The organism is Aliiruegeria lutimaris (assembly GCF_900099935.1).
In the GTDB taxonomy this organism is placed as follows: Bacteria; Pseudomonadota; Alphaproteobacteria; order Rhodobacterales; family Rhodobacteraceae; genus Tropicimonas; species Tropicimonas lutimaris.
In genome coordinates, this window is record NZ_FNEK01000009.1 from 1 (window position 1) to 110,349 (window position 110,349).

At 63.2% G+C, this 110,349-nt stretch carries 102 protein-coding genes, 2 tRNA genes, 2 pseudogenes and 1 riboswitch; of the genes and pseudogenes, 54 read left to right on the forward strand and 52 right to left on the reverse strand.

Features of this window, described 5'->3' with window-relative positions; translation table 11 throughout:
- Positions 1-171: 171 nt before the first annotated feature.
- The 6 genes from BLR85_RS06025 to BLR85_RS29030 form a co-directional block, all read right to left on the reverse strand.
- On the reverse strand, positions 172-1,611 hold the full coding sequence (locus BLR85_RS06025; RefSeq protein WP_093151616.1) for an IS1182 family transposase: 1,440 nt from the start codon (positions 1,609-1,611) through the stop codon (positions 172-174).
- Positions 1,612-1,700: 89 nt separating this feature from the next.
- The gene (locus tag BLR85_RS06030) at positions 1,701-2,324 is read right to left on the reverse strand and encodes a hypothetical protein (protein WP_212635022.1); all 624 of its coding nucleotides are present in this window, start codon (positions 2,322-2,324) and stop codon (positions 1,701-1,703) included.
- A gap of 8 nt (positions 2,325-2,332) precedes the next feature.
- On the reverse strand, positions 2,333-3,511 hold the full coding sequence (locus BLR85_RS06035) for a serine hydrolase domain-containing protein (protein ID WP_244520622.1): 1,179 nt from the start codon (positions 3,509-3,511) through the stop codon (positions 2,333-2,335).
- Positions 3,512-3,669: 158 nt separating this feature from the next.
- Complete coding sequence (locus BLR85_RS06040; protein ID WP_093151620.1) at positions 3,670-3,897, reverse strand: hypothetical protein; 228 nt, start codon at positions 3,895-3,897, stop codon at positions 3,670-3,672.
- 217 nt (positions 3,898-4,114) lie between these two features.
- On the reverse strand, positions 4,115-6,502 hold the full coding sequence (locus BLR85_RS06045; RefSeq protein ID WP_170844465.1) for a caspase family protein: 2,388 nt from the start codon (positions 6,500-6,502) through the stop codon (positions 4,115-4,117).
- Between the two features lie 4 nt (positions 6,503-6,506).
- Positions 6,507-6,848, reverse strand: a complete 342-nt coding sequence (locus BLR85_RS29030) for a hypothetical protein (RefSeq protein ID WP_170844466.1) — start codon at positions 6,846-6,848, stop codon at positions 6,507-6,509.
- A 480-nt stretch (positions 6,849-7,328) separates the two neighbouring features.
- Here BLR85_RS29030 and BLR85_RS06050 point away from each other — a divergent pair, with 480 nt between their 5' ends.
- Positions 7,329-8,396 carry a hypothetical protein gene (locus tag BLR85_RS06050; protein ID WP_093151628.1) on the forward strand — a complete coding sequence of 356 codons (1,068 nt, stop codon included), beginning with the start codon at positions 7,329-7,331 and terminating at the stop codon, positions 8,394-8,396.
- Positions 8,397-8,468: 72 nt separating this feature from the next.
- Positions 8,469-8,544: transfer RNA gene (locus BLR85_RS06055), tRNA-Trp, on the forward strand.
- 54 nt (positions 8,545-8,598) lie between these two features.
- Here BLR85_RS06055 and BLR85_RS06060 read toward each other — a convergent pair.
- Both BLR85_RS06060 and BLR85_RS06065 read right to left on the reverse strand, forming a co-directional pair.
- The gene (locus BLR85_RS06060; RefSeq protein WP_093151633.1) at positions 8,599-9,654 is read right to left on the reverse strand and encodes a Hint domain-containing protein; all 1,056 of its coding nucleotides are present in this window, start codon (positions 9,652-9,654) and stop codon (positions 8,599-8,601) included.
- A 103-nt stretch (positions 9,655-9,757) separates the two neighbouring features.
- The gene (locus tag BLR85_RS06065; protein ID WP_093151638.1) at positions 9,758-10,081 is read right to left on the reverse strand and encodes a hypothetical protein; all 324 of its coding nucleotides are present in this window, start codon (positions 10,079-10,081) and stop codon (positions 9,758-9,760) included.
- Positions 10,082-10,380: 299 nt separating this feature from the next.
- Between BLR85_RS06065 and BLR85_RS06070 the strand changes: the two genes are divergently transcribed.
- The 3 genes from BLR85_RS06070 to BLR85_RS06080 all read left to right on the forward strand — a co-directional run bounded on the left by BLR85_RS06070 (position 10,381) and on the right by BLR85_RS06080 (position 12,898).
- A complete protein-coding gene (locus BLR85_RS06070) occupies positions 10,381-11,454 on the forward strand; it encodes an NAD(P)/FAD-dependent oxidoreductase (protein WP_093151643.1) in 1,074 nt (357 codons plus the stop codon).
- 309 nt (positions 11,455-11,763) lie between these two features.
- The gene (locus BLR85_RS06075) at positions 11,764-12,102 is read left to right on the forward strand and encodes a carboxymuconolactone decarboxylase family protein (protein WP_093151649.1); all 339 of its coding nucleotides are present in this window, start codon (positions 11,764-11,766) and stop codon (positions 12,100-12,102) included.
- A gap of 184 nt (positions 12,103-12,286) precedes the next feature.
- Entirely contained in the window at positions 12,287-12,898 is a 612-nt protein-coding gene (locus tag BLR85_RS06080; RefSeq protein ID WP_093151654.1) for a L,D-transpeptidase family protein, read from the forward strand.
- Positions 12,899-12,977: 79 nt separating this feature from the next.
- Here BLR85_RS06080 and parA read toward each other — a convergent pair whose 3' ends face one another.
- Entirely contained in the window at positions 12,978-13,616 is a 639-nt protein-coding gene (parA, locus tag BLR85_RS06085; protein ID WP_093151961.1) for a ParA family partition ATPase, read from the reverse strand.
- 318 nt (positions 13,617-13,934) lie between these two features.
- On the opposite strand from parA, the gene BLR85_RS06090 reads away from it, so the two are divergent.
- Positions 13,935-15,749 carry an autotransporter assembly complex protein TamA gene (locus BLR85_RS06090; protein ID WP_093151659.1) on the forward strand — a complete coding sequence of 605 codons (1,815 nt, stop codon included), beginning with the start codon at positions 13,935-13,937 and terminating at the stop codon, positions 15,747-15,749.
- Entirely contained in the window at positions 15,749-20,470 is a 4,722-nt protein-coding gene (locus BLR85_RS06095) for a translocation/assembly module TamB domain-containing protein (RefSeq protein ID WP_093151665.1), read from the forward strand. Before BLR85_RS06090 ends, BLR85_RS06095 begins: the two co-directional genes overlap by 1 nt.
- 230 nt (positions 20,471-20,700) lie before the next feature.
- Here the strand turns inward: BLR85_RS06095 and uraH are convergent, their stop codons facing one another.
- Positions 20,701-21,054 carry a hydroxyisourate hydrolase gene (gene uraH, locus BLR85_RS06100; RefSeq protein WP_093151670.1) on the reverse strand — a complete coding sequence of 118 codons (354 nt, stop codon included), beginning with the start codon at positions 21,052-21,054 and terminating at the stop codon, positions 20,701-20,703.
- A 79-nt stretch (positions 21,055-21,133) separates the two neighbouring features.
- Between uraH and puuE the strand changes: the two genes are divergently transcribed.
- Together puuE and BLR85_RS06110 are read left to right on the forward strand one after the other, a co-directional pair.
- Positions 21,134-22,555 (forward strand): allantoinase PuuE, encoded by a 1,422-nt coding sequence (gene puuE, locus BLR85_RS06105; protein ID WP_093151674.1) that lies wholly within the window; start codon positions 21,134-21,136, stop codon positions 22,553-22,555.
- Positions 22,555-23,040, forward strand: coding sequence for an ureidoglycolate lyase (locus BLR85_RS06110; RefSeq protein ID WP_093151679.1), 486 nt, complete (start codon positions 22,555-22,557; stop codon positions 23,038-23,040). Before puuE ends, BLR85_RS06110 begins: the two co-directional genes overlap by 1 nt.
- A 4-nt stretch (positions 23,041-23,044) precedes the next feature.
- On the opposite strand, the gene BLR85_RS06115 is transcribed toward BLR85_RS06110, so the two are convergent.
- Positions 23,045-23,719 carry a GntR family transcriptional regulator gene (locus tag BLR85_RS06115; RefSeq protein WP_093151684.1) on the reverse strand — a complete coding sequence of 225 codons (675 nt, stop codon included), beginning with the start codon at positions 23,717-23,719 and terminating at the stop codon, positions 23,045-23,047.
- The gene (locus BLR85_RS06120) at positions 23,716-24,735 is read right to left on the reverse strand and encodes a Gfo/Idh/MocA family protein (protein ID WP_342028773.1); all 1,020 of its coding nucleotides are present in this window, start codon (positions 24,733-24,735) and stop codon (positions 23,716-23,718) included. The genes BLR85_RS06115 and BLR85_RS06120 overlap by 4 nt, the downstream gene beginning before the upstream one ends.
- 133 nt (positions 24,736-24,868) lie before the next feature.
- Here BLR85_RS06120 and BLR85_RS06125 point away from each other — a divergent pair, with 133 nt between their 5' ends.
- On the forward strand, positions 24,869-25,666 hold the full coding sequence (locus tag BLR85_RS06125) for an N-acyl homoserine lactonase family protein (protein ID WP_093151694.1): 798 nt from the start codon (positions 24,869-24,871) through the stop codon (positions 25,664-25,666).
- A 63-nt stretch (positions 25,667-25,729) separates the two neighbouring features.
- On the opposite strand, the gene BLR85_RS30215 is transcribed toward BLR85_RS06125, so the two are convergent.
- Entirely contained in the window at positions 25,730-25,852 is a 123-nt protein-coding gene (locus BLR85_RS30215; protein WP_280138464.1) for a hypothetical protein, read from the reverse strand.
- A gap of 229 nt (positions 25,853-26,081) precedes the next feature.
- Between BLR85_RS30215 and BLR85_RS06130 the strand changes: the two genes are divergently transcribed.
- The 6 genes from BLR85_RS06130 to BLR85_RS06155 all read left to right on the forward strand — a co-directional run bounded on the left by BLR85_RS06130 (position 26,082) and on the right by BLR85_RS06155 (position 32,393).
- Positions 26,082-26,939 carry a metalloregulator ArsR/SmtB family transcription factor gene (locus tag BLR85_RS06130; protein WP_093151699.1) on the forward strand — a complete coding sequence of 286 codons (858 nt, stop codon included), beginning with the start codon at positions 26,082-26,084 and terminating at the stop codon, positions 26,937-26,939.
- Positions 26,940-27,032: 93 nt separating this feature from the next.
- Positions 27,033-28,043: an ArsJ-associated glyceraldehyde-3-phosphate dehydrogenase gene (locus BLR85_RS06135; RefSeq protein WP_093151704.1), complete on the forward strand. Its 1,011-nt coding sequence runs from the start codon at positions 27,033-27,035 to the stop codon at positions 28,041-28,043.
- The gene (gene arsJ, locus BLR85_RS06140) at positions 28,043-29,314 is read left to right on the forward strand and encodes an organoarsenical effux MFS transporter ArsJ (RefSeq protein WP_093151709.1); all 1,272 of its coding nucleotides are present in this window, start codon (positions 28,043-28,045) and stop codon (positions 29,312-29,314) included. The genes BLR85_RS06135 and arsJ overlap by 1 nt, the downstream gene beginning before the upstream one ends.
- Positions 29,315-29,320: 6 nt before the next feature.
- On the forward strand, positions 29,321-30,331 hold the full coding sequence (arsB, locus tag BLR85_RS06145; protein WP_093151714.1) for an ACR3 family arsenite efflux transporter: 1,011 nt from the start codon (positions 29,321-29,323) through the stop codon (positions 30,329-30,331).
- A 220-nt stretch (positions 30,332-30,551) separates the two neighbouring features.
- Positions 30,552-30,881 carry a hypothetical protein gene (locus BLR85_RS06150; RefSeq protein WP_093151718.1) on the forward strand — a complete coding sequence of 110 codons (330 nt, stop codon included), beginning with the start codon at positions 30,552-30,554 and terminating at the stop codon, positions 30,879-30,881.
- Positions 30,882-31,001: 120 nt separating this feature from the next.
- Entirely contained in the window at positions 31,002-32,393 is a 1,392-nt protein-coding gene (locus tag BLR85_RS06155; protein WP_093151723.1) for an MATE family efflux transporter, read from the forward strand.
- Here BLR85_RS06155 and BLR85_RS06160 read toward each other — a convergent pair.
- Entirely contained in the window at positions 32,367-32,984 is a 618-nt protein-coding gene (locus tag BLR85_RS06160) for a gamma-glutamylcyclotransferase family protein (protein ID WP_425284466.1), read from the reverse strand. The two genes, BLR85_RS06155 and BLR85_RS06160, sit on opposite strands and share 27 nt — an antisense overlap.
- Positions 32,985-32,998: 14 nt before the next feature.
- Positions 32,999-33,092: riboswitch (glycine riboswitch) on the forward strand.
- Between the two features lie 149 nt (positions 33,093-33,241).
- Here BLR85_RS06160 and gcvT point away from each other — a divergent pair.
- The 5 genes from gcvT to ybgC all read left to right on the forward strand — a co-directional run bounded on the left by gcvT (position 33,242) and on the right by ybgC (position 39,137).
- On the forward strand, positions 33,242-34,363 hold the full coding sequence (gene gcvT / locus BLR85_RS06165) for a glycine cleavage system aminomethyltransferase GcvT (RefSeq protein ID WP_093151728.1): 1,122 nt from the start codon (positions 33,242-33,244) through the stop codon (positions 34,361-34,363).
- Between the two features lie 16 nt (positions 34,364-34,379).
- On the forward strand, positions 34,380-34,739 hold the full coding sequence (gcvH, locus tag BLR85_RS06170; protein ID WP_093151969.1) for a glycine cleavage system protein GcvH: 360 nt from the start codon (positions 34,380-34,382) through the stop codon (positions 34,737-34,739).
- Between the two features lie 166 nt (positions 34,740-34,905).
- Positions 34,906-37,743, forward strand: coding sequence for an aminomethyl-transferring glycine dehydrogenase (gene gcvP / locus BLR85_RS06175; RefSeq protein WP_093151734.1), 2,838 nt, complete (start codon positions 34,906-34,908; stop codon positions 37,741-37,743).
- A gap of 197 nt (positions 37,744-37,940) precedes the next feature.
- Positions 37,941-38,567 (forward strand): hypothetical protein, encoded by a 627-nt coding sequence (locus tag BLR85_RS06180; RefSeq protein WP_093151739.1) that lies wholly within the window; start codon positions 37,941-37,943, stop codon positions 38,565-38,567.
- Positions 38,568-38,732: 165 nt separating this feature from the next.
- On the forward strand, positions 38,733-39,137 hold the full coding sequence (ybgC, locus tag BLR85_RS06185) for a tol-pal system-associated acyl-CoA thioesterase (RefSeq protein WP_093151743.1): 405 nt from the start codon (positions 38,733-38,735) through the stop codon (positions 39,135-39,137).
- A gap of 529 nt (positions 39,138-39,666) precedes the next feature.
- On the opposite strand, the gene BLR85_RS06190 is transcribed toward ybgC, so the two are convergent.
- From BLR85_RS06190 to BLR85_RS06215, 6 genes are all read right to left on the reverse strand, one after another.
- The gene (locus BLR85_RS06190; RefSeq protein WP_068313310.1) at positions 39,667-40,071 is read right to left on the reverse strand and encodes a F0F1 ATP synthase subunit epsilon; all 405 of its coding nucleotides are present in this window, start codon (positions 40,069-40,071) and stop codon (positions 39,667-39,669) included.
- 9 nt (positions 40,072-40,080) lie between these two features.
- On the reverse strand, positions 40,081-41,502 hold the full coding sequence (gene atpD, locus BLR85_RS06195) for a F0F1 ATP synthase subunit beta (RefSeq protein WP_093151748.1): 1,422 nt from the start codon (positions 41,500-41,502) through the stop codon (positions 40,081-40,083).
- A 21-nt stretch (positions 41,503-41,523) separates the two neighbouring features.
- Positions 41,524-42,402, reverse strand: a complete 879-nt coding sequence (locus BLR85_RS06200) for a F0F1 ATP synthase subunit gamma (RefSeq protein ID WP_093151753.1) — start codon at positions 42,400-42,402, stop codon at positions 41,524-41,526.
- Positions 42,403-42,416: 14 nt separating this feature from the next.
- Positions 42,417-43,955 carry a F0F1 ATP synthase subunit alpha gene (atpA, locus tag BLR85_RS06205; RefSeq protein ID WP_093151758.1) on the reverse strand — a complete coding sequence of 513 codons (1,539 nt, stop codon included), beginning with the start codon at positions 43,953-43,955 and terminating at the stop codon, positions 42,417-42,419.
- Entirely contained in the window at positions 43,955-44,515 is a 561-nt protein-coding gene (locus BLR85_RS06210; protein ID WP_093151972.1) for a F0F1 ATP synthase subunit delta, read from the reverse strand. Before BLR85_RS06210 ends, atpA begins: the two co-directional genes overlap by 1 nt.
- Before the next feature lie 424 nt (positions 44,516-44,939).
- Positions 44,940-45,695 carry a methyltransferase domain-containing protein gene (locus BLR85_RS06215; protein WP_093151762.1) on the reverse strand — a complete coding sequence of 252 codons (756 nt, stop codon included), beginning with the start codon at positions 45,693-45,695 and terminating at the stop codon, positions 44,940-44,942.
- Positions 45,696-45,761: 66 nt separating this feature from the next.
- On the opposite strand from BLR85_RS06215, the gene gloB reads away from it, so the two are divergent.
- The 3 genes from gloB (at position 45,762) to BLR85_RS06230 (ending at position 50,341) form a co-directional block, all read left to right on the forward strand.
- Positions 45,762-46,523, forward strand: a complete 762-nt coding sequence (gene gloB, locus BLR85_RS06220; protein ID WP_093151765.1) for a hydroxyacylglutathione hydrolase — start codon at positions 45,762-45,764, stop codon at positions 46,521-46,523.
- A 477-nt stretch (positions 46,524-47,000) separates the two neighbouring features.
- The gene (clpA, locus tag BLR85_RS06225) at positions 47,001-49,334 is read left to right on the forward strand and encodes an ATP-dependent Clp protease ATP-binding subunit ClpA (RefSeq protein ID WP_093151770.1); all 2,334 of its coding nucleotides are present in this window, start codon (positions 47,001-47,003) and stop codon (positions 49,332-49,334) included.
- Positions 49,334-50,341, forward strand: a complete 1,008-nt coding sequence (locus tag BLR85_RS06230) for a M23 family metallopeptidase (protein WP_093151775.1) — start codon at positions 49,334-49,336, stop codon at positions 50,339-50,341. Before clpA ends, BLR85_RS06230 begins: the two co-directional genes overlap by 1 nt.
- A gap of 3 nt (positions 50,342-50,344) precedes the next feature.
- Here BLR85_RS06230 and BLR85_RS06235 read toward each other — a convergent pair whose 3' ends face one another.
- From BLR85_RS06235 to BLR85_RS06245, 3 genes are all read right to left on the reverse strand, one after another.
- Complete coding sequence (locus BLR85_RS06235; RefSeq protein WP_093151779.1) at positions 50,345-52,735, reverse strand: peptidoglycan -binding protein; 2,391 nt, start codon at positions 52,733-52,735, stop codon at positions 50,345-50,347.
- A 3-nt stretch (positions 52,736-52,738) separates the two neighbouring features.
- On the reverse strand, positions 52,739-53,986 hold the full coding sequence (locus tag BLR85_RS06240; protein WP_212635023.1) for a biopolymer transporter ExbB: 1,248 nt from the start codon (positions 53,984-53,986) through the stop codon (positions 52,739-52,741).
- A 166-nt stretch (positions 53,987-54,152) separates the two neighbouring features.
- A complete protein-coding gene (locus BLR85_RS06245; protein WP_093151782.1) occupies positions 54,153-54,713 on the reverse strand; it encodes a gamma-glutamylcyclotransferase in 561 nt (186 codons plus the stop codon).
- A gap of 62 nt (positions 54,714-54,775) precedes the next feature.
- Between BLR85_RS06245 and BLR85_RS06250 the strand changes: the two genes are divergently transcribed.
- Positions 54,776-55,783, forward strand: a complete 1,008-nt coding sequence (locus tag BLR85_RS06250) for a DUF2125 domain-containing protein (protein WP_093151785.1) — start codon at positions 54,776-54,778, stop codon at positions 55,781-55,783.
- Positions 55,784-56,071: 288 nt separating this feature from the next.
- On the forward strand, positions 56,072-56,632 hold the full coding sequence (locus BLR85_RS06255) for a hypothetical protein (protein ID WP_093151790.1): 561 nt from the start codon (positions 56,072-56,074) through the stop codon (positions 56,630-56,632).
- Between the two features lie 10 nt (positions 56,633-56,642).
- On the opposite strand, the gene mazG is transcribed toward BLR85_RS06255, so the two are convergent.
- Positions 56,643-57,458 carry a nucleoside triphosphate pyrophosphohydrolase gene (gene mazG, locus BLR85_RS06260; RefSeq protein ID WP_093151795.1) on the reverse strand — a complete coding sequence of 272 codons (816 nt, stop codon included), beginning with the start codon at positions 57,456-57,458 and terminating at the stop codon, positions 56,643-56,645.
- A gap of 63 nt (positions 57,459-57,521) precedes the next feature.
- Between mazG and BLR85_RS06265 the strand changes: the two genes are divergently transcribed.
- The gene (locus BLR85_RS06265; RefSeq protein ID WP_093151975.1) at positions 57,522-58,685 is read left to right on the forward strand and encodes a M20 aminoacylase family protein; all 1,164 of its coding nucleotides are present in this window, start codon (positions 57,522-57,524) and stop codon (positions 58,683-58,685) included.
- A gap of 6 nt (positions 58,686-58,691) precedes the next feature.
- On the opposite strand, the gene BLR85_RS06270 is transcribed toward BLR85_RS06265, so the two are convergent.
- Positions 58,692-60,569, reverse strand: a complete 1,878-nt coding sequence (locus tag BLR85_RS06270) for an SLC13 family permease (RefSeq protein ID WP_093151801.1) — start codon at positions 60,567-60,569, stop codon at positions 58,692-58,694.
- A gap of 103 nt (positions 60,570-60,672) precedes the next feature.
- Positions 60,673-60,960, reverse strand: a complete 288-nt coding sequence (locus tag BLR85_RS06275; RefSeq protein WP_093151804.1) for a hypothetical protein — start codon at positions 60,958-60,960, stop codon at positions 60,673-60,675.
- A gap of 63 nt (positions 60,961-61,023) precedes the next feature.
- Between BLR85_RS06275 and prfA the strand changes: the two genes are divergently transcribed.
- From prfA to BLR85_RS30425, 3 genes are all read left to right on the forward strand, one after another.
- A complete protein-coding gene (gene prfA / locus BLR85_RS06280; protein ID WP_093151978.1) occupies positions 61,024-62,079 on the forward strand; it encodes a peptide chain release factor 1 in 1,056 nt (351 codons plus the stop codon).
- Positions 62,076-62,906 carry a peptide chain release factor N(5)-glutamine methyltransferase gene (gene prmC, locus BLR85_RS06285; RefSeq protein WP_093151808.1) on the forward strand — a complete coding sequence of 277 codons (831 nt, stop codon included), beginning with the start codon at positions 62,076-62,078 and terminating at the stop codon, positions 62,904-62,906. Before prfA ends, prmC begins: the two co-directional genes overlap by 4 nt.
- Before the next feature lie 220 nt (positions 62,907-63,126).
- Positions 63,127-63,888 (forward strand): DUF4167 domain-containing protein, encoded by a 762-nt coding sequence (locus tag BLR85_RS30425; RefSeq protein ID WP_093151812.1) that lies wholly within the window; start codon positions 63,127-63,129, stop codon positions 63,886-63,888.
- Between the two features lie 198 nt (positions 63,889-64,086).
- Here the strand turns inward: BLR85_RS30425 and BLR85_RS06295 are convergent, their stop codons facing one another.
- Positions 64,087-65,706 (reverse strand): NAD(P)H-hydrate dehydratase, encoded by a 1,620-nt coding sequence (locus BLR85_RS06295; RefSeq protein ID WP_093151817.1) that lies wholly within the window; start codon positions 65,704-65,706, stop codon positions 64,087-64,089.
- A 179-nt stretch (positions 65,707-65,885) separates the two neighbouring features.
- Here BLR85_RS06295 and BLR85_RS06300 point away from each other — a divergent pair, with 179 nt between their 5' ends.
- The 3 genes from BLR85_RS06300 (at position 65,886) to BLR85_RS06310 (ending at position 68,617) form a co-directional block, all read left to right on the forward strand.
- Entirely contained in the window at positions 65,886-66,224 is a 339-nt protein-coding gene (locus tag BLR85_RS06300) for a P-II family nitrogen regulator (RefSeq protein WP_068313250.1), read from the forward strand.
- Between the two features lie 55 nt (positions 66,225-66,279).
- Positions 66,280-67,686, forward strand: coding sequence for a type I glutamate--ammonia ligase (gene glnA / locus BLR85_RS06305; protein ID WP_093151822.1), 1,407 nt, complete (start codon positions 66,280-66,282; stop codon positions 67,684-67,686).
- Between the two features lie 202 nt (positions 67,687-67,888).
- A complete protein-coding gene (locus BLR85_RS06310) occupies positions 67,889-68,617 on the forward strand; it encodes a hypothetical protein (RefSeq protein WP_093151825.1) in 729 nt (242 codons plus the stop codon).
- Positions 68,618-68,694: 77 nt separating this feature from the next.
- Here BLR85_RS06310 and ctlX read toward each other — a convergent pair whose 3' ends face one another.
- Positions 68,695-69,633 carry a citrulline utilization hydrolase CtlX gene (ctlX, locus tag BLR85_RS06315; RefSeq protein ID WP_093151828.1) on the reverse strand — a complete coding sequence of 313 codons (939 nt, stop codon included), beginning with the start codon at positions 69,631-69,633 and terminating at the stop codon, positions 68,695-68,697.
- Positions 69,630-70,694, reverse strand: a complete 1,065-nt coding sequence (locus BLR85_RS06320; protein WP_093151833.1) for an ornithine cyclodeaminase — start codon at positions 70,692-70,694, stop codon at positions 69,630-69,632. Before BLR85_RS06320 ends, ctlX begins: the two co-directional genes overlap by 4 nt.
- A 158-nt stretch (positions 70,695-70,852) precedes the next feature.
- Between BLR85_RS06320 and BLR85_RS06325 the strand changes: the two genes are divergently transcribed.
- Positions 70,853-71,290 carry an Lrp/AsnC family transcriptional regulator gene (locus BLR85_RS06325; protein WP_093151837.1) on the forward strand — a complete coding sequence of 146 codons (438 nt, stop codon included), beginning with the start codon at positions 70,853-70,855 and terminating at the stop codon, positions 71,288-71,290.
- 157 nt (positions 71,291-71,447) lie between these two features.
- Positions 71,448-72,296 carry a hypothetical protein gene (locus BLR85_RS06330; RefSeq protein WP_093151842.1) on the forward strand — a complete coding sequence of 283 codons (849 nt, stop codon included), beginning with the start codon at positions 71,448-71,450 and terminating at the stop codon, positions 72,294-72,296.
- A gap of 21 nt (positions 72,297-72,317) precedes the next feature.
- Here BLR85_RS06330 and BLR85_RS06335 read toward each other — a convergent pair whose 3' ends face one another.
- Complete coding sequence (locus BLR85_RS06335; RefSeq protein ID WP_093151846.1) at positions 72,318-73,115, reverse strand: heme-dependent oxidative N-demethylase family protein; 798 nt, start codon at positions 73,113-73,115, stop codon at positions 72,318-72,320.
- A gap of 213 nt (positions 73,116-73,328) precedes the next feature.
- Here BLR85_RS06335 and BLR85_RS06340 point away from each other — a divergent pair, with 213 nt between their 5' ends.
- From BLR85_RS06340 to BLR85_RS06355, 4 genes are all read left to right on the forward strand, one after another.
- Positions 73,329-74,543 carry a bifunctional alpha/beta hydrolase/OsmC family protein gene (locus BLR85_RS06340; RefSeq protein ID WP_093151850.1) on the forward strand — a complete coding sequence of 405 codons (1,215 nt, stop codon included), beginning with the start codon at positions 73,329-73,331 and terminating at the stop codon, positions 74,541-74,543.
- 78 nt (positions 74,544-74,621) lie between these two features.
- Positions 74,622-75,560: a nucleoside hydrolase gene (locus BLR85_RS06345; protein WP_093151854.1), complete on the forward strand. Its 939-nt coding sequence runs from the start codon at positions 74,622-74,624 to the stop codon at positions 75,558-75,560.
- Positions 75,557-76,084 carry a GrpB family protein gene (locus BLR85_RS06350; protein WP_244520623.1) on the forward strand — a complete coding sequence of 176 codons (528 nt, stop codon included), beginning with the start codon at positions 75,557-75,559 and terminating at the stop codon, positions 76,082-76,084. Before BLR85_RS06345 ends, BLR85_RS06350 begins: the two co-directional genes overlap by 4 nt.
- Positions 76,081-76,536, forward strand: coding sequence for a GNAT family N-acetyltransferase (locus tag BLR85_RS06355; protein ID WP_093151858.1), 456 nt, complete (start codon positions 76,081-76,083; stop codon positions 76,534-76,536). The genes BLR85_RS06350 and BLR85_RS06355 overlap by 4 nt, the downstream gene beginning before the upstream one ends.
- A 15-nt stretch (positions 76,537-76,551) precedes the next feature.
- On the opposite strand, the gene BLR85_RS06360 is transcribed toward BLR85_RS06355, so the two are convergent.
- From BLR85_RS06360 to rpsD, 4 genes are all read right to left on the reverse strand, one after another.
- Positions 76,552-77,607, reverse strand: coding sequence for an extensin-like domain-containing protein (locus BLR85_RS06360; protein ID WP_244520624.1), 1,056 nt, complete (start codon positions 77,605-77,607; stop codon positions 76,552-76,554).
- Entirely contained in the window at positions 77,604-78,527 is a 924-nt protein-coding gene (locus BLR85_RS06365; RefSeq protein WP_093151861.1) for a prephenate/arogenate dehydrogenase family protein, read from the reverse strand. The genes BLR85_RS06360 and BLR85_RS06365 overlap by 4 nt, the downstream gene beginning before the upstream one ends.
- Positions 78,524-79,609 (reverse strand): histidinol-phosphate transaminase, encoded by a 1,086-nt coding sequence (hisC, locus tag BLR85_RS06370; RefSeq protein WP_093151866.1) that lies wholly within the window; start codon positions 79,607-79,609, stop codon positions 78,524-78,526. The genes BLR85_RS06365 and hisC overlap by 4 nt, the downstream gene beginning before the upstream one ends.
- Before the next feature lie 139 nt (positions 79,610-79,748).
- Complete coding sequence (rpsD, locus tag BLR85_RS06375) at positions 79,749-80,369, reverse strand: 30S ribosomal protein S4 (protein ID WP_093151871.1); 621 nt, start codon at positions 80,367-80,369, stop codon at positions 79,749-79,751.
- Positions 80,370-80,646: 277 nt separating this feature from the next.
- Between rpsD and BLR85_RS06380 the strand changes: the two genes are divergently transcribed.
- The 3 genes from BLR85_RS06380 to BLR85_RS06390 all read left to right on the forward strand — a co-directional run bounded on the left by BLR85_RS06380 (position 80,647) and on the right by BLR85_RS06390 (position 82,240).
- Positions 80,647-80,720 (forward strand) — tRNA-Cys (locus BLR85_RS06380).
- 233 nt (positions 80,721-80,953) lie between these two features.
- On the forward strand, positions 80,954-81,781 hold the full coding sequence (locus BLR85_RS06385; RefSeq protein ID WP_093151874.1) for an NmrA family NAD(P)-binding protein: 828 nt from the start codon (positions 80,954-80,956) through the stop codon (positions 81,779-81,781).
- Positions 81,782-81,814: 33 nt separating this feature from the next.
- Positions 81,815-82,240, forward strand: a complete 426-nt coding sequence (locus BLR85_RS06390; protein WP_093151878.1) for a DUF4345 domain-containing protein — start codon at positions 81,815-81,817, stop codon at positions 82,238-82,240.
- Positions 82,241-82,316: 76 nt separating this feature from the next.
- Here the strand turns inward: BLR85_RS06390 and BLR85_RS06395 are convergent, their stop codons facing one another.
- The 9 genes from BLR85_RS06395 to ectA form a co-directional block, all read right to left on the reverse strand.
- Positions 82,317-83,219, reverse strand: a complete 903-nt coding sequence (locus tag BLR85_RS06395; protein ID WP_093151882.1) for an EamA family transporter — start codon at positions 83,217-83,219, stop codon at positions 82,317-82,319.
- Between the two features lie 33 nt (positions 83,220-83,252).
- The gene (locus tag BLR85_RS29035) at positions 83,253-83,417 is read right to left on the reverse strand and encodes a hypothetical protein (protein ID WP_170844467.1); all 165 of its coding nucleotides are present in this window, start codon (positions 83,415-83,417) and stop codon (positions 83,253-83,255) included.
- Between the two features lie 36 nt (positions 83,418-83,453).
- On the reverse strand, positions 83,454-84,077 hold the full coding sequence (wrbA, locus tag BLR85_RS06400) for an NAD(P)H:quinone oxidoreductase (RefSeq protein WP_093151888.1): 624 nt from the start codon (positions 84,075-84,077) through the stop codon (positions 83,454-83,456).
- Positions 84,078-84,172: 95 nt separating this feature from the next.
- Entirely contained in the window at positions 84,173-85,120 is a 948-nt protein-coding gene (locus tag BLR85_RS06405) for a LysR family transcriptional regulator (protein WP_244520625.1), read from the reverse strand.
- A gap of 29 nt (positions 85,121-85,149) precedes the next feature.
- Positions 85,150-86,163: an AraC family transcriptional regulator gene (locus BLR85_RS06410; protein ID WP_093151893.1), complete on the reverse strand. Its 1,014-nt coding sequence runs from the start codon at positions 86,161-86,163 to the stop codon at positions 85,150-85,152.
- Between the two features lie 98 nt (positions 86,164-86,261).
- Entirely contained in the window at positions 86,262-87,680 is a 1,419-nt protein-coding gene (locus BLR85_RS06415; RefSeq protein WP_093151898.1) for an aspartate kinase, read from the reverse strand.
- 3 nt (positions 87,681-87,683) lie between these two features.
- Complete coding sequence (locus tag BLR85_RS06420; protein WP_068310657.1) at positions 87,684-88,085, reverse strand: ectoine synthase; 402 nt, start codon at positions 88,083-88,085, stop codon at positions 87,684-87,686.
- 5 nt (positions 88,086-88,090) lie between these two features.
- Positions 88,091-89,377, reverse strand: a complete 1,287-nt coding sequence (gene ectB, locus BLR85_RS06425) for a diaminobutyrate--2-oxoglutarate transaminase (RefSeq protein WP_093151903.1) — start codon at positions 89,375-89,377, stop codon at positions 88,091-88,093.
- Positions 89,378-89,430: 53 nt separating this feature from the next.
- On the reverse strand, positions 89,431-89,961 hold the full coding sequence (ectA, locus tag BLR85_RS06430) for a diaminobutyrate acetyltransferase (RefSeq protein ID WP_093151992.1): 531 nt from the start codon (positions 89,959-89,961) through the stop codon (positions 89,431-89,433).
- Between the two features lie 222 nt (positions 89,962-90,183).
- Here ectA and BLR85_RS06435 point away from each other — a divergent pair, with 222 nt between their 5' ends.
- From BLR85_RS06435 to dut, 3 genes and pseudogenes are all read left to right on the forward strand, one after another.
- On the forward strand, positions 90,184-90,666 hold the full coding sequence (locus BLR85_RS06435) for a MarR family winged helix-turn-helix transcriptional regulator (protein ID WP_093151908.1): 483 nt from the start codon (positions 90,184-90,186) through the stop codon (positions 90,664-90,666).
- A gap of 64 nt (positions 90,667-90,730) precedes the next feature.
- Positions 90,731-91,036, forward strand: a pseudogene (locus BLR85_RS30430) (IS481 family transposase); the annotation flags it as partial.
- Positions 91,037-91,175: 139 nt separating this feature from the next.
- Complete coding sequence (dut, locus tag BLR85_RS06445) at positions 91,176-91,625, forward strand: dUTP diphosphatase (protein WP_170844468.1); 450 nt, start codon at positions 91,176-91,178, stop codon at positions 91,623-91,625.
- 327 nt (positions 91,626-91,952) lie between these two features.
- Here the strand turns inward: dut and coaBC are convergent, their stop codons facing one another.
- Positions 91,953-93,149, reverse strand: coding sequence for a bifunctional phosphopantothenoylcysteine decarboxylase/phosphopantothenate--cysteine ligase CoaBC (coaBC, locus tag BLR85_RS06450; RefSeq protein ID WP_093151911.1), 1,197 nt, complete (start codon positions 93,147-93,149; stop codon positions 91,953-91,955).
- Between the two features lie 328 nt (positions 93,150-93,477).
- The gene (locus tag BLR85_RS06455; RefSeq protein ID WP_093151915.1) at positions 93,478-95,175 is read right to left on the reverse strand and encodes an acyl-CoA dehydrogenase family protein; all 1,698 of its coding nucleotides are present in this window, start codon (positions 95,173-95,175) and stop codon (positions 93,478-93,480) included.
- A 151-nt stretch (positions 95,176-95,326) separates the two neighbouring features.
- Here BLR85_RS06455 and BLR85_RS06460 point away from each other — a divergent pair, with 151 nt between their 5' ends.
- Positions 95,327-96,100, forward strand: coding sequence for a sulfite exporter TauE/SafE family protein (locus BLR85_RS06460; RefSeq protein WP_244520626.1), 774 nt, complete (start codon positions 95,327-95,329; stop codon positions 96,098-96,100).
- Between the two features lie 265 nt (positions 96,101-96,365).
- Here BLR85_RS06460 and modC read toward each other — a convergent pair whose 3' ends face one another.
- From modC to BLR85_RS06485, 5 genes are all read right to left on the reverse strand, one after another.
- Complete coding sequence (gene modC / locus BLR85_RS06465) at positions 96,366-97,463, reverse strand: molybdenum ABC transporter ATP-binding protein (protein ID WP_093151920.1); 1,098 nt, start codon at positions 97,461-97,463, stop codon at positions 96,366-96,368.
- Positions 97,460-98,158, reverse strand: a complete 699-nt coding sequence (gene modB / locus BLR85_RS06470; RefSeq protein ID WP_068310683.1) for a molybdate ABC transporter permease subunit — start codon at positions 98,156-98,158, stop codon at positions 97,460-97,462. The genes modC and modB overlap by 4 nt, the downstream gene beginning before the upstream one ends.
- Positions 98,155-98,928, reverse strand: coding sequence for a molybdate ABC transporter substrate-binding protein (gene modA, locus BLR85_RS06475; RefSeq protein ID WP_093151924.1), 774 nt, complete (start codon positions 98,926-98,928; stop codon positions 98,155-98,157). Before modA ends, modB begins: the two co-directional genes overlap by 4 nt.
- Before the next feature lie 137 nt (positions 98,929-99,065).
- Positions 99,066-100,664, reverse strand: coding sequence for a phosphoenolpyruvate carboxykinase (locus tag BLR85_RS06480; RefSeq protein WP_093151927.1), 1,599 nt, complete (start codon positions 100,662-100,664; stop codon positions 99,066-99,068).
- Between the two features lie 208 nt (positions 100,665-100,872).
- Positions 100,873-102,822, reverse strand: a complete 1,950-nt coding sequence (locus BLR85_RS06485; RefSeq protein WP_280138466.1) for a phosphoenolpyruvate carboxykinase (GTP) — start codon at positions 102,820-102,822, stop codon at positions 100,873-100,875.
- 295 nt (positions 102,823-103,117) lie between these two features.
- Here BLR85_RS06485 and BLR85_RS06490 point away from each other — a divergent pair, with 295 nt between their 5' ends.
- The 7 genes from BLR85_RS06490 to BLR85_RS06520 all read left to right on the forward strand — a co-directional run bounded on the left by BLR85_RS06490 (position 103,118) and on the right by BLR85_RS06520 (position 108,536).
- Positions 103,118-103,819: a response regulator transcription factor gene (locus tag BLR85_RS06490; protein ID WP_093151937.1), complete on the forward strand. Its 702-nt coding sequence runs from the start codon at positions 103,118-103,120 to the stop codon at positions 103,817-103,819.
- Positions 103,820-103,932: 113 nt separating this feature from the next.
- Complete coding sequence (locus BLR85_RS06495; protein ID WP_093152002.1) at positions 103,933-105,534, forward strand: sensor histidine kinase; 1,602 nt, start codon at positions 103,933-103,935, stop codon at positions 105,532-105,534.
- A gap of 4 nt (positions 105,535-105,538) precedes the next feature.
- Entirely contained in the window at positions 105,539-106,000 is a 462-nt protein-coding gene (locus tag BLR85_RS06500; protein ID WP_093151941.1) for an HPr kinase/phosphorylase, read from the forward strand.
- Positions 105,997-106,917, forward strand: coding sequence for an RNase adapter RapZ (rapZ, locus tag BLR85_RS06505; RefSeq protein ID WP_093151946.1), 921 nt, complete (start codon positions 105,997-105,999; stop codon positions 106,915-106,917). Before BLR85_RS06500 ends, rapZ begins: the two co-directional genes overlap by 4 nt.
- Positions 106,914-107,315, forward strand: a complete 402-nt coding sequence (locus BLR85_RS06510) for a PTS sugar transporter subunit IIA (RefSeq protein WP_093151949.1) — start codon at positions 106,914-106,916, stop codon at positions 107,313-107,315. Before rapZ ends, BLR85_RS06510 begins: the two co-directional genes overlap by 4 nt.
- Positions 107,316-107,594: an HPr family phosphocarrier protein gene (locus BLR85_RS06515; RefSeq protein WP_068310709.1), complete on the forward strand. Its 279-nt coding sequence runs from the start codon at positions 107,316-107,318 to the stop codon at positions 107,592-107,594.
- A gap of 60 nt (positions 107,595-107,654) precedes the next feature.
- Positions 107,655-108,536: a lysophospholipid acyltransferase family protein gene (locus tag BLR85_RS06520; RefSeq protein ID WP_093151953.1), complete on the forward strand. Its 882-nt coding sequence runs from the start codon at positions 107,655-107,657 to the stop codon at positions 108,534-108,536.
- A gap of 62 nt (positions 108,537-108,598) precedes the next feature.
- On the opposite strand, the gene BLR85_RS06525 is transcribed toward BLR85_RS06520, so the two are convergent.
- The gene (locus tag BLR85_RS06525; RefSeq protein ID WP_093151958.1) at positions 108,599-109,474 is read right to left on the reverse strand and encodes a 3-hydroxybutyryl-CoA dehydrogenase; all 876 of its coding nucleotides are present in this window, start codon (positions 109,472-109,474) and stop codon (positions 108,599-108,601) included.
- A gap of 176 nt (positions 109,475-109,650) precedes the next feature.
- Between BLR85_RS06525 and BLR85_RS06530 the strand changes: the two genes are divergently transcribed.
- Positions 109,651-110,085, forward strand: coding sequence for a DUF6473 family protein (locus tag BLR85_RS06530; protein ID WP_212635024.1), 435 nt, complete (start codon positions 109,651-109,653; stop codon positions 110,083-110,085).
- Between the two features lie 153 nt (positions 110,086-110,238).
- Here the strand turns inward: BLR85_RS06530 and BLR85_RS29765 are convergent.
- A pseudogene (locus BLR85_RS29765) lies at positions 110,239-110,349 on the reverse strand (IS110 family transposase); the annotation flags it as partial.

The following is a 110,349-nucleotide window of genomic DNA, read 5'->3' on the forward strand; positions in this document are numbered from 1 at the left end:
GAGCCGAGGCTGTGTGGAAACTCTGTTTGAGGCGTCCTGCAAATGCAGTTCCGATGGTTTCCGGCGTATTTTTCCATTTCCGGTCCAAGTGCTATTTCTGAACGGCTGCGGAGGCGCCAGAAGCGGCCTCCGTTGCGTTAGACGCTGGCAATCTGAAGATCGTGCCCCGGTTCAGGCCGGAATGGCGGCAAGAAGCCCACGCACACCGATCAGGTTGATCATCCGCTTGATGTTGTAGGCGAGGACATGGAATGCCATCTCGGTGCGGACATTCTTGAGCTTGCGCATCCGGAAGTGCGTCGCACCCATCCAGGCTTTGATTGTGCCGAATGGGTGCTCGACGGTTGAGCGACGTAGCGCCATCAATGTCGGGTCTCGGCTCATGCGGTCGCGCATCTCGTCGACCAGGTGCTCATGCTCCCATCGGGTGATCCGGCGCTCTTTTCCTGTGGTGCAGCGCGCCTTGACTGGGCAGGTCTGACAGACGTTGGCCCGGTAGCGCCGCACCATCAGGCCGCCTTCCTCGGTCGTGTAACGGCGTGTCAGCGTCTCGCCTGCCGGGCAGCGGTAGACATCCGCATCCGCGTCATAGGCAAAGTCGGCCTTCACATACATGCCCTTCTTACGGTTGCCCGAGGTCTCGGGGCGCGGGAGGGTCGTAGTGATGCCAGCCTCGTGACAGGTCAAGATTTCACGGCCGCTGAAGTAGCCTTTATCGGCGACTGCGCTCATCTCCTCGCATCCGAGCGCGGTCTTCGCGCCCTTGGCCATCGGCGAGAGCTGCTCGCGGTCATGCCCGGTATTGATCACATCATGCGTGACGATCAAATGGGTCTCTGAATCCACCGCGGCCTGCGCATTGTAGCCCACAAAACCGCTCCCCTTGGCGCTGGTGGCCATGGACCGGCTATCCGGGTCGGTCAGGGATATCTGGCTTTCCGGGCTCTCCCTGAGCGCCTGGCCGATATCCACCAAGCGCTCGATCTCCTGACGGATGCGCTCGCAGCGTCGCGCCAGATTGGCAATCTTCTCAGCCCGGACCTCACCCTCCTCCTGACGGTCGATCCGGACCATTTCATCAAGGTAGCGTTCAATGCTCGCTACAAGGTGAGCGGTGCGGCTGGCGATCTTGCCCTTGGTGAAGTTCTTGTCGCGGTTGTTCACGGCCTTGAACTTGCTGCCATCAATGGCAACGCAATCCCCTTTCAGCACCCCGATCCGCCGGCAGAACTCCACGAACTGCGCGCAGGTCTTGCCGATGGCCGGACCGTTGTCGCGCCGAAAATCCGCGATCGTCTTGTGGTCCGGGACGAGCCGGCCCGTCAGCCACATCACCTCGACATTACGCAGAGCCTCCCGCTCCAGAGCGCGGCTCGAAGGGACGCGGTTCAAATAGCCGTAGATGAATAGCTTCAGCAGGACCGATGGGTGATAGCCGGGCCGTCCCGTTGGCGCCGGCGCCGTCCGCAGAAATCCAAGTTCCCCAAGATTGATCTCGTCCACGAAGAGGTCAATCACGCGGACCGGACTGTCCTCGTCGATCCAGTCTTCCAAACGGTTCGGAAAAAGCGTCGCCTGACTTCGGTCCGTCCCCTCGATATACCCCGACATGCCTGCCTCCGGTCTTTGCCGAAAAGCATACCGCATTTGGAGTTTTCACACACCCTCAGCCCAAAGCTGACGCTGACGCACAGCGTTGATTACAACCTTTGCGCGCAGGTTCCGTTGGGTACTGATTTCCCTTGGCACGCCCCGAACGCAGTGATGCTCGGCTGGATGATCGAGGGCAAAACCGGTTCAGTGGCGACCTGACGTGATCTTTTATGGATCAAGACCTTGAGCACGGCGAGCGCGAGGCCAACGCCGGCCGCGAAGGCGGCACCGAGGACTGTAGAGATCACGGTACGGTCCAGCACCCAGCCCGCGCGCGCTCCTATCAGGGTGAGCAGCGCCACTGCGAAGACCTGCGCGGCGATGAGCGCGAAATCCGCGTCGATCCAGCCAAGTCCTGCCCCGCAAAAAAGCAGCGTCGGCACGTTCGCCACGGTCAGCGTGGGATAGCTGTGCTGCCAAGCGCTGCGCCATGTGGCGCGTTCCATCCGCTGCCCCGAGCCGAGCGCTCCGCCCAGAAATTCGGCGAAGGCCTTGGCGAGCGTGATAGCCAGGACCGATCCGAAAAGAACCGCGGCGGTTTCGAACGGAGCGCCGGGGTGTTCTCCCATCGCCATCAAAATCGCCAGCACCATGATGGCGCCGTAGACAATCCCGAAGGCGGAATGATCGAAACGGGACCAGAACCCAGTCTCTTTTGGATATGCGGCCATGCTACGTTTCAATCTTGCGACATTAAGAAATCGGCGACCGTCTGGTAGGCGGGCAGCGATGTCGGGTCGATGAAACCGTTCTGCGCCTGCGGGAAAGAGGCGAAGCGCACCAGAACCATCTGCGCTGCGGGATCGACATAGATGGTCTGACCATGCACACCCCGGGCGGCATAGGCACCGTTGTCATTGTGGAAAACCCACCACTGGCTGGTATAGCTGCCGTTCGGGATGGTCGAGAAGCCTTTGAATTTGGCCGGATCGCCTCCGGCGCGGACTTTCTGCGCCACTTCGGCCGGGAAGAGACGCCGTCCGTTGATTTCGCCTTCGTTGAGCATCAGCAGACCCAGCCGCCCGAGATCGCGCAGGCCTGCGCTGATGCCCCCGCCAGCGAAAGGCACGCCCTTGCCGTCCACTGTCTGGTAGGCGTCCTGTTCGGCGCCCATGGGCCGCCAGAGCCGCTCCGAGGCCAGCTCGGTCACCGCCTTGCCGGTCACGCGGCTGATGAGCCAGCCCAGCATGTCCGAGTTGATGGTCTTGTAGTGGAACTCGGCCCCGTGTTCGCCCTCGGGCTGGACCTGCTCCAGATATTCCCAATACCCGTCGGGTCCGATGTAATTGGCCGGTTTCGGCAAGGGGCTTGCAGCACGCGAATAAAGCCAGATATCTGCGTTGGGGTCCGAGTAGTTTTCCGAGTATTTGACATCGGTGGTCATATCCATGACTTGCCGCACCGTGGCCGTGGCAAACGCGCTCTCGCCAATCTCGGGAATGATATCTCGGACGAGTTTCGTGTCGTCGAGCGTGCCCTCGACCACCAGGATTTCGCCCAGAAGACCGGTCACCGACTTGGTCATAGACATCGCGGCGTGCTGGCCCGCCTCGTCCAGGCAGCCGAAGTAGCGTTCGAAGACGACCTCGCCTTCATGCAGGATCAGTATGCCGTCGGTGTAGTTGACGTATAGCGACTCCTCCCACGTCATCGGCTTGTCGTTGCCAATCGGCAGGAAGGTCAGCGCGTCGATCCCTCGGGCGAGGTCCGCGAACTCGGCATGCGACGGATAGGCCAACTGCGCGGGAGCGCAAATGCCCCGGCTGATCTGTTCGGTCGGCAGGAACTCCCGCAGGTGGCAGACCGACCAGCGCAGCTTGGGGAAGCTGAAGAAATTGCTGTCGGGCTGAGCGATCATCTTGTCGGGCGGCGGTGGGAAACCCTACATCCAGCCAAGAACGCGCGGATCACGGTCGCGTCCGGACAGCGGCGCGGGCTGTGCCATCGCATGCGTTGTCGCGAAAAGCGACAGGTTCAGGAGAACGAGCCCTGCACGTAGATCAGAAATTGAAGACCTCATTCGTGAATACCTCGTGTCCATGGTTTCGCGCTTGAGCCGAAAACATTGTCGATCCCCACGCCCGGAAAATACACCAAGACGCCGGCCGCCGGCCCTCCGTCGAGCATCCGCTCAAGTTCCCCCAGCCGCGAGCGCCATACAACAAACAAAATCGCTCCGTGGTACGCAACAAAATCCTGTAATTTGATAAAAATCGCCCGCAACTGCGGCAATCCACCGAGCATCTCGGTACGGCCGGGCCGCAATGCGTCATCGGCTGTTGAGCGCCAGTCCCAAAGGCTTTGCTGAAATGTGAGAAAAGTCCACCAGCCCCCGAAACTCTACTCGGAAATGGCCCATAGAAATGGGTTTGCACACTTGGAGATCGCCGTCGGCGCGTTCAGCGTGATCTGCTTGATCGCGACGGGCGTGTCGAAACAGGAAGAAGAGAGTCGGTTGGCGTCAGAACAGGTCGAACCGCACCGGGTTATGGGCCCAATAGACACGAGCCGCGAAGAGCAGACGCTCCTCCGGGGTATTTCCCGGATCATAGCCGACGCCCACGGCGTTGCTCGCCGTTTCCAGCGCGCGAAGGGTTTGCGCGCCGATGGCACCGTCAAGGCCGACTGGATGGCCGATTTCACCCAGGATCATCTGCAGCGCCAGATTCCTGTCGTTGTCCGAAACCTCCGAGAGCCGCTCGCGCGCCTTTTCCGCGGCACTGGAATTGGCCAGATGCGCCGCCTTGGCCGCCCGAAGCGCGGCATCCGCGGCCCCCTTGCCCGGAACCTTGCCTTGCAGGATAACCGTTGCCGCGTTGGTGCCGCCCCAGGCATCGCCGCGCACCAGCGACATGTCGTACCAGCGGATCGCCTCGGCGGTGTCCACCTCGCCATGCTGGCCACGCAGGATCATCCGGGCGATCATGCTCGGCCCCTGCGGATGACCGCCTTCGGTGGATTTCTGAAAGTAGTCGAAGGCGGTGTCGAAATCCGGCGCGTTCCCATCCATTCCCTGAAGCGCGACGTAGCCGAGATTGTGATAGCCGTAGATATCCTGATGCAACTCGGAGGCCCGCAGGTACCGCATGCCGCGTTCGGGAAGGTAATGATCGGTATCCTTGGTCAGGAAATAGATCCCGAGTTCGTTCATCGCGAATGTGTGGCCCAGTTCGATCGCATGTTCCATAAGCTCGAAGCCACGACGGCGTTCCTGCGCGGTCTCGCCATTGCGCAGCAGCTTCTGACCCAGGCGGTGCATCGGGTAAGGGTCGCCCGTGGCGGTGCCGCGTTCCAGCAGGTCCAGCGCCATCTCGGGATCATAGGGAATTCCGGTCGCCTCGCGGTCCATCCGCTTGGTGTCGAACAGGATGGAGAGCGCGTTCAACGCCCGGACATGGCCGGCCTCGGCGGCGGCCTCGAAATTGGCGAACGCCTCGGGCAACATGCCCGCGCTCTGCTGCGCGCGGCCGAGCTGGTAGAGGAAACGTCCGTTTTCCGGGTCGGACTGGACAGCGGCCTCGCAGGCTTTCAGCCCCGCCGCAACATCGATCTCGTTGGCAAGACGGTAGACGCCGATGCCGCCCAGATCGAGCGCGTCGCCCATTTCCAGATCACAGGCATCCACTGTCAACGTCAGGTCGACATCCACCTGCCGCTCCGATCCGTCGGCAAAACCGAGCAGGACCGAGAAGCTGTCGGAAACCGAATGCCCATCGAGCTCGGTTGCCCGAATGTCGGAAATCTCGGCCCCGTAGATCATGCGGCCGGCAATCACGCTGCCCTGCCCATAGGACAGGATACCGTTGCCGGGTGGCGTGACGAGCTCGGCGGTCTGGAATGGCTGGCCGAACTGGGCCTGCAGCGCATCGCCGATATCCACGCGCCGGTCGAAACGTTTCTCTATGTCCAGTTCGACCCGCGGCAACGCAATCGGCGCATCCGACTCCGCGGCGATGACCATTCCGCGATCGACCGAACCGACCCCGCCGGCAGCTGCCGGTTCTTCCGCATCGACCGTGTCCACGGCGGGCGTCAGGAAGAACGGGCGCACGAGCGTCGAGCTTTCCCACGGAACCTGCTTTCCGCCCGTCGCATCGTGAACGCTCTGACGAACGACCGGGAACAGGCTTTGCACGTTTTCATTCGGCATCGTCCTGGCCGCGTCGAGAATCGCGAGCGTATAAGGGCTGTTGCCGCCCTCGTTGCCGTCCATCGCCACGCCGCCCGGCGAGGTGGAATAGGCAATGAGCGAGTTGAGCGGGGTGGAAAATATGTCGAAACCCGACTTGGTCTCGAACAGGTTGGCATCGAGATCCGCGGCAAGGCGGATATCCGGGAACGGGTTGTCCCGGCACGAATCGAGAATGGCCACATGGGCGGAGGCCCGCGAGGAAAGGGTTTCCACGACACGGTCGAGCGTCATGGTTTCCAGCGGCACATCATAGATGGATGCAAAGGCCGCATCGACTGGCAACAGGTAGTTGCGCCGCCCGATCTGGATACCGTGCCCGGCATAATAGAACACCACATCCGACCCCATCGGCGTGTTCAGCAGCGCCTGACGGAGCAGTTCCTCGAAGCCGCGCTTGTCCAGATCGTAACCGTCAAAGACGTTGAAACGGAAGCTACGTAGCAGATCGGCCATGTCGCGGGCATCACCACGCGCATTCGCGAGGTCCGTAACCGTTTCATAGTCCTGATTGCCGACGACGATGGCGACCCGGCTGGGGATCGCCCGTCCCGTGTCAGGCCGTGCAGAGCCGAGCGTTTGCGCCTGAAGGACACCGGCGCTCAGCACTGCGCAGACGGCAAACGGGACGGTCAGCGTCCGGGTTCGCCACCTCGACATGGCCTCAACCTCCGCTCCAGCCGCCGCCGCCGCCGCCACTGGTTCCATCGTCGTCGTCGCTGCCGCTGTCATCCGAGCCGCTGTCGTCGTCGCTGCTGTCCGAACCGCTGTCGCCACCGGAACTGCTGCCCCCATCGTCTCGGTCTGTATCATCGAAACGATCAGCGAGAGACTGGCTCGCCGAAGAGGCTGAAGATACGGCACTATTTGACGTGCTTGCCGGCGCTGCCGATGCTGCCGTCGCCGCGGCCTCGGACGCGTCATCGGTCGTGCTGGTCGGCACAGGGGCACATCCAAGCAACCAGATCGCGGCACCCATTATCATGAGAAATGGCAAAAACTTCATGGGGATATTCCTCCACAAAAGGGGGCTGTGGTGAGAGTTTGATTAAAATAACTATAGTTCAAGACTGCGACAGGCCGGTCCGGATTGCAAGATCTCTCTTTACGCAAGGTCAACAACACGCAAGGTCAACAACACCCTTTCGAGGGCCCGGCCGAGCCGTGAACCATCATTGTCAGTTGCAGAATTCTTCTTGTCTGCAATCTCTTTCGATACTGCCTGCACAATTGGTCTCCAGATAGCGGCTTGAACCGGAATCGCCGAAACGAGACGACAGTTTTCACCGCAAGAGCAGCCGACCGCCCCGGATCCATGGGCAGCAGGCCGTTCGGACGAACCCTCCCCTTCTCACGTCCGATGCGATCGGCAAGGGGCAGGCCACTTGCCGCATGTCGGATCATTTTCGTCGCTCCACGATGCCATCTCCGAGGGTGCACCACGCACGCGCCGCCCGAGGAACTTTTGACGATCAAGAGGTATTCAATGAGAGACGTGATCCTGCACGTCGGACATGGAAAGACCGGGACATCGGCGATCCAGTCCTGGCTGGCACAAAACAAGCGGGCGGTCGCTGCAGCCGGCATTGTCTATCCCGATCATCCTTCGCTCTCGCGGGCCAGGCGTTGCGGCGTGACCTCCGGTAATATTCGCGACGATGTCGGGGCGCTGGTCGAGCGCCTGGAAGCGGAAGATCTGAAATGGCCCACCGACCGCGCCATCCTGTTTTCAAACGAGTTGCTTTTCTGGAAGCTCGAGGAAATCATCGAGGCCTACGCGCATCTGCGGAGCCGGTACAACTTCAAGGTTGTGCTGTTCATCCGGAACCCGCTCGAAATGGCCAATTCGGCCTATCACCAGAGGGTCAAGCGCGGCGGTGAAACGGGCAGCTTCGAGGATCACCTGCAGCAGGAAGCACATTTGCTGCACGCCGAGCATTGTCACCGGTTGCTGTCGAAGACCGATATCGAAACCAGGCTGATCAACTACTCGGCCCGCAGTTCCGAAGTGGTGGGGGCCTTCATCGACGCCCTGGAGTTGGAGAAAGGCGGTACGCTCGGCCATGTCGAGAAATCCATGCCGATCCGGGTCAATCGATCGCTCAGCTATTTCGAATTGGAACTCGTCAAACAGCTGAACAAACTGTCGGGCAGGCAAAGCGGTTGGGACTTTTCCGATTGCCTGGTGGAACTGGCGCCGGACATCGAATCCTACCGCTTTACCGCGGAAGGTGAGTTGCTGAACCGGTTCCAGGAAAGGTTCTCGGCCTCGGTCGACTATTTCAATGGTTTCCTGCCGGCAGAGGACCGGCTCGCTCTCGAATCCGCGCCCTGCGACCGCCAGAATGGCCCGCAGGAGATCGACGCACGCCAGCTGGAGGCGATCGCCGTGGCAGTGGGCTCGATTCTGGAGGATAGAGAGGCGGTTCGCAGGGAGTTGAAACGGGTCGTACGCCACCCCTGGAAAAACTTCGGGCGTTTTTTCAGGCGGCGGTGGCAACGCAAGCCGGTATACGGCAATTGGCTCGCTCCGGCTGTCGAACGACCCCGGTGACATGGTCGGTGATAATGGCCGATGATAACCGCTTGACGCTTCCGGGTGGAAAATCTAAGAAGCCCGAGCCGTAGGGGTATAGCTCAGCTGGTAGAGCGACGGTCTCCAAAACCGTAGGTCGCGGGTTCGAACCCTGCTGCCCCTGCCACTTCCCAAAAACAGCCTCTGGAAACGCCTCGTGACAGTTGTGACGAGTCTCGGCTCAACAATATCCGGCAGTCAGGATTGCGGCTTCGCCGGGGTCGAGACAACGGCGCGCGGGGGGGCCGAAATCGGCGGCCGAAGGCATGGAGCCGGACTGGTGTGACAGCGCGGCGCCCACGGACGCGGCCATGTCGGACCGGTCGGGAAAGAAACTCTCCACCGCCAGCCCGGCGGCTGTCAGAACGTGGTGCCGCTCCAACATCAGCGAAACATAGCCGACGGCGGTGCAATCGAGGGCCGTGGATACCCCCGGAAGCCCAAGAAGATCTCCCGCGCGCACGAACACCCCGCTTTCGGAATAGAGCGTACGGGCATTCGATCCGGCAAGAAGCAGGCGATGGCCCGGCGAGACCAGCAGCGCCTCCCGCGGACCTGCCTCGCCCAATGCGCCCGCTGCGATGCGCACGGGGCGCAGTCGCGAGTCGAGATGCATCCGTGCGCCGGAGATCCGTTGATGGGAGACCCAGCCAAGCCGTTGCGGGCCGTCATCGCGGGTCAGAACCATATCGCCGGGTTCAAGCTGCGCGATATCCCGGAGCCCCTGTGGTGTCTCGACCGCCGTTCCCGCCGCGAGGCCACCACCGGGCGGGGCAACCTGCCGCCGCGCGCGTGCATCGGCTCGGGGATTGGTGGTGATACGCGCGATCCAGAAATCCGTATCCGCCGGCGGAAGATCTCCAAGAAACACCAGCAAACCGTCTGGCGCATGGGCCGCCGGCACATGTATCGCGACGAAGACCTGCACCCCGTCAGTCAGAACGATACAGCGATCCATGAGGTGTTCGTCGTCGATCTCGATCGCATCCAAATGCTTCAATCGCACCACGCGCCCGCAGATCCGCCGCGCCTTGCCGGCGGCGCGCCGGTGCAATTCGGCGACCTCACGCGATACGCCGAGCCGGGCGATACCGTCCGGCCCGTCCATACGAAATGCCTGTCCGCTCCAACGCCAGCTCGCCCCGATCCCAAGCTCACAGAACGTACCCGGCGCGAAGCCGTCGACCCGTGTCTGGGACCAGCGAAGAACGAAGGTACCGGTTAAGCCCGTCCCCATCCGTGTTTGCCTGCTCGTTTTCTTTTTCTTTTCTACCCGAGCGTTACCACAAAAGGGACGGTCGAGGAAGTGCCGTGCACGAACAGGTGTCGATCCGCCGGAATCAGGCGCCGATGATCGTGGTCCAGCTTTCGATCCGCGCCTCCGGCCCTGACAGCTCTTTCTGCAGGAACGTCAGGTCCGCCGCGTTGTTGTCCAGCAGACGGCAACAGATCCGCCCTTCCCCGGAGCAACGCAGCGATTGAAGGCTGAGCCCGGCCTGACGAAAGGCCGAGGCGCAGCGTTCCAGCCCGACAAGCGCATCCCCCGTCTCGATCAGGATCTCGAAACCGACCCGCGCGGCGGGAAAGGCCCGGCGCGTCTCGGCGATCTGCTCAAGCGGAATGGCATTGGCCGGCTGGGTGGCAAGGGTGGCGGCGTCATACATCACGTTCCTCCGGCGCCTGTTGCGCGGTCCTTGGGTTATCGAAGGAACGGTGTTCCCTCGCTTTAGCTGCATTTCTTGCGCGCCCGCAATCTGTGGTTCAAATCGGCGCGTAATGGACTCATATTACGGGAAATGACGGGGATCCACAACCCAAACCGGAGGGGATCGGAGGCCGAAAAACCGCCAGAATACGAAGAACAGGGCTCGGAAAGCGGCATTCCGCGGGGTAATTCGACACGGACCGCCTCCGCGACGCTTCGGAGCCTGTCCAGCTTGCAAAAGGCTTGCGATAAGGGCGCATGAAGGATTTTCTTGTCATTGGCGGCGGCATCGCCGGTCTCTCCGCAGCGGCGGAACTCGCGCGCTCCGGGTCGGTTGTTCTCGTGGAGTCCGAGGATGCGCTCGGTTATCACGCCTCGGGCCGTTCGGCGGCCATGTTCCTGCAATCCTACGGAAATTCGACCGTGCGCGCTCTGAACGAAGCCAGCGCGGACGCGCATCGGCGCACGGATGTTCTGTCCCAGCGTGGCTTTCTCATGGTGGCAGACCGGGAACGGGGGGCGGTATTCGAACGCGAGCATGCCAGCTTCGGCGCGCAAAGGGTTACCATCGCGGAAGCGCAAGGTTTCTGGCCAATCCTGAATCCCTCCCATTGCGCCCATGCCGCCTGGCTCGAAGAGGCCTACGATCTCGACACGGACCGCCTGTTGCAACATTACGCACGCCAGGCGCGCCAGCAGGGCGCCGAGATCCTGACGCGCCAGACGGTCCGGGAAATCCACAAGATCGGAAATCACTGGCAGGTGGAGACGGCAACCCAGACGCTGCAGGCGGCCCAGATCGTCAACGCGGCCGGTGCCTGGGCCGATCCGGTGGCGCGCATGGCCGGGATTGCGCCGCTTGGCATCCAGCCCCTGCGGCGTTCCATGGCGCGCCTGCCCGCGCCAAACGGGCTGGACACGCGGAACTGGCCTTTCGTCGATGAAGTGGGCGAGGACTGGTACGCCAAGCCGGATGCCGGCGCCTGGCTTGTCTCGCCGGCCGACGAAGACCCGGTGGAGCCGCATGATGCCTGGGCAGACGACATGGTCATCGCCGAGGGGCTGGCCCGCTATCAGCCCTTTGTCACGGTCGAGGTGACACGGGTTGAAACCACCTGGGCCGGGCTGCGGAGCTTTGCGCCCGACAGGGCCCTCGTGATCGGCCGCGACCCCACGGAGCCCGCTTTCCTGTGGTGTGCCGGCCAGGGTGGGTACGGTTTCCAGACAGCGCCCGCCGCGGCAGGTCTGCTGGCCACACTGGCGGGCGGGGCATCCCCCGATCTGGACGCGAATGTGGTCGCAGCGGTGAGCCCGGCCCGTTTCCGCCGTTAAATGCTTTCAGACACGGCCCGCTCCAGCAAGCAAAGCCGCCTGTCGGAAATTGCATCGCTCTTGTCCGCTTTCCACTGAAATCGGCACGTTTCCTCGGCATGGAGGACATCTTACGCCGTCCGGCCGCACGGATTTCCGCTCCCGGCCAGCCTGCGACCGTCATTCATATTGAAAATTCTGCATCTGTATCCCAAGTCTTCGGCGAAGCAGGAACAACCAGCTGGCCTCCTCCCCGACTGCCACCGCCCCCCTGCTCCCGGATGCTCGTGATGGTCACGCGGCACCGGCAAGATTCAAGGACCGAGCCGAATGGACTGGAACAATTTCGTCGATGACATGAACGACCAACTCCGCGAGTTGAGCAAGGCCAACCCCGAGGTCACCAAGGGTTTCAGCACCCTGACCAAGGCCGCCAAGGAAAGCGGCACGCTCGACGTGAAGAGCAAGGAATTCGTGGCCCTCGGCATTTCCATCGCGATGCGCTGCGAGCCTTGCATCGGCTTCCACGTCAAGGCGCTGGCCAAAGCCGGCGGCACCCGCGAGGAACTGGTCGACGTGCTCGGCATGGCCATCCAGATGGGCGGTGGCCCCTCGCTGATGTATGCCGCCAAGACGCTTGCCGCCTGGGATCAACTCGTCTCCAAGTGACCTGCCGCCCCATGCAGCACCTCGTCGAAGGCCGCCGAACCGCGGCGGCTTTCGTGTTCCTGCCGGCACATCCGGAACAAACGTGAAGACGCGTGAAGCGTTCAACACGCCAGACACGTTGATTTTTTCGGCAAGGCGCGCCAGAGTTTTCCCTGACGATAGAAACTGTTCGGAGCTGTGCCAGATGTCGACCCGCCGTGATTTCATCACCGCCACTACCGCCGCCTGCCTATCCGCCGCGCTTCTGCCCGTCGGGGCGCGCCGGGCGCTGGCCCAGACAGCCACCACATCCTCGACCACGAGCAGCAGCTTCGAATTGGATCCGCAGTTCCAACCGCAGGTCGTCAAGATCAAGAAGCAGTTCCAGCCGGGCGAAATCCTGATCCTGCCCCGCTCGCATTTCCTCTATTTCGTCTTCGAGACAGGCAAGGCGATCCGCTACGGCGTCGGCGTCGGCAAGGCCGGGCTGGAATTCACCGGCCAGGCCACGATCGACGTAAAGAAGGAATGGCCGACCTGGCGCCCGACCGACGAGATGATCGAACGCGATCCGGGAACCTATGCCAAGTTCAACGGCACCGATTACGTCATGCCCGGTGGCCCGAGCAATCCGCTGGGCGCCCGTGCGCTCTACCTGTTCCAGAATGGCAAGGACACGTATTTCCGTATTCACGGCACGACCGCGCCGGAGTCTATCGGTCGCTCTGTCTCGAACGGATGTATCCGTATGCTGAACGAGCACGTGATCGACCTGTACAACCGCGTTCCCCTGGGCACGATCGTGACCGTTCTGTGATCCTCCGGCAGACCAGCCGGAGTTCACGTTCACGATGATCTTGCCGTTGATCTTGCCCGGATCCGTCGGGCGAGCCCTGTCAGGCGTCCAGAATGGCCTGGATTTCGGCCCATAATTCCGCAATCTCGCGTGCCGCTGCGCTGTTGCGCTGCCGCTCCGTTACACCGAATCCCTGCCCGAGCGCCTCGGCATAGATCACGCGATTGCCCAGAACCGTCTCGGCCACCGGCGCATCGAGTTCCTGCATGCCTGAGACCATCTCTCCTGAAAGGCGGGTGCCGGTGCGGGCGCGGTTGAGAACCGTCAGGGCGGATTTTCGGGTTCGCTCCACCAGTTCCAGCACCGCTTCCGTCGCCCAGAGATCGAGCTGGCTGGCCGAGACGGGAACGATCACCAGGTCTGCCTCGCGCAGCGCGGGGCGCAGGTCGCTGTCGGCCTTGGGTGGCGTGTCCACGATGACGAAATCATTGACCTTTCGCAGCTTGTCGCATTCGTACCCCACGCCCCAAGCCGAGGCGGTGGAAAATTCCATGCCCGGCTCGCCCCCGGTCGCTTCGACCCGCGTCATGAACCAACGCCCGAGCGAGCCTTGCGGGTCCGTGTCCAGCACGGCAACGCTGTGGCCCGCAGCGCGCAGGTGAACGGCCAGGTTAACGGCGACCGTCGTCTTGCCGCTTCCGCCCTTCTGTTGAGCCACTGTGATCGTACGTCCAGCCATTTCACCCCCGGTGCCGTGCATGCCTTCACGGGATCGTGGCGCAGATGCTGCAGATGCACAACAGCCGAGATCGCGCTGCGGCGCAGCGCCGCTTGCCGATTCGGCCTGAAGGCCGAATCTGACGCACCCAGCCGGCCGAAACCGGCCGATATGATCGTCATATGGGCCACACCACCCCGTGTTGGGCCATTTCGGTCGCCGAAGCCGCCTTCCTGCTTGGCGGCTGGGTGAGAGTCACGTTAACAACGCTTGAGGAGACCGCGTGAGTACCGCCAGGGATTTTGCGGCGAACAGGTTTGCACGCTAGGGATTGTGTCGATGAGAAAGATTGGACCCATTATGTCGCGGCTTGGCGCCATCGCGATTGGCTCATGTGCAGCCTTTCCCGCGGCTGCGCTCGACAATGTCATTCTCAATACGCCCGGCGCCGATGACGCCCTTCACAAGACGCTCGAAGGCGCATCCATGATTCTACAGGCGCAGGAGGAGGAGCGGACCAGCCCCGACGACCTGCTGGCGACCGCGCGGGCCGAGTACAAGCGGATGGTCTCGGTTCTTTATGGCCAAGGGCGCTATGGCGGCACGGTCAGCGTGAAGATCGACGGGCGCGAAGCTGCCGATATCTCGCCGCTCTCTCCGCCTGCGAGCATCGGCACCATCGAGATCACCGTGGAGCCGGGGCCGGAATTCCTGTTCTCCGAAGCCAGCGTGAAGCCGCTTGCGCCAAAAACGGAGTTGCCCAAGGGCTACCGCAAGGGCGAGATCGCCGAATCCGGGCTGATCGGACAGGCCGCGAGCACCGCCACCTCCGCCTGGAAGGATGCCGGTCACCCCAAGGTAGACCTTGTCGAAGAGAGCATCACGGCCAACCACGCGAAATCCACCATCGCCTCGCGGCTGACGCTCGATCCCGGCCCGAAACTGCGCTTCGGGCCGATGACGGTCAGCGGCAACAAGCGGGTGCGCACGGACCGCATCAAGGCCATTGCCGGCCTGCCCGAAGGCGAGACCTACAGCCCCAAGGAACTCAACGACGCCGCCGAGCGCCTGCGCCGCGCCGGCGCATTCCGCTCCGTGTCGATCCGGGAGGCCGAGGAAGTCGGGCCGGGCGACCTGATTGGTGTTGACACGGAAGTGCTGGAGCAGAAGCGCCGCCGCCTCGGCTTCGGAGCCGAGCTTTCCACCCAGGAAGGCGGTCGGGTGAATGCCTACTGGATGCACCGCAACCTGCTCGGCGGCGCCGAGAACCTACGGCTGAGCTTCGATGTCGAAAACATCGGCACGACGGCTGACGACAATGGCATAGATTACCTCGCCTCGGTCATCTTCAGACGCCCGGCAACCTTCCATCCCGATGTCGACCTGGTGCTGCGGGCAGTTATCGAACACGAGGACGAGCCGGGCTATGTGTCGAACTTGGCGGAAATCGGCGGCGCTTTCGCATGGCATTACTCGGACGATCTGGAATTGACCGCCGGACTAGATTTCCGTGCCTCCGAGGTGGATGACGCATTCGGCGAACGCGACTACATGATGGTCTCCCTGCCGCTCCAGGCCTTTTGGGACAAACGCGACAACGAGTTCGACGCGACCCGGGGCTATTTTCTAGGTGCCGAGTTGCGGCCCTTTGTCGGCATCGACAACATGGAAAATGGCGGGCTTATTGAGCTCGACGCCCGCGGCTATTACGGCTTCGGCGAAAAGCGCAACACGGTACTGGCCGGCTGGATGCAATATGGCAGCCTGTTCGGCCCGGAGATCTCCGGCGCGCCGCAGGACTACCTGTTCTTCGCCGGCGGCGGCGGCTCCGTGCGGGGCCAGCCCTACCAATCCCTTGGCGCGGGTGAATTCGGCGGCACGATCTTCGGTGGCCGCTCCTATGTTGCCCTCTCGGGCGAGATCCGCAGCTATGTTTCCGGCAATATCGGGGTCGTCGGTTTCGTCGACGGCGGATATGTCGGCGCAGAAGAATACTATGACGGCTCCGGAGAATGGATGTCCGGCGCCGGGATCGGCGTCCGCTACAAGACCGGCTTCGGCCCGATCCGGGTAGATTTTGCAACGCCCGTTCAGGGCGGCCCGGACGACGCTGACAAACTTCAACTTTATATTGGTATCGGACAGGCCTTCTGATGCGTTTTGCCCGCCACGCCGCTTTTGCAGGAACCTTTTTCCTGATCGCCCTACCCGCCCCCGCCCAAGACGAGGATGGCGGCGGCATGATCCAGCGTTTCCTGCAGGACAAGCTCTCCTCCGGTGGCCGCGAAGTGCGCATCAGCGGCTTCGAGGGGCTGCTCTCCGGCGCGGCGCGGCTGGGCGAGCTGACCATTGCCGATGACAAGGGCGTCTGGCTGACCCTGCGCAATGCCGAGCTTGACTGGAGCCGGGCCGCACTTCTGCGGGGCAATCTCTCGGTGGAAACCCTCTCGGCCGGCGAGCTGATCGTGGAGCGCCTTCCCGAAGCCGCACCACAGGATGAAAACGCCCTGCCGGACGCGCCCAAGGCGGAAGCCTCCGGGTTTTCCCTGCCCGAGCTGCCGATCTCGATCCGGATCGACACTCTCGCCATAGAACGCGCGGAACTGGGCGAGCCGGTGCTGGGCCAGGCGGCGGTGCTCGGGCTGCAGGGCGGGGTGGAGCTGGCCAGCGGTGAAGGCCGGGTCGACCTTGAGACCCGCCGGCTCGACGGGCCAGACGATACCATCAGCCTGCATGGCAGCTTCGTCAACGAGACCCGCACGCTCACGCTCGACCTCAGCATGTCCGAAGACGCGGGTGGGATCGTCAGCAGCCTGCTCAAGCTGCCCGGCTCCCCGTCGCTCGACCTGAAGGTCGCGGGTGACGGCCCGCTCACCGATTTCGCTGCCGATATCGGCCTGCGTACCGATGAGCAGGACCGGATCGCGGGTGCGGTGACACTCAAGGGCGACGACGCCGGAAACACCACCTTCACGGCGGATATCGGCGGCGATATCACCCCGCTCATCCCGGCCGATTTCCACGAGTTTTTCGGCGATGACATCCGCCTGACGGTCAATGGCGCGCGCGGCGCGGAAGGGACGCTGGACCTGCCGCTTTTCTCGCTCGCAGCCAAGTCGCTGCAATTGCAGGGCGCGGTGACGCTCGGCGCCGATGGCTTGCCGACCGCCTTCGATATCGACGGCAAGATGGGGCGGGCCGATGGCGCGCCGCTGCGCCTGCCGGTCTCCGGGCCGGGCACTTATCTCGACCAGGTCGCGCTCGCGGCCGAATTCGATGCCGCGCAAAGCGACCGCTGGACGCTGACGGCAGAGGTTGACGGCGTGGATACCGAAGCCGCCAATCTGGACCAGCTTGCCCTGGACGGCGTCGGCAGGATCTCCACCGGTGACGGCGCAGCCGTTTCCGGCGACCTGCTCTTCGATTTCGCCGGCCTTGCGCTGGCCGATCCGGCGCTGGCAAAGGCGGCGGGCGAAACGCTCAACGGTGGGGTGGCCTTCAGCTGGCAACAGGGCAGCGCGCTGGACATCACGCGGCTCTTTGCCGACGGGGCCGATTTCGGCGTCACCATTCTCGGCGATCTTCGGGTCGCGGATCGCAGCCTGAAGATTTCCGGCCAGGGACAGGTTCGGGCCGACGACATCTCCCGCTTCTCCGATCTGGCCGGACGTCCCTTGACCGGCCAAGCCACGGTCGGGCTTTCCGGTCAGGGCGACCCGCTCGGCGGCATCTTCGCGGTGACGGCGGATATCGCGGCGGACGGACTGTCGATCGGCGACGAGACGGCGGACCGCCTGCTCGACGGCCCGGTCACAATCGCCACCGCCGCGCGGCGCGACACCTCCGGCACCGTACTGGACCGTTTCGAACTGCGCAGCCGCGGCGTCGAGGCCGATGCATCCGGCAATGTCGGCAGCGGCAGCTCGGATCTCAGATTCTCGGCAGCGCTGAGCGATGTCGGGCTCGTCCTGCCGGGGCACGAAGGGCAATTGACCCTCTCCGGCGAGGCCCGCGAAACCGCGCCGGGCGACTGGATGACCGGGCTGGAACTGGCCGGCCCCTATGAGCTGGCCGGCAACCTCGCCGGGCGCATTCACCCCGGCGACGGCGATATCACCCTCGACCTCTCCATGCCCGATATCGCGCCGCTGGTGCCAGATCACAGCGGCCCGATCAGCGTCACGGGCAGCGCGAAGGAAGAAGCCGAGGGCAAATGGAATGTCGACCTGGATGTCGGCGGCCCCTACGAGCTGGCCGCGCAGGTGGCGGGCCTTGTCGCCCCCGGCGAGAGCGATGTTGCTCTTGAGATTGCCCTGCCGGACATCGCGCCGCTGGTGCCAGATCACAGCGGCCCGATCAGCGTCACGGGCAGCGCGAAGGAAGAGGCCGAGGGCAAATGGAATGTCGACCTGGATGTCGGCGGCCCCTACGAGCTGGCCGCGCAGGTGGCGGGCCTTGTCGCCCCCGGCGAGAGCGATGTTGCTCTTGAGATTGCCCTGCCGGACATCGCGCCGCTTGTCCCCGGTCATACCGGCGCCGTGGCGCTGTCTGGCACGGCTGCGGAAACCGGAACCGGCGGTTGGAAGTTCAAGCTGGACGGCTCCGGCCCCTACGAGGCGCAGGTCAATCTGGACGGCAGCATGGGCGGGGGCCCCGGCGAAGTGGCGCTGACCGCCAGCCTTCCGGACATTGCCCCGCTCGCCCCCGGCCTGACCGGTCCGATCCTTGCCGAAGGCACGGCCAGCGATGCCGGCGACGGGCTGTGGAAGATCGATTTCGACGCCAGCGGCCCCTATGACAGCGTTGCCACCGTGGATGGTGTCGTTGGCGGTGGCCAGAGCGATCTCCTGCTCGACGTCTCCCTGCCCGACCTCTCGCCGCTCGTCCCGCAGGTCCAGGGACCAGTTCGCGCGCGTGGCACCGCCGCCGAAGCCGGCGACGGCCGCTGGAACGTGGATTTCAACGTCGCCGCTCCGCAAGGGGCGACAGCCGATATTGCCGGCGCCGTGGGCGCAACCGGCACGGATGTCGAGCTTGCCGTCGCCGTTCCACAGGTTTCGGCCTTTGCCCCGGGCGTGAACGGCGCGCTGACCGCCGCGGCAACCGCCGCCCAGCGCGAAGATGGCGCCTGGGAACTCGATCTGGATGCAAACGGCCCCTATAGCAGCACGGTTGCCGCCGGAGGCATCTATGGCCCCGGCGTGAGCAGCCTCGCTGTCGAGGCCGCCCTGCCCGATGTCGGCGCGCTTGCACCGGCCTATTCCGGCCCGCTCTCGATCAAGGGCACGGCCAACGAGGCCAGCGCCAACACCTGGAATGTCGTGCTTGATGCCGGCCTGCCCTATGATGGTACGGCCAATATCGTCGGTGCGATTGCGGCCGGCGCGACGGCGCTCGACCTGCAGGTGAACCTGCCGACTATCGCCCCCTTCGCCCCCGGTATCACGGGCGGCTTCTCTGCCACGGGAAATGTCGCGCAATCCGCAGCCGGCTATGCCGTCACGCTCGACACGAATGGCCCGCAGGGCGTCTCCTCCTCGGTTTCCGGCAGCGTGGCGGCGGATTTTGCCACCGTCGCCCTCAATGCAACCGGAACCGCGCCGCTGGGTCTCGCCAACAAGGCGCTCTCGCCCAACATTATTAACGGCACCGCCGCCTTCAATATCGCGGTCGACGGCGCACCGTCGCTCGAAGCCGTTTCGGGGACGGTCACCATCAACGGTGCCGACATGACACTGCCGGAGTTCCGTCAAAACCTGTCCGGCATCAATGTGCAGGTTGGTCTTGACGGCTCCAGTGTTCAGCTCGACGCCAGCGCCAACAGCCAGGCCGGCGGCTCGCTCGGGGCCAACGGATCGTTGCAGATCTCCGGCGGGATGAATGCCAACCTTCAGGCCTCGCTCAACCAGTTCGTGCTGACCGATCCAACGTTGTTCTCGACCACGCTCGACGGAGGCGTCACCATCTCCGGCCCGCTCACGGGAGGCGCCAATATCGACGGGCGGATCAATGTCGGCCGGACCGAGATTCGCATTCCGGATGGCGGGCTCGGCTTCGGCGGCGCGGTGCCGAACCTGACCCACACCAATGAGCCCAACTCCGTGCGCCAGACCCGCCAACGGGCCGGATTGATCGAGGAAAAGAAATCCTCTTCCAGTGGTTCAGGCGGCGCAGGTGCTGTCTTCGGGCTAAATGTTACCGTCAGAGCGCCCGACGAGATCTTCATCCGCGGACGCGGCCTCGATACCGAACTGGGTGGCGGAATGGTCGTCACCGGAACAACGGCGACCCCCAAGCCAGTCGGCGAGATCGAGGTGATCCGCGGACGACTGGACATCCTCGGCCAACGCCTGGATGTGACCGAAGGCACGGTTTCATTGGCCGGCGGGCTGCAACCCTATATCGACATCACGGCCTCTTCGAGCCGTGACGATTTCGAGTTCGTTGCAAAGATCACCGGCCCGGTGGATGATCCAACCTTTAAACTTAGCTCGGTTCCGGATCTGCCGCAGGACGAGGTTCTCGCCTATTTCCTGTTTGGCAAAAGCGTGACGGACCTCTCTGCGCTTCAGGCGGTTCAAATGGCAAGCGCGCTGGCAACCCTCACCGGACGTGGCGGCGTGGGCCTGATGGGGAACATTCGCGAGGGGCTTGGGTTGGACGACCTGGATCTCGCCACCACGGATGATGGCGGTGCCGAAGTGCGTGCCGGCAAGTATATCAGCGACAACATCTACACCGAGTTCGTGGCCGACAGCCAAGGCGAGACCGAGATCGATCTCAATATCGACGTTTCCAAGAATTTCACCGTTAAGGGCACGGCTGATTCAAAGGGCGATAGCTCGATAGGTATCTATTTCGAGCGGGATTACTAAAACCACCGCAGGACCATGAGTAACAGGGGGCTTTGCCCCCCGCGCTCTTTACGAGCGCTCCCCTCAGGACATTTGAGGAAAGAGGATGTGAGCGCGGTGGCCTTTCATCTTTCCGGCAAATACCTCCGCCGGAGGCACGATCCGCAGGATCGTTCGCGCGCGCGAAGCGCGCGCCCTCGAACAGCTACAAGACCCGCGGGGCGGCCATGTTCCTTCCGTGTCAGCTTTTGTCAGCTGCCCCGATACGTCGAGTAGCCAAATGGCGAGAGCAACAACGGAACGTGGAAATGCGCTTCCTCCGACATGCCGAAGCGGATTGGTACAAGGTCGAGAAAGAGCGGCTCCTGCGAAACCTGGCCACTCTCTCGCAGGTAGTCGCCGGCATGGAACACCAACTCGTAGCTACCAATTTCGAAAAGGTCGTCCGGCAGGATCGGCCCGTCAGTGCGGCCATCTTGATTGGTGATCCTTCGGCCAAGGAATTCCCTTGCGTCACCTTTGATCCGGAAAAGCTCAATCTCGAGGCCCCCCGCCGGTTTCCCGAGCGCTGTGTCCAGAACATGGGTGGTCAGATATCCCGCCATCGGGCCCTCCTTCTTGCGTCTGCTCCATGAAGGCGGGAAACTCGCCGCCAGACAAGCCCGAAGCGGATCGGAGACCAATATGAATCGTTATCCTCGCGACATGCATGGCCATGGTCCGACGCCCCCTCCGGCGAACTGGCCCGACAATGCCCGGATCGCGGTCCAATTCGTGATCAATTACGAGGAAGGCGGCGAAAACTGCGTGCTGCATGGCGATGCCGCCTCGGAAGCTTTTCTGTCCGAGATCATCGGCGCAGCCGCCTGGCCCGGACAGCGGCATTGGAACATGGAGAGCATCTACGAATACGGCTCCCGCGCCGGTTTCTGGCGGCTGCACCGGCTGTTTACGGAGCAGCAGGTTCCGGTGACGGTCTATGGGGTCGCAACCGCGCTTGCCCGCTCTCCCGAACAGGTCAAGGCAATGCAGGCGGCAGAGTGGGAGATCGCGTCCCACGGGCTGAAATGGATCGAGTACAAGGACTTCACGCCCAAGGAAGAGACCGAGCATATGCTGGAGGCGATCCGGCTGCATACCGAGGTGACGGGTGCGCCGCCGCGTGGCTGGTACACGGGCCGCTGTTCGGTGAACACGGTCGAGCTGGCCGCGCGCTTCGGCAGCTTCGACTATATCGCGGACAGTTATGCCGACGACCTGCCATACTGGATCGAGGTAGACGGGAACGACCAGTTGATCGTGCCCTATACGCTCGACACCAATGACATGCGCTTCGCCACCGCGCAGGGCTTCAACACGGGCGAGGATTTCTTCACTTATCTCAGGGACAGTTTCGACTGCCTCTATGCCGAGGGCGAAGCGGGTCAGCCGAAAATGCTTTCGATCGGGTTGCATTGCCGCCTTGCCGGACGTCCCGGACGCCTTGCCGGGTTGAAGCGTTTCCTCGAACATGCCAGCGCCCGGGACGGCGTCTGGTTCGCCCGCCGCATCGACATCGCGGAGCATTGGGCGGCCACCCACCCGCCGCAGAAACGGCAGATGGCGCGCCCGAGCGAGATGGATCGCGAGGCGTTCATCGTGGCCTTTGGCGGGATATTCGAGCATTCGCCGTGGATCGCAGAACGCGCCCATGCGCTGGAGCTCGGCCTCGCGCATGACACCGCGACCGGCCTTCACTCGGCGCTGATCCGTGCCTTCCGCTCGGCAAGCGCAGAGGAACGGCTCGAAGTCCTGTGCGCGCATCCGGATCTCGCCGGCAAACTTGCAAAGGCCAAGCGGCTCACCAACGAAAGCACCGCCGAACAAGCCAGCGCCGGGCTGGACGCGCTGACAGATGCCGAGCGCGACAGCTTCACGGCGCTGAACCGCGCCTATACCGACCGCTTCGGCTTCCCCTTCATCATCGCCGTGCGCGATCACGACAAGGCAGGCATTCTTGAAACTTTCCAGCGTCGGCTGGAACAGGATCGGGAGAGCGAGTTTGCCGAGGCCTGTCGGCAGGTCGAGCGGATCGCCGAACTGCGTCTGCAAGCAATGGAGTGGTAATGCCCGAGATCTTCACGTCCCCGCTTACGGCGGAAGCTTTCGCGCCTTTCGGTGATGTCCTCGAAATCGGCGGCGAGCCCGACAAGTGGATCAATGCCGGCGCCTGCGGTCGCTATCATGACCGCGCCCGGCTCGATTTCGTCGACGGACAAGCGGGCATCTCGCTTTTCAACGCTCAGCCCCGCAGCCTGCCCTACGAATTCGACCTCGTGGAGCGCCACCCCTTGGGCAGCCAGGCCTTCCTGCCGATGACGGAGCACCCGTTCCTTGTCGTTGTCGCGCCGGATGAAGGGGGCAGCCCCGGTGCGCCGCGCGCTTTCCTGACCGCGCCGGGCCAGGGCATCAACCTGTACAGGGGGACTTGGCATGGTGTCTTGACGCCGCTGCACGCGCCCGGCCTCTTTGCTGTGGTCGACCGGATCGGATCGGGCGCCAACCTGGAGGAAGTCACCTATTCCGAGCGCTGGTGGGTTCGGGAAGGCTGACGGATCAGACGTTGCGCAACCCGTGCCGCGTGAGCAGCTCGGTCAGCAGCTTGCGGGCCGCGCGGCGGTGGGCGCGGTGCAGCCGCCCCGCCGCTTCCGCGTCGCAATTCCGGATCGCCTCGCAAACCTCGCGGTGGGCCTTGTTCGACTCTGTCGGCAAGGGCCGCAGCCAGAGCGTCACCGCCCGCGCACGCCGTACCTGATCGTTATACATCGCGCAGATCGACTCGATGCGCTGATTATGCCCCAGCCGGATCAGGGCCGAGTGGAACTCCTCATCGGCTGCGGCCCAGGCGACGCGATCCTCCGCTGCGAGTGCTTCGTCCATATGCCGGATTGCTTCTTCGAGCGCGGAAACTTCCTCTTCGGAATGGGTCGCATCGGCGGCCTTCTCGGCACAGAGCCCTTCCAGCTCGGTCAGGATCTCGTAGATCTCTTCCATGTCCTTGGGTGACACCGGCGTGATCCGCACCCCGTGCCGGGGACGAACCTCCAACAGCCCATGCGCCTCCAGCCGCAGTGCCGCCTCCCGGACCGGGGTGCGCGACATGCCCAGAAGCTCCGCCAGTTCCGCTTCCAGATAAGTGGAACCCGGCATCAGGTCGCCCGCGAAGATCATATCGCGCAGGGTGTCCTGCGCCTTCAAGGTATTCGATTTCGGTTTCGCGGCTTGCGTCATGTCTTCAATTCCTGTCGGCACCCGGTTTCGGATGACTTGTAGATCGCGTTCTCCATTTCGAGAACCTTCAGGTAATCCCGCGCCCTGTTCTCCAGCGCACCCTCGCCGCGCAGGTAGCGCGCAACATGCTCACAGAGGCGAAAAACACAATCGCCTCCGAAGCGACCGCCATCATAGGGCGGCATAAGAACACGTTCCTGCTGGGACTTGAACCGCCGCAAATGCACCGAGCCGTCCCCCGCGAGGCGCAGGACGCCGGCTGTTCCCTCGATCAGCCCCTCGCCCATGGTCAACCTGTGATGCTCCGCGCGGTGATCGAGCAGGCGGTTGCCATCGAAGATCGAACGAACCCCGCCCCCGTGATCGAACAGAATGAAACCCGCATCCTCGCCCGCGATCGCCGGGTTCATCCGCCGCAGATCGGCATAGACGGATTTCACCGGCCCGAAGAGGAACCGGAACGTATCGACCCAATGCACCGCCGTCTCGTGTACGAGGAAACGCGGCATCTGCTGGAAATAGGGTTGGCGGTCCAGATAGGCCTGCGGCCCCTGCCCGTCGCCCGGCCGCATCCGGAAACTTCCCTGGAGCACGTCGCCAATCTCGCCCTGCTCCATCGCCGCCTTCATGGCGCGATACCAGGGTTGCCAGCGGAAATTCTCGTGCACGACGAGGGTGGAACCCGCGGCCTCGGCAAGCTCGGTCAGGGCCCGGGCCTCCTCCAGGTTGTTGCAGAACGGCTTCTGGCAGATGATCACCCTGCAACCGGCCGCGATTGCTTCTCGAACCGCGTTCACATGCGTTTCCGGCGCAGTCGCGATGTCGAGAATGTCCGGCACGCCCGCCCCGTCGAAAAGCGCGCTCAGGCTGCCAAAGGCCGGAAATCCCGTGGCTTGCGCCCTGGAAAGCGTGCGATTGGCGACAGCGCTGAGCGTGACGCCTTCCAGCCTGTCCCATGCCTCGTGATGAAAGGACGCAAAATATCCGGCACCCAGAACCGCGGCCGTCAACGGCATGCTCGTCATCCCTGCTCAACCTGTTGCGCATTTTCAAGTGCATACGTAATCTAGGCCGAACGCGCCCTTCCCGCAAGGACGCCGCCCCGATGATCACCAGCAAAACCGCGGCCACAACCCGGGAGGTGCAGCGATGACATGGCAGGTCCATTCCGTGAAATATGCCGAGCGGAACGCGCGAATCCGGGCGGATTCCTTTCTTTTCGACGAGGACCCGACCGCGCCGCACGCGATGGATTATTTCATGTGGGTTTTGCAGGACGGGAAGCGGACGATCCTGGTCGATACCGGCTACAATTCCGCCGAAGGTGCGCGGCGCGACCGGCCAATTCGCTTGGACCCGACAGTGGCGCTCGCTCCGCTCGGCATCCGCCCCGATATGATCGACACGCTCATCGTGACCCATCTGCATTACGACCATGCGGGCGGACTGCATCTCTTTCCCAATGCCACGCTGCATATGCAGGAAGTCGAGATGGCCTATGCGACCGGGCCCTGCATGTGCCATCAGGCGATGCGGCATCCCTTCACCGCCGATCATATCTGCGAGGCGATCAAGCGGCTCTATGCCGGTCGGGTCGTGTTCTATGATGGTTTCGGAGAGGTTGCGCCGGGCGTGAGCGTGCATCGGATCGGCGGGCATTCGCGGGGGCTTCAGGCGGTTCGGGTCGAAACGGAGTCCGGTCCGCTCTGCCTCGCTTCCGACGCCGCGCATTACTACGAGAACGCCTTCGCGGGGAAACTCTTCCCCATCGTCGCCGATGCCGAGCAGATGCTGCGCGGGTTCCAGACGATCCAGAAACTGGCCACCCATCCGGGGCGCCTGGTTCCGGGTCACGACCCTTTGGTGCGCGAGCTGTTCCCGCGCCACGATCAGGCCGACTGGATCAACCGCCTGGACCTTGGCCCAACGCAGCCGCTCCCGTTCTGACGATATTCGGGGAAGTCCCTCGCGCGGCCAGCCGGGCGTCCGTCGCCCGCTGGGCAGCCGCTTTCACTTCCAGAACCGGGACAGAAAGCGAAGCGGTGGGAAGTAATCCACAAAGCTACGGAACATGATCTTGCTCTTGTAGCGCCGCTCGCCATTCAACATCTGGTATCCGTGGACGGGATGCATGACGTTTCCTCCTCATGCGTTTTCTTATTCCGCTCAGGGTAGCACGGATCTCGACCTTTGGAAGACCCCAACAACAAGAATTGATACCCAGAGTCTAATTTCATTGCCGGCAGAAAGTTCAGCGCAGCGTTAACACCTGCCTGTCATCCGAAAATGGCAATGAGAAACTGCTCCGCCAGCGGCAATCGACTCATTGACCGCCGCCTTTCATTTCAATAATTCATGAAATATGGATAAGTTGACGGCAACCACCGCGTTCTTCGCACTCTCCCAGCAGACCCGGCTGGATATTTTCCGCATGCTCGTGCAATCGGGAGAGCCCGGCAGACATGCCGGAGAGATCGCCGATACTCTGGAAATTCGTCAGAACACGTTGTCGAACAACCTGAACATCCTGCTCAATGCCGGGCTGGTGAACCGCGTACGCGAAGGTCGCCATATCCGCTACACGGCCAATACCGAGACGACCGGCGAGCTGCTCTCCTTCCTTCTGGAAGGGTGCTGCCAGTCGCGCCCCGAAATCTGTTTTCCCCTGATCGAACGATCCTCTAGGCGTACAGAGGCCCCCATGGCGCAAGATACCTATAACGTGCTTTTTCTCTGTACGGGCAACTCCGCCCGCTCGCTGATGGCCGAGGCCATCATGAATCGCGAAGGCATGGGCAAGTTCCGCGCCTTTTCGGCCGGTTCCCTGCCCTCGCCGGATGGCCCACATCCCTACGCGGTCGAGTTGCTGAAAAACCTCAACCACAACACGTCCGAAATCCGCACCAAGGACTGGGCCGAATTTGCCAGTGAAGGCGCGCCAAAGCTCGATTTCGTCTTCACCGTCTGTGACAAGGCCGCCGCCGAGGTCTGCCCGGTCTGGCCCGGCCAGCCGATGAGCGCGCATTGGGGCGTGCCGGACCCGGTCGCGGCGCAGGGCAACGAGGCCGAGAAGCGTCTCGCCTTTGCCGACGCCTACCGGATGCTCCGCAACCGTATCTCGATCTTCACCAACCTGCCTCTGGAGACGCTGGACAAGTTCTCGCTGCAAAGGCAGCTCGACCAGATCGGCCAGACCAGGGAACTTGGCGTCGATATCTGATCTCGGGCACCCAGGACCACGCGGATCGGGGCGCCCCGGTCCGAAAGGCAATTCAGACACGACAAAGGGCCGACAGCGGCCGAGGAAAGATACATGACAAAGATCGCGATCAATGGCCTCGGCCGCATGGGCAAGCTGGCAATGCGCTCCTTTTTCGACCAGGGGATCGAGGGCGAGATCATCCTGCTGAACGACGCCGTGGGCACGCCAGAGCAACACGCGCTGCTGATGGAATTCGACACGGTGCATGGCCGCTGGCTGGCCGATATCGCATATGGCGAGGACAGCCTCACCATCGACGGCCAGAAGATGCGCCTGACCTGCGAGAAACGCATCGAGGACCTGCCGCTCCAGGAGATGGGGATCGACGTGGTGGTCGACTGCACCGGCGTTTTCAAGACCGGCGAGAAGGTGCAGCCCTATTTCGATGCCGGCGTGAAGAAAGTCGTGGTTTCCGCACCGGTCAAGGATGGCGGCGCGGTGAACCTCGTCTATGGCGTAAACCAGGACATCTACAAGCCGGAGGAACACAAGCTCGTCACCGCGGCATCCTGCACCACCAACTGCCTCGCGCCGGTTGTGAAGGTCATCCACGAGGGGTTGGGCATCAAGCATGGCTCCATGACCACGATCCATGACGTCACCAACACCCAGACCATCGTCGACAAGCCCGCCAAGGACATGCGCCGCGCCCGCTCGGCACTGAACTCGCTCATTCCCACTACCACCGGCTCGGCCACCGCGATCACGCTAATCTATCCCGAGCTGAAGGGCCGGCTGAACGGCCACGCCGTCCGCGTGCCGCTGCTGAACGCCTCGCTCACCGACTGCGTCTTCGAGGTGGAGCGCGAGACGACCGTCGAAGAAGTCAACGCACTCTTCAAATCCGCCTCCGAGGGCGAACTTGCCGGCATTCTCGGCTATGAAACCCGCCCGCTGGTCTCCTGCGATTACATCAATGACGAACGCTCGGCGATCATCGACGCGCTGTCGACCATGGTTGTCAACGGCACGCAGGTGAAGATCTATGCCTGGTATGACAACGAATATGGCTATGCCTTCCGGCTTGCCGATGTGACCCGGCTGGTCGTGGACACCCTCTGATGGACAGGCACCCACAGGGCCTCTCGGCCTATATTGCCGTAACGGCCGCCTACTGGGCTTTCATGCTCACCGATGGCGCCCTGCGCATGCTGGTGCTTCTGCATTTCCATACGCTCGGCTTTTCGCCGATCCAGCTGGCCTACCTGTTCCTGCTCTACGAGTTCATGGGCATGGTCACGAACCTCTCGGCGGGCTGGATCGCGGCGCGGTTCGGTCTCACTTCCACGCTCTACGCCGGACTCGGCATCCAGATCGTGGCGCTGCTCGCGCTGGCCGGCCTCGACCCGGAATGGGCGCTGGCCAGCTCTGTCATCTACGTGATGGTCGTGCAGGGACTCTCCGGCGTGGCGAAGGATCTCGCCAAGATGTCCTCCAAATCCGCCGTGAAGCTGCTGGCGCCGAGCGATGGCGACGGCCTCTTCCGCTGGGTAGCTTACCTGACCGGCTCCAAGAACGCGGTGAAGGGTTTCGGCTTCCTGCTCGGCACCGTCCTGCTCGGCACGGTCGGATTTACCGGTTCCGTGCTCGCCATGGCCGCGGTGCTGGCCGCGATCCTCGCCGCCATCGCAGCCTTCATGCCAAAGGGCCTGCCGCAGGGCAAGAAAGGCACCAGGTTCAAGGAAATCTTCTCCAGGAACCGCAATGTGAACCTGCTCTCGCTCGCGCGCGTCTTCCTGTTCGGTGCCCGCGACGTGTGGTTCGTGGTCGGCATCCCGATCTATTTCTATGCCGTGCTTTCGGACGGCACCGAGGCCGGCAACCGCATGGCCTTCTTCCAGATCGGCACCTTCATGGCACTTTGGATCATCGCCTATGGCGCGGTACAGGCCTGGGCGCCCGGGCTACTGAGAGCGAAAGAGAAGACCACCGACCAGATAGTTGCGCTCGCCGTGCAATGGGTCGGGCTGCTGACACTGGTCCCGGCCACGCTCGCTCTCTGCGCTTTGGTCGCGGGCGAACCAGCGCAATGGCTCACGCTGACTCTGATCGCCGGGTTGATGGTGTTCGGCTTCGTCTTCGCGGTGAACTCCTCGGTGCACTCCTACCTCATCCTCGCCTTCACCCATGACGACCGGGTGACGATGGATGTGGGCTTCTACTACATGTCAAACGCCGCCGGCCGTCTTCTGGGCACGCTGCTGTCAGGACTGAGTTACCAACTCGGCGGCCTCCCCCTCACGCTCGGAACAGCCGCCGCGATGGCCTTGCTCTCCTGGCATTCCGCCCGCAAGCTCCACGCCGCCACGCCCGCCGAAGCGACACAAGGATAAACACGCATGAGCAGCTTCGAACGCTACCTCTCCGTCTGGGTCGCGCTGGCTATGGTGGCCGGCCTGATCCTCGGCAATATCGCCCCCGGGCTTGTAGGCGTCATCGCGGGTGCCGAGATCGCCTCGGTCAACCTCGTCGTCGCGGTGCTGATCTGGGCCATGGTCTACCCGATGATGGTGGGCGTGGACCTCTCCTCGATCAAGGACGTAGCCAAGGCTCCACGCGGGCTGATCATCACGCTGGTGGTGAACTGGCTGATCAAACCCTTCACCATGGCCTTACTCGCCGTGCTCTTTTTCGAGACGCTTTTCGCGCCCTGGATCGCCCCCGAGGATGCCCAGCAATACATTGCCGGCCTCATCCTGCTGGGCGCCGCGCCCTGCACCGCCATGGTCTTCGTCTGGTCGAACCTGACTAAGGGCGATCCGAACTACACATTGGTGCAGGTGACCGTGAATGACCTGATCATGGTCTTCGCCTTCGCCCCCATCGTGGCCTTCCTGCTGGGGGTGACGGATATCACCGTCCCTTGGGAAACTCTGTTGCTCTCGGTCGTGCTCTATATCGTGCTGCCGCTCGTCGCCGGCATGATCACCCGCGCGCGGCTGGGCAGCGCAAAGGCCATCGACGCGTTCAAGGCCAAGGTGTCGCCCGTCTCCGCCATGGCGCTGACCGTCACGGTCGTCATCCTCTTCGCACTTCAGGCGGAAACGATCGTCGCCCGCCCCGCAGCGATCCTGCTGATCGCCGTTCCGATCATCCTGCAGAGCTACTCGATCTTCGCCCTCGCTTACGCGACCGCCTGGGCGGCCAAGGTTCCCCACCGGATCGCCGCCCCCTGCGCGATGATTGGCACGTCGAACTTCTTTGAACTGGCCGTCGCCGTTGCCATCAGCCTGTTCGGCCTCGGCTCCGGCGCCGCGCTGGCAACGGTGGTCGGTGTTCTTGTCGAGGTTCCGGTGATGCTGTCCCTGGTGGCCTTTGCCAACCGAACCCGGGCGCGATTCCCGGCTTAGACCGGGTTTGGACATCCGCCAGCAAGCAAGGGCGAGCCCCCTCATCCTCTTTGCGCGAATATCCGGGCAAGCAGCGCACGCCAGAGCGCGGGTGGAGGGCAACGCCCCCTCACGGATGCCGCTAAGGGCGCAAACCGTCGGCAAGAGGCGATTTGACCGATTGACGCGACTCGCAAGGACCCATTTTCCTTCAACCATTCCAATGCGTTCGGAGGACGCCATGGCAGCCTTTCCAAATCTCCCGTCCCTCGCCGTCGCGCTGGCACTCAGCTTTGCCGCCAGCGGCGCCGCACTTGCCTATAGTGGCGAAATCTACGTCACTTGCGGGCTGAATCCGCAGGGCGACAATTTCCTGGCCCTGCGCCGCTGTGGTTCGACAAGCTGCGCGATGACCCACAAGCTGGGCCCGGGCACCTACATGCTCTCCTTCGAACCCTATGGGACGAATGGCTGGCGCCAGGTCTCTATCCTCAACAGACCCAACGAACAGGATATCGCCGGCCCGACGGGCTGGGTTTTCGAGCGCTATATCTGCCAGGTCAGGCCATAAACGGCCCCGGGAACAGCGCGCATCTGCGCCAGCGCCAACCCCATGTGCGCGGGCGGCGGTAGCAAATGACCTGAGAATGGATAAGGGTGACGGGACGGGCACCCGCCCGAAGGATGCCCCATGCCCGCACCAGACGCCGTGTTCCTCAAGGGGAACCTGTTTCGCCATATCACCGTGATGACGCTGACCTCCTCAGTCGGGCTGATGGCGGTGTTCCTGGTCGATTTCATCGACATGGTTTTCATCTCGATGCTGGGCAAGGCGGAACTGGCCGCGGCAATCGGTTATGCGGGGGCGATCCTGTTCTTCACGTCCTCCATCGGGATCGGCATGGCCATTGCCGCTGGCGCGCAGGTCTCCCGGGCGCTTGGCGAGGGCGAGAAGACTCTCGCCCGCAACCGCGCCTCCACGGCGCTGATTTGGGGGGTGATTTTCGGTTCCGCCTTTGCCGCCCTGATCTGGTTGAATGTCAGGACATTGGCCGAACTGGTGGGCGCGACGGGGGAAACGCTGGACCTGGCGGTCCTCTATCTCCGTATCATCATCCCCAGCCTGCCGCTCTTGCTCGTCGGCATGGTCGGCGGCGCGATCCTGCGGGCGCATGGCGCTGCGCGCCGGTCGATGATGGCCACGATCTGGGGCGCAGGCGTCAATGCCGTGCTCGACCCGATCCTGATCTTCGGACTGGACATGGAACTGACCGGCGCCGCGCTGGCCTCGGTCTGTGCCCGGATCACAATCGCCTTGGCCGCCCTCTACCCGATCTTTCGCCACCATGGAGGCCTTTGTCGCCCAAGCCCGCGCCATATGCTCGGCGCGCTCGCCCCGCTGCTGGCAATCGCCGGCCCCGCGATGCTGACCCAAATGGCCACCCCCGTAGGGCAGGCCTATGTCACCCGCGCCATGGCGGCCTATGGCGAGGAGGCCGTCGCCGGCATGGCGATCATCGCCCGCATGTCGCCCGTCGCCTTTGCCACGATCTTCGCGCTGTCCGGGGCCATCGGGCCAGTGATCGGCCAGAATTTCGGCGCTGGACGACATGACAGGGTCCGGCGTGCCTGGTTGGACGGAATGCTCTTCGCGTTGCTCGTCGTGATCACGGTCACGCTGCTGCTTTACTTGCTCAGACCTTCCATTTCCGCCCTGTTCGAAGCCGAAGGCATCGCCCAGACGCTGATCTACCTCTTTTGCGGACCGCTGGCGCTGCTGTTCTTTTTCAACGGCGCGATCTTCGTCTCCAACGCCGCCTTCAACAATCTCGGCCGGCCGCTCTGGTCCACCTGGATCAACTGGGGTCGCAACACGCTGGGCACCGTTCCCCTCGTGCTCGTCTGCGGAGCGGCCTGGGGTGCCCCCGGCGTGCTGATTGGACAAGCGCTCGGTGGCGTGGCCTTTGCCATCCTCGCAACGATGCTGTCGGGACGGATCATGAAGCGACCTCAATCAGCGCCGACCAAACCGCCCTTCGCCCGCCAGGGACGTCTGCTAAGCCTTATGAACCTGCGCCGATAGCGCTTTCAGGTGGCTGTCCACGAAACCGCGTTGCCAGTCGGTGACCGGTTGGTGGCGCGGATAGCGCGGTGCGACCCGGTCGTTCAGAATCGGGGCCGTCCAGCCGGCCGTGGTGGCAAAGAAGCGTTCTGCCCCGTCCGTCCCGAACACGTTCAGGAACCCCTGCACGACCGTATCGATATAACTCAGCAGGACGGGATGGGTGACATCGGGCGGCGCGGCATGGCTCGCCGGCACGGCATAGACCTGCGCCCGTGCGTCCGATCCGCATGCATGCAGCACCGTTTCCACCGGGTGGCGATCATAGGCGCGTTCCCGTTCGTCCAGCGCGGCCCAATCGGCGCCGGGCACTTCGGCCACCAGACCATCGATCGAACACTCCGCCCGCTCGACCGACAGATAGGCCACCGGGCGCAGGTTGGTATGCACCCAGACCCTGCGCCACCCATCCAGCCGCGCCGGCCGGGTGCCCGGATAATCATGAGTTGCCCGATTTACGAGCGAACCATAGCCAAAAAACTGTCGATCCTGCATACGGGTGGTGTGTCCGCAACCGGGCGCGAAGGCAAGGCTTGCCGTATCCGAAAACATTCGTTATCTCGACTTTATCCCGCGTCGGGAGAAGTCGGACCGAAAGGTCCGGTGCCGAAGGAGCAACCGCCCCGGTAAACTCTCAGGCCAAAGGACCGCACGGGAATAAACTCTGGAGAGTGAGGTGCAAGCCTCCGCCGAAGGGATAACGATCTCAGGCCGAAGGACAGAGGGGGCATCGAATGGGCAGGACGCGCCCGGAATCGGTGCCGGAAGAATTTCTCTGACGGCCGAATACGTGACGACGGAGAAAGTCATTGGCGCAAGACCTGCTGAAAACCCCGTTACATGGGCTGCATCTGGAACTAGGCGCTCGAATGGTGCCCTTTGCCGGCTACGAGATGCCCGTGCAATACGCCATGGGCGTGATGAAGGAACATCTGCACACCCGCGCGGCGGCTGGCCTGTTCGACGTGAGCCACATGGGCCAGGTTTTGCTGACGGGCGCTGACCCGTCGGTGGATCTTGAGCGGCTTGTGCCGCAATCCATCACCGGGTTGAAGCCCAGCCGACAGCGCTATGCGTTTTTCACCAATGAATCCGGCGGGATCGAGGACGACATCATGGTCGCCCGGCGCGAGGACCATCTCTATGTCGTGGTCAACGCAGCCTGCAAAGCCGCGGATATCGCGCTCATGCGGGCCGGATTGCAGGAGTCGGAACTGGTCGAGATCACGGACCGGGCGCTGCTCGCCCTCCAGGGACCGGCGGCCGAGGCTGCGCTCTCGCGCATCGTGCCGGTGGCGCCCATGGCGTTCATGGAGGTCGGCATCTTCCCGAGCGATTTCGGCGAGCTTTGGATCTCGCGCTCCGGCTATACCGGCGAGGACGGTTTCGAGATCTCGGTTCCTGCGGATCACGCCGAAGGCTTCGCTCGTGCCTTGCTCGACATGGAGGAGGTCGCCCCGATCGGCCTCGGCGCGCGGGATTCGCTGCGCCTTGAGGCCGGATTGTGCCTTTATGGCAATGACATCGACACCACGACCGACCCGGTTCAGGCAAGCCTGACCTGGGCAATCCAGAAAACCCGCCGCCCGGGCGGCGCCCGTGAAGGCGGATTTCCCGGAGATTCCATCATATTGCCGAAGATTTCGGATGCAGACGATCAGGAAGACCGCCGCCGCGTCGGCATCCTCCCCGAAGGTCGCGCCCCGATGCGGGAACACGTGCAATTGTTCGAAAATGAAAAGGACGAAACTCCCATTGGCGTCGTCACATCCGGTGCTTTTGGCCCGACGGTCGGTCACCCGATCTCCATGGGCTACGTGCCTGCGCGCCTGTCGGCGCCCGGAACACGGATCTGGGGCGAAGTGCGCGGAAAGCGCATGGCCGCCGAGATCGTCTCTCTTCCTTTCCGTCCCTCCACTTACAAGCGCTGAGGAGCCCCCCGAAATGATCAAGTATACCGAAGACCATGAATGGTTGAGCCTGGACGGCGATATCGTCACGGTCGGCATTACCGACCATGCCCAGGAACAACTCGGCGATATCGTCTTCGTGGAACTTCCCGAGGTCGGCACCCAGATCTCCAAGGATGACGAGATCGTGGTGATCGAGTCGGTCAAGGCCGCCTCCGATATCGTGGCGCCGGTCGATGGCGAGATCGTCGAGATCAACGAAGCGATCATCGACACGCCCAGCAAGGTCAACGAGGATGCCGAGGGCGAGGCGTGGTTCTTCAAGGTGAAGATCGACGATGCCAGCCAACTCGACGCCTACATGGACGAGACCGCCTACAAGGAACTGACCGCCTGAGGCACGCCCTTCCGGGCACGCCGGTTCCGACCAATCCGCCCGGTCACGAGGCCGGGCAGCGCCGCCCCCGCTCCCAGCGGGCGGGGGCGGCGCTCCCCCTTTTCCCGCGGCGATGATCTCGCCTCCGCGCTTGCAACACCATCCCAAACCGAACGGGAGCCCCGCCTTGCCTTTCCAGCCCACCGACTACCAGCCCTATGATTTCGCAAATCGCCGTCATATCGGCCCCTCGCCCGAAGAAATGGCAGAAATGCTCGCCGCGATTGGCGTGGACAGCCTGGACACGCTGATCGACCAGACAATTCCGGCCGATTTCCGCCAGCAAACGCCGCTCGACTGGGCGCCCATGGCCGAAGGCGAGATGTTGGTGAAGATGCGCAAGGTCGCCCGCCGCAATCAGGTGCTGCATTCGCTGATCGGACAGGGCTATTACGGCACCGTCACGCCGCCGGCGATCCAGCGCAATATCCTTGAAAACCCGGCCTGGTACACGGCTTACACGCCCTATCAGCCCGAAATCGCCCAGGGCCGGCTCGAGGCACTGCTCAACTTCCAGACCATGATCGCCGACCTGACAGGCCTGGAGATCGCCAACGCGTCGCTTCTGGACGAAGGCACTGCCGCTGCCGAGGCCATGGCCATGGCGCAGCGTGCCTCGAAATCCAAGGCGGCGGCCTTCTTCGTCGATGCCAATTGTCACCCGCAGACCATCGCCGTTGTCGAGACCCGCGCCCACCCGCTCGGGATCGAAGTGATCGTGGCCCCGGTGGACGAGTTGGACGCCAGCGCCGTCTTCGGCGCCCTGTTCCAATATCCGGGCACCGATGGTGTGCTGCGTGATTTCACGCCGGAAATGGAGGCGCTGCACGCCAACAAGGCTATCGGAATCGTCGCTGCGGACCTCCTGGCGCTGCTTCTGCTCAAGGAGCCCGGCGCGATGGGTGCCGATATCGCCGTGGGCTCCGCCCAACGGTTTGGCGTGCCCATGGGCTATGGCGGCCCGCACGCCGCCTACATGGCCTGCCTCGACACGTACAAGCGCGCCATGCCGGGGCGGATCGTCGGCGTCTCGGTCGATGCGCGCGGCAACAAAGCCTATCGCCTCTCGCTTGCCACCCGCGAGCAGCATATCCGCCGCGAGAAGGCCACCTCGAATGTCTGCACCGCGCAGGCGCTCCTTGCCGTCATGGCGAGCTTCTATGCCGTTTTCCACGGGCCCCGCGGCCTGCGCGCCATTGCCGAGCGCGTCCATATCATGGCCGCACGTCTGGCCGAAGGGCTGCGGGATGCGGGCTTCGATGTTGCCCCGGAGGGGATTTTCGACACGATCACGGTGGATGTCGGACCACTCCAGGGGGCCATCCTGCGCTCGGCCCGTGCCGAAGGCGTCAACTTGCGCAAGTTCGGTGACACGAAGATCGGCATCTCGGTGGACGAGACCTGCGTACCAGACACGATCGAGCGCGTCTGGCGTGCCTTCGGCATCAATGACAGCTTCGGTGAGCCCACCCGTGTCGCTTTGCCCGAGGAACTGCTGCGGGAGAGCGACTACCTCACCCACCCGATATTCCACCTCAATCGCGCCGAGGCCGAGATGATGCGCTACATGCGCCGCCTCGCGGACCGGGACCTGGCCTTGGACAGGGCAATGATCCCGCTCGGCTCCTGCACGATGAAGCTCAACGCCGCCGTGGAGATGATGCCGATCACTTGGCCCGAATTCGGCCAGATCCACCCATTCGTGCCGGACGATCAGGCCGAGGGCTATGCCGAGATGCTGACGGATCTCTCGGCCAAGCTCTGCGAGATCACCGGCTATGACGCCATGTCCATGCAGCCCAATTCGGGCGCGCAGGGCGAATATGCGGGCCTGCTGACCATTGCCGCCTATCACCGCTCCCGCGGCGAGGCGCGTGATATCTGCCTGATTCCGAAATCGGCCCATGGCACCAACCCGGCCTCCGCTTCCATGGCGGGCATGAAGGTCGTCGTGGTGAAATCGGCGGAGAACGGCGATATCGACCTCGAGGATTTCCGCGCCAAGGCCGAAGCCGCAGGCGACAAGCTCGCCGCCTGCATGATCACCTACCCCTCCACCCACGGCGTCTTCGAAGACACCGTTCGCGATGTCTGCGCGATTACCCATGAACATGGCGGGCAGGTCTATCTCGACGGGGCGAACCTGAACGCGATGGTGGGGCTGTCCCGGCCCGGCGATCTCGGCTCCGATGTCAGCCACCTCAACCTGCACAAGACTTTCTGTATCCCACATGGCGGCGGTGGTCCCGGCATGGGCCCGATCGGGGTCAAGGCGCATCTGGAGCCCTTCCTGCCCGGCCACCCGGTGACCGGCGGCCGCGAAGGCCCGGTCTCGGCGGCGCCCTATGGCTCGGCCTCGATCTTGCCGATCTCCTGGGCCTATGTGCAGCTGATGGGCGGCGAGGGCATCACCCAGGCTACCAAGGTCGCCATCCTCAGCGCCAACTACATCGCCGCCCGCCTGAGTGGCGCTTATGACGTGCTGTTCAAGGGCAAGGGCGGGCGCGTCGCGCATGAATGCATCCTCGACACCCGGCCCTTCGCCGAGACCGGCGTGCAGGTCGATGATATCGCCAAGCGCCTGATGGATAGCGGCTTCCACGCCCCCACCATGTCCTGGCCCGTGGCCGGCACGCTGATGGTGGAGCCGACCGAGTCCGAGACCAAGGCCGAACTCGACCGCTTCATCGACGCAATGCTGTCGATCCGCGCCGAGATCGGCGCCATCGAGGCCGGCGAGATCGCCTATGAGCAAAGCCCGCTGCACTTCGCGCCGCACACGGTCGAGGATCTCATCGCCGACTGGGAACGCGCCTATCCGCGCGAACAGGGTTGCTTCCCGCCGGGCTCATTCCGCGTGGACAAGTACTGGCCACCCGTTGGCCGGGTGGACAACGCCTTTGGCGACCGCAACCTCGTCTGCACCTGCCCGCCGGTGGAAAGCTACGAGGACGCGGCCGAGTAAGCCTCCGCACGCCGAAGATGTGCCACGCCCGACCGTCGGGGGAGCATCCTTGATGCTTCTCCGACGGTCGCCCCCCCTGCCCTCGCCGTTCACGCAACAGAAAATTCGTTGGATCCCGGCGGCAAATCCGTTACCTGTGCCAGCCGGACAGAGAACCTGTGCGCCCAGCACGACCCGGACAGCCAAGGGGGGCAATCATGACGCCAAACGAGGTCGAACAGCTTTTTACCCGTTCCGACGAAAGCTACAGTTTCGCGCGCTGGTCGCGGCCGATCGTTCCCATCGTCTTCGGTGTTGACGATGCCACCCTATCGACCGTCAAGGGCGCCTGCGAAGCCGTTGTCACGCTGGCCGGCCACAAGATGGCCGAAACGGACCCGGAGATGGGTGCCAACCTGATGATCTTTTTCTTCCGGGAATGGGAAGAGCTTCTGCAGGTCCCCGACCTCGACCGCCTCGTGCCCGAACTGGGGCCCCTTGTTGAGCGGCTGGTCGCGGCGAAGGCCAACCAGTACCGCATGTTCCGCTTCGAAAAGAATGGCGCCATCCGGGCCTGTTTTCTGTTTCTGCGGATGGAGTCCGAACTCTCGGAACTGCCCGCCGAGGATCTCGCCCTGTCGCAGATGGCCCAATCCCTCCTTCTCTGGTCCGACCGTGCCTTCACCGAACGCTCCCCGCTCGCGCTCACACCTGAGGGCCATGTCGTCCTGCATCCCGAAATTGCCGGCGTGATCCGCGCCGCCTATGATCCCGTCATGCCCGAGGCCGCCAATGACGCGAGCCACGCACTCCGACTGGCCGCACGGCTCGGCGCAACTGGCTGACGGGCGCCAGCCACGGAATCTCACGAAAAACGGCTGCGCGGCCTTTTCGGACTTGTCGGTACTGCCTTGAATTGCAGGGACTGTCCGGACAGGATCCAGCTGCACGGACTTGCCGCGCGGCCGTGTCCAAACTAGCACCCTTCTGACAAGAACCGGATCAGCAGAATGCCCCATCTTCACCAGTTACGCGTCTACTACGAAGACACTGATATGGCGGGGATTGTCTACTATGCCAATTACCTGAAATTCATCGAGCGCGGCCGATCGGAATGGGTGCGCGAGATCGGGGTCGACCAGAATGCACTCAAGGAGCAGCACGGTCTCGTCTTTGCCGTGCGTCGCGTGGAGGCCGATTACCTGTCGCCGGGGCGCATGGACGACATTCTGATCGTCGAAACCCGGCTATCGGAGATCGGCGGCGCCCGTTTCGTAATGGATCAGAAGGTGCTGTGCGACAGCAGGGTTCTGTTTACCGCGCGGGTCACCGTTGCGGTCATGAACCTTGAGGGCAGACCGCAACGCCTGCCCGCGGATATCCGCGCGCTCATGACATCGGCGGAAAAAGACTAGCCAGGAAACGGCGCTAAGTTCGGGACGATGGGCTTTGGAATGGGACCCGGCCCAGTTGGGGTGTTGTTAGAAAAACACGCCCGAACCTACTTCTGAATTTCGCGGCTGGCGAGAAGAGGCCTAGCTGCCGATAAGATGCCTAAGCCTGTCCCAATGGCTGGGTGGAACATCCCCTTTCACCCTCGCCCCGCGCATCTGCTGCGCGGGGCGAAACTTTTCCCACCAACCGCGCTAACTCCCTATCGGAACATCAACGAAGTGTTTCAGGCAAAACGCCTCCTCGCCTTTCCGCCCGCGTGAACGATCCTGCGGATCGTGCCTATGGCGGAGGTGTTTTCGGGAAAGATGAAGGTCGAGCGCGAAATCCATCATCTCTCAACAAATATCCTTGGGGGAACGACCGCAAGAGCGTGCGGGCAAGCCGCCCTCGAAGATTGAAATCCGGTCTAATGAGGTCTGGATTGCGCCAACGAAAAAGCCCCGCGTTGTAAAACGCGGGGCTCTTGATCGATGGCTTGGACAGCGTGGATTACTCCATCGCCTCCAGCAGGTGCACGAGGTCGGCGACGAATTTCTCCGCAACGTCCTTGCTTTCACCCTGCGCCTCTCCGGCACGTTTGCGGGCCTCTTCGAGAAAGCCCTCCAGAGCCGCCCGAGCCGTGCCCTGTCCGTCTCCGACAGTGGCAAATTCGGCGAGAACCGACGCCGAATCGGCGTTGATCTCGGCGAAACCGCCGGTCACCGCATATTGAGTGACGGTTCCGTCGACCCCGGTTGCCTTCAGCAAGCCGGGGCGCAGCGTGACGATGACCGGCGCGTGGTCGGGCATCGCCGTCATGTCGCCTTCGGCGGCCGGGATCTGGACCTGGGTGGCCTCAAGCGACGCGAGCCGCTTTTCCGGGCTTACCAGATCGAACTGCATCGTGTTGGCCATAAGCCCTCCTTATGCGGCGTCCGCCGCCATGCGCTCGGCCTTGGCAACCGCTTCCTCGATATCGCCGACCATGTAGAAGGCGGCTTCGGGCAGGTGGTCGTACTCGCCGGCGACAACCGCCTTGAAGGAGGCGATGGTCTTTTCGAGCGGCACCTGCACGCCCGGGAAACCGGTGAAGACCTGGGCCACGTCGAAGGGCTGCGACAGGAATCGCTGGATCTTCCGGGCGCGGGCCACGACTAGTTTGTCCTCTTCCGAGAGCTCGTCCATGCCGAGAATGGCGATGATGTCCTGCAGCGACTTGTAGCGCTGGAGGATCCCTTGCACGTCACGGGCAACCTTGTAGTGCTCGTCGCCCAGAACCGCCGGGTCCATCAGACGCGAGGTGGAGTCGAGCGGGTCCACGGCCGGGTAGATGCCGAGCTCGGAGATCGCGCGCGACAGAACGGTCGTGGCGTCGAGGTGGGCGAACGACGTGGCCGGCGCGGGGTCGGTCAGGTCGTCCGCGGGCACGTAGATGGCCTGCACGGAGGTGATCGAGCCACCCTTGGTCGAGGTGATCCGCTCCTGCAGCGCGCCCATGTCGGTCGCCAGCGTCGGCTGGTAACCCACGGCGGAGGGGATACGGCCCAGAAGCGCCGAACACTCAGAGCCGGCCTGGGTGAAGCGGAAGATGTTGTCCACGAAGAACAGAACGTCGGTGCCGGACTGGTCGCGGAACTGCTCGGCCAGGGTCAGGCCGGACAGCGCAACGCGCATACGGGCTCCCGGCGGCTCGTTCATCTGGCCGTAGACCAGCGCCACCTTGGAATCCTCAAGATTGTCGGGCGTGATAACGCCGGATTCGATCATCTCGTGGTAGAGGTCGTTGCCTTCACGGGTCCGCTCGCCAACACCGGCGAACACGGAGAAGCCCGAGTGCACTTTTGCGATGTTGTTGATCAGTTCCATGATGAGAACCGTCTTGCCCACGCCGGCGCCGCCGAACAGGCCGATCTTGCCGCCCTTGGCGTAGGGCGCCAGCAGGTCGACGACCTTGATGCCGGTCACGAGGACTTCGGATTCGGTCGACTGGTCGGCGAATTCCGGAGCCGGCTGGTGGATGGCGCGATACTCGGTCGCCTCGACCGGGCCGCCTTCGTCCACGGGTTCGCCGACGACGTTCAGGATCCGGCCGAGGGTCGCGTTCCCCACGGGCACGGTGATCGGGCCGCCCATGTCCTTAACCTCGGCGCCGCGAACGAGACCTTCGGTCGCGTCCATGGCGATGGTGCGCACGGTGTGCTCGCCGAGGTGCTGGGCAACCTCCAGAACGAGTCGCTTGCCGTTGTTGCTGGTTTCAAGGGCGTTCAGGATCTCGGGCAGATCGCCGTCAAAGTGGACATCGACGACGGCGCCGATGACCTGGGTCACTTTGCCAATGCTAGCCATGTGCTATGTGTCTCCAGTTTCTCAGAGCGCCTCGGCGCCCGAAATGATTTCGATAAGCTCGTTGGTGATGACGGCCTGACGCGAGCGGTTGAACTCGATCGTCAGCTTGTCGATCATCTCGCCGGCATTGCGCGTGGCGTTGTCCATCGCGGACATCCGCGCGCCCTCTTCCGAGGCGGCGTTTTCCAGCAGGGCAGTAAAGATCTGGGTCGACACGCCGCGGGGCAGCAGGTCGGCCAGGACACCCTCTTCGCTGGGCTCATAATCGTAGAGCGCGCCCGCCTCTGCACCCTCTTCGGGTGCCTCGAACGTGGCGGGGATGATCTGCTTGACCGTCGGCTCCTGAGAGATCACCGAGATGAACTTGTTGTAGAAGATCGTGCAGACGTCGAACTCGCCGGCGTCGAAACGGTCCATGAGGTCCTTGGCGATAGCCGAGGCATTCCCGTAACCGACCTTCTTAACTTCGCTCATGTCGACGTGATCGACAAAGAGGCTCCTGTAATCACGCTTGAGCTGCTCACGGCCCTTCTTGCCGACGGTGAGGATCTTCACCGTCTTGCCGGCGGCCTTGAGCTCTTCGATCTTCAGCCGTGCGGCCTTGACGATCGTGGAGTTGAAACCGCCGCAGAGCCCGCGCTCCGAGGTCATCACGACCAGCATGTGAACCTGGTCGCTGCCCGTCCCGGCAATAAGCCGGGGCGCGCCGTCGCTGCCGCCAACGGAGGCGGCGAGGCCGGACATGACGGCCTCCATGCGCTCGGCGTAAGGCCGGGCGCTCTCGGCCGCATCCTGGGCCCGCCGCAGTTTCGCGGCGGCCACCATCTGCATGGCCTTGGTGATCTTTCGCGTCGACTTGACGCTATCGATCCGGTTTTTGAGGTCCTTAAGGCTGGGCATCTACCATTCCTCGCTTACGCGAAGCCCTTGGCGTACTCTTCCACCACGGCCTTGATGCGGTCGGACGCCTCGCCCTTGATCTTCGGATCCTCTTTGGTGATCCACTCGAGCAGGTCGGCATGCTTCGAACGGACGAAGTTCAGCAGACCGGCTTCGAAGCGGCCAACATCGGCGACGGCGATCTTGTCGAGGTAGCCATTCACGCCGGCATAGATGACCAGGACGATTTCCGCGTTGGTCAGCGGCGAGTACTGCGGCTGCTTCATCAGCTCGGTCAGGCGCGCACCACGGTTCAGCAGCTGCTGGGTGGAGGCGTCAAGATCGGAGCCGAACTGGGCGAAGGCGGCCATCTCGCGGTACTGCGCGAGTTCCAGCTTCACCGGGCCGGCGACCGACTTCATCGCGTTGGTCTGGGCCGAGGAGCCCACGCGCGACACCGACAGACCGGTGTTCACGGCCGGGCGGATGCCCTGGTAGAACAGCTCGGTTTCGAGGAAGATCTGGCCATCGGTGATCGAGATCACGTTGGTCGGAATAAAGGCCGACACGTCACCGCCCTGGGTTTCGATGATCGGCAAAGCGGTCAGCGAGCCAGCACCATTATCCTCGTTCAGCTTGGCCGAACGCTCCAGCAGGCGGGAGTGCAGGTAGAAAACGTCGCCCGGGTAGGCTTCACGCCCCGGCGGGCGGCGCAGCAGCAGCGACATCTGGCGATAGGAGACGGCCTGCTTGGACAGGTCATCATAGATGATCAGCGCGTGGCGGCCGTTGTCGCGGTAATACTCGGCCATCGCGGTGGCGGAGTAAGGTGCGAGGAACTGCATCGGCGCCGGGTCGGAAGCGGTCGCGGCCACGATGGTGGTGTATTCGATGGCGCCCGTCTCTTCGAGCTTCTTCACCAGCTGGGCAACGGTCGAACGCTTCTGACCAACAGCCACGTAGATGCAGTAGAGCTTCTTGGACTCGTCATCGCCAGCGGCGTCGTTATAAGCCTTCTGGTTCAGGATGGTGTCGAGCGCCACGGCGGTCTTGCCGGTCTGACGGTCACCAATGATGAGTTCCCGCTGGCCACGGCCGATCGGGATCATGGCGTCCACGGATTTGAGGCCGGTCGCCATCGGCTCGTGCACCGATTTACGCGGAATGATGCCGGGAGCCTTCACGTCGGCAACGCGACGCTCGGCGGCCTCGATCGGGCCTTTGCCGTCGATCGGTGCGCCAAGACCATCGACCACGCGGCCGAGCAGGTTGTCGCCGACCGGAACGTCCACGATGGCCTTGGTCCGCTTGACGGTGTCGCCTTCTTTGATGTCGCGGTCCGAACCGAAGATAACAATACCGACATTGTCGACTTCGAGGTTCAGCGCCATGCCCCGGATACCGCCCGGAAATTCGACCATCTCGCCGGCCTGAATGTTGTCCAGACCATGCACGCGGGCAATACCGTCACCAACCGACAGCACCTGACCGACTTCGGCGACTTCGGCTTCCTGTCCGAAATTCTTGATCTGGTCCTTGAGGATCGCGGAGATTTCCGCAGCTTGCAATGCCATTACCCGACCTCTTTCATAGCGTTCTGGAGAGAAGCGAGCTTCGCACGGACCGACGTGTCGATCATCTTCGAGCCCACCTTAACAATAAGACCGCCAATGAGGCTTTCATCGACGGTGGAATTCAGCTTGATGTCCTTGCCGAAGCGGGACTTCAGCATCTCGGCGACGGCGCTGGCCTGCGCTTCGTTCAGCGCGGTCGCGGAGGTCACCTCGGCGGTGACTTCGCCCTTCTCTTCAGCGATCATCGCGCGCAGCGCGGCCAGCAGTTGCGGCAGCACGAAAAGGCGGCGTTTGGACGCCATCAGCGCGAGCGTGTTCTTGGTGGTGCCGTCCAGGCCCATGGCCTCGGCAACGGCCGTAATCGCGGCCAACTGTTGGTCGCGGGAATAGATCGGGGAGCCGACCATCGCCCGCAGGTCTTCTGAGGCATCAACCGCGGCCGACAAGGCGTCGGTATCGGCTTCGAGGGCGGCTAGTTTGCCCTCGTCCTTGGCTAGTTCGAACACCGCGAGCGCGTAGCGTCCGGCGATGCTGGAGGAAATCGAAGCCGTTTCTGACACGTCCACCCCTCTGCTGTTGATGCATCCGGGCTGAAGCCCCCGGACACAAGTTGTTCCGGTGGAAACGACTGTTCCCCCCATAAGTCGAAAAGCGATGTAACAGACCCGTCTGCCCCCCGCAACTCTCTTGGAGCACGCAAGATCATTGCGCAAATCCACCCGACGAAAGGAACTTCCAACCGGAGTGCCCCCAAGTGAAGTTTGAAGCTGTCGTTAGCGCCCAAAGCAACCGTTTTCGGTGTGCAATTGCATACATTGGATGCCGCAATGCGGCATTGGCAGGGCCCGAAAAAATTCCGCGGCAAGTTGTCTCGAGAATCGCTGCCGCTGGGGCAACACCGATGATATGCACAAATTTTAGAACGTTTCTCAAAGAGCCGCGCCCCGCCAGACAGAATCACATTTCACGGCCCTTGCCGGAAGGTCAGGCCGGTTTCGGACCGGAGGGCGCGTTGACGGCGTCCAGAACCCTGAGCGGGTCGCGCACCATATCCTTCACCGGGGATCCACCGGGTGTCTGGACCAGCTTGGAGGCCTCGGTCAGGAAGACCCCGCCCGCAAGCGAACTGAAGACCTGTCGACCGAACCGTTCCAGCATGCCGGAGGAACGCAGCCAGAAGCGCTTTTCCGAGGGTGGACCGAACAGTGCCGTGACATGCCGCTCGGGCTGGAAAGCGTGCCGCAAGAGCTGGGTTTCGAGCTGACCGGTGGAATAAGGCCGGCCGTAGCCGAACGGTGTTGCGTCCCGCCGCGCCCAGAGGCCGGAGCGGTTGGGCACCACGAAAAGCACCCGCCCGCCGGGACCAAGAACACGATGGCATTCCTGCAGTACCTCGGAGGCGTGCTCGGACGTGTCGAGCCCGTGCATGAGAACGAGTCGGTCGACGCTGCCCGTTTCAAGCGGCCAGAGCATTTCCTCGCACAGCACCGAGACATTCGGCTGCCCCGCCGGCCAGGGCATGACCCCCTGCTGGCCCGGCATGAGGGCAATGACCCGGCGCGCGGAGCCGAGATAGGGGCGCAGCAAGGGAACCGCGAAACCAAACCCGGCGACCGTCCGGCCTCGCGTTTCTTCAGGCGGCCAGAAACCAACCACCTGATCACGGATAGCCCGCTGGGCAACGCGGCCCAGTTTCGTCTTGTAGTAGAAATTTCTCAGGTCCAGCACATCGAGATGCATTGCGCCCGGACTGCTCCCTTGTAACGTTGTGGGCACCATACCGGGTCCCGAGGAAAAGGAAACGTCATGTCGCTGGAAATCGCCACGATACCGTGCCGGACCGACAATTATGCCTACCTGCTGCACGATGCCGAGAGCGGCGCGACGGCCGTGGTGGACGTGCCAGATGCGGGCCCGATCCGGTCCGCGCTGGCGGACCGTGGCTGGAACCTGTCCGATATCCTCATCACCCATCACCACTACGACCACATCGACGGCGTGGAGGAGCTTCGCGCCGAATTCGACGCGCGCGTGGTGGGCGCCGCGGCGGATGCGCATCGCCTTCCCCCGCTCGACCTGGCGGTCGCGGAGGGTGACATTGTCAATGTCGGGTGCGTCAGCGGAAAGGTTCTGGACGTTTCGGGCCACACGATGGGCCATATCGCCTTCTGCTTCCCGGGCGCGGCCTTTACCGCCGACAGCCTTATGGCGCTTGGATGCGGGCGCCTGTTCGAGGGCGATGCGCCCACGATGTGGGCCTCGCTGAGCAAGCTCGCGGCGTTGCCGCCGGAAACGCTGATTTATTCTGGCCATGAATACACGGCCGCGAATGGCGCCTTTGCCCTGACGGTCGATCCGGAGAATACCGCGCTCGCCGCTCGCGTCGAGGCTGTGGCCCGTGCCCGTGCGGCCGGCGAGCCGACCGTTCCATCGCTGCTCTCGCTGGAACTCGCCACCAACCCGTTCCTTCGGGCGGTGGCGCCGGAGGTCAAGCAAGGGCTGGGAATGGCGGGGGCGTCGGATGTCGATACATTCGCGGAAATCCGCAGGCGAAAGGACTCATTCTAACCGTGAAAGGCCTTCGGAACAGGCACGAACCGACCCAGGGCGTTCGACTGCTGCCCGAAGAACGTGCATGCTTTTGGGCCCGTCGCTTTTCCGCAAGGGCGGGGGCGAGCCGTCGAGCTAAGCTCGCACGGCGGTGGCGCCGTTTCGCGGGGCAGCGCTTCGCTTGGGGAGTGACGGGCCGAATCCAAACGCGTTTCCAGATTGTTAGGCGCGAAGGCTTCACATTCGCACAAAAAGAGAGCCAATTGACCGTCAGACCCGAACCGTGAGTGCCCAGGGCCCGCACCCGAAACGAAATGCTCAGGATCGCCAACCGCCTCTTTCGATCACTTTTTGTGCATCCGCGGAACACAGTGGCGCCTCCAATGAAAAAAACACTTGAAGCCGCCGCAATGCCCACCAAACTTTAAGACAAACGGGCCACTCTCGCCGTCGGGCTCTCCCGACGCAGGCCCCGCAGGAAAAGGAGCACGAACTGTGCCATCGTTTTCGAACACACTCGAGCAGGCAATTCACGCTGCCCTGGGCTTTGCCAATGCCCGCCGCCACGAACTTGCCACCCTGGAACATCTGCTGCTGGCGCTGATCGACGAACCCGATGCAGCCAAGGTCATGCAGGCCTGCGATGTGGACCTTGAAGAGCTGCGCGGCAAGCTGACGGAGTTCATCGAGGAAGACCTGTCGACGCTCGTCACCGAGGTTGAGGGCTCCGAAGCCGTGCCGACGGCGGCTTTCCAGCGGGTTATTCAGCGGGCGGCTATTCACGTTCAATCCTCGGGTCGGACCGAGGTTACCGGCGCGAATGTGCTGGTCGCCATCTTCGCCGAGCGCGAATCGAACGCGGCCTATTTCCTGCAGGAGCAGGACATGACCCGTTACGACGCCGTGAATTTCATCGCTCATGGCGTGGCCAAGAATCCGGGCTTCGGCGAGAGCCGTCCGGTGACCGGCGCAGACATGGAAGAAGAGGCCAGCCAGCATGATACCTCCAGCCCCGATGGCGGCGACGGCAAGGAGTCGGCGCTGTCGAAATATTGCGTCGATCTGAACGCCAAGGCCGAGAAAGGCGATGTGGACCCGCTGATCGGCCGCGAATACGAGGTCGAGCGCTGCATCCAGGTGCTCTGCCGCCGCCGCAAGAACAACCCGCTGTTGGTGGGTGATCCGGGCGTGGGCAAGACCGCGATTGCCGAGGGGCTCGCGCGCAAGATCGTTGCCGGCGAGACGCCGGAAGTGCTTTCGGGCGCGACGATCTTCTCGCTCGACATGGGCGCGCTTCTGGCCGGCACCCGCTATCGCGGCGATTTCGAGGAGCGCCTCAAGGCCGTGGTCACCGAATTGGAAGATCACCCCGATGCCGTGCTCTTCATCGACGAGATCCATACCGTGATCGGCGCGGGCGCCACCTCTGGCGGCGCGATGGATGCCTCCAACCTGCTGAAGCCCGCGCTTCAGGGCGGCAAGCTTCGCTGCATGGGCTCCACCACCTACAAGGAGTACCGCCAGCACTTCGAAAAAGACCGCGCGCTTTCCCGTCGTTTCCAGAAGATCGACGTGAACGAGCCCTCCGTGGCCGACAGCATCAAGATCCTGAAGGGCCTGAAGCCCTATTTCGAGGAACACCACGATATCAAGTACACCGCCGATGCGATTAAGACCGCGGTGGAGCTGTCCGCGCGCTACATGAATGACCGCAAACTGCCAGACAAGGCGATCGACGTGATCGACGAGGCGGGCGCGGCCCAGCATCTGGTGGCAGAGAGCAAGCGGCGCAAGACAATCGGCACCAAGGAGATCGAGGCGGTGATTGCCAAGATCGCTCGGATTCCGGCCAAAAACGTCTCCAAGGACGATGCCGCTGTGCTTCGGGATCTCGAAACCACGCTCAAGCGGGTTGTCTTTGGGCAGAACAGCGCCATCGAAGCGCTCTCGGCGGCGATCAAGCTGGCCCGCGCCGGCCTGCGCGAGCCCGAGAAGCCCATCGGCAACTACCTCTTTGCGGGCCCGACCGGCGTCGGCAAAACCGAGGTTGCCAAGCAGTTGGCCGATACGTTGGGCGTCGAACTCCTGCGTTTCGACATGTCGGAATACATGGAGAAACACGCGGTCTCCCGCCTGATCGGCGCGCCTCCGGGTTATGTCGGCTTCGACCAGGGTGGTCTGCTGACCGACGGCGTGGACCAGCATCCGCATTGCGTGTTGCTGCTCGACGAGATCGAGAAGGCGCATCCGGACGTGTTCAACATCCTGCTGCAAGTGATGGATCACGGCACGTTGACGGACCATAACGGTCGTTCGGTCGATTTCCGAAACGTGATCCTGATCATGACCTCGAACGCGGGTGCCGCAGACATGGCCAAGGCCGCGATCGGCTTCGGGCGCGACAAGCGCGAGGGCGAGGATACGGCCGCCATCGAGCGCACCTTCACGCCGGAATTCCGTAACCGCCTGGACGCGGTGGTCAGCTTCGCGCCGCTGGGCAAGGAGGTGATCCTGCAAGTGGTCGAGAAGTTCGTCCTCCAGCTCGAGGCACAGCTGATGGATCGCAATGTGACCATCGAACTGACCACCCCGGCCGCGGAATGGCTGGCCGAGAAGGGGTACGACGACAAGATGGGCGCCCGCCCGCTCGGCCGGGTCATCCAGGAGTACATCAAGAAGCCGCTGGCGGAGGAACTGCTCTTCGGCAAGCTCACCAAGGGCGGCATCGTCAAGGTCTCGGTCGAGGATGGCGAACTGAAGCTTCAGGTCGAGGAGCCTAGCAAGCCGCAGCTTTCCTCGCGCAAGCCGCCGCTCCTGACAGCGGATTGATGGTAGGAAACCGAAGATGGGGACCAGGGCGCCTGCGGGCGCCCTTTCTCTGTCTTCTTGCCATTCCCGCGCTGGCAGACGCCCCTGCGACACCGCCCCCAGCCCTGCTCTTTCCGGTCGACTGCTCCGAGACGACCTGCCGGATCACGCGTTACGTCGATCGCGATCCAGGCCCGGGCGCAATCGATCATGCCTGTGGCACGCTCACCGGCGATGCGCATAAGGGAACCGATATCGCCGTCGCGCCGGGCATGGCCTTTGGCGACGGGATCGCCGTGCGTGCGGCTGCCGCGGGCCGTGTGCGGGGAATTCGGGACAACATGCCCGATATCGAGGTGGAGAATCCCAACGCGCCCGATGTCTCGGCGCGGGAATGCGGAAACGGGATCGTTATCACCCATCAAGACGGCTGGGTGTCGCAATACTGCCATTTGCGGCGCGGCAGTGTCCTGGTGCGGAAAGGAGAAACGGTCGAAGCCGGCGCCCTGATCGGGCAGATAGGCATGAGCGGCAAGGCCAGTGCCCCGCACCTGCATTTCTCCCTTCGCCACGGCAAGCAGGTCATCGACCCGTTCCGCGCCGATGCAGGCACGGATTGTGGTACGACTCCCGCGCTTTCCGCTTGGCAGGCGGACGACTTTCCTGCCTACCAGCCCGGCGGCCTGATACAGATCGGCCTGCTCGACAGGCTTCCCGATTTTACGGAGATCCTCTCGGGGCTTCCCGGCAACGCCCTGCCAGAAACCGCGCCCGAGGCGATCGTGCTCTGGGGGCTTTTCTTTGGCGGACGGGCTGGCGACCGGATGATCCTGACACTCAGCAGCGAAGCGGGACCGGAGAACAGCCGAAGCTTCCCGCTCGAAAAAGACCAGCCGTTGTTTTTCCGCGCATACGGGTTGAACGCGCCAAAAGGCGGGTTTCACCCCGGTGCCTACCAGGCACATGTCGCGCACTGGCGCGACAGGCGGCTGCTTGATGAGCGCGGGTTCCAGTTCGCGCTTCCCTGAAGCTCAGCGCTCCGTCAGCTTCATCTCGATCCGACGATTGCGCGCTCGCGCCTCGTCCGTGTCCTCCGTCGACACCGGCTGGAACTCGCCGAAGCCGTTTGCGGCAAGCCTGCTTGGCGCGAAGCCCAGCTCTTCGGTCATGTGGCGGACAACCGCCAGTGCACGGGCCTGGCTCAACTCCCAGTTGTCCCGGAACTCGCCGAAGCCGGACAGCGGTTGGTCATCCGTATGCCCGTCGACGCGGATCACCCAGTCGATTTCCTTCGGGATTTCGCCCGAGACTTCGGACAGGATCGCCGCGACGCGCGATATCTGCTCGCGCCCTTGCTCGGAGATATCGGCCGAGCCCGGCTCGAACAGCACCTCGGAGGAAAAGACGAAGCGATCGCCCTCGATCCGCACCCCTTCGCGACCGCCGAGGACATCCCGCATACGCCCGAAGAATTCGGAGCGGTAATTCTTGAGCTCCCGCGCCTCGGCTTCCAGCCGCTGCTTCTCTTTCTCGAGCCGGATCCGCTCGGCCTCTTCCAAGCGGGCACGTTCGGCCTCGGCCTCGGCGCGCTGTGCTTCGGCCCGCGCGCGCGCCTTTTCCTCGGAGGCGACCTGCGCCAGCGCGGTATTGAGGCGCGTGCCCAGCGACTGGATCTCCACCCGCGAATCCGCGTCTCGGGCCTCGGAAGCGTCCAGAAGCTGCTGGAGCGACGAAAGCTGGCTGCGCAGCGAGGAGATGTTTTCGTTGAGCAGCGCCATCCGCCGCTGGCTCTCGGCGGATTCGGCCTGTTTCTGCTCCAACTCTCGCTGCGCCGCCGACAGGAGCGCCGCGCGTTGTTCCGCCGCGCTCATTTGTTCCGAGGTCGCCTGCTCCGCCGCCAGCTTGGCCGCGAGCGCCGCGGCGAGTTGTTTGCGAACACTTTCGACGTCGCCCGTGGCCGCGCGCAGGCTCTCGTTCTCGGCCTGTTGACGGGAAAGCGCGCTGCGCAGCTCTGCAATATCGTTCGAGAGCGTCTCGATGATCCGCTGTGCCTCGGCGAGTTGCCGGGCTGTTCCCAGCCCTTCATCCGCCGCCGCGTCGCGCTCGGCTGTCAGGCGGGCAACCGTCGCCCGCTCCGCGTCGAGTTCCGCCGTCAGCGTCTCGGCACGGGCCTGCGCCTCGGCCAAGGCGGCGGCCCCGGCAGCGCCACCTTCCTCGGCGCGTTGCAATTCGGCCGCCAGCGCATCTCCGCGGTTCCTGAGCCCCACCACTTCCGCCGTCAGGCGGGCAACCTCGTCCTGGGCCTGCCCAAGCGCCATCGCCCCGGCGGACTGTCCGCTGCGTGCATCTTCCAGCGCAGCGGCGAGCCGGGCACGCTCCACCTCGGCGGCGGCAAGCGCTTGCTTCATGCGTTCGGCCTCTGCCTCCGCTTCGGCCAAGGCCGCGGAATTGGCCTGCCGGGCCTCGCTTTCTGACTGCAACTGCTCCGACAAGCTCAAACGCGCCACCAGTGCGGCGGCCAGTTTCTCGTCCAGCTCAGCTTCGGCCGATTGCGCCGCGGCAAGCATCGTGAGCGTCTCTTCGGCCTTGCGCCGTTGTTCCTCAAGGGCGAGCGTCATTGCCGTCAGCTCGTCCTCGGCGCCCTTGAGCCGTTCGCGCAGATTGGCCGCCGCCGCCGCTTCCGCCAGCCGCGCGGCCTCTTCCTCGCTCAGGCGTTCCTGAAGACCCTCGGCCTCGGCCAGCTTCGCGGCCAGCTCGGCATCCGTCTCGGCATTCTGCGAGCGCAGGTCGGCCACCAAGGCTTCGAGCGCCTCGCGGCGGGCCGCGGCGAGCCGGGCCTCCTCTTGCTGCTGGTCCATCTCGCTGCGCGCTGAAGCGAGCGCCGTTTCCAGAGCGCTGCGCTCGTCGTTCAGGGCATCGCGCGCCCCGGTCAGCGCATCGCGTTCAGCTTCGAGCTGGCTGCGCTGCCCTTCCAGCGAGGCAACGTTCTCGCGCGCCCGGTCGCGTTCCAGAAGGAGCGCGGCCACCTGGGCTTCGAAATCCGAGATCTGCCCGGCCGCGTTGGCCAATGCGACTTCCTGCTGGCCAACCTGTGCGGTGAGGGCCGCGATCAGCGCGGCCTGCTGGTCGGCCTCGTCGCGTGCCGCGGCCAGCGTCGAGCCGAGAGAGCCGACCTGTTGTTCCAGGTCCGTGGTCTTTCTGCGCTCCATGCCGAGCGCTTCGGCCAGTTGTGAAATTTCGCCGTGCAGGATGTCGAGCTCGCTTTCCTGCCCGGTGATCGTCTCGCGCAGCATGAACTGGACGATCATGAAGATCGACAGCACGAACATCAGCACCAGCAGGAGCGCCGTCATCGCATCGACGAAACCGGGCCAGATCGAGGCCGAGAACCGGTCGCTGCTCCGGCGGCGCGACAGGGCCATGGATCAGCCTCCCGCCCGGCCGTCCGGACCGACGACCGTGCCGGTATCGACCTGCGGTTGCACGGGACGTGAACGGCGGATTTCGCGGGTGAGTGTCGCCAGGTCAGCGCGCAGCTCGGCCACGGTTTCCTGCCGGCCTGCGGCCAGTTCTTCCAGGATGCGCAGCAATTGGACGTCGATCGAGCGCAGGCGCATCCGCGATTCCGCGTCGCCCCCGGTATCGGCCATCTCGCCTTCCTGCGTGGGGGCCGAGCCGACCTTGCGCAGCATTTGCTGCTGGGTGTCGTGCATGCGATCCTGCCCCTCGGCAATGCGTTCGAGAATGTCGGTTGCGCGATCGCCATGCTGCATGGTGCGGGTGAGCGCGGTCACCGCCATGGCAACCTCGGTCAGCTTGTCATCGACCATGGAGCGGCTGGCATCGGCGACGCTCAGTGTCTCGCGCATGACCTCCATCTGCTCGGCCATGTGGTCAAGCACGGCCACGAGCGCACCGGCCTCGCCGGACATTTCGCTCTCGCCGCCGGCGAAGCCGAGCCGGGTGATCGAGGAGAGCCATTCTTCCAGCTCGCGGTAAAAGCGGTTCTGTCCACGGGAGGCGAAAAGCTCCAGCAGGCCCACCACGAGCGAGCCGGCAAGACCCAATAGCGAGGAGCCGAAAGCGGTGCCCATGCCGCCGAGCTGTGCTTCCAGCCCGCCCATGAGCTTCTCGAAGACCTGCACGCCGGTCTCGCCCTCCTTGGGGGCGAGCGAGCGGATGGTCTCGACCACGGCCGGCACGGTGGTTGCCAGGCCATAGAAAGTACCCAAAAGGCCAAGGAATATCAGCAGGTTGACGATATAACGGGTGATATCCCGCCCTTCCTCGATCCGGGTTGCGACCGAGTCGAGAATGGAGCCGGCCGAGGTCGAGGAGATCTGCCGATGCACCCCGCGCGAGCGCAGCAATGCGGCCAGAGGCGCCAGAAGGCGCGGCGTAGGGCTGTGGGCCGCCGACTGGTGGTCGCGGGCGAAGGCCTCGATCCAGCGGACCGAGGAGGAAAGCTGCACGACTTGCAGGAAACAGGCCAGCACGCCGATGACGAAGACGAGGGCGATGGCGCCGTTCAGCCAGGGATTGGCCCAGAAGACCGGCTGGACCGAAGGAAAGACGACCCAGCTTCCGGCGGCGAAGAGCCCGACGGCAACCAACATCTGCGTGATCTGGCGCACAGGTTGCGAGAAATGGGTCTGGACTGGGCTGTCGCTCATGGTTCCGGGGCATCCCGCGCAGGTGAAAAATCTTGTTCGCACGTTAGTTGCGCGGTTTTCGAAAGCCAATGCGCAAACAGAAAAACTGCGGCAAAGCCGTTTGTGTGTAACCTCGAAACACGATCGCCGGGCCGGTTGCGTCCGGCCTGCCCGGATTTTCCGCGCCTCAGGCCTTGGTCGTCAAGGCGCGCACCCGTGCCACCAGCCAGTCGAGATCTTCATCGGCCAAGCCAAGCTCGGTCAGGTGATCGGCCGTATTGAACAGGTACTCGGTGTTCGGTCCGCGCCCGCCGACGGCGCGGGCGATGATCTGTGCCTGTTCTTCAAGCGGCATGCCGCCGCAATACTGCACGTGGCCGCGTTCAATGACATAGGCCAGCGCGGTCACGTTGCGCCCGTCATGCAGGCGCAGGGAGACGAGTTCCTCAACATAGGCCGAGGAGATCAGTTCGCGCTCGCGCAGCGCGTCGAGCGTCCTGGCCTCCTCACCCGGCATCACCCGGAAGGCCAGCCCGTCGCAATGCGCCCCTTCGAACTGGTCTAGCGCCAGCACGAGGCCGGGATCCTCCTCGGTGCCGCGGTGGTGGATCGAGGACATGCAGAAGGCCCGGTGGTAGCCGGTGAGCCGCGCCACAGCCTGTTCCTCCACCGGGAAGCCCGGATGCCAGATCAGGCTGCCATAGCCGAAAACCCAAAGCGGTTGCGTCGTGTCGATTTCCTGAAGCATTTCTGGTCCCTCGCGTGTTCCGCGGTGTAAAGCGTAAAACGGGAAGAGGTGAAAGGGGCGTCATGAAACCGATCCGTCTGCTGTGGCTCACAGTGATCTTCGTGCTTGGCTGGAGCGCCTGGTGGGGCTGGGGCGCGTGGAGCGCGAAAACCGGTCTCGAAGGGTGGCTTGAGACGCGGCGGGAGGCCGGCTGGCAAGCCGAGTGGGATTCGGTCGAGGTTCGGGGTTTTCCGACCCGGATCGACCGGACCATTTCCGGGCTGGTGCTGGCCAATACCGAGAAGGGCTGGGTCTGGCAGGCGCCGTTCTTCCAGATCCTGGGACTCAATTACCAGAAGGATCACGTGATCCTTGTCTGGCCCAACGAGATGACGCTGCAGACGCCGTGGCAGAAGGTCTCGATCACCGGCGACGAGATGCAGGGCAGCGTCACCTTCCGTCCCGGCGGCGAGCAGGAACTGGCAAGTGCGACGCTTGTGTTCGACGGATTGGCGCTGGCCTCCGATGCTGGGTGGACTACCAGCATGGAGCAGATGCGCCTTGCCACCCGCCCGAACGAGACGCGGGAGGAACAGCGGGACATCGGGCTGGAGATCGTCGGGCTGAAGCCGCGCTCGGAGGGGATCGCGATGCTGGCCAAGGCCGGGCTGTTGCCCGCGACGGTTGACACGTTGAAGGCCGACCTGACCGTCGGTTTCGACCGTCCCTGGAACCGGGAGGCGTTGGAGAAGGATCGCCCGCAACCGCGGGAGATCGACATTCACGAGATCGCCGCGAAATGGGGCCAGCTGGAACTGCGCATCGCCGGGGCACTGACGGTCGCGGCGGACGGCGTTATCAGCGGCGACGTGATGGTGAAGTCCACGAACTGGCGCGAGATGCTCGACATCGGTCGCCGTTCTGGGCTTGTTCCCGACAGCCTCGCCGATCCGGTCGAAAGCGCGTTGAGCATGTTGAGCGGACTGGCGGGCCGCTCCGACACGCTGGATATCCCGCTGAGCTTCGAGAATGGCAGAACGCGGCTCGGGCCGCTTCCGCTCGGTCGCGCACCGGTTCTGTCGATTCCCTGAGACCGCAGCGGGAAGCATCTTTGGGCCGCTCGGTGGCGCGCTTTGCGCGGGAACGATCCTGCGGATCGTGCCTCCGGAGGGGATATTTCCTGGAAAGATGATTGGAGAGAGCGCTTGGTGGATCCACATTCGGGAGGTGTTCCGACGCCGAATGGCGACAAGATCGTCCGGCTTTTTCCTTTCTCCGGCCGGCTGAGAGCGGTCGCCGAAGGGGCGGCCACCGATAGACGGTTGCCCGCAAATTCGGTATAATTAGATGTATTTAGATTTATGATTTAGGAGGCAAAGATGGCTTTTGGAATCTCGGGTGTCTTTTTCAACGAAGACGGCAAACAGCAGGAATTCGGCTATCCCTATAGCGAACGAAAGACGCGTATCGCGGCGATGCCGAACAACTCGATCAAGCTCATTCGTATCTACCAGCATGGTGCGCCCGGATATATCGGCGAGGATGACGCGAACGCCCTCGCGCAGATGCTGAAGGACAAGATGCAGAAGCATGGACAGATCCAGCTTCTGGGCTGTTCGACAGCCGGTGTCGAGGGGCATGCCTGGAACCCCGTGGGCGGCATCGGCCTGCTGACGCGGATGATCATGTATCACGGCGTGATGAAGATGATGGGCTTGCCCGAGGCGGCAAAGAAATGGAGCGACAATGTTGCCGGGGACACCAGCCGGCTGATCCCCAATGTCTATGTCATGGGGCTTTCCGGTATCTCGTTTCCGCTGTCGCGCATCCATGACAGCCTCGAGACGGGTTTCAAGCCCTCTGCGCTGATGGCGGACCGCTTCGTCTACATGAACGGGAAGCTCTTAAGCGAGTACAACAATTTCAACCTGCCCAAGTGAAGGCACCAGCTCAGCGTGACTTTTCCTGTGCCTTGATCTGGTTCCAGAGCGCGTCCATTTCGTCCAGCGTCGCCTCGGCGGGCGAGGTGCCGGATACGTGGAGCGTATCCTCGATGGCGTTGAAACGGCGAGTGAACTTGGCGTTGGTGCGGCGCAGCGCCTGTTCGGGATCGACGCCGAGATGCCGGGCCAGGTTGGCCAGCACGAAGAGCATGTCCCCCATCTCGTCCTCGATAGCGTCATGGGAGCCGGATTTGGCGGCCTCGGCCAATTCCTCGGCTTCCTCCCGGATCTTGTCGAGGACGAGGTCCGCATTGTCCCAGTCGAAGCCGACGCGGGCGGCGCGTTTTTGCAGCTTGTAGGCGCGCAGAAGTGCGGGCAGACCCATCGCAACGCCGTCCAGCACCCGTTCTTCGCCCTTGGCCTTGCGTTCGGCGGCTTTCACGACCTCCCAGTCTCGGGTCTGCTGTTCGGCGGACTTGTCGCGGCTTTCATCGCCGAAGACATGCGGGTGGCGGGCGACCATCTTGTCTGAGATCGAATTCGCGACCTCGTCGAAGGTGAAGCGCTCCTCTTCCGTGCCCATCTGCGTGTAGTAGACTACCTGCAGCAGCAGGTCGCCCAATTCGCCCTTCAACTCGTCCCAGGCCTCGCGCTCGATGGCGTCGGCAACCTCATAGGCTTCCTCGATCGTGTAGGGCGCGATGGTCTCCCAGCTTTGCTCGATATCCCAGGGGCAGCCGGTTTCCGGGTCGCGCAGGCGGGCCATGATTTCCAGCAAGCGCGGCATCCCGCCCTTTGGATCGAAGACGAGGGAATCTGACATGGCGGCGGCTCCGGGCTTGGTCTAGGGTCGCGCCGAATTAGGAATGTTTCGGAGGATATGTCCATGCCGGTTCTCAATCGTATCGCCGGATATGCCGACGAGATGCAGCAGTGGCGGCGCTGGCTGCACCGCAACCCGGAGCTTGGGTTGGAATTGCCGCGCACGGCGGCCTTCGTGGCCGAGAGGCTGCGGGAATTCGGCGTCGACGAGCTGCACGAGGGTTATGCCCAGACCGGTATGGTCGCACTGATCCGTGGGCAGGCGAAAGGACCAGTGATCGGGCTGCGCGCCGATATGGACGCGTTGCCGATCCTGGAAGAAACCGGGGCCGAGCATGCCAGCGAGACGCGGGGAAACATGCATGCCTGCGGCCATGACGGGCACACGACCATGCTGCTTGGCGCGGCGCGCTACCTGGCCGAAACGCGGCGCTTTGCGGGGACGGTGGCGCTGATCTTCCAGCCGGGCGAGGAGCTTGGCGGCGGCGGCAAGGTGATGTGCGACGAGGGGATCATGGAGCGCTTCGGCATCACGGAGGTTTATGCGCTACACAATTCGCCCGACATGGAAGAAGGCCGGTTCGCCACCCGCAAAGGGCCGATGATGGCCGCTGTGGACGATTTCGCCATCACGATCCGGGGCGTGGGCGGGCATGCCGCATGGCCGGAGCATTGCGTCGATCCGGTTGCGGCGGCAGTGCAGCTCGTCTCGGCGCTGAACGCGATCCCGGCGCGCAACCTGAGCGCCTTCGACAATGCCGTGCTCTCGGTGACGCAGATTAGTGTCGGCAGCGCAACCAACGTGATCCCGGCGGAGGGTTTCGTTGCGGGCACGTTGCGCACCTTCTCGCGCGCGGTAAGAGACAAGGTCCGTGCCCGGATAGAGGAGATCTGCACGGGCATCGGCGCCGCGATGGGCCTGGAAGTGACGCTGGAATACACAGAGGACTATCCCGCAACGGTGAACCACCCCGAGCAGACCGATTTCGCAGTGGAGGTCGCGCGCGAGGTGGTTGGCCCCGACAAGGTAGACCCGGATTGGCCCGCTGAAATGGGCGCCGAGGATTTCTCCTTCATGCTCGAGGCGCGGCCGGGGGCCTACCTGTTCCTCGGGCAAGGGGTGGGGCCGCGCTGCCATCACCCGAAATTCGATTTCAACGACGAGGTCGCGCCAATCGGGGCCAGTTTCTTTGCCCGGATCGCGGAGCGCGCGCTGCCCCTGGAGTGATCCGCGTCAGTAGAACAGGTTCATCACCAGCACCGACACGACGAGGAAGATCGCCGTCATGATCCCGCCTGCGCGGATGAAGTCGCGCACCGAATAGCCCCCCGGCCCCATCAGCAGGGCGTTGACCTGATGGGTCGGGATCAGGAAGGAATTCGAGGTCGAGATCGCCACGGTAAGGGCAAACACGGCCGGATCCGCGCCGGCGCCAAGCGCGATATTCACCGCCAGTGGCACCAGCAGCACGGTGGCCCCGACATTGGACATGATCAGCGAGAAAACGGTCGCCAGCACCGCGACCGTCGCCTGGATCACCCAGATCGGCATGCCGTCCAGAACGGTCAGGAGTTGGTGGGCGATCCATTCGGCGGTTCCCGTGCTCTGCACAGCCTGCCCGAGCGGGATCAGCGAGGCCAGCAGGAAGACGGTGCTCCAGCTCACCGATTCATAGGCCTCGTCGATGCTCAGAACGTTGGAGAGGATCATACCCAACGCGCCGACCAGCAGGCAGAGCGACAGGCGCATATCGGTCAACAGAACGAGGCTGATTGCGATCAGGAAGAAGATCAGCGCCCAGCCGACCTTTTGCGGCCGCGTGGTTTCGCGCGGGTAATCCTGGGTCACGACGACGAAATCGCGATCCTGTTCCATTCGCGTCAGCGCTTCCCAGGTGATGTGACCGACCAGCGTATCGCCCGCCTCGAAAGGGATCTCGCCGAAATCGATATCCGCGGTCTCGCGCGAATACGTCTTGCCGCCGCGATACATCAGCAGTGGCGCGAGGCCGTGCGCCTTGCGCAACCACAGGTCGCGCGCGCTCTTGCCGATAACGCCCGAGCCGGGCGGGATGACCACTTCGGCGATGCCTGCGCGCGTCGGGCCGAGATCCTCGGCAAAACCGGCCAGAACGGGTGATTCCTCGAGCTCGAAGCAATATTTGAACTCTTCCACAGCCCCCGGCTCGGCAATGATCGCCAGCCGGGCCGGCGCCTGCAGAACGGTGTCGCGCGGCGGCGAGGTATAGGTCTTGCCCTCGTATTGCGTGGCAATGATCTGCAACCGCAACGCGCGCTGAATGTCATCGATGCTCTGGCCGACAAGGATCGAACCGGGGGGCACGATGATCTCGTGAATGGCGCCGTCGATGCCGTAGGTTTTCGAGACATATTCCAGCAGCGATTGACCGCGCGCGCCCTCGCCGGCGGCGCGGTGAGTCTGTTCCGGCAGCACGAAACGGCCGAAGAAGATGAAATAGGCAAGCCCCGCCGCCACCAGCGCCAGCCCGATCGGGGCGACCGAAAACAGGCTGTAATCGGCCATCTGCTGATCGGGCGGCAGGGTCGGGTTGATGGTGTCAAAGAGGTCGTTGAGCAGGATCAGCGGCGAGGAGCCGACCATGGTGAGCGTGCCGCCGAGGATCGCGCAGAAGCCCATCGGCATCAGCAGGCGGGACATGGGCAGCCCTGTGCGCGCCGCGATCCGCGACACCACCGGCAGGAACAGCGCCGCCGCGCCCACGTTCTGCATGAAGGAGGAAATGAAGGCAACGGTGGAGGAGATCAGCAGCACGATCCGGCTCTCCGCCGACCCGCCGATCCGCGTGATCCAGTTGGCGACACTGGTCATCACGCCTGTCCTGTCCAGACCGGCGCCGATGATCATCACCGCGATGATGGAGATCACGGCGTTGGAGGAAAAACCGGAGAAGAGATGCTGGATGTCAACGATATGGTCGAGCCCGGGAAGCGAGGCGAGGCAACCCAGCATGACCATGATCGCCAGCGCCGCGACATCGACCCGAACCAGCTCGGTCACGAAAAGGCCGACCGTCAAACCGAGCACGCAGAGCACCATGACCATCTCGTAGGTGAGACTGATCTGCTCCACGCGGCACTCCCCATTTACTCTCGTCGATGGATCTCACCCGTTTTCGACAACAAACTCAATCCCCTCGGACATCTTGTCCACGTGGGGGCAGCCGGGAAAGAGTTCACGATCCGGATATCCGGGGGGCCGGCCTTGCCGGCAACAGTCGCTCAAGGCGCGATGTCGTGCATCCTTCCCGAACCTCGCGCCACATCGGGTTGTTGAGCGACATTTCGCAGCGCGCCAGGAACATCCGCCCATCGACATGCAAGCAGATCACGTCACCCAGCTCGACCCGTCCACCGGTGCTGTCCGTGCAATAGCAGTCGATCACCCGGCCCGAGGGCGTCGTCACATCCGCCCAGGCCGGCGAAACGCTGGCAAGCAGCGGTATCAGCAAGGCTCTCACCATCGCGCGATGCTATCACGGTCGGCCCCCTTGACCAAAGCGCAACATTCCGGCACGCAGCCGGGCATGGTTCCCGAGCACAGATTGCACGAAATCGCCCAGCGCTTCGAGTTTCTCGAAGCGAAGATGGCAGGTGGCGCCGAGGCGAGCGAGATTGCGCGTCTCGCCAAGGAGTATTCGGATTTGAAGCCGGTCGTGGCAGAGATCGCGGCCTGGAAGCGATGCCGCGCCGACATTGCCGAGGCCGAGGCGATGCTCGACGACCCGGATATGCGCGAGCTTGCCGAGGAAGAGTTGCCCGTCCTGCGCGCGCGGCTTCCCGAACATGAGAAAGCTCTGCAACTGGCGCTCCTGCCCAAGGATGCCGCCGATGCCCGCCCGGCCATGATCGAGATCCGCCCGGGGACGGGTGGCGAGGAAGCCGCGCTTTTTGCGGGCGACCTGCTGCGCATGTACCAGCGCTACGCCGAGGCGCAGGGCTGGAAATTCGAACTGATCGAGACGCAGGAGAGCGAGCTTGGCGGGATCAAGGAGGCGGTTGCCCATGTGCAGGGCGAGGGCGTCTTTGCACGACTGAAATACGAATCCGGCGTTCACCGGGTTCAACGCGTGCCCGAGACCGAATCGGGCGGCCGCATTCACACATCCGCAGCCACTGTCGCCGTGTTGCCCGAAGCGGCCGAAGTGGACATCGACATTCCCTCCACCGACATCCGCATCGACACGATGCGCGCCAGCGGCGCCGGCGGCCAGCATGTAAACACCACCGATTCGGCGGTCCGGATTACCCATTTGCCCACCGGGATCATCGTGACCAGCTCCGAGAAATCGCAGCATCGCAACCGTGAGATCGCCATGCAGGTTCTGCGCGCGCGGCTCTATGACATGGAGCGGCAGAAGGCGGATGACGAACGCGCCGCCGACCGGCGCAGCCAGGTCGGCTCGGGGGATCGCTCGGAACGCATCCGAACCTATAATTTCCCGCAAGGACGGATGACAGACCATCGTATCAACCTGACGCTCTACAAGCTCGACCAGGTGATGCAGGGCGACCTGACCGAGGTGATCGACGCGTTGATTGCCGACGATCAGGCGCGCAAACTCGCCGAGATGGGCACGTGACATTCGCCGAGGCGCTGGCCGTCGCGGTGGAACGGCTAAACCGGGCCGGGGTGAAGACACCGCAGCGGGATGCGCGGTTGCTCGTGGCCTTCGCGGGCGGGATCGCGCCGGACCGTCTGACCCTTCACTTGCGCGATCCGTTCGAGGCTGACGCGGCGCTCGCAGCCGCGCTCGACGCCCGCGCGGCGCGCCAGCCGGTGTCCCATATCACCGGCAAGCGCCTGTTCTGGGGGCGGATTTTCCGTGTTACGGCGGAAGTTCTGGACCCGCGCCCGGAAACCGAAACGCTCATCGCCGCCGCCCTGGAGGCGCCGTTCGAACGGGTGCTCGATCTCGGCACGGGGAGCGGTTGCATCCTGCTGAGCCTGCTGGCGGAGCGCCCACAAGCGACTGGCCTTGGCGTCGATCTGTCCGAGACCGCGCTGGAGGTTGCCCGGCAGAACGCCGCCGACTTGCAGGTGCCCGCGGAGTTCCGCCGCTCCGATTGGTTCGAAACGGTGACGGGAAGTTTCGACCTTGTCGTCTCCAACCCTCCCTATATCTCGGCGGACGAAATGACCGGGCTTGCCCCGGAGACGCGGGACTGGGAGCCGCGACAAGCGTTGACCGATGAGGGGGACGGCCTGTCATGCTACCGGATTATTGCAGCGCGGGCTCCCGATCACCTGGCTCCGAACGGGCGGTTGATGGTCGAGATCGGCGCCTCCCAGGGCGATGCGGTGTCGGCGATTTTCGCGGAGAGCGGCTTCGAGGATATCCATGTCCTGCCCGACCTCGATGGGCGCGGCCGGGTGGTTGCAGCCAGGCGGGGCGTCGCGAAAACCTAGTGCATTGGTGTCAAAACTGCGCCAGACTGGGCGGAATACGGCAGAGTGGGCGGTTTTTGACTTGTCAGCAGTCGCCGTGCATGTAAAGCAGGACGAGCACGGAGCGTAGGGCGTACGCCCCCCCGCGCTGATAGTCATAACAACTTGGACCTAACAGCGGAATTTTTTCGCAAGACTAGCGAAGGTCCTGAACCCGCAACAAGGCGGAACAGAAAAACCTATGAGATCATCCAAGTCACGTTCGCGCTCCAAGTCGAACCGTCAGCGCTCGATGGGAAACATCGTCAACCGGGTCTTTGATTCCTCGGGCCCGGAAGGCAAGGTGCGTGGCACCCCGCAGCAGATAATCGAAAAATACATCCAGCTTGCCCGCGATGCCGGCCTCAGCAACGACCGCGTGGCTGCCGAAAACTTCCAGCAGCACGCGGAACACTACACTCGTATGCTCGGCGAAGCACAGCGCGAGCAGGACGCACGCCGCGAACAGCAAGAACTGCAGCAGCGTGACCGCCAGCGTGATCGGAATGACAATAATTCGGGCGGCAACAATTCGGGCGGCCAACAGGTGCGGTCCCAGAACGAGCCCGAGGCCCTGCAATCGGTCGAACCGATGGACACGCAGCCCGACTTGATCGAGGACGATCTGCAAAGCCCGCCGCAGCCGGACCTGCTTCCGGATGCCCCCGCCGCAGCGGCAACGGCGCCTGCAGGCGATGATAACTCCCAGAATGACAGCGGGCTGGTCGAGACCCCCGAGAGCAAGCCCAAGGCGCGGCGGCCGCGTCCCCGCAAGGTGAAGCCCGAGGCAGAAGGCGCCGCGGTGGAAGACACGGCAACGGAATCCAAGCCGAAACGTCCGCGAGCCAGCCGGGCCAAGCCCAAGGCACCGAAGGACGCCGAGACTTCGGGCAATGCCGAAGGTGCATCGCCGGCAGCCGCCACCAAGACTGAAGCAACCGAACCGCCGGAAGCCGCGGAATAATCCGTTCGCTCGCGAGCACCTTGCAGACACGTCAGGTGCTCCTTCCAGGGCGGGGGCGCTGCCCCCGGCGCTCTTGCGAGCGCTCCCCCGGGATATTTCCGGAAAGGGGATGAGCAAGGCGGGACTTCCGCTCATTGCTTCCCCGACGTCCTCCACCGCGAGCCCGACCCGCAGGGGCGGCCGCGTGGAATGGAGCCCTCAAACTCCTGAAGCCCTCAGCACGGCCGGCAGTTCTTCTGCCAAGTCCTCGGCAATCAGGCCCGGACCGAAGGATATCGCCGCCTCGGCATGCAGCCAGGCCGCGGTTTCCGCCGCCCCGACGGGCCAGAAACCACGCGCCATCAGCCCGGCGATCATTCCCGCCAGCACATCGCCTGCCCCGGCAGTGGCCAGCCAGGGTGCCGCGCGCTCGTAGCAGGCAGCGTGCACCACGACCCGGCCGCCGGGCTCGACAATGACCGTGTCCTGCCCCTTGAAGAGCAGAATGCAGCCCGCCCGCGCCGCCGCTTCCTGTGCCGCCTCGATCTTGGAGATCGCCGGACCCTGCTCCGGACAAGCAATGAAGCGCGCCCAGATATCGGGAAAGAGGCGGGCGAACTCGCCGGCATGAGGGGTCAACACGACGCCGGAATGGAGATGCGCGAACAGCGCCTGGGGCCGTTCGGCGAAGGCGGTCAAGGCATCGGCATCCAGAACGCATCGGCGGCGGCTGCCAAGTGCGGTCAGCACCAGGTCCCGGGTCGCGGCGCTCACCCCGAGCCCCGGCCCGAGGCACAGCGCGTTCAACCGTTCATCCTCGAGGAGCGTGCCCAGATCTGGTGCCCCGTTGCAGCGAGTCAGCATCACGGCGGTCAGTTGAGACGCACATTCGCTCATGGCAGGGGCCGGCGCCGCGAGCGTGACGAGCCCGGCGCCAACCCGAAGGGCCGCCCGCGCGGCCAGACGCGCCGCCCCTGTCCGCCCCGGCCCGCCGGACAGGACAACCGCATGACCGTAGTCGTATTTGTGGGCGCCCGGATAGTCTTCGCCGCCCTTGCGCAGTTGTCGTTTGTCCGGTTCGGCCAGTTGCACCATGTCCGAAAGCTGCTCGCGCAGGGCTGGCCGCGCCGCACGCAGGGCCGGCTGGTTCAAGCCGATATCGGCAACGGCGACCCTGCCACACCATTCCGGGCCGTCGCCCAGCATGTGACCGCGCTTCAGGCGGTGGAACGAGACCGTCAGATCCTGCCGGGACGGCAATTCGCCGTCATTTTCCGGATCGAGCGGACGTCCTGAATCCATGCACAGGCCCGAGGGGGCATCGACGGCAACACGCCACGCCTTGCCCTCGGGAAGACAGGACGCGAGGTTCCGCAACGCTTCGTCCAGATCGCGCGCAAGCGGTCGCGTCAAACCGGTGCCGAACAGCGAATCCACGATCAGGCTGGGCGGTTGCTCCACCGGAACCGCACCGCCCCACCGTTCCCGCACGTGCCAGTCGGCGAACGGGACCACGGCGCCGATCTCTCCCCACCGGTCATGGTTCGCCTTGGCATCCGGCTGCAACCGGCCGGGATCGCCGTAGAGGAAGCAGGAGACCTGCCAGCCCATTTCGTGCAGCAGGCGCGCGATGACGAAGCCATCGCCGCCATTGTTCCCCGGCCCGCAGAGAATCAAGGCCTTTGCCTTGGCCTTCGCCAGATCCGGCAGCGCCTCGAACATCGCCTCGATAACACCCTGCCCTGCCCGTTCCATCAATTCCAACCCGGTCGCCTGCCCGCTATCGAAAGCGGCTTGCTCGATGGCGCGCATTTGAGCAGATGTCAGAAGTTCATTCATAGGAACCGCCTCATTTGTTTTCCATTTGCCCTTACCGTAGGCATTTCGCACATATTTTAATCACGGCACTGGGAAACGCTCGAACTCGTCAGCACCGCATCGCCTCTTGAATTGTCCCGCTCCGGGGATGATGGTCTGTGCATTTACCGGGACGGATCACAGGGGAGTCGGCCGCCACCATGAAAAAAATCGAAGCCATCATCAAACCTTTCAAGCTCGATGACGTGAAGGAAGCTCTTCAAGATGTCGGAGTGCAAGGTCTGAGCGTGATCGAGGTCAAAGGTTTTGGTCGCCAGAAGGGCCATACCGAGCTCTACCGTGGCGCCGAATATGTGGTGGATTTCCTGCCCAAGGTGAAGATCGAAGTCGTCCTCCCGGATGATCAGCTCGACACCGCGATCGAGGCGATCACGACCGCCGCCAAGACTGACAAGATCGGCGACGGCAAGATTTTCGTCTCCGCCGTCGAGACCGCAATCCGTATCCGTACAGGCGAAGAAGGCGACGAAGCCCTTTAACCGCCGCAACCGAATACCCAACCCCCATTACACTGACAGAGGGAACCAAGGTCACATGAGCAAGGAAGCCGTTCTCAAGACCATCGCCGACGAAGGCGTTGAATACGTCGACGTCCGTTTCACTGACCCGCGCGGCAAGTTGCAGCACGTCACCATTCTGGCCGATCAGGTCGACGAGGACTTCCTCGAAGAGGGCTTCATGTTCGACGGCTCCTCGATCGCCGGTTGGAAATCGATCGACGAATCCGACATGAAACTGATGCCGGACACGGACTCGGTCTACATGGACCCGTTCTATGCCGAAAAGACGCTCGCCGTGCATTGCTCGGTTCACGAGCCCGACACGGGCGAGCACTATGACCGCGACCCGCGCGGCACCGCCATGAAGGCCGAGGCCTACCTGAAGTCGTCCGGAATCGGCGACACCGCCTACATGGGTCCGGAAGCCGAGTTCTTCCTCTTCGACGACGTTCGCTTCTCCGTCGAGATGAACAAGGTCTCCTTCCAGGTCGACGCTATCGACGCCTCCTGGAACTCGGATACCGAGTACGAGATGGGCAACATGGGCCATCGTCCGGGCATCAAGGGCGGCTACTTCCCGGTCAACCCGATCGACGAAAGCCAGGACCTGCGTTCCGAGATGCTCTCGACCATGAAGCGCATGGGCATGAAGGTCGACAAGCACCACCACGAGGTGGCCTCCTGTCAGCACGAGCTTGGCCTGATCTTCGGCTCGCTCACCAAGCAGGCAGACGAGCTTCAGAAGTACAAGTACGTCATCCACAACGTCGCCCACGCCTATGGCAAGTCGGCCACCTTCATGCCGAAGCCGATCTCCGGCGATAACGGTACCGGCATGCACGTCAACATGTCGATCTGGAAGGACGGCAAGCCGCTCTTCGCCGGCGACAAGTATGCGGACCTCTCCGACGAGGCCCTGTGGTACATTGGCGGCCTGCTGAAGCACGCCAAGACGCTGAACGCCTTCACCAACCCGTCCACGAACTCCTACAAGCGCCTGATCCCCGGTTTCGAAGCCCCGGTTCTGCGCGCCTATTCCGCCCGCAACCGCTCCGGCTGCGTGCGTATCCCGTGGGCCGAATCCCCGAAGGCAAAGCGCGTCGAAGCCCGCTTCCCGGATCCCTCCGCGAACCCGTATCTGTGCTTTGCAGCACTCCTGATGGCCGGCCTCGACGGCATCAAGAACAAGATCGATCCGGGCGAAGCCATGGACAAGGACCTCTACGACCTGCCCGCCGAAGAGCTCGCCGGTATTCCCACGGTCTGCGCGAGCCTGCGTGAAGCCATGGAGTGCCTCGAAGCCGACCACGAGTTCCTGCTCGCTGGCGACGTCTTCACCAAGAGCCAGATCGAAGGCTACATGGATCTCAAATGGGAAGAGATCTACGCCTACGAACATTGCCCGCACCCGGTGGAATACAAGCTGTACTACAGCTGCTGAGGCAACCAAGACCAACAGGGACAGTGACAGCAGGAGGCGCCTTCGGGCGCCTTCTTTCTTTTTGTCCTCGGCAGACGGAAAAACATTTCAAGAACATTTTCGTGCAATCCACGGTTTTCTTTTCCATTTCTTCAGGTCTTTGCCGCTAGATCAAGCCGTGCCGACAGCGATCGGCACCGGCAGATCACGGATGGAAGCAGGAATGATCCTCGTTCGAAAATGCATCGGAGCGCTCGTTGCGTCTCTGGCACTGCTCTGGCTGCCTGCCGTCGCGCGCCCGGTACAGGCGCTGACCGTGACCTACGATTACGCTGTCACCATCACCACCGTGAAGGGAACTGTTGCGGGGTCGCCCTTCGACCTGTCGGAAGACGTGCAACTCACCGGAACGATAAGCGTCGCGTTCTCTGAGGGAGAGAAGCAGGCTTCGGTTCTGGACAGCAGATTCGTTATCATCTGGGACAACGGCTCCTATGACAGCGGCGACGCAGTGGGGGCGGAATTCAGCGAGATCATCGACCCCGATGGACAGCAGCAGGATATCTTCCGGGTTCTGGACAGGTCCGAACATGGTGATCTGGGCGAATTCAGTTTCGATCTTCTGCGTCTGGACGTAATGGGTTCGGCCACGGAAGGCGACTCGGTCGCGGAAGACTTTTTCTACGGCTCGCTTGAAGACGCCACGAAGAACAGCTTCGACCTGCGGTTTATCAATGGTTCCGACAAGCTGAATTACTCCGGAATCGTTGCCTTTCTGGAACCGCAGGAGGTTTTTTGGGTAGATCAGCAATCGCTCTCGGCGGTATCGGCCCCCTCAAGCGCTGCCTCCATGCTTGGCGGTCTCGCCTTGGTTGGCGCCGTGCTGAGAAGGCGACGACGAAAGCGGTTGCAGCCGGAGGCCGTCCGTCATGAAGCACAGACCGACGACTGAAAGCTACCGGATCATCCCTGGCATCATGTACTACGTTCAGAACGCCCGTTCCGGGGCACTGTGTCTGCTCTGGTGCACTACCTGCGTGACAGATGCACACCGGCCAGCATGCAGCGCACCGACCCTCCCGCCAGCTCGATGGTCGGCACATCCAGTGGCAACAACTCCGCGCTTTGTTCGATGACGGCGCCCTGATCGGGCCGCAGGGCGTTCAGCGCGCGGGAGGACAGCGCCAGAACCCGCCCGTTCCGGCCTTGCAATTCAATTGCGTTTCCAGCGAAATCGGCGACCTGCGCATTGGAGAGCGGGACAACGTGACGCCCCGGCTCCTCGAAACGGTCGAGAATATGCCGCCGGCGGGCGTCGTCGACCATCATGTCCACCCCCAGCAGCACGAAATCCGTCGCGATGCACATCAGAACATTCGTGTGATAGACCGGAACGCCGCGCGCATCATGCGCATCGAACACCATTGGCTCGTATTTGAAATGGGAGCAGAAGCGTTCGAGGATGATCGGGTCCGCCCGGTTCGAACGCACGACATAGGCCACGCGGTCGATGTGATCGAGCACCATGGCCCCAGTCCCTTCCAGGAAGAGACCGTCGGGTTCCAGTCCGGAGTAATCGACCACTTCCTGAACCCTGTAGTCGCGCTTGAGCATCTCGATCACGTCGGCCCGTCTTTCCCGGCGCCGGGTGACGGGAAACATCGGGAAGATCGCAACATGCCCGCCGGGATGGGTCGAGAACCAGTTGTTGGGAAAAACGGAGTCCGGCGTCAGACGGCTTTCGTCCTCGAAGATGTGCGTCCGGACACCGACCGCCTCCAGCGCCTCTGCCACGCGGGACACTTCGGCATAGGCCAGCCTCGCCACTTCCGTGGCATCCAGATGCCCGGCCTCCTGCTGAAAGGCATTGTCCTCGGCGGTTTCGCTATTGGGCACGAAATGGTGCGGACGGATCATGACGACCGCTTTCGGCGCCTGGACCGAGCGGGGGAAATGCCCCTCCTTCATCGCTGGGCGCCCGCGCGCAGGATCATTCCGAAAAGGTCGCGCGGCTCGTCCGGATCGGCGATCATGTCAAGGTTCTCGTAGCGTCCCGTGCGCTCCAACTGGTCGCGCAGGTAGCGCAGGGCCGAGAAATCCTCGATCGCAAACCCCACGCTGTCGAACAGGGTCACCTGCCGGGCCGAGCTGCGCCCTTCGCGTTGGCCGACAATCACCTGCCAGAGTTCGATCACCGGGTGATCGGCGTCAAGCTGCTGGATCTCCCCCTCGATCCGAGTCTGAGGCGGGTATTCGACGAAAATATCGGAACGCAACAGGATGTCCTTGTGCAACTCGGTCTTGCCCGGGCAATCGCCGCCGATGGCGTTGATGTGGACACCCGCGCCAACCATGTTGTCGGTCAGGATCGTGGCATATTGCTTGTCGGCGGTGACGGTCGTGATGATCTGCGCCCCTTCGACCGCCTCCTGCCCGGAGGCGCATCTCACAATCTCGAATCCTCGCCCGGCCAGGTTTGCCGCGCATTTTTCGGTCGCGACCGGATCGACATCGTAGAGGCGCAGCTTGTTGATCCCGAGCAGCCCCTGAAACGCAAGCGCCTGGAATTCCGACTGCGCGCCATTGCCAATGATCGCCATCGTATCCGCAGCGGCCGGGGCAAGATGCCTGGCCGCCACGGCAGACATCGCCGCCGTCCGCAGCGCGGTGAGGATCGTCATTTCCGAAATCAGAACCGGATACCCGGAATCCACATCGGCCAGAACGCCGAAAGCCGTCACCGTTTGCAGACCTTCCTTGGTGTTCTTGGGATGTCCGTTGACATATTTGAACGCATATTCCTCGCCATCCGAAGTCGGCATCAGCTCGATCACGCCCACCGAGGAATGCGCCGCCAACCGCGGCGTCTTGTCGAACTTCTCCCAACGCGCGAAGTCCTCCTCGATATAGGCGGCAATCCCTGCGAGCATCTCCTCGACGCCGATATCCAACACGGTCTGCATCATGTCGTCCACGGACACGAAGGGGACGAGGTTGAGCGCAGGAACAGGCGAGGAATCGAATGACATTCAGAGAGCCTTTCGTGATGGCGGGTTGGGGATCGAGTGGGTTCGCAAAGAATAACGCAGCCAAATGAGTGCCGAAATGGCATATATTTGCAGAAATTCTTGCTATTTTGATAGATTTGACACATCAGATTGACGATTTGTCATTTGCGAGAACCCTTGTGACGGAAGCCAAACAAATTCTCGACGCGCTGGACCGCGAATTGGTGGCGCTCTTGCGCCGCGACGGGCGCGCGCCTCTCTCGAAGCTCGCCGAGATCCTCGGCGTCTCGCGGGGAACGGTTCAGAACCGGATCGACCGGATGATCGCGTCGGGCACGTTGCTGGGCTTCACGGTCCGGGTTCGTTCCGAAGCCGAAATCGACGCGATACGGGCCATCATGATGATCGAGGTTGCGGGCAAATCGACCACGGAAGTCACACGGCGTCTGCGTGGCATTCCCGAATTGCATCAATTGCACACGACCAATGGCAAATGGGATCTCGTGGCCGAGATCCAGGCGGCGTCGCTCAGCGATTTTGACCGGGTCCTGCGGGAAGTGCGGCAAACAGACGGGATCCTCAATAGCGAAACGAGCCTTCTGCTGAGCAGCGTTTGAGCTTTCCTGCCCAGAAAGGGCCGCAATGCGCCGGATGACATGTTACTATTTCACTTCTGAGCGCAATGCGTGCCCACTCAATTCCAATCTTGCGCCGTAATCTCTCCGCTTTATACCGGCACCCTAGGCTGAAATCCTTTGCGAACAGGCCTTCATAATGCCCTTGCCGACCGAAATTTCCACGACGCTTCTGCTGCCGCGCCCGGCCCGGTTCGACATGGGCAAGGTTCATGCCGCCCTGGAAGCCCGTATGAGCGCGAATTGCCCCCCGTTCGAACGGCTCGACTGGCACCAGACGCAACTGCTCTCCTCATCCAACCTGCATCTGCAACTGCGCACCCGGGATCTGCCCATTTCGGATGGACAGTTTGACAGTGCGCTTTCTTCCGAATTGGCCGGGATGATGCATGACGATCTCTCCGTTGCCATCGCCCGTCACCGCGCCTCGGTAACGCTGCGGGTCGGCACCGGGCCACGCCCGAAGCCGCGTGGGCAAACCTGCCCGCCCCCGTCGCATGCTGTCTACGAATGCATGCTGATCCTTGCCCATACCGCAGCCACGCAGGTGGCGCGGGATTGTCATCCGCTCGCGGTACATTGGGCACAGTCGGACCAACTTCTCAGCCCGGCCCGTTTTTCCGCGATGAGCAATATGCTGTTCCCGCTGCCGCTGTTCCTGCACCCGCGTCCGACTTGCCGCGAGGAGGCAGGCGAAGAGTGGATTTCGCTGGATGTCGAAGGTGCGCAGCATTTGCTCGACCGCCCCCTCGGCACGGATTACGCACCGGTTTCCCTGCCCTGGATGATGCAGCGCGTCTATGCCTTCGTTGCGCATCTGCGCGCCACGAGCCTGGCCGTGTCCGATGGGATGGAGTTCGCCACCGCCGAGGGCGAGCGCTTCCGGGTGCGCTTGGACGTGCATGGCGCCATACGGCTTCGGCTGGAAGAACTGCATGGCAAGCCGATTTCACTGCTCGAAATGGACACGCAACACTTCGCGGCCTGAGCCTGTCCCTGTCGGAGACCTCTACCCCTCAAGCACCGCGAGATCCTCGGTGTCGAGCTGTTTGCGCTCCAAAAGGATCGTATGGATCGAGAAAGCGACCGCATTACTTTCGGGCAAGCGCAAAAGGCATTGCCGCTCCGAACGGAAATAGGGCGCCTCCGGCCCGCCGGCAGGACGCGGATCGCTCTCCGGCCGCGGCTGGAACAAGCCGGGATCGTCGTAGAAGAATGCGTTTGAACGCGACAACGGCCGCCCGGGTTGGATCCCGTCCAGAAGCCGCTGAACTCGCCTGCCAAGCTCCGGGTCATAGACCTGCACGGGAATATGGATCCCCATCATCGGCCGGCCCAGCTTTTCGGCCAATGTCCAGCTTGCCGGGAAGCAGAGGATCGCGCCGGTCAACAGGTGCTCCCCCTCCCCTTCCGCTCGTTGCAGAATGCAGAAATCCTCCTGAACGAGCCGCCCCAGTGTCACCAACGGTGCGTTCCGGTCGAGCGCAACCACGCGGCCATCCGGACAGCGAATCCCCGCCCCATCCCGTTGGAATCCGGCGCGCGTTTCCAGGATCCCCAACACGAGGTCATACAATTCCTGCGCGGGCGCAAAGGCGTCCGGCAGCAACGCGTGAACCTTGTCGGCTTGGGCTTCCAACAGGCGCTCGCGCTCCGCCATCTGCGCGGGGTAGCTGTCGAGTTGCCACAACCAGTCGTCGAGCGAAACGGGAGCGATGCCCGGCAGGCTGCGCGCCCGTGGCAGCCGCCAGGGCCGGACGGCAAGGTGGCGATTGAGGATCGGTGCGGGGATCGTGGTCGAATTCATGCACAGACCCTGCGCTCTCTTTCGGGCGGGAAAAAGCGTGGCATGGTGCCGCCCTTTTGCGCGATGGCATTGGCCCGGGGCCCGTCCCGCTCGCGATATTCCGCGACACGGTCGCGGCCCGTAACCATTGCGTGACAGCGCCGACACAGTGCTTGGGAAGCGCGCGCCCGAGGGCCACTATTAGGGGATCCGCATCTGTCCCGAGAGTTTGCAATGGAACGATTTACCTTTGTCGGTGCGCAGGGCCACCCGCTCGCCGCCCGACTCGACCGCCCCGAGGGGGCGCACCTGGCCACGGCGGTCTTTGCCCATTGTTTCTCCTGCTCCAAGGATATCGCGGCGGCGCGACGTATTTCGCAGCGTTTGGCGATGATGGGCATCGCGGTGCTGCGCTTCGATTTCACCGGCCTTGGCCATTCGGAAGGGGAGTTCCAGAACACGACCTTCACGTCGAATGTCGGCGACATCGAAGCAGCGGCAGCGCATCTGGCGGAACTCGGCATGGCCCCGAGCCTGATGATCGGCCATTCGCTGGGTGGTGCGGCGATTCTGAAGGCCGCGGGCCGGATTGACAGCGTCAAGGCAGTGGCGACATTGGCTGCACCGTTCGACCCCGGTCATGTCACGCATAATTTTCGCGACGCGCTGCCAAGGATAGCGGCAGACGGCGCCGCCGAGGTCGATCTTGGCGGACGGCCTTTCCGCATTGGGCAGGATTTCGTGCTGGACGCGATCGAAACCGATCTGACCAGGGAAATCGCGTCGCTCCGCCGCGCCCTGCTCGTCATGCACGCGCCGCTGGACGACGTGGTTTCGATCGACAACGCTACCGCGATCTTCACGTCGGCACGGCATCCGAAGAGCTTTGTCACCCTGGATGATGCCGATCACCTTCTGAGCCGGGCGGAAGATGCCGAATATGCCGCCGAGGTCATCGCCGCCTGGGCCGGGCGCTATCTCGACCTGCGCGCCCCTGCCCCGCCGCCGGGCGCACCCGAGGGCGTCGTGCGCTCGTCGGAGGCCGATCCGGCGGGGTTCCTGCAGGACATCAACGCCGGCGCGCATCACTACATCCAGGCCGATGAACCGGCGGCCTATGGTGGCACGGACCGGGGCATGAGCCCATACGGGCTGCTCTCGGCCGCGTTGGCCAGTTGCACTTCGATGACGATCCGCATGTATGCGCGCCGCAAGGGGTGGCCGTTGGAGCATGTCTCGGTCGAGGTCACGCATGACAAGGTCCACGCTCAGGACAGCGACCTGACCGGCCCGAACCGGATCGACCGATTCGAGCGGCGGGTGCGTCTGGACGGGGCGCTCGATGCCGAGCAGCGGGCGCGCCTGATGGATATTGCCAACCGCTGCCCTGTGCACAAGACGCTTGAAGCGGGCGCGAAAGTGGTGACACGGGAGGTTCCGGCGAAATAGCGCCAAGTTGCTCCGGCGCCCCGGCTGGACAAGCGTCGCCGCGCGGGCCAAGGTCGCGCCGTGCGTCAGGAGAAGAATATGCCCCCCCGCAAGATCATCATCGACACCGACCCCGGACAGGACGACGCCGTCGCGATCCTGCTTGCGCTGGCTTCGCCGGAACTGGAGGTACTGGCAATCACCGCCGTCGCCGGAAACGTTCCGCTCGACAAGACGTCCCGCAACGCTCGCGTCATCTGCGAGCTTGCCGGCCGGCGCGACGTGCCCGTGCACGAGGGTTGCGACGCACCGTTGAAACGCAAGCTCGTCACCGCCGAGCATGTGCATGGCAAGACGGGGCTGGACGGCTACGACCTGCCCGACCCGAGCATACCGGTGGCGGACCTGCACGCGGTGGAGGCGATCATCCACCACGTCCGCCGCGAACCGCCAGGCACGGTCACGCTCTGTCCGCTCGGCCCGCTCACCAACGTGGCCACCGCGCTGGAGCGCGCACCGGATATCGCCGAGCGGCTGGCCGGGATCGTCCTGATGGGCGGGGCCTATTTCGAGGTCGGCAACGTCACGCCGGCGGCCGAGTTCAACATCTATGTCGATCCGGAAGCGGCCGAGATCGTGATGAAGAGCGGCATCGATATCACCATCCTGCCGCTCGATGTGACGCATAAAGCGCTCATCACAAACGAATGGCTGGCAAAGGTCGCCGCGCTGGACACGCCTGTTGCCCGCGTCGTCTCGGCCTGGCTGGATTTCTACGAGCGTTTCGACCTCGAGAAATATGGCGGCGCCGGTGGCCCGCTGCATGACCCTTGCGTCATTGCATGGCTGCTGAAACCGGAGCTGTTCAGCGGCAAACATATCAATGTCGAGATAGAGACCCATAGCGCGTTGACCCGCGGCATGACCGTCGCCGATTGGTGGGGCGTGACGGACCGCCCGCCCAACGCGACCTTCATTGGCGACGTCGACGCGAAGGGCTTTTTCGACCTGCTCCTGGAAAGGCTGGCGCGGCTGTGAGGATCGACATCCTTCCCTATGACCCCGCCTGGGCCGACATGGCGGCGAAGGAAACCGAGCGTTGGGAAAAGGCGCTCGGCACGGCCCTGCGGGAGGTACACCATATTGGTTCGACCGCGGTTCCGGGTCTGTCGGCCATGCCGGTCATCGACCTGATCCCGGTGATTGCGCCGACGATCGATCTCGATGCACTTCAAACGCTCGTCAATGCCATGGGCTATGAATGGCTTGGCGAACACGGCCTGCCACGTCGGCGCTACTGCCGCCGTTCCAGCCCGGCGAACGGGAAACACCTTGTGCAGGCCCATTGCTGGCCCGTGGGCGACAGCGCGATCCTGCGCCATCTGGCCTTTCGCGACGCGCTGCGGGCGGACCCGCTGCTGCGGGGGGCTTACGAGACGCGCAAACGGCATTGTGCATCGCTTCACCGCGACGATTCGGCGGCATATGCGGCGTGCAAGTCCGGTTGGATCAATACGGCGGAAGCCCGGGCCTTGAAGGCGCGTGCAGGAGAGGACGGATGAAGACCAAGCTTCACATGGCCCGGCCCGAGGACCTGCAGAAACTCCTCGCCATGGTCGCGGCGTTCCACGCCGAATTCGGAATCGTTCAGGATGACGACACCCGGCTCGCCGCCGTTCTGCCGCTGCTGGAAGGCTCGCCGCTCGGCGTTGTCTATATTCTCGGGCCGCGCAACGCGCCAGTCGGCTATGTTTCCATCAGTTTCGGCTGGTCGATCGCGCTAGGCGGGATCGACGGCTGTATCGATGAATTCTGGATACGTCCGGCCGTGCGCGGCAAGGGCATGGGCGGCGAGGCACTGTCGGCGCTGATCCGGGCGTTAAGCGATGCCGGCGTGCGGGCGCTGCATCTTGAAACGGACCGGCAGAGCCCGGTTGGCCGGCTCTATGAGCGCCTTGGCTTCGAGCGGCGGGAAAAATCCTGCCTGATGTCCGCTGATCTGACTCGGCCCTGATCGGGGCCGCAGCCGCTACCGGCAATAGGAGCCGCTGCGATAGCGGGCGGTGTCGACGTGGAAATGGTCCTGGTGGTAGCGGTCCGCATTCGGCCCGAGCACGGTGCCGAAGGGGCCGCAGGCGGAGCGGTGGATCTCACGCATGGTCTTGGACCATTTACGCGACCGCCAGTCCGAGGCAACGCTCAGCTCGGTGCCGTTGTTCAGCCGGATCGCAGAGATATCCACCGCATTTCCCTTGGCATGTTCCGACAGACGGCCGCCGGAGCGGTTGTTCCGGTTTCGGCAAGAATAATGAGCCGCGACCTTGAGCTCCTTCACACCGCCGCCCTTGCGCCCGATGGCCGGCTTGATGCCATTCTCGACCCAATTGTTGAGCGCCTTGGCCGTCTCACAGTCAATCGTCGCCGGTTGGCTGAGCGTCACGCCCGCGATCGAGGTAACGCGGACCGGGTTGGCAATGCCGCAGCCTCTGCCCGGGTTGCCGAAACTCGCCTTCACCGTTCCCTTGATCCCGTTCACGCCGCAGATGGAGCCCTTTCGGGAATATCCGCCGGCACGGTTGCGGAACAATTTGCCGAAAGCCGCCGGACGCGCCTTGGGATAGGTCGTCTCGGACCGGGAGGCCGTGTTTGCAGAGGCGGGAATGACGGAATAGCCCGCAAGGGGGTGGACCGGTCGCGCCGTCGGACGGGTGTCGGAATTGAAATGGATCCGGGTGACCATGCGGGTCACTTCCAGCTGGGAATCGGCGGCAACTTCTTGCTCATGGAACAGCCCGCCACGCGGACGCGGACGAATTTCGGCACCGGTATGGACCGGAACACCCGCTGGTGTGACGATGGAGAGCGGCGTTGCATCGGGCGCTTCGGCGGTCTTTTTCAGTGTCGCCGAATCGACGACAGCCATGGCAAGAACGGGCGCCTCGCCCGTCACGCGCGGCACAGGCCGCAAGCTGACCGAAGGCGCTTCGGCGGCCGAAATACTGGCTGAAAACAGCAGGGCAGCGCAAAAGCCAAGCCGCACCAAACTTCCAAGCCCACGGCCCGCGTTGCGCCGCTCGATTGTCATTCCTTCGCTCCCTTTCCGCGCCCGAAATCGGGCGCGTCGGTATCCTGCCCAGCCTCGATAATACCACGGCGGATGGCCCGTGTACGGGTGAAATAGTCGAAGAGTAGGTCGCCATCACCCTTGCGGATCGCCCGTTGTAGCGACATGAGTTCCTCGATGAAGCGCCCGAGGATCTCCATCGTGGCGTCCTTGTTGTTGAGGAACACGTCGCGCCACATGGTCGGATCGGAAGCCGCGATGCGGGTGAAGTCCCGGAAACCGGCGGCGGAATACTTGATCACCTCGCTATCGGTCACCCGGCGCAGGTCATCGGCGACGCCGACCATCGTATAGGCGATCAGGTGCGGCGCATGCGAGGTCACCATCAGAACGAGGTCATGGTGCTCCGGGTCCATCACCTCGACATTGGCGCCCAGGCCGACCCAGAACTGTTCAAGCCTGGAAAGCGCAGCCGGGTCGACATCGCCATCCGGCACGATCAGCGTATAGCGGTTCTGGAAAAGCTCGGCGAAGCCTGAGCGCGGGCCGGAATGCTCCGTGCCGGCCAGTGGGTGGGCCGGGATGAAATGCACGCCCTCGGGCATGTGCGGCGCGACCGCGTCGATCACCGCGCGCTTTACCGAACCGACATCGGTCACCGTGCAGCCCGGTTTCAGATGCGGTCCGATCTCCTCGGCCACGCGCCCCATCGCACCGACTGGAACGCAGAGCACCACCAGGTCGGCATCCTTGACCGCTTCGACAGCAGTCTCGGCAACGATGTCGCAAAGCCCGTCCTCGCGGGCAATCGCACGGGTTTCGGCAGAGCGCGCCGTTCCGGTAATCTCGCCCTGCAACCCTGCGCGACGCCCTGCATGGATCATCGAGGAGGCAATCAGGCCCAGGCCGATATAGGCGACGCGTTCGTAGATCCGGCTCATTTGCGGCCCTCCTGGTAAGTACGGATACCGTCGATCACCCGCTGGCAGCCGGCCTCGTCGCCCACGGTGATGCGCAGGCACTGCGGCAAGCCATAGCCCGCGACACGCCGCACGATCACGCCCTGCGACTTCAGGTGCAGATCCACCGCCTCCGCCTCAGATTGGTCGGCGAAGCGGGCCAGCACGAAATTAGCAAGGCTGGTATCGCAGGGGATGCCAAGCGCGGCCAACTGCTCCGACAGCCAGACCCGCATGCGCGCATTCTCCCTCGTGCAGCGGTTGGCCCAATCGCGGTCACGAACCGCGGCAATGGCGCCGGACATCTGGATTTCCGAGAGGTTGAAGGGCTGCCGTATACGGCTCAGCACCTCGATGATCTGCTTCGGCCCATAGCCCCAGCCAACCCGCAATCCGCCAAGCCCGTAGAGCTTGGAGAAGGTGCGCGTCATGAAGACGTTGTCGCGACTGTCGACGAGCGACACGCCACCGTCATACCCGTCGACGAACTCGGCATAGGCACCGTCCAGCACCAGGATCGCCCCCTCGGGCAGCCCGTCGGCAAGCCGCGACAACTCATTGCCGCCGATCATCGTACCCGTGGGGTTGTTCGGGTTGGCGATGAAGACGAGCTTCGTGCGCTCCGTGCAGGCTGCCAGAAGCGCATCCACATCCGTAACCCGCTCGCGCTCGGGGGCTTCCACCGGCGTCGCCCCAGCCGCAAGCCCGAGGATGCGATACATGGCAAAGCCGTGCTCGGTATAGAGCACCTCGTCGCCCGGTCCCGCATAGGCCTGACAGAGGAATTGCAGGATTTCGTCGGAGCCCACGCCACAGATGATCCGCTCCGGGTCCAGCCCATGCACCTCTCCGATCGCCGCACGCAGCGGCGCGTGGTCAGTGTTCGGGTAGCGATGCACCTCGGCGATGGCGGCGGCGATCGCTTCCTTCGCCTTCGGGCTCGGACCAAAGGGGTTCTCGTTTGCGCTCAACTTGAGAATGTCGCGCACGCCCTCAACATGGCTCTCCCCGCTCTGGTAAAGAGCGATGTCCATGATGCCGGGCTGGGGAGTGATCTGCGTCATAGGGGCCTCCGTTCCGGGCGGTTTTAGAGCAGTTCCGGCCCGAGAAAAATATGGAATTCGCCGCGACGATTGCCTCGGCCCAAAGAAAAACGGCCGCCCCGGTTTCCCGGAGCGGCCGCCTGATCGAAACGTTCGGAACTTAGTTCTGAGCGTAGTATTCGATGACGAGGTTCGGCTCCATCTGCACCGCGTAGGGCACATCGGCGAGGCCCGGCATGCGCACGAAAGTGGCGGTCATCTTGGAATGGTCGGCGTCGATGTAATCGGGCACATCGCGCTCGGCGAGGCCGACGGCCTCCAGCACGATGGCGAGTTGCTTGGAGCTGTCACGCACCTCGACGACATCGCCTTCCTTGACACGGTAGGAGGGGATGTTCACGCGCTTGCCGTTCACGAGCACATGGCCGTGGTTCACGAACTGGCGGGCGGCGAAAATGGTCGGCACGAACTTGGCGCGATAGACGACGGCGTCCAGGCGACGCTCCAGCAGGCCGATCAGGTTCTCACCGGTGTCGCCGCGCACACGCTCGGCTTCGGAATAGATACGGCGGAACTGCTTCTCGGTCAGGTCGCCATAGTAGCCCTTCAGCTTCTGCTTGGCGCGCAGCTGCAGACCGAAGTCGGACATCTTGCCCTTGCGGCGCTGGCCGTGCTGGCCCGGGCCGTACTCGCGGCGGTTGACGGGGGATTTGGGGCGGCCCCAAATGTTTTCGCCCATGCGGCGGTCGATCTTGTACTTGGCAGACGTGCGTTTGGTCACGGCTGATCTCCTTCGTTAGCGCGGCGCCCGTGAACGAAAAGCCTGGGGCACCTATGAAGGGCGTTGTCCTTTCCCTTGCGGGAGACAGGCATCCCCTTGCGGGGGCCACCAACACCAATGAATAGCCCGGCACGAATGCCGGGTTGGGGCTCTCTATTGCGGCTATGGCAGGGAGTCAAGCCGTGCGGGGCGCCTCGCCCCATCGCAATCTTTGCGACCGCGCCCGCTTTCCCGGTTGACGCCGCTGCCGTCAAACCATAGAGAACCATGACACTTCGGCGAGTTGGCGGAGTGGTGACGCAGCGGATTGCAAATCCGTGTACACCGGTTCGATTCCGGTACTCGCCTCCAATACTTTCAAAAATGTTCCGCGATTTTCGCGGCCGTGCGGTCGCTTTCATGCCCCCTTTTTAAGGTCGCTTGGAATCTGCACGACAGCGGCCGGGGCGCATTCGCAAGGCTCTCTCCGCTCTCCGACCCGGTATTTGGCAAGTTTGGTCAAAAACCTGGCAAGCTCGGTCAATACTGCGTCCCGGCGCGACTTCTATCCCTTGGCCAACAACCCGAGCCAAGGAGCAAGTCCCATGCAAACAAGTCCCATCCTCGTTATTGGCGCCACCGGCAAGACCGGCTCCCGCGTCGCCACCCGATTGGAGGCGCGTGGCCATCCGGTCCGACGCGGTTCGCGCAAATCCGCAACACCCTTCGATTGGGAAGCACCCGAAACCTGGGCCGCTGCGCTGGAGGGGGTCCGGTCGGCCTATGTCACCTACTTCCCAGATCTCGCCTTCCCCGGTGCTGTCGAAAAGCTGGAAGCTCTCTGCGAGGCCGCAAAGGCCGCGAGCGTCGAGCACCTCGTTCTGCTCTCCGGACGGGGGGAGCACCACGCCCGGCAGGGAGAGGAGGTTGTTCGCAAGTCGGGCATGGACTTCACCATTGTCCGCGCCGCCTGGTTCGCGCAAAACTTTTCCGAAGGATACCTGCGCGATCCGATCCTGGCAGGTGTGCTGCCAATGCCGGGTGGAAACGTCCGGGAGCCGATCATCGATATCGACGACATCGCCGATGTCGTGGTGACCGCGCTGACGGAAGAGGGCCACAGGGGTGAACTCTACGAAGTGACGGGGCCGCGGCTCCTGACCTTTGCCGACATGGCCACGGAACTGTCTGCTGCAATCGGCCGCCCTATCCAGCATGTCCCGATCTCGTTCGAAGACTTCCACGCCGAGATCGCGCAGGCGGGCGGTGGCTTCGTGGCCGACGTTTTCACCGCGATCGCGCGCGAGACGCTGGACGGACGCAATGCCAACCTTGCCGATGGCGTACAGCGTGCCCTTGGGCGCCCCCCGCGGGATTTTGCGGATTTCGCCAAGGCCACGGCCAGCACCGGCGCTTGGTCGGTTGCGGCCTGACTTGCGAGAACTTCGATCCTGAAAGGACATTGCATGACCCTCACCAGATTTGAGAAGATCGCCCTCGGTATTGCCGGTGTCACGGCACTTGGCATCGGCGCATTCATACTGCTCGCGCCGCAGGCCTTCTACGCCAGCTACGGCATCACTCTTGGTAACGACCCCAACCTTCGAAGCGAATTGCGCGCCCCGGCCGCCAGCCTCGCGGCCTTTGGCGTCCTCATGCTGGCCGGCATAATGCGCGAAAAGCTGAGCCAGGTCTCTATCGTGGCGGCACTGACCGTGTTTCTCGCCTTCCCGGCCGGGCGGCTCGTCGGCGTCATTGCCGACGGTGTGCCCTCGGGCAGCGTTATGGGCGCCCTCGTCATCGAACTGGCGATCGCGGGACTGTGCCTGCTCGCCTTCCGCCGTCGGCTCACGCCTCTCGACAGAGACGGCCGCCACGTCACAGCCGTCTGACGTCTGGTCCCTGCCTTGGAAGGCTGCAATCGTCGTCGCTCAACAGCGGCGGCGGGGGCGTGGCCAAACGCACCAGTCAGGCCGAATTTGAGCGCGCGGAGCGGGCCGTTACCGCCAGAAACGCATCGGCTCGGGGACGGTTGGCAAACTGGCCAATCCAGACCGAGCCGAGCACGATCACGGCGCCGGCGGCCTGCATTGGGCTCAACGCCTGTCCGAGCCAGAGCCAGCCGAGGACCACGGCGGTGACCGGGCTCATCATGCCAAGCATGGAAACGGCCCCCGGCTCGATCCGCGCAACACCGCGGAACCAGAGCCAATAGGTCAGCGCCGCGCCGATCAGGCCGAGCCATATCAGCCCGGCGATATTCGTTATGGTGAGCGCGGGCAGCGGCGGTTCGAACAGCAGGGCGAAGGGCAACAGGATCACCCCGCCCGCGGTGAGCTGCCAGGCCGTGAATGTCAGCGCGTGCACGGGCGGCTGCCACTTCCGGCTGAAAACGGTGCCCACGGCCATGGATGCGGCCCCGCCGATCCCTGCGGCAACGCCAATAGGGTCGAGCGCTGCGTCAGGCCCGAGCAGCAGCAGGGCAACGCCGGTGACGCCAGTCATGGCCGCCAGGACCGCCAGAGCGCGGATGGGCGTTCCTAGGATACCGCGCGCTATCCCGATCACGATCAGCGCCTGCAGCGAACCAAGCGTTGCTGCGACGCCGCCAGGAAGCCGGTAGGCCGCGACGAAGAGCAGCGTCCAGAAGATGGCGAAATTCAGCGCCCCGAGCACGAAAACGCGGCCCAGCAATTCCCGAGGCGGCAGGCTGCGCGTAACGACGAGCAACAGCAGCCCCGCCGGCAATGCGCGCAGAACGGCAAGGGTGACGGGATAGCCCGTTGGAAGCGCTTCGGTGGTGACAAGATAGGTACTGCCCCAGATGGTGGGCGCCATCGCGGTAATGAGAATGTCGGTCGGGCGGGTCATGATGTCATGTCCTGTTCTTCTTGCAACCGGCGCTCACCAGAGGGCGCGCGGGACAATGAGTGGCCGTTCCGGCCCGGGTTCGAGGCCGATATCGCGCATCTGCTGTGGCGAGAGATCGCGTGGCACGCCGCGCGGGCGACGCCGGTGACGGATTTCGGTCAGTCTGCGGAACTGGAAGAGCATTGGAAAGGCTTTCATGTTTGTGGAAGGTGCCGATGGCGTGTTTGCTGGGCATCAGGCGACCTGACGGGCAGGCGTGGCCACCGCGAGACGGGCGGCAAGCTGCGCGACATGGGCGCCCTGGAAACGCGCGCCGGCGAGATCGGTCTCTGTCGGCTGCAAGGCACCGTCGGCCCCCGCAATGGTGCCGGCGCCATAGGGCGCGCCGCCGATGATGCCATCGCGGCAAGTCTGGCCGGCAAAGCTATAGGGCAGTCCGGCGATCAGCATGCCGAAGTGCTGGAGCGGGATCTGGGTCGACAACAGCGTCGCCTCGTGGCCGCCATGCTGCGAGCCGGTGGAAGCGAACACGGCGGCCACTTTGCCCACCAGCGCATTCTGCGCCCAGAGCGCGCCGGCCTGATCCAGAAACTGCTTCATCTGCCCGGCCATCATGCCGAAGCGGGTGGGCGTGCCAAAAATGATTGCATCGTACTCTGCCAGATCGGCAGGCGCGGCCTCGGGGGTGTCGTCATCGAGATATCCGGCGCTCTGCCGCACGGCGTCCGGCACGGTTTCGGGCACACGGCGCAGATCGACATGGGTGCCGGGAACGCTGCGCGCGCCCTCGGCCTCGGCCTGCGCGAGCGCGCGGACGTGGCCGTAGCTGGAATAGTAGAGAACGAGAATACGGGGCATGGGATCTTCTCCGGTTCGGGTTGCGATGCCGGGAAGATGCGCGATGCGACGGTCCGGAATAACCGGCCCGCGCGCAAATCATTCTTTACGTGTGGTTATGAATGCTCGGTACGGAGCGCGGCCCGCAGGTGGTCGAGAAAGGCCGAAACCTTTGCGTCCATGTCAAGCCGCGAGGCGGTCACGGCGAAGATCTCCGGTGCGGGCAGTTCGTGATCGGGCAGAACACGCACCAACTCTCCCCGCCCCTCGGGGCCGTCAGAGACGAAATCCGGCAAAGTCCCGATCCCCTGCCCCGCAATCAGCAGGTCCCGCAGCACAAGGCTGTTGCCGACTCGCACGAGCGGGTCGAGGGAGACGGTCTGCCCCCCGTCCGGCCCCGTCAGCGCCCACTCGGTGAGGTGCCCGGCCAGCAGGAAGCCGACGATGCAATGTTCCGGCAGATGGTCTGGCCGCTGCGGCGTGCCCGCGCGCAGCAGGTAGTCCGGCGACGCAAAGACCCGCTGACGCACGGTCCCGATCCGCCGCGCCACCAGCGAGGAATCCGGCATTGCCGGCCGGACCCGGATGGAGACATCGAAGCCACCTTCGACCATGTCCACCACGCGGTCGTCCATCGACAGCCTCAGGCGGAGGTCGGGATAGGCCTCCAGGAAAGCCGGCAGGACAGGCGCGATCACCATCTGCCCGAAAGAACTGGAGGCATTGACCCTCAGGTGACCCCGGACCCTCCCCGCGCCCTCGCGGATATGGTCCTCCACCCGACCCACTGCATCGAGGATCCCGATCGCCTCCTCGTAATAGAGCCGCCCGGCATCGGTGAGCGACATGGCGCGCGTCGTGCGGGTGAGCAGCGTGCAACCGAGGCTCTCTTCCAGCAGCTTGACCTCGCGCGAGAGCAGCGCCGACGAAACGCCGAGATCCTCCGCCGCGCGGGCAAAGCTGTCGCGCTCCACGATCCGGCAATAGGCGTTCATGACCGAAAGCTTGTCCATGGCCGCATTTTCGGTGGCACGGCGGGCGGTGTCGATGCTTTTCCCGGCCACGCCCGGCAATTTACCGCTTCGGCAAAATTTCAGGATCGGGAAAGAGAGCGTCCGTTCCGGTAGCCGGCCGGAGTCGCGCCGGTCCAGCGCTTGAAGGCACGGTTGAACGCGCTCTGTTCGGAGAACCCGGTCAGGTAGGCGATCTCGGCAATGGAATATTGCTGATCGTGCAGCAGGCCCTGGGCGAGATCCCGGCGGGTATCGTCGGTCAGCAGTTTGAAACTCAGACCCTCCTCCGCAAGGCGCCGGTGCAGCGACCGCGCGCTCAATCCCAACCGGCCCGCGACCTCCTCCATCCTTGGGAGCCCCTCGCTCAGGGCATCGGCGATGACGTCCCGCGCGCGCTCGGCGACGGACTGACGATCGGTGACCTCCGAGAGCTCCTGCTCCAGATGTTGCTCCAGAAAACGCGCAATCCCCCCGTCGCCCAGCCGGTTGGCGCTTGCCATGGCGTCCCGCGCGATCAGGAGCGCATCCCGGTCCGAGCCGAAGACCACCGGGCATCCGAAATAGACCTCGTGCGGCGCGGTGCTCCTTGGCGCCGCATGCCGAACATGCACTTCAAGCGGGAAAAAGGACCCGGTAGCCGACACCTCGCGCGCAATTGCCGTCGCGCTCGCCAGCGTTGCTTCATTGGAAAGCCGCAGGCCAAGCCGGCGCGGTCCGGCACGGTGCAGGTGAAACCAGGTGTTCTCACCCTCTGGCTCCAGCGAGTATTCGACAACGCTGGTCCAGAGCCGGGCGTAGCGCGTGATCCGCCTGTAGGAACCGTCAAGCGTGGTCGCCGTCTTGAAGGCCAACCCAAGCGCCCCGTAGTCGTCGAGCCGCATCGACGCTCCGGTACGCAGCGGCAGGTCGGTGACGTCAATCTCGGCGGCAATACGCTCCAGCAGAGCGTAGTACTCCGTATCTTCGATCATGACCTTCGGATCGGCGGCACCTGCAGGATCCAGACCGACCGATCGCAGCAACCCCGCCTGATCGACATCGGCCCCGGCCGCTGCAACCATCTTGTGCAGGAAGAGTGAGGTAACGGTTCCCATGAAGATGCATTATTACAGAAGTGCAGGTAGCTGTCATAGCCCGGGCTCGACGGGGCCGCACCTCAGCCTCTACCCCCTCCCGTGGTACCCGTGACAGTTCACGCCACGAGAGCGAAACCCGCCTCGCTGTCTTCGACAAAGGCAGCGTGCAGGCTCCGGATGGCGGCCGACCTGTCCGCACGGTCTAGGATGAACTGGTTGTCCACGTTCCGCGGGCCCTGACACGCGCCACGCGGTTCCAGTCCGGCGGCGCCAAGCGCCTGCATGCCGCGGGCAAGTGTCTGCAACCCGCTGAGGTCGCGCCCTATGACCGAGACGAGGGCCAGCTTGTGCGCCGAAATCCGCGCTTGCGGGTAAAGCGCCGAGAGGTCGCTCTCGACCCGCCGCATGGATTTGAGCGAGGCATCGACGTAATGCGTGATCGTGTTCGCATTCGAGACCTTAGAGACGATCCGCACATTATGCCGCGTCAGGGCGTCGAGAATGGCCGCGTCATAGCCTTTCACGCCCACCATGTCCTGTTCGAACAACTCCAGCGCGATGATGTCGAGCCCGGTGACGATCTCGACTGTCGGCTTTTCGGCCGGCTGCTCGTCGATGATCGTGCCCGGGTCCTCGGGCTCAAAGGCATTGGCAACCCGCAACGGCACACCGGCCTGGCGAAGGGTTTTCGCGGCCGAGGGGTGGATCGCCTCCATTCCGAGATTCGCCATCTGGTCGGCCACGTCGTAATTCGTGTGCCCGAGCTTGCGCACATTCTCCGCCCCGACCAGCTTGGGATCGGCTGACGAGAGGTGGAACTCCTTGTGAATGATCGCCTCGCTCGCGCCGGTCAGCGCGGCAAGCCGGGAGAAGGTCACCTCGGAATAGCCACGGTCGAATTCCCGCATCAAGCCTTCGCTGCATTGCGCATAACCGGTGACGATGGGCATCTCGCGTGACGGGTCCACCCCGTCCATCGCCCGACCGATGCGTTGCTCCAGCGTCAGTTCGGAATCGTCGCGCCAGCCGGACAGGTCCAGCAGCCGGGCATTCACCCCGGCGCGCTGCAACATCAGCGTGGATACCAGCGCCGAATGCGCCTCGCCAAGGCCCGAAAGCAATTCGCGCACCTGCAACAGATGCGTGTTCAAACGGAAATGGCCGAATGAGCAAAGCCGTTGCAGGTCGATCAGGCAGTTGCGGGCGCCTTCGATGCGCTCCTGAACGAAGGCCGTGGCGCGTTCGACATCGCCGGGATTGTCCAGCACAGCCTCATGCGCGGCGATCATCGCCTCGGCGGTCCGGCTCAGGGCATCGTGCCAGCCATGCTCGTCGTCGGCATTGGCGTAATGGGCATAGACGCCGGCCTCGCCGGTCTTCTTGTGCTCCAGCAGCAGGTTGGTGATGCCGGAAAACGCCGAGACCACGAAAACGCGACCGTAGCGGGCACTGCCATTCTCCATGAAGAGCGTGTCGCGCAACCTATCGAGGCGGGACATGGATGTCCCACCGATTTTCTCCACCGTATGTGTCATCTGTCAGGCCTCGATCTCTTCCGGTGCGGCATAGGAGCCGTCTTCGCGGTGCACTTCCGTCCCCGTGACGGGCGGGTTGAAACAGCAGGCCATGACCAGCTCATCCTCCGCACGCAGGATATGACGGTCATGCTTGTCGAGCGCGTACATGACGCCGGGCCGGATGTAATGCGTCTCGCCCGTGGCCAGATCGGTGATCGAACCGGTCCCTTGCATGCAATAGACGCTCTCGAAATGGTTCTTGTACTCGAACGTGTGCTCCGAGCCGGCTTCGAGAAATGTGACGTGGAACGAGAACCCCATCTTGTCGTCGGCCAGCAGCATGCGCACGCTGGTCCAACGCGCGTCAGAGGTGACGCGTTCGCGCTCGTTCTCGACGATATGTTTGAAATCCCTGACGATCATGCCTGTTACTCCGCTGCGATGCTCTGTTGCCCGATCACGTCGCGCGCCGCATCGACAAGGATGTTCAGCCCCTTGCGCAGGGTCGCGTCGGGTGTCGTGAGCGGCGCGAGGATCTTGACGACCTCGTCATTCGGCCCGGAGGTCTCGACGATCAAACCCTTCTGGAAGGCGCGGGCACAGATCTCTCCGGCCAGCATTCCGGAGCCAACATCAACGCCGCGCATCATGCCGCGCCCCTTGAGCCGCGCGCCGGGGATCATCCCGGCGATGATCTCCAGCCCATCCGCGACGAGCGCCGCCCGACGGTCGATATCGGCGCGGAACGTCTCGTCGGACCAGAACTTCTCGATCGCCACCCGCGCGGTCACGAAGGCATGGGTATTGCCGCGGAAGGTGCCGTTATGCTCCGCCGGCCCCATCACGTCATGCTCGGGCCGCACCAGCACCAGCCCCATCGGCAGGCCGAAGCCCGAGATCGACTTGGCCATCGTCACGATATCCGGCGTGAACTCCATACCGTCGAAGGAAAAGAAGGACCCTGTACGCCCGCAGCCGGCCTGGATGTCGTCCACGATCAGCAGAATTCCATTGGACCGCGCCAGTTCCGCCACCCGGCGCAACCATTCGGGCCGCGCGGCGTTCAGACCGCCCTCGCCCTGCACCGTCTCCAGAAGGATCGCGGCCGGCATGTCCAGCCCGGAAGAATTGTCCTCCAGCATGGCTTCGAGCAGATCCGCGGTGTCGAACCCATCGCCCATGTATCCGTCGAAGGGCATGCGCGTGACGCCGTGCAGCGTCGTGCCTGCCCCGCCGCGATGATAACCGTTGCCGGTGGCCGCAAGCGCCCCCTGGGTCACGCCATGGAAGCCGTTGGTGAAGGCAACGATATTGCTGCGCCCGGTCGCCTTCCGCGCGATCTTCATCGCGGCCTCGACAGCATTGGCGCCGGTTGGGCCGGTGAACATCACCTTGTGATCCATACCGCGCGGCGCGAGGATGTTGGTACAGAAGGCATCAAGGAAGGCGGCCTTGGCATCGGTGTGCATGTCAAGCCCATGCGCCACGCCGTCGACCTGTAAATGGTCGATCAGCGCGGCCTTCATGTCGGGATCGTTATGCCCGTAATTCAGCGAGGAACAACCGGCGAGGAAGTCGACATAGCTGCGTCCACTGGCATCGGTCATCTCCGAGCCGCGCGCGCTGGTGAAGACCGTGTCGAAGCCTCTGCAATAGCTTCTGGCCTCGGACTCGCGGCGTTTGAACACAGATATTTTGGAAGGTTTCGTAGACATACGACCTCTTTCGAATTCAGGAATGGGTATGGTGATAACCGGAAAACGCCACATCAGGCGGCGTCGGCCACCTCGCGTGCGAGCGAGATGGTAACCATGTTCTCGGTCTTGTGGCGGTTTTGGAAGTGCAACGCCTGCGTGTAATACGGCTGCACGTCGAGCGAGGCTCCTTGCAGACGTCCGAACTTGCGAAACAGCGCCCAGGAGGCCTCGTTGTCGCTGGTGATGGTCGTCTGCAAACGGCGAACGTCCTCACAGGCATCACGCGTCAGGATGCTTTGCAGCATCAAAGCTCCGAGCCCGGAGCCGCGCATCTGCTCATCCACGGCGACCTGCCAGACGAAGAGCGTCTCGGGATCATTCGGCATGACATAGGCCGACACCCAGCCCACGACATCGCCATGGACTTCGGCAAGCACGCATGTATCGGCGAAATGATCGCACTGGATGAGATTGCAATACATCGAGTTCTCGTCGAGCGGCCGACAGTTGCGCACGAGTTTCCAGATCGCGGCGCCGTCGGCAGCCCGCGGCTTGCGCAAGACAGGCAAAACGGGACGGACGATATCGCGGGCAGTATGCATGGTCGGGGCCTCCATTTACTTTGACACTCGAAGTAATATAATTACGGGATAATTTCAACCCGCCGAACAGAACTTCTTCCAGCAAAGGGAATTTGCCCCATATTCCAAATTATTTCGAAGCTAGACCAAGGCATTTTTTGCTTTGATCATCGAATAACACACAGGATTGCCCCACCAAGCCGTCCAAAATATACTTAGCCACCCTTAGGAACCTGATTCACGATGGATCGTCTTGACAGCAGCCTGATCGCCCTTCGCCGTATCTTGCGGGCTACGGAACTTTTTGGACGGGAACTCAAACAGGTCGCCGGAATAACGCCAGTGCAGTTCCGCGCGCTTCAGATCATTGCCGAAACCGGCCAGACGACCGCCAAGGAGATTTCCCGACGCATGCGCGTGTCGCAGGCCACGGTCACCTCGCTCGTGGACAAGCTGGTGCGTGATGGCATGGCGCTGCGCGAGAAATCAGCGCTCGACCGGCGTCGGACAGATATCAACATCACGCAAAAGGGACGCCAGACCCTCGGCGAAGCGCCGGATCCTCTCCAGCAGCGGTTTGTTCGAAAGTTCTCTGAACTTCAGGACTGGGAACAGGCCATGATTGTGGCCAACCTCGAACGAGTGGCAGCCATGCTCGATGCCGACGACATCGACGCCTCCCCTGTTCTCCACAGCGGCGAGATCAAGCTTACGGCGGACCCGTGAACCGAACGCGCCACGTGGTCAAGCGTTTGATCCCACTGTTTGATGGTGCGATCCATTCATTGCAATGGAAGGAAGCACTAAGGGACAGATTCGCCACGGCAGCGCCACGAGCACGCACGCCGTCAGAGCTGCAACGCAGCGATCGCAGGCTTAGGCCGCGGAACTGAGCCGGGAGCTTGCCATTAACTCCAGGACTGTCGCGAAGTGACGGAAGCGCAAGACCGGTCCGAAGGAACCGCGCTCGTCCGTATTCAGCAATGCCGAGGTGCAGACCGCTGAGGGCAACCTCTATCCCCTGGCTGCCATCGACCGAACCAGCAAGTTCGCGGTCATCCAATTTGTCGACAAGGCCGACCGGCGACCCGCATGGTTACCTGCTGCATTTCGGCCCGAAACACTGCGCCGCTCTGGACAATCCCCTGCGCCACCGCGATTTTCGTCCTGGTTCGGCGTCTTCAAGCGCCAGCCATCAACCTGTGCGCCTCATCCAGCAGTCGGGAGCAATTGACATGACCGGTATCAAGTTCAAGCGCGTGGAGGGAAACACCGATCTGCCCCTGCCCGGTTACGCAACCTCCGGCGCCGCCGGTATGGATCTGCGCGCGTTTCTTCCCGAGGGAGCCGTGACACTGACACGCGGGCAATTCCAGATGTTCTCGACCGGGTTTCACGTCGAATTGCCTCCCGGCACCGAGATGCAAGTGCGACCGCGTTCCGGACTGGCGCTGAAACACGGGATCATCCTGCCCAACAGCCCGGGAACAATCGACGAAGATTACCGCGGCGTTGTCATGTGCGGGCTCTACAATCTTGGGCAGGCGGATTTCACAATCAGCCATGGCGACCGAATTGCCCAGGCAGTGATCGCACATGTTCATCGGTACCCGACCGTCGAAGTTGCCGAGTTAAGTGATTCAGAGCGCGGCGCGGGCGGGTTCGGATCGACCGGAATCAAATAGACTACGAACTGACGGAACAAGGTATACGCCTGTCCGATTTCGTGGCCTGCCGATCGGCGCTGCAGCCAACCGTCAACCGCTTTTCTTGGCGCGATCGTGGAGTTGCGTCTCCCATCGACAGAGGTTGATTCTGTTCAGCGGCGCGCGCGTCAAGGATCCTGCGGATCGTGCCTCCGGCGAGATATTTTTCTGAAAGAGGAAAATACCGACGGTTATAGCTTCTTCTTTCTGCAAATATCCTGGGGGACGCGCTCGCGAGAGTGCGGGGGGGCAAAGCCCCCTCCGATGTCAGCAACAAGCATTTTCCCGCCATCACCGGTTGAGTAGTCAGGCAATCTCGGCAGAAATGCGTTCCGCGAGCCTGCGCGCAACATCTTCTTTGCCAAGACGGGGCCATTGCTCCGCTCCCTGGTCGGAAATGAGGGTCACCTCGTTCTCACTGCCGCCCATGATGCCCGTTGCTTCCGAGACATCATTTGCAACGATCCAGTCACAGCCCTTGCGGGCACGTTTGGCGGTGGCATTCGCCACGACGTCATTGGTTTCGGCAGCAAAACCCACCACGAGCGACGGCCGTCCCTTTGCCAGTTGCGAAACGCTGGCCAGAATGTCTGGATTCTCCGCGAATTCCAGCGCCGGTGCCTGCCCCGAGCCGTCTTTCTTCATCTTTTGACCGGCCGCGTTGCTGACCCGCCAATCGGCCACCGCCGCGGCGAAAACCGCCGCATCCGCCGGCAGCGCGTTCATCACCGCATCCCGCATCTGGCGCGCCGTCTCAACAGACAGCACATCCACGCCGAAAGGCGGCGGAACGCTGGCTGGACCGGTCACAAAGGTGACCCGGGCGCCAAGCGCAACCAAGGCGGCGGCAATGGCGGTTCCCTGCGCGCCGCTGGAGCGGTTGGCGATATAGCGGACCGGGTCGATCGGCTCATGGGTGGGGCCGGAGGTCACAACCACATGCTTCCCCTTGAGCGGTCCATCGGACAGGGCTTGTTCAACGGCAGCGACGATCTCCGGCACTTCGGCCATCCGGCCAAATCCGTATTCTCCACAGGCCATCGGCCCTTCATTCGGCCCGACGGTCAGGATTCCATCGCCCCTGAGGGTCGCGAGATTTCGCCGCGTTGCCGGATGTTCCCACATGCGTACATTCATTGCCGGCGCAATCAGGACCCGTTTGTCCGTGGCCATGAGCAGCGTCGAAGCAAGGTCATTGGCATGACCACCCGCCATCTTGGCCATCAGATCCGCGGTTGCCGGCGCCAAGACAACGAGGTCAGCCGCGCGGCTCAGTTCGATATGGCCCATCTCAGCCTCGTCGGTCAGGTCGAACAGATCACGATAGACCTTCCGGCCCGCCAGCGCCGAGGTGGAGAGAGGGGTTACAAACTGCTCAGCCGCCGGCGTGAGGACAGGGGCAACAGAATAGCCCCGATCCTGAAGGCGCCGGATCAGATCCAGAGACTTGAAAGCGGCAATTCCGCCGCCAATGACCAGTAGAATGCGCTTGCCGGTTTTCATGCCCGCCTTCCCGAAGCTGTATCTCCCTCCGGTCTAGGCAGTCGCCGGAAGCAAGGCAACCCGCTGCTGCCCGACGGGGCACAGCCCCGCGCGCCGAAGGTGCGCCCTGCCCCAATGGCCGGAGACGCCGCAGGCGCCGAGGACCGAGGGGAAGCCTCGCTCCCATGGCCGAACCTTGTCGGCAGCCTCGATGGCATATTCGCGCAACCTGGGATCCTGCCTCGCGACAATAACAATAGGGTATAGGCCGCTCTCTCGGGCATCGGCTGAAAAGTCCGGTCGAGCAGCCGGCGCAAGGCGAAACGCCCCCAGACAGCTCCCGAAATTCCTACCCGAGCAGCCTTCTGGCGATGACCTGTGCCTGGATCTCGGCCGCACCCTCGAAGATGTTAAGGATCCGCGCGTCGCAGAGCACGCGGCTGATCGCATATTCCAGCGCAAAGCCGTTGCCGCCATGGATCTGCAAGCCATTGTCCGCCGCGGCCCAGGCCACGCGGGCACCGAGCAGCTTGGCCATGCCGGCTTCCAGGTCACAACGCTGGTCGTGATCCTTTTCCCAAGCCGAGAAATAGGTGAGCTGACGCGCCACCATGATCTCCACCGCCATCATGGCGAGCTTGCCGGAGACGCGCGGGAATTCGATCAGCGCCTTGCCGAACTGCTTGCGGTCCTGCGCGTATTTCATGGCGATATCGAGCGCCGATTGCGCCACGCCGATAGCCCGTGCCGCGGTCTGGATCCGCGCGGCCTCGAAGGTCTTCATCAGCTGCTTGAAGCCTTGCCCCTCGACGCCACCGAGCAGGTTCTCGCCCTTGACGTGGAAATTGTCGAAGCCGAGCTCGTATTCCTTCATGCCACGATAGCCGAGCACCTCGATCTCGCCGCCGGTCATGCCCTCGGTCGGGAACGGGTCCTCCTCCGAGCCGGGAATTTTCTCGGCGAGAAACATCGACAGCCCCCTGTGATCCGTGGTCTCCGGATCGGTCCGCGCGAGCAGTGTCATCACATGGGTACGCGCGGCATGGGTGATCCATGTCTTGTTGCCCGTCACCTTGTAATCGCCATTTTCGTCCTTCACCGCACGGGTGCGCAGCGCGCCGAGATCGGAGCCGGTATTCGGCTCGGTGAAAACCGCCGTGGGCAGAATCTCCGCGCTTGAAAGTTTCGGAAGCCAGTATTCCTTCTGCGCGTCCGTTCCGCCGGCGAGGATAAGTTCGGCAGCGATCTCGGAGCGCGTGCCCAGCGAACCGACACCGATATAGCCGCGCGAGAGCTCCTCGGAGACAACGACCATCGAGGCCTTGCTGAGGCCGAAGCCGCCATATTCCTCCGGGATGGTCAGGCCGAACACGCCCATCTCGGCCAGTTCCTCGATGATCTCCATCGGGATCAGCTCGTCCTTCAGGTGCCACTCATGCGCGTTCGGCTCCACGCGCTCCACCGCGTAGCGACGGAACTGTTCGCGGATCATTTCAAGCTCGTCTTCGAGCCCGGTCGCACCGACGGTAATGTTGGCCGATTGCTCTTGCATCAGCTCGACAAGCCGCGTGCGGGCCCGCTGTGAATTGCCGTTCTGACAGAGCAACGCAATCTCGGTCGTGTGCAGCCGCTGAAGGTCTTCCAGCTCATCGAGCCCCATGTCGCGAACGCGCACTATCTCGCCCTGCGACATCGGGATGCCACCCTGGATCTGAAGCAGGTACTCACCAAAGGCGATCTGGTGGATCAGTTGTTCGATCTCGCCGAACTTGCCCTCGCCCTGCAGACGCTCGGCCCAGACCTGCATCTGCGTGAGCGACTGTGCATAGGTCGCCAGCCACGCCAAGGCGTGGGCCGCTGTCTGGTGCTGTTCCAAAAGCGCGCCCGACACACGTCCGCCGCTGTCCACGCGGGACTTCACCGCGGTGGTGGCGGCGTCCACCAACTCGTCGACCGGGGCAATCGCCGCTTTCGTCAGCTCTAGCAGATTGTCGAGAATGGGGCGCTCGACCGTGTTCGGGGGCAGGTCCTGTCCATCATGCGGCATGGCTCGAATCCTTCGGTTTCCGGTTTCGGACGGTCATAATCCTTTCGCGGGTGCAGCGCAACATAATTTCAATTTGACATAACGTTTATTCGCAATATGTCCCGAGCAATTTGCAGATGCAGCGACTGCTGCGATGGAGTAAGCGCGGGGAATGGATCTCTCATTGTTCATGGGCGGGCTGCCGCCGCTGCTTTTCGCCATCGCCTGCGGCGTGGCGCTCGTGGCCGCCTTCGTGAAAGGCGCCACCGGATTCGCAATGCCCATGATCATGGTCTCCGGCATGGCCGCGTTCCTGTCGCCGGAAATGGCACTGGCCGGACTTATCCTGCCAACGGTCATCACCAACGGCTTCCAAGCCTTTCGGGATGGCGTGGGCGCGGCGCTATCCACGATCAAGCGCTATCGGTACTATCTCGGCGTTGGCGCCGTTTTCCTGATCGCCTCGGCGCAACTGGTGCGCAGCATCGATGAACGGTTCCTCTTCGGAATGATCGGCTTTCCGATTGTCGCCTTCGGCTTGCTGCAATTGGCCGGAATCCGCCCGAGGATTAGCGATGAAAGCCGCATTCCCGCCGAGATCGGCTTGGGAGCATTGTCTGGCATCGTCGGCGGTGTATCCGGTGTATGGGGTCCGCCCCTCGTGCTCTACCTGACAGCCACCGCCACCCCGAAAGGGGACCAGATGCGTGCATTGGGCGTCGCATTCGGGCTCGGCGCAATTCTTCTCTTCATCACCCATCTGCAAACCGGCGTGCTCAACGCCCGCACCCTACCCTTCTCCGCCGCGATGGTACTGCCCGCATTGCTCGGCATGCGGTTCGGCCAAAAGATACAGGATCGCCTGGACCAGGAAAGCTTCCGAAAGGTTACCCTGCTGGTGCTGATCGTGGCGGGACTGAACCTGATCCGGCGGGCAATCTTCTAAGGCACTTGCGAAGGGATCAGGGCTCAAAGAAGCCAAGCTTTGCAGTTGCATCGTCCCGCGCGCTTTCGCGCGGGGACGATCCCGCGGATCGTGCTTCCGACGGAAATATCTCCTGACAGAGGAAACCTGCGAGGATATCGGCTTCCTCTTTCCCAAAATATCCTGGGGGGAGCGCTCCACAGAGCGCGGGGGGCAAAGCCCCCTTTTCCACATTGACAGAAAGCTCAAGGCCGCATGGGCTCGGTGTTTTGGATCGCGACCGCTTTCAGACAGCCCCGCCCGCGCCGATATCGCTTCGGGCGAAAGCGACCGACTTAACGATCGCATGACATTCCCGTCCGGGTTCCAGGCCCAACGCCAACGCAGAACGTTTCGTTATGCGTGCCAGAAGCCGGTCGGTTCCGGACTCGAGTTGGACCATCATCCCCGCGCCGTCTCCCGGCCTGAGGGCAAGAACGCGGGCCGGGAGGATATTGAGCGCAGAGATCCCCTTTGGCGGCTCCAGTGCCAGGATCACCTCATGCGCCGGAATTCGCACCCGCAACCGCGTTCCCGGCGGCGCGGCCACGCCCAGCAGAAGGAGCGTGCCGGCGGATGTGGCCAGGGTGGTCAGCCCGTCTTCGTGATGTTGCTCAACGCGCACTGCCAGCAAAGCGCCCGCTTCCTGTGGCCCAAGCGCGGGCACCGTCGCAGGATCGGAGAGAACCTGCGAGGCCGAGCCAGAGCGCAGGACCTGCCCCTCACGCAGGACGACGACATGCGTGGCAAGCCGCGCCACTTCTGCCATGGAATGGCTGACATAAAGTATGGGAATCCGGGCCTCGTCGCGCAGCCGTTCGAGATAAGGCAGGATTTCCTCCTTGCGCGCCGCATCCAGCGCGGCCAGCGGCTCGTCCAGTAGTAGAAGGCGCGGCGTCGACAGCAGGGCCCGTCCGATCGCGACGCGCTGCTGCTCGCCCCCTGACAACCCGGCAGGGTGGCGATCCAGCAAAGGTTCGATCCCCAGCATGTCCAGCACGCGCCGCTCCTGCGCCGGATCGCGCGCACGGCGGTTCATCCGGCGTCCGTAATCGAGGTTGCGGCCGACCGACATATGCGGAAAGAGCCGCCCGTCCTGGAAGACATAGCCGACACGGCGGCGGTGTGGCGGCAGCCAGTGGCCGGTTGCGCTGTCCTGCAACACCCAGTCGCCGACCGCGATCCTGCCGGCATCGGGCTGCAGAAGACCGGCAACCGCCTGCACCACGGTGGTCTTGCCCGCGCCGGAATGGCCGAACAGCGCCGTCACGCCATCCGGACTCTCGAAACCGGCCTGCAGCGTGAAGCCGTCTCGCCGGTGCGTCAGCTCGACTGAAAGGCTCATGTCGCCCCCCTCTGCCGCGCCATGCGCCGTGCGAGCCATTCGCTGGCCACGAGGGCGGACATGGCGATGACCACCGAGATCACGACGAGACGAATGGCCGAGCCTTCGGCCCCCGGCACTTGCAGAAAGGCATAGACCGCCGAAGGCAGGGTCTGTGTCTGGCCGGGAATGTTGGAAACGAAGGTGATTGTCGCACCGAACTCGCCCATTGCCTTGGCAAAGGCGAGGATGGTGCCGGCAAGGATGCCGGGAAGGACCAGCGGCAGCGTGACCGTTCCAAAGACCCGCAGCCGGGAGGCGCCCAGTGTGGCGGCGGCCTGTTCGAGGCCGGGGTCGACGGCTTCGATGGACAGACGAATGGAGCGTACCATGAGCGGGAAGGCCATGATCGCCGCGGCCAGCGCGGCGCCGGTCCAGTGAAAGGCAAAGCCGATACCGAATGTGTCGTAGAGAAATGCGCCCACCACGCCGCGGCGCCCGAATGTGAGCAAGAGCAGGTACCCGGTAACGACAGGTGGCAGGATCAGGGGCAAATGCACCAGTCCGTTCAGCAATTGCCGGCCCGGGAATCGGCCACGCGCCAGCAGGTAGGCGGTCGCAATTCCGAGTGGTAGGCTCAGCAACACGGCCCAGAACGAGACTTTCAGCGACAGGCCGACCGCCGCCCAGGCTTCCGCTGACAGGCCGAGGGTCATTGCGCCCCCTGTGCGGGAATTTCGAAACCGTGCGCGCGGAAGATCTCACCCGCTTCCGCGCCCGCAAGGAACCGGGCCAACTCCGCGGCCGGGGCGCCTGCATCGTTCATGACGGCGAGCGGGTAGCGGATGGGGGGATGTGTGTCTGCAGGAATGGTGGCGACGACGCCGACACGCGGTTCGGCTCTGGCATCGGTCGCATAGACGATGCCGAGCGGGGCTTCGCCTGCAGCGACCAGCGCCAATGCGGCGCGGACATTGTCGGCCTGCGCAACGCGCGGCGCGACACTGTTCCAGAGGCCGAGCGTCTCCAGCGCGGCCTTGCCATAGATGCCGGCGGGCACGGCATCGACAAGCGCCATGGCCAGCCGCCCGTCGCCAAGCCGGGTGGCGAGCGCATCGGGGGAAAGTAGGTCGAGCGGATCCGCGGCCGGATCACCGGCGATGACAACTAGGGAATTGGCCAGCAGGTCGGTCCGGGTTCCCTCGCGGAGCAGTCCATCGGCCTCCAGAACGTTCATCCAGTTCTCATTGGCGGACAGGAGCAGGTCTGCCGGGGCACCGGCCTGGATCTGGCGGGCAAGGGTCGAGCTTCCGGCCAGCGAGATGACCGCCCGGTTTCCGCTCCGCTCGGACCAGGCGTCACAGGCCTCCTCCAACGCCTCCTTTACGCTGGACGCAGCAAAGACCAGCACGTCGCCGGCCTGCGCCGGGTGAGCCGGAAGAACGCTCCAGACAGCCATGGCGAGAGCGGCAATGTGCTGTTTCATCGGTCAAAACCCGTTCCGGTTGCCCCGATACTGTTCCCTGCCACCGGCGGGGACAAGGCCAAAAGGCGCGCGCCAGCCCAAATAGAAACGGCCCGGACAAAGCCGGGCCGCCACGAGGTGCTACGCGTTAGGGCTTGTCAGCCTATAGCGACAGCTTTGATGTCTTCGCCCACATAAGGCAAGTATTGTTCGAAATTCTCGCTGAACATGCCGACAAGCTTCTTGGCCTGCGCGTCATAGGCCTCCTTGTCCTTCCAGGTGTTTCGCGGGTGCAGCAACTCGGTCTCGATGCCGGGAACCTCGACCGGAACGTCGAAACCGAAGAACGGGTCCTTCTGGAAGGCGACCGTCTTGAGCGTGCCGTCGAGCGCAGCCGACAACAGGGCGCGGGTGGCCTTGATCGGCATGCGGGAGCCCGTCCCGTAGGCACCGCCGGACCAGCCGGTATTGACCAGCCAGCAATGGGAGTCGTTCTCGGCGATCTTCTTCTTCAGCAGGTCGCCATAGACCTCCGGACGTCGCGGCATGAACGGCGCGCCGAAGCAGGTCGAGAAGGTCGGCGTCGGCTCGGTAACGCCCCGCTCGGTGCCAGCCACCTTGGAGGTGAAGCCCGACAGGAAATGGTACATCGCCTGCTCCGGCGACAGGCGCGCGATCGGCGGCAGGACACCGAAGGCATCGCAGGTCAGCATGATCACGTTCTTCGGGTTGCCGCCCAGCGAAGTGCTGGACGCGTTCGGAATCGAGGTCAGCGGATAGGCGCAACGCATGTTGGCCGTCAGGCTGTCATCGTCATAGTCGAGCTTCAGCGTCTCCTGATCATAGACCATGTTCTCGACGACGGTCGCAAACATCGAGGTCGTGGCATAAATCTCCGGCTCGGCCTCCTGCGACAGGTGGATCGTCTTGGCGTAGCAGCCGCCCTCGAAATTGTAGATGCCACGATCGGACCAGCCATGCTCGTCGTCACCGATAAGGATCCGCGCGGGATCGGCGGAAAGCGTCGTTTTGCCGGTGCCGGAAAGGCCAAAGAAGACCGCGCTGTCATCCGGGTTGCCCTTGGCGTGGTTGGCCGAGCAGTGCATCGCCATTACGTCCTGGGCCGGGTAGATGTAGTTCATCACCGTGAAGGCGGCCTTCTTGTTCTCGCCGGCATATTCGGTGCCGCCGATCAGGATCATCTTGTCCTCGAAATTCAGCGCGACGATGGTCGTGCTGCGGCAGTTATGGCGCTCCGGATCGGCCTGGAAGGACGGGCAGTTCACGATGGTCCAGTCGGGCGTGAAGCTGTCGAGTTCGATGCGGGCGGGACGGCGCAGCATGTGGCGCATGAACAGGCCGTGCCAGGCAAACTCGTTGACCATCCGGAAGGAGACGCGCAGATCCTTGTCGGCACCGCCATAGAGGTCGGAAACGTAGTAGTTACCGCCCTTCATGTGCTCGAACATGTCGGCCTTCAGCCTGTCCCAGCCCTCCTGGGACATGGCCTTGTTGTTCTCCCACCAAATGCTGTCTTCTGAAGCGGCGTTCCTGACGACATGCTTGTCCTTGGGAGAACGGCCGGTGAACTCACCGGTGCTCACGAGAAAAGTCCCGCCCAGGCCAAGCTGACCCTCTCCATTTCGCAGTGCCTCGGTCATCAGATTCGGCACGATGTAGTTGTAGTAAACCTTGCCAAGGCCAGTAATGCCCTGGTCTTCCAGGCGCATCGCCTGGTTCACACGTCCGTTCGACATGAATCTCTCCCCTTGACCGCAATCGCGGTCTTTCCCCTCTCAAAAAACGATTGGCAGGCGGAGCGCCTGCCAGCCGAAATCTCCCTTGTGCGTGCCGAAATGCGGATCGCACATGTCCCTGCGGCCTCGAATGGCGGGGTTTAGAATTATTTTCAACAAAAAAGGGGGCGGCCTAAAGCCGCCCCCCGAATTTCACGCCGAAGCGCTATCAGTCGTGATGCTCGTGGGCCAGTTCCCAGTGATCCGGGGAACGCCACACGCGGGAGCGGAGGAGTTCACGCTCGAAGATGAACTCCTTCGGCAGACGGTCGAAGAACTTGTCGAACTGTTCCTCGTGGGCGCGTGCTTCCGCCGTACCCGCGTCACGCTCGACACTCATCAGCTCGTAGAAGGTCTCGGACGGGAAATCGAGGCCATCCCAATGGATGTCTTCGTGGCGCGGCATCCAGCCGATCGGGCTTTCCACCGCGTTCCCGCGGCCGTGGACACGATCCACGATCCACTTCAGCACGCGCATGTTCTCGCCGAAGCCCGGCCAGATGAACTTGCCCTCATCGTCCTTGCGGAACCAGTTGACACGGAACATCCGCGGCGGGTTGGACACGCGACGGCCAACGTTCAGCCAGTGGCTGAAATAGTCGGCCATGTTGTAACCGCAGAAGGGCAGCATCGCCATCGGGTCGCGACGCATTGCGGTCACGCCAATCGCGGCAGCGGTGGCTTCCGAACCCATGGTGGCAGCAAGGTAGACGCCGTGCGACCAGTTGAAGGCCTGGTAGACCAGCGGCATGTCCTTGGACATGCGGCCGCCGAAGACGAAGCCGTCGATCTTGACGCCTGCCGGATCTTCCCAGTTCGGGTCGATGGACGGGCAGTTGGCAGCCGGCGCCGTGAAGCGGGCGTTCGGGTGCGCGGCCGGGGTCTCGCTTGCGGGAGTCCAGTCGTTGCCTTTCCAGTCGATGGCGTGGGCGGGCTTCTCTTTGGTCATGCCTTCCCACCACACGTCGCCGTCATCGGTGAGCGCGCAGTTGGTGTAGATGACGTCCTTCACGATGGTGTCCATCGCGATCGGGTTGGTGGCGCGGTTGGTGCCCGGAGCAACGCCGAAGAAGCCGGCTTCGGGGTTGATCGCGCGCAGCTCGCCTTCCGGACCTTTCTTGATCCATGCGATGTCGTCACCGACGGTCGAGACCTTCCAGCCCTCGAAGCCTTTCGGCGGCAGCAGCATGGCCAGGTTGGTCTTGCCACAGGCCGACGGGAAGGCGGCACCCAGATAGGTCTTTTCACCTTCCGGCGATTCCAGACCCATGATCAGCATGTGCTCGGCGAGCCAGCCTTCGTCGCGGGCCATCACGGAAGCGATACGCAGGGCCAGGCACTTCTTGCCGAGCAGGGCGTTGCCGCCGTAGCCGGAGCCGTAGGACCAGATCTCGTAGGTTTCCGGGAAGTGAACGATGTACTTGTTCTCGATGTCGCTCTCGCAGGGCCACGGAACGTCAGCTTCACCTTCCGCGAGCGGAGCACCAACCGAGTGCATGCAGGGGATGAAGAAGCCGTCATCGCCGAGCGAGTCCAGCACTTCCTGACCCATACGGGTCATGATGCGCATGTTGGTGACAACATAGGCGCTGTCGGAGATCTCGACGCCGATCTTGGAGATCGGGGAGCCGATCGGCCCCATGGAGAAGGGAATGACGTACATCGTCCGGCCCTTCATGCAGCCGTCGAACTTCTCGTTCAAAGTGGCGCGCATCTCGGCCGGGGCAGCCCAGTTGTTCGTGGGGCCAGCGTCGCCTTTGTTGTTCGAGCAGATGAAGGTACGGTCTTCAACGCGGCCAACGTCGGACGGGTGCGAGCGGGCGAGGTAGCTGTTCGGGCGCAGCTCGGGGTTGAGGCGGACGAAGGTACCGGCATCCACCATTTCCTGGCAGAGCGCGTCGTATTCTTCCTGGGATCCGTTACACCATACGACCTTCTCGGGCTTGGCGAGGGCCGCCATCTTTTCGACCCACTCGATAAGCCGGGCATTGGTGGTTGGAGCTTCCATGCGTTCCTCCTGGGATTGCAGTGATGTTGCGCAGGGGGGGGCCTGCCAGCCAAGGACATCTCGTCCCGGCGCGCTCCGTATAACACCTCCGAAAACGTTTGGTACCGCCAACGAGGTCGATTGTTAGCGCTACAATGTCGCTGTTTCCCGCCATGAATAGCCGACTTGCCGGCACCACATGACCGGAGACAGTTTTCGCATACCGTCATGTGTTCCATTGCATACCGCGCCTCTTGAACAGCCGGATGCTGCGACAAGCTGTGATGCAAATTAGCCATTCCTTTCCGAAATGACGCTTTGTTGGAGCCGCGAAACCCATGTGATTCGCATTGACAGTTGATTCCCTGCCCCGGAAACGTGAGAATGTGTCAATAAATCAAGAAAGAGCAGTACGAGGGTCATACTAATGTCGCGCATCGCGCTTGTGGACGACGACAGAAATATCCTCACATCGGTATCCATGACGCTGGAAGCCGAAGGGTTCGAGGTAGAAACTTATAATGACGGCCAATCGGCGCTTGACGCCTTCAACCGGCGGCTGCCGGACATGGCCGTTCTCGATATAAAGATGCCCCGCATGGACGGGATGGATCTGCTGCAGAGGCTACGGCAGAAAACCTCCATGCCGGTCATTTTCCTGACATCCAAGGATGACGAGATCGACGAGGTGCTCGGCCTGCGCATGGGCGCGGACGATTACGTCAAGAAGCCCTTCTCCCAGCGTCTGCTGGTGGAGCGGATCCGGGCACTGCTGCGTCGCCAGGAAGCGATCTCGGCAGACGAGGCCGGCGAGCCGGAGACCAGCCAGGTCCTGACCCGTGGCGAGTTGAACATGGACCCGCTGCGCCACTCGGTGAGCTGGAAAGGCCGGGACGTGGCGCTGACGGTTACCGAGTTCCTGCTACTTCAGGCGCTCGCGCAACGCCCCGGATTCGTCAAGAGCCGCGACCAACTCATGGATGTCGCCTATGACGACCAGGTTTATGTAGACGACCGGACGATCGACAGCCACATCAAGCGACTGCGCAAGAAGATGCGGAGCGTCGATACGGAATTCTCGGCAATCGAGACTCTGTATGGTATCGGCTACCGCTACAACGAAGAGTAATCGGTTCGCCGGGAAAGAAAGGCGCGTAACAGGTGCGGGACACCAGGCACGAACAGGAGTCCAACGTTGTCTTGGGCGAAGATTGGGTCGTCCCGGAGCGATCCGATGCGGATATGCAGCGCCGGCGCGCCCGTCGCAGCTATTTCACGCTCAATCGTTCGCCCCTGGCGCGCAAGATCATCACCTTCAACCTCATCGGTCTTCTGATCCTTGTTGGCGGTGTGTTCTATCTCAACCCGTTCCGCGACAGCATCGCCGCGCAGCGAGTGGCCGGGCTGAAGACCGAGGCGGCCCTGATCGCCAATGTGTTCGAGACCCGGTTGCCGAAAAACGTTCCGGTCAGCCTGTCCGGAGGGGATGGAGTCAACGCCCAGGAAACCCTCGCGGCCTTGACGTTGACCCGTGGCGTGGAAGTCTTTGTCTATGACGCCGAAGGGGCGCTGGTGGCCCGGCAGGCCGCGCAGGATTTCGACCATTCCCTGTCCGAGAACTCGACCATAATCACCGACTTCCTGAACTATATCTGGGTTGGAACGTCGCGCCTGCTGACGCCCGGCCCGGTCGAAACGGAAGGAACCGATGGCGAGGCGCTCGCCCATTCGCTTGCGCCACGTGCCGCACAGGGCGAACAGGTCGCCGGCACGGCCACCGATAGCAACGGAGAGACATTGTTCACGGTCGCCTCCCCGATCCGTCACGGGGACGAGATCGCAGGCGTCGTGGCGATTTCCTCCTTTCCCGGCGAGGTCGACGGGCTTGTGCGCGCTGAGCGCGAACAGGTCCTTCAGATGTTCGTCATCGCCATCCTCGTTTCCATCGGCCTGAGCCTCGTTCTTGCCTCCACGATCGCCAACCCGCTGTCGGACCTCGCGGCCGCGGCCGAAATCGGGCGTGACCGCAATGCCCGCAAGATGACCCCGGGCCGGGTGCGAATTCCGGATCTTACCGGCCGCCCCGACGAGATCGGGCGCCTCTCGGGCGCGCTTCGCGGCATGGTGGCGGCGCTCTATGACCGGATCGACGCGAACGAACAATTCGCCGCCGACGTCGCCCACGAGATCAAGAACCCGCTCGCCTCGCTGCGCTCCGCCGTTGGCACCATGCGCGTGGCCAAGCGCGAGGACCAGCGCGAGAAGCTGCTCGACGTCATCGACCATGACGTGCGCCGTCTCGACAGGCTGGTAAGCGACATCTCGAACGCCTCGCGTCTCGATTCCGAGCTTGTCCGCGAGGACGAGGAGCGCTTCGACATGGTCAAAATGCTGACCAACCTGACCGATTACCTTGGCCAGGAAGCCTCGGAGAAGGGTGTCGAATTCATCACCGATCTACCCCGGCAGCCGATCGAGATCTTCGGACTGGAAGCGCGGCTGGCCCAGGTCTTCGTCAACCTGATCACCAACGCAGTCAGCTTTTGCGATACCGGCGACGCGGTGCGTGTCTGGGTTCGCAAACGCCAAAACCGTGTGCTGATCGTCTGCGAGGATACCGGCCCGGGCATCCCCGAACAGGCGCTGACCAAGATCTTCAACCGGTTCTACTCCGAACGCCCCCCCGGGCAATTCGGCAACCATTCCGGTCTGGGCCTGGCGATTTCCAAACAGATCATCGAGGCGCATGGCGGCGTGATCTGGGCCGAAAATATTCGGCCGACCGATGTGGATATCGCATCGGAACCGCTCGGCGCCCGCTTTGTCGTCGGCCTGCCCGTCTGATCCGATGCCCAGCCCGATCGAACCGGCCCCGCAGGATCCGCCTCCTGTCTCCACGCGGCTTCACGCATCGACCGTTGCGCTGAACGGGCGCGCCCTCCTGATCGTTGGCCCGGCGGGAAGCGGGAAATCCACGCTGTCTCTGGAGATGATTTCACTCGGCGCCGAACTGGTCGCCGATGACCAGACGCAGATCCGCCTCGAAGAGGGCCGCCTTCTGGCGACACCGCATCCGAATATCGCCGGCATGATCGAAGCACGGCACGTCGGCCTGCTCCGCCTTCCCTATTGCCCGGAAGCGGAGGTCGCGCTCGTGCTCGACCTCGGCCAGGCAGAATTGCATCGCCTGCCTCCCAAAAGGTATCTTTCGATACTTGGCCAAAAGGTCATCTTGCTGCATCGTCCGCCCGGCGGGCATGCAGCAGCTGCCCTTTACCATTGCCTCCTGCAAAGGCGAGACACGCCATGACCCCATCCGATTCCGTGCAGAGCTCCGCGCCGGTATCCCGAATTGTCCTGGTCACCGGCCCATCGGGCGCCGGTCGCAGCACTGCCATCCGCGCGCTTGAGGACCTTGGCTACGAGGTAATCGACAACCTGCCCCTTTCGCTTGTGCCGCGCCTGCTCGAGGGCGGCCCGCAAGGCCCTGCACTCGCACTCGGAATCGACACGCGCAACCGGGACTTCTCGACCGGCGCCTTCCTGGACCTGCTGGCCCGGCTGGATGAACAGGATGTCGAACTGCTCTATCTCGACTGCGAGCCCGAAATCCTGCTGCGACGCTACTCGGAGACACGGCGGCGGCATCCATTGGCGCCGGCCGAGAGCCCGACCGAAGGGATAGCGCGCGATTTCGACCTGATGAACCCGATCCGGGCCCGGGCCGATATTGTCATCGACACGTCGGAGCTCACCATCCACGAGCTGCGCGCCGAGATCGACCGCTGGTTCGGGCACGCGCCCGATAGCCGACTCGCGCTGTCGGTCCATTCTTTTTCCTACAAGCGCGGTCTGCCGCGCGGTTTGGACATGGTGTTCGACTGCCGGTTCCTGAGGAACCCCTATTGGGAGCCGAAACTGCGCGGCCTCGACGGCCTGTCGAAGGAAGTCTCGGACTATGTCGCCGAGGATCCACGCTTCGATGCCTTCTTTGACAAGGTCCGCGACCTCGCATTGCTTCTGATTCCGGCCTATGTGGAAGAGGGAAAGTCCTACCTCGCGATCGGTTTCGGTTGCACCGGCGGGCAACACCGTTCCGTGACGGTCGCCGAACGGCTCGGGAATACGCTTGCGAATGCCGGATGGCAGGTGTCAATTAGGCATAGGGAACTGGAGCGCAGGGCGGCCCCTGCAGGCTCCGGCAGACAGACGGGGAAGAACGCGTGATCGGCATCGTGATCGTTGCTCACGGAGGCCTGGCCAGTGAATATCTTGCGGCGGTCGAACATGTCGTCGGCAAGCAGGGCGGCATGCGGGCAATAGCCATTGCCCCGGAACATGATCGAGTCCTCAAACAGGAAGAAATCCTGGACGCTGCCAATTCCGTCGATACCGGCGACGGTGTCGTCGTGGTGACGGACATGTTCGGTGGCTCCCCCTCCAATCTCTCGCTGCGGGCCTGCAACAAGGCCAATCGCAAGATACTCTACGGGGCAAACCTGCCAATGTTGATCAAGCTTGCCAAATCGCGCCAGATGTCGATCAACGACGCCGTCAACTCGGCGCTGATGGCGGGTCGGAAGTATATCAACAGTTTCGATGGCAATGGCGGGAAGACCAACTGAATGGCGGACAGCAAGGTTCAGATCCTCGAAATCATAAACGAAAAGGGCCTGCATGCGCGCGCCTCGGCCAAGTTCGTCGAAACGGTCGAGGATTTCGACGCTTCGGCGGAAGTCCGCAAGGATGGGCTGGACGCTGCGGGAGACAGTATTATGGGCCTTTTGATGTTGGCAGCCTCCCGCGGAACCTCTATTGAGGTCGAAACCAGCGGCCCGCAAGCACATGAACTGATGCAAGCCCTGGTCAATCTCGTCGCTGACCGGTTCGGCGAAGGGATGTGAGGCAGACGAGCAGGGAGACCTGACAAGTTGGTTGAATCAACCCAGCATAGGCCGGTGCTCATGCATACGCGCCCGTCTGCGTCGTTGCGCGGTCAGGGCAGCGGTGAGAACCTTTCCGACCAACCCTATGACAAGCGGCGACTTTCCTACGCGAATACCTTCGAAAACCCGTTTCAGGTCGGCTTCATCCACTTGATGGAAGCCCTCACCGGCAAGATGCGGCTGCTGCGGCTGATCCGGAAATTCGAGGCCATGGGCGTGCCCGATGGGCAGGCCTTCTGGGCGCAGGCGCTTGATGTCATGGGAATCGCGCTGCGCACACCGCAGAGCCAGATCGACGACATCCCCGAATCGGGCCCGTTGGTGATCGTTGCCAACCATCCGCACGGATTGATCGACGGCATGGTATTGGCCGAGCTGATCGGACGCCGCAGGACGGATTACAAGATTCTCACGCGCTCGCTTCTGACCGGCGTCGGCGAGATCGACCGATTCATGATCCCGGTTCCCTTCCCGCACGAGGCCGATGCACTGCAGCAGAACCTCGAGATGCGGAAGACAGCGATGGACCATCTCAAGGATGGCGGCTGTATCGTGCTTTTCCCCTCGGGCGTCGTTGCCTGCTCGGAGACGTTGTTCGGTCCGGCCATCGAGCACGAATGGAACCCGTTCACGGCCAAGATGATCCAGCGCAGCCAGGCACGCGTGCTGCCGATCTACTTCCCCGGCAACAATTCGCGCTGGTACCAGATGGCGAACCGGGTCTCGGCCACTCTGCGGCAGGGTCTTTTGCTCTACGAGGTTGTGCACGCGCTCAACAAACCGCAGGCGCCGGTGGTCGGCCAACCGGTCGAGCGTGAAGAGATCGCCGAATGGTCGTCGAACCCGCGCGGCTTCGTCGCCATGCTGCGCGAACGCACCCTTTCGCTCAAAAGCCTCTGAAACGCCCAGGCAGAAACGCCCGCTGATTCGGGCGCTCTCTTTGGTTCCAACCCTGCGCGCGATCAGCGCGTCGGGACAGGCTCTTCGCCCCGGTAATCATAGAAGCCACGGCCGGTCTTTCTACCAAGCCAGCCGGCCTCGACATATTTTGTCAGCAGCGGACAGGGGCGGTACTTGGTATCGGCCAGCCCGTCATAGAGCACGTTCATGATCGCAAGGCAGGTATCGAGCCCGATGAAATCGGCCAGTTCCAGCGGCCCCATCGGGTGCGCTGCACCGAGTTTCAGCGCCTTGTCGATGGAGCGAACGTTGCCGACGCCTTCGTAGAGTGTATAGACCGCCTCGTTGATCATCGGCAGCAGGATGCGGTTGACGATAAATGCCGGGAAGTCCTCGGCCGATGCCGCTGTCTTGCCGAGCTTTTCGACCACGCCGAGCATCGTCTGGTAGGTCGGGTCATCCGTGGCGATGCCGCGGATCAGTTCGACCAGCTTCATCACCGGCACCGGGTTCATGAAGTGAAGCCCCATGAAACGTTCCGGGCGGTCGGTGTGGCTTGCAAGGCGCGTGATCGAGATCGAGGAGGTGTTCGAGGTCAGGATCGTCTCGGGCTTGAGATGCGGCACAAGGTCTTCGAAAATGGCCAGCTTGATGGTCTCGCGCTCGGAGGCCGCCTCGATGATCAGGTCGGACGGGCCAAGATCGGTCAGCGTCAGCGTGGTTTGTATGCGGGAGAGCGCCTCGTTGCGCGCCTCGTCGGTGATCTTTCCCCGCGAAACCTGTCGATCCAAATTCTTGCGGATCACCGCCATGCCACGATCCAGCGCTTCCTGGCTGATATCGTTCAGCTTCACGTCATAGCCGGAGAGCGCGAAAACGTGGGCAATCCCGTTGCCCATCTGCCCAGAGCCGACGATGCCAACTGTCTTTATATCCATTGTGCCACCCTTTCGTGGATGCTGCGTTTGCGCAGAGACTATGCTGCGAGTGCGAAATGATCCAGCGACCTCCGCCTCCTATCATTGCTATAAATCGTCTCAACGTTTCAGTTTAGGAAATTCGCAATCCTCGTCCTGCATCCTGCTTCTCGGGTGAATGAAACTGAGGTGGTGGGATGGCGTTTGAACATCCGGGCGATGGCGCCCTAGACTATCTGCCGTGCAGATACGGCAAATCGAAGCTCCTTTTCCGGGGCCCGAAAAAGAAACTGGATCAACCCTATGTCGCCTTCTTCGGCACGACCGAAACCTATGGGCGCTTCATAGAGGAGCCCTTTCCGGACCTGGTAAGCGATGCGATCGGGCAGGATTGCGTGAACCTCGGCTGCGTGAACGGGGGAATCGATGTCTACAACAACGACGACACGTTGCTCTCCATCGCGGCCGCGGCGCGTGTCACTGTCGTGCAGGTCATGGGCGCCCATAACCTGTCCAACCGGTTCTACTCGGTTCATCCTCGCAGGAACGACCTGTGTGGATGGCTCCTGCATTGCAAGAGATTTCTGTGGTCGCGATGGTCTGTCAGTACAGTCGTGTGTCCGGCCTGTTAGTGTGGCGGTTGCCACTGGCCTTGATGAGTTCCGCAAGTAAGGTTCCAATCGGCTTAACGACCTCGAGGGCCATGCCGTTCGACGGAGTGTCCTTACTTTTGGTTGACTTCATTTCGCATCATCACATCAAGCGTCTTGCATCTCTTGGCAGCATCAGGCGATTGGCTGCCGGTATTCTTCTCGTTTTGTCAGTATTGCCCAGATGATCCGGGCGGACTTGTTGGCCATGGCTACAGTAGCGAGCCTGAAGGGTTTCTCGGCGAG

Coding starts and splice junctions, on each gene's coding strand:
- BLR85_RS06025 (WP_093151616.1), bottom strand. CDS start 1,611: ATGTCGGGGTATATCGAGGGGACGGACCGAAGTCAGGCGACGCTTTTT.
- BLR85_RS06030 (WP_212635022.1), bottom strand. CDS start 2,324: ATGGCCGCATATCCAAAAGAGACTGGGTTCTGGTCCCGTTTCGATCAT.
- BLR85_RS06035 (WP_244520622.1), bottom strand. CDS start 3,511: ATGATCGCTCAGCCCGACAGCAATTTCTTCAGCTTCCCCAAGCTGCGC.
- BLR85_RS06040 (WP_093151620.1), bottom strand. CDS start 3,897: ATGCTCGGTGGATTGCCGCAGTTGCGGGCGATTTTTATCAAATTACAG.
- BLR85_RS06045 (WP_170844465.1), bottom strand. CDS start 6,502: ATGTCGAGGTGGCGAACCCGGACGCTGACCGTCCCGTTTGCCGTCTGC.
- BLR85_RS29030 (WP_170844466.1), bottom strand. CDS start 6,848: ATGAAGTTTTTGCCATTTCTCATGATAATGGGTGCCGCGATCTGGTTG.
- BLR85_RS06050 (WP_093151628.1), top strand. CDS start 7,329: ATGAGAGACGTGATCCTGCACGTCGGACATGGAAAGACCGGGACATCG.
- BLR85_RS06060 (WP_093151633.1), bottom strand. CDS start 9,654: ATGGGGACGGGCTTAACCGGTACCTTCGTTCTTCGCTGGTCCCAGACA.
- BLR85_RS06065 (WP_093151638.1), bottom strand. CDS start 10,081: ATGTATGACGCCGCCACCCTTGCCACCCAGCCGGCCAATGCCATTCCG.
- BLR85_RS06070 (WP_093151643.1), top strand. CDS start 10,381: ATGAAGGATTTTCTTGTCATTGGCGGCGGCATCGCCGGTCTCTCCGCA.
- BLR85_RS06075 (WP_093151649.1), top strand. CDS start 11,764: ATGGACTGGAACAATTTCGTCGATGACATGAACGACCAACTCCGCGAG.
- BLR85_RS06080 (WP_093151654.1), top strand. CDS start 12,287: ATGTCGACCCGCCGTGATTTCATCACCGCCACTACCGCCGCCTGCCTA.
- parA (WP_093151961.1), bottom strand. CDS start 13,616: ATGGCTGGACGTACGATCACAGTGGCTCAACAGAAGGGCGGAAGCGGC.
- BLR85_RS06090 (WP_093151659.1), top strand. CDS start 13,935: ATGAGAAAGATTGGACCCATTATGTCGCGGCTTGGCGCCATCGCGATT.
- BLR85_RS06095 (WP_093151665.1), top strand. CDS start 15,749: ATGCGTTTTGCCCGCCACGCCGCTTTTGCAGGAACCTTTTTCCTGATC.
- uraH (WP_093151670.1), bottom strand. CDS start 21,054: ATGGCGGGATATCTGACCACCCATGTTCTGGACACAGCGCTCGGGAAA.
- puuE (WP_093151674.1), top strand. CDS start 21,134: ATGAATCGTTATCCTCGCGACATGCATGGCCATGGTCCGACGCCCCCT.
- BLR85_RS06110 (WP_093151679.1), top strand. CDS start 22,555: ATGCCCGAGATCTTCACGTCCCCGCTTACGGCGGAAGCTTTCGCGCCT.
- BLR85_RS06115 (WP_093151684.1), bottom strand. CDS start 23,719: ATGACGCAAGCCGCGAAACCGAAATCGAATACCTTGAAGGCGCAGGAC.
- BLR85_RS06120 (WP_342028773.1), bottom strand. CDS start 24,735: ATGCCGTTGACGGCCGCGGTTCTGGGTGCCGGATATTTTGCGTCCTTT.
- BLR85_RS06125 (WP_093151694.1), top strand. CDS start 24,869: ATGACATGGCAGGTCCATTCCGTGAAATATGCCGAGCGGAACGCGCGA.
- BLR85_RS30215 (WP_280138464.1), bottom strand. CDS start 25,852: ATGCATCCCGTCCACGGATACCAGATGTTGAATGGCGAGCGGCGCTAC.
- BLR85_RS06130 (WP_093151699.1), top strand. CDS start 26,082: ATGGATAAGTTGACGGCAACCACCGCGTTCTTCGCACTCTCCCAGCAG.
- BLR85_RS06135 (WP_093151704.1), top strand. CDS start 27,033: ATGACAAAGATCGCGATCAATGGCCTCGGCCGCATGGGCAAGCTGGCA.
- arsJ (WP_093151709.1), top strand. CDS start 28,043: ATGGACAGGCACCCACAGGGCCTCTCGGCCTATATTGCCGTAACGGCC.
- arsB (WP_093151714.1), top strand. CDS start 29,321: ATGAGCAGCTTCGAACGCTACCTCTCCGTCTGGGTCGCGCTGGCTATG.
- BLR85_RS06150 (WP_093151718.1), top strand. CDS start 30,552: ATGGCAGCCTTTCCAAATCTCCCGTCCCTCGCCGTCGCGCTGGCACTC.
- BLR85_RS06155 (WP_093151723.1), top strand. CDS start 31,002: ATGCCCGCACCAGACGCCGTGTTCCTCAAGGGGAACCTGTTTCGCCAT.
- BLR85_RS06160 (WP_425284466.1), bottom strand. CDS start 32,984: ATGTTTTCGGATACGGCAAGCCTTGCCTTCGCGCCCGGTTGCGGACAC.
- BLR85_RS06180 (WP_093151739.1), top strand. CDS start 37,941: ATGACGCCAAACGAGGTCGAACAGCTTTTTACCCGTTCCGACGAAAGC.
- ybgC (WP_093151743.1), top strand. CDS start 38,733: ATGCCCCATCTTCACCAGTTACGCGTCTACTACGAAGACACTGATATG.
- BLR85_RS06190 (WP_068313310.1), bottom strand. CDS start 40,071: ATGGCCAACACGATGCAGTTCGATCTGGTAAGCCCGGAAAAGCGGCTC.
- atpD (WP_093151748.1), bottom strand. CDS start 41,502: ATGGCTAGCATTGGCAAAGTGACCCAGGTCATCGGCGCCGTCGTCGAT.
- BLR85_RS06200 (WP_093151753.1), bottom strand. CDS start 42,402: ATGCCCAGCCTTAAGGACCTCAAAAACCGGATCGATAGCGTCAAGTCG.
- atpA (WP_093151758.1), bottom strand. CDS start 43,955: ATGGCATTGCAAGCTGCGGAAATCTCCGCGATCCTCAAGGACCAGATC.
- BLR85_RS06215 (WP_093151762.1), bottom strand. CDS start 45,695: ATGCATCTCGATGTGCTGGACCTGAGAAATTTCTACTACAAGACGAAA.
- gloB (WP_093151765.1), top strand. CDS start 45,762: ATGTCGCTGGAAATCGCCACGATACCGTGCCGGACCGACAATTATGCC.
- BLR85_RS06230 (WP_093151775.1), top strand. CDS start 49,334: ATGGTAGGAAACCGAAGATGGGGACCAGGGCGCCTGCGGGCGCCCTTT.
- BLR85_RS06235 (WP_093151779.1), bottom strand. CDS start 52,735: ATGGCCCTGTCGCGCCGCCGGAGCAGCGACCGGTTCTCGGCCTCGATC.
- BLR85_RS06240 (WP_212635023.1), bottom strand. CDS start 53,986: ATGAGCGACAGCCCAGTCCAGACCCATTTCTCGCAACCTGTGCGCCAG.
- BLR85_RS06245 (WP_093151782.1), bottom strand. CDS start 54,713: ATGCTTCAGGAAATCGACACGACGCAACCGCTTTGGGTTTTCGGCTAT.
- BLR85_RS06250 (WP_093151785.1), top strand. CDS start 54,776: ATGAAACCGATCCGTCTGCTGTGGCTCACAGTGATCTTCGTGCTTGGC.
- BLR85_RS06255 (WP_093151790.1), top strand. CDS start 56,072: ATGGCTTTTGGAATCTCGGGTGTCTTTTTCAACGAAGACGGCAAACAG.
- mazG (WP_093151795.1), bottom strand. CDS start 57,458: ATGTCAGATTCCCTCGTCTTCGATCCAAAGGGCGGGATGCCGCGCTTG.
- BLR85_RS06265 (WP_093151975.1), top strand. CDS start 57,522: ATGCCGGTTCTCAATCGTATCGCCGGATATGCCGACGAGATGCAGCAG.
- BLR85_RS06275 (WP_093151804.1), bottom strand. CDS start 60,960: ATGGTGAGAGCCTTGCTGATACCGCTGCTTGCCAGCGTTTCGCCGGCC.
- prfA (WP_093151978.1), top strand. CDS start 61,024: ATGGTTCCCGAGCACAGATTGCACGAAATCGCCCAGCGCTTCGAGTTT.
- BLR85_RS30425 (WP_093151812.1), top strand. CDS start 63,127: ATGAGATCATCCAAGTCACGTTCGCGCTCCAAGTCGAACCGTCAGCGC.
- BLR85_RS06295 (WP_093151817.1), bottom strand. CDS start 65,706: ATGAATGAACTTCTGACATCTGCTCAAATGCGCGCCATCGAGCAAGCC.
- BLR85_RS06300 (WP_068313250.1), top strand. CDS start 65,886: ATGAAAAAAATCGAAGCCATCATCAAACCTTTCAAGCTCGATGACGTG.
- glnA (WP_093151822.1), top strand. CDS start 66,280: ATGAGCAAGGAAGCCGTTCTCAAGACCATCGCCGACGAAGGCGTTGAA.
- BLR85_RS06310 (WP_093151825.1), top strand. CDS start 67,889: ATGATCCTCGTTCGAAAATGCATCGGAGCGCTCGTTGCGTCTCTGGCA.
- ctlX (WP_093151828.1), bottom strand. CDS start 69,633: ATGAAGGAGGGGCATTTCCCCCGCTCGGTCCAGGCGCCGAAAGCGGTC.
- BLR85_RS06320 (WP_093151833.1), bottom strand. CDS start 70,694: ATGTCATTCGATTCCTCGCCTGTTCCTGCGCTCAACCTCGTCCCCTTC.
- BLR85_RS06330 (WP_093151842.1), top strand. CDS start 71,448: ATGCCCTTGCCGACCGAAATTTCCACGACGCTTCTGCTGCCGCGCCCG.
- BLR85_RS06335 (WP_093151846.1), bottom strand. CDS start 73,115: ATGAATTCGACCACGATCCCCGCACCGATCCTCAATCGCCACCTTGCC.
- BLR85_RS06340 (WP_093151850.1), top strand. CDS start 73,329: ATGGAACGATTTACCTTTGTCGGTGCGCAGGGCCACCCGCTCGCCGCC.
- BLR85_RS06345 (WP_093151854.1), top strand. CDS start 74,622: ATGCCCCCCCGCAAGATCATCATCGACACCGACCCCGGACAGGACGAC.
- BLR85_RS06355 (WP_093151858.1), top strand. CDS start 76,081: ATGAAGACCAAGCTTCACATGGCCCGGCCCGAGGACCTGCAGAAACTC.
- BLR85_RS06360 (WP_244520624.1), bottom strand. CDS start 77,607: ATGACAATCGAGCGGCGCAACGCGGGCCGTGGGCTTGGAAGTTTGGTG.
- BLR85_RS06365 (WP_093151861.1), bottom strand. CDS start 78,527: ATGAGCCGGATCTACGAACGCGTCGCCTATATCGGCCTGGGCCTGATT.
- hisC (WP_093151866.1), bottom strand. CDS start 79,609: ATGACGCAGATCACTCCCCAGCCCGGCATCATGGACATCGCTCTTTAC.
- BLR85_RS06385 (WP_093151874.1), top strand. CDS start 80,954: ATGCAAACAAGTCCCATCCTCGTTATTGGCGCCACCGGCAAGACCGGC.
- BLR85_RS06390 (WP_093151878.1), top strand. CDS start 81,815: ATGACCCTCACCAGATTTGAGAAGATCGCCCTCGGTATTGCCGGTGTC.
- BLR85_RS06395 (WP_093151882.1), bottom strand. CDS start 83,219: ATGACCCGCCCGACCGACATTCTCATTACCGCGATGGCGCCCACCATC.
- BLR85_RS29035 (WP_170844467.1), bottom strand. CDS start 83,417: ATGAAAGCCTTTCCAATGCTCTTCCAGTTCCGCAGACTGACCGAAATC.
- wrbA (WP_093151888.1), bottom strand. CDS start 84,077: ATGCCCCGTATTCTCGTTCTCTACTATTCCAGCTACGGCCACGTCCGC.
- BLR85_RS06410 (WP_093151893.1), bottom strand. CDS start 86,163: ATGGGAACCGTTACCTCACTCTTCCTGCACAAGATGGTTGCAGCGGCC.
- BLR85_RS06415 (WP_093151898.1), bottom strand. CDS start 87,680: ATGACACATACGGTGGAGAAAATCGGTGGGACATCCATGTCCCGCCTC.
- BLR85_RS06420 (WP_068310657.1), bottom strand. CDS start 88,085: ATGATCGTCAGGGATTTCAAACATATCGTCGAGAACGAGCGCGAACGC.
- ectB (WP_093151903.1), bottom strand. CDS start 89,377: ATGTCTACGAAACCTTCCAAAATATCTGTGTTCAAACGCCGCGAGTCC.
- ectA (WP_093151992.1), bottom strand. CDS start 89,961: ATGCATACTGCCCGCGATATCGTCCGTCCCGTTTTGCCTGTCTTGCGC.
- BLR85_RS06435 (WP_093151908.1), top strand. CDS start 90,184: ATGGATCGTCTTGACAGCAGCCTGATCGCCCTTCGCCGTATCTTGCGG.
- dut (WP_170844468.1), top strand. CDS start 91,176: ATGACCGGTATCAAGTTCAAGCGCGTGGAGGGAAACACCGATCTGCCC.
- coaBC (WP_093151911.1), bottom strand. CDS start 93,149: ATGAAAACCGGCAAGCGCATTCTACTGGTCATTGGCGGCGGAATTGCC.
- BLR85_RS06455 (WP_093151915.1), bottom strand. CDS start 95,175: ATGCCGCATGATGGACAGGACCTGCCCCCGAACACGGTCGAGCGCCCC.
- BLR85_RS06460 (WP_244520626.1), top strand. CDS start 95,327: ATGGATCTCTCATTGTTCATGGGCGGGCTGCCGCCGCTGCTTTTCGCC.
- modC (WP_093151920.1), bottom strand. CDS start 97,463: ATGAGCCTTTCAGTCGAGCTGACGCACCGGCGAGACGGCTTCACGCTG.
- modB (WP_068310683.1), bottom strand. CDS start 98,158: ATGACCCTCGGCCTGTCAGCGGAAGCCTGGGCGGCGGTCGGCCTGTCG.
- modA (WP_093151924.1), bottom strand. CDS start 98,928: ATGAAACAGCACATTGCCGCTCTCGCCATGGCTGTCTGGAGCGTTCTT.
- BLR85_RS06480 (WP_093151927.1), bottom strand. CDS start 100,664: ATGTCGAACGGACGTGTGAACCAGGCGATGCGCCTGGAAGACCAGGGC.
- BLR85_RS06490 (WP_093151937.1), top strand. CDS start 103,118: ATGTCGCGCATCGCGCTTGTGGACGACGACAGAAATATCCTCACATCG.
- BLR85_RS06495 (WP_093152002.1), top strand. CDS start 103,933: ATGCAGCGCCGGCGCGCCCGTCGCAGCTATTTCACGCTCAATCGTTCG.
- BLR85_RS06500 (WP_093151941.1), top strand. CDS start 105,539: ATGCCCAGCCCGATCGAACCGGCCCCGCAGGATCCGCCTCCTGTCTCC.
- rapZ (WP_093151946.1), top strand. CDS start 105,997: ATGACCCCATCCGATTCCGTGCAGAGCTCCGCGCCGGTATCCCGAATT.
- BLR85_RS06515 (WP_068310709.1), top strand. CDS start 107,316: ATGGCGGACAGCAAGGTTCAGATCCTCGAAATCATAAACGAAAAGGGC.
- BLR85_RS06520 (WP_093151953.1), top strand. CDS start 107,655: ATGCATACGCGCCCGTCTGCGTCGTTGCGCGGTCAGGGCAGCGGTGAG.
- BLR85_RS06525 (WP_093151958.1), bottom strand. CDS start 109,474: ATGGATATAAAGACAGTTGGCATCGTCGGCTCTGGGCAGATGGGCAAC.
- BLR85_RS06530 (WP_212635024.1), top strand. CDS start 109,651: ATGGCGTTTGAACATCCGGGCGATGGCGCCCTAGACTATCTGCCGTGC.